Below are 115,343 nucleotides of genomic sequence, written 5' to 3' on the forward strand. Positions count from 1 at the left end.
AAACGCCCGGTTACATTCCGAACCCGGAAGCTAAGCCTTACAGCGCCGATGGTACTGCAGGGGGGACCCTGTGGGAGAGTAGGACGCCGCCGAACAAATTTTGAGGAAACCCCGCATCTTCGGATGCGGGGTTTTCTGCGTTTAGGGGTGTGCCCCCTGGCCTGTCTTCCTTACAGGCGTCCCGTTGTTTTCAGGGTCAGGTAGGCGTCCGCCAGTGCGGGTGCCAGTTCGTCCGGTGTCGCGTCGACGACCGTGACGCCGTGGCGGCGGAGTTGTTCTGCCGTGCGGTGGCGTTCGGACTGGGCCTGGGCGGCGGCTGCGGCCTCGTAGACGGCTTCGGTGGTTCCTCGGGACTGCGCCATGCGGGTGATATGGGGGTCCGCGACGGAGGCCAGGAGGACCGTGTGGCGCTGGGTGAGCTGCGCGAGGACGGGGAGGAGGCCTTCTTCGACCGGGGCCGCGTCGAGGGCGGTGAGCAGGACGATCAGGGAGCGGCGGGGGGCCGTACGCAGAGCGGTGGCGGTGAGGCCTCTGGCGTCTGTCTCGACGAGTTCGGGTTCGAGGGTGGCCATGGCGTTGACCAGGGAGGGGAGGACGTCGCCTGCGGTGCGGCCCTGGACGATGGCGCGGACGTGGCGGTCGTAGGCGAGGAGGTCGACTCGGTCGCCCGCGCGGGATGCCAGGGCCGCGAGGAGGAGGGCGGCGTCCATGGAGGCGTCCAGACGAGGGGCGTCGCCTACGCGGCCCGCGGACGTGCGGCCCGTATCGAGGACCAGGAGGATGTGCCGGTCGCGTTCGGGGCGCCAGGTGCGGACCGCGACGGTGGACTGGCGGGCGGTGGCGCGCCAGTCGATGGAGCGGGTGTCGTCGCCGGGGACGTATTCGCGGAGGCTGTCGAATTCCGTGCCCTCGCCGCGTTGCAGGACGCTGGTGCGGCCGTCGAGTTCGCGTAGGCGGGCGAGTTTCGAGGGCAGGTGCTTGCGGCTGGTGAAGGGGGGCAGGACGCGCACGGTCCAGGGGGCGCGGTGGGTGCCCTGGCGGGCGAGCAGGCCGAGGGGACCGTAGGAGCGGATGGTGACGCGGTCGGCTTGGCGGTCGCCGCGGCGGGTGGGGCGTAGGCGGGTGGTGACGCGGCGGCGTTCGCCTGGGGGGACTGTGAGGCGGTGGCGGGAGGAGTCGACCTCGGTGCCTGGCTGCCAGCTGCTGGGGGGCCAGGCGTCGCGGAGATGGGCGCGCAGGGGGCGGCCGGAGGGGTTGGTGATCGTGAGGGTGACGTCCGCCGGTTCGCCGAGGCGTGCGGAGGTGTCGCCGGAGCGGGTCAGGCGCAGGCGTCGTACGGGGCCCGCGAGGGCGAAGTCGCAGGCGCAGGCCAGGGCCAGGGGGGCGTTGACGGCGAGGATGCCCGTCCAGCTGGGGTCCCAGATGCCGACGGGGAGGGAGCCGAGGGCCGCGAGGAGCGCGGCGCGTCCGGTGAGGGCCATCAGCGGGGGACGGGGACGTGGGCGAGGACGGCGTTGATGACGGAGTCGGCTGTGACGCCTTCCATCTCGGCCTCGGGGCGGAGCTGGACGCGGTGGCGGAGGGTGGGCAGGGCGAGGGCCTTCACGTCGTCGGGGGTGACGTAGTCGCGGCCGGTGAGCCAGGCCCAGGCGCGGGAGGTCGCGAGGAGGGCGGTGGCGCCGCGTGGGGAGACGCCGAGGGTGAGGGACGGGGATTCGCGGGTGGCTCGGCAGATGTCGACGACGTAGGCGGTGATCTCGGGGGAGACGGTCGTCTTGGCGACCGCGGTGCGGGCCGCTTCCAGGATCGCGGGGCCCGCTACGGGGCGTACGCCCGCGGCGCGCAGGTCGCGTGGGTTGAAGCCTCCGGCGTGGCGGGTGAGGACGTCGATCTCGTCCTGGCGGGAGGGCAGGGGGATGGTGAGTTTGAGGAGGAAGCGGTCCAGCTGGGCTTCGGGGAGGGGGTAGGTGCCCTCGTACTCGACCGGGTTCTGGGTGGCGGCGACCAGGAAGGGTTCCGGGAGGGGGCGGGGGGTGCCGTCGACGGTGACCTGGCGTTCCTCCATGGCTTCGAGGAGGGACGACTGGGTCTTGGGTGGGGTGCGGTTGATTTCGTCGGCGAGGAGGAGGTTGGTGAAGACCGGGCCGGGCTGGAAGGAGAACTCGGCGCTGCGGGTGTCGTAGACGAGGGAGCCGGTGATGTCGCTCGGCATGAGGTCCGGCGTGAACTGGACGCGCTTGGTGTCGATGTCGAGGGCGGCGGCGAGGGCGCGGACGAGGAGGGTCTTGGCGACGCCGGGGACGCCTTCGAGGAGGACGTGGCCGCGGCACAGGAGGGCGACGACGAGGCCGGTGACGGCGGGGTCCTGGCCGACCACGGCCTTGGCGATCTCGGCGCGCAGGGCTTCGAGGGCGGCTCGGGCGTCGCCCGGGTCGCCGCTCTGCCCGGCGTTGTCAGTGGTCGGGTCCATCATGGACGGCGTACCTCTCTTTCGAGGGCGTCGAGTTGGTCGGTGAGTGCGATGAGGGCTGTGTCGTCGCCGGGCGGCGGGCCGAAGAGGAGGGTGTGCAGGGGCTGTCCGTCGCCGTTCGCGCGGAGATGGGCGCCAAGGGCGGGAAGCAGGGCCTCGGGCGTGTGCGCCTGGGTGACGGGGATGCCTACGAGGGGGGCGAGGCGGGTGCGGGTGGTGGAGCGGAGAGCGGTGGCGGCGCGGTCTCGGGCGTTCGCCTTGCGGTAGAGGCGGGCGCGGCCTTCGACGGTTTCGGAGGCGCGGATCGCGACGGGGAGTCTTTCGGGCACCAGGGGGCCGAGTCGGCGTGCCCGCCAGAGGGCGGCCAGGGCTGCGGCGATGAGGAGTTGCAGGGTGCCCCAGAGCCAGCCGGAGGGGAGCAGGTCGAAGAGGCCGCTGTCTTCTTCGGGGGTGGTGGCGGAGGCGTCGGACAGTGAGGGGAGGTACCAGACCAGATGGGGGCGCGAGCCGAGGAGTTGGAGCGCGAGCGAGGCGTTGCCCTGCTCGTCGAGGTGGTCGTTGACGAGGATGTCGGGCGCGCCGAGGACGATGGTGTCGCCGTCCCCGGACTGGTCCGGGAGCTGTACGAGGGTGGCGAGGCGGTCGCTGGGGTAGCAGCGGACGGCGTCGGGGTGGGTGGTGATGTAGCGGTGGCCGCCGGTGTCGGCGGTGCCCGCGCGCCGGGCGGCGGGCAGGTCGCAGTCGGGGGCGAGTGCCGATTCGAGGCTGGTGGCGGGGTCGGCGGTGACGCCGGGGGCGAGGCGTTCGACGGAGGGGCCGCCGGGGGCGACGAGGACGGTACGGGTGCCGGTGTCGGCCACGGAGGAGCGCAGCAGCGTCTGTTGGCGGTGGGTCAGCAGGTCGGGGGCGGCGACCAGGAGGGTGGCGTCCGGGGCGGCCGCGGAGCGGGCCTCGTCGAGGGTGGTGACCACGCGCGTGGACACGCCGCGGTCGGCGAGGAGTTCGGCGACGGCGCGGCTGCCCTGCGGGTCGGCGGAGCGTGGGTCGAGGGCGCCGTGCTTGGCGTCGGAGCGGATCACGGCGATGACGACGGCGCCCGCGAGGAGGACGACGAAGGCGAGGGCGATGCCTCGCGCGCGGGTCCACACCTGGCGGGCGGTGGGCGAGGCGGAGGTGGTCGGGGGCGTGGCCTCGGTGGTGGGGGGGAGCGTTGCCTCGGTGGTCATCCGGCGGCTCCCGGGCGGGTGTGGTCCGCGCTGTGGGCGTTGGTGCTGCTGGTGGCGAGCTGGGGTTTGGCGCGTTCCAGGTCGCGGTCGAGTGCGGTGAGGCGGCGGTATGCCTGCTCGGTGGCGGTTCGGCCGCCGTATGTGACGTCGTCGAAGTCGCGGGCGGCGGTGCGCAGCCGGTCGGCGTGGGCGGGCAGGGCGCGGCCCGCTTCGGCGGCTGCCTCGTCGGCGGTGCGGCCGGGGCGGGTGTCGAGGAGGGCGCGTTCCTCGAGGGCGCGGACGACGGCGCGCATGCGTTCCTGGAGGGCCTGGTTCCAGTGCCGTTGGGCGGCGTGGGCCTCGGCGGCGGCGCGGTGGTCGGCGGCGTTGCGGGGGCGGTCGTCGAAGAGGGCGGCGGAGGTGGCGGGTTGGCGTTGCGGGGTGCCCAGGCGCCACCACAGGGCGGCCAGTACGGCGATCACCGCGAGGATGATGACGATGAGGCCGACGGTGCCGCCCGGGGTCGCGGACGCCGCGCTGCTGAGGAGTTCCTCGACCCAGTCCCAGAAGGCGTCGAGGGCGCGCTGGAACAGGCCGGGGTCGTCCTCGTGGTACATCCGCTTGGACAGTTCGCGCCGGGCTGCTTCCCGCGCGGGGTCGCGCGGGGTCGTCAGCGGCGGCTCGTCGTCGGCGGACAGCAGGGACACGGGGTGCACGGCTGTGGCGTGGGCGCGCGGCAGGGATCGTACGGCCGTGTCGACGGCGCCCGGCAGGGCTGCGGGTGCCGTCGTGAGGACTCCCCCGGCGAGGATCACCGCATCAGCTCCCGGGGGTGGTGCCGGGGGTGGGGTCCTGGACGCCCGCGGCGCGGGCGAGTTCGAGGTCGAGGGCCTCACGGCGGATGCGCTGGTCGATGTAGAGCAGGACCGCGACACCGGCCGTGATCGGGAAGGTGACCATGGAGCCGATCACCGCGCCGACGCCGCTGATGATGAGGAAGGTCCAGCCGAAGTCGCCGGTGCCGTTGAGGAAGCCGCCGACGCCGTCGCCGCTGAGTGCGGCGGCGAGGAAGGTGAAGGGGATGACGACGATCGCCGCGACGATGTTCGCGATGATCGTGGCGAGCAGTTGGATGCCGAAGACCCGCCACCAGGAGCCGCGCACCAGCTTCGTGGAGCGGCTGAGCGCCTTCTTGATGCCCTGCTTCTCCAGCATCAGCGCGGGCGAGGCGAGGGAGAAGCGGATCATCAGCCACAGGGCGACGATCCCGCCGGCGAGGGCGCCGAGGACGGCGAGTGCGGCGCCCGCGGCGCCACCGCCCGCGAGGACGATCAGCAGGCCGGGCACCGCGCCCGCGAAGGCCACGCCGAGGGCGATGAACAGCAGCAGGGTGATCAGGCCGAACAGCTTGGGGACCTGGGGGCGGGCGTCGCGCCAGGCCTCGCCGGTGGTGACCGGCCTGCCGAGGACGGCGCGGCTGGTGACGGTGGTGAGCAGGGCGGTGGCCACGACGGTGCCGACCAGGGAGATCACGAAGAGGATGCCGGAGCCGAGCATGGCGCTGCCCATGGCGCTGGTGAGTTCGCTCAGGGTGGCGCTGGGGTCTTCGAGGGCCTCGGTGTCGGCGTAGTCGTTCAGGAAGAGGCCCTGGACGAGGATGACGATGATCTCGGTGACGACGGCGACGGTCAGGGAGATGCCCAGCACGGTGCGCCAGTAGGTGCGCATGGTGGAGACCGCGCCGTCGAGGATCTCGCCGACGCCGAGCGGGCGCAGCGGGATCACGCCGGGCTTGGCCGCGGGCGGGGGGCCGCCCCAGGCGCCGCCGCCCCAGCCGCCGTATCCACCGCCGTAGCCGCCGCCGTATCCACCGGGGCCTCCCCAGCCGCCCTGGCCGCCGCTGTGGCCGCCGGGGGGCTGGGTGCCCCAGCCGGGGCCCGGGGGTGGCGGCGGGGGAGCCTGGCCGGGGCTCTGCGGGCCTGTGGGGGCGGACCACTGCGCGGGTGGGGGCTGCTCCTTGGACCACTTCGAGCCGGGGCCCTGTGGGTCCGTGCCCGGCTGCTCCGTGGGTGCCGCGGGCTGCTGCGCGGGATCGGGGCGGTCGGCCGGACCGGCGGCGCCGGGGGTGCCCGGCTGCTGCCCGTCCGACGGGGCGGATCCGGGCGAGGCCCAGCCCGGAGTGTCGTTCATCGTCGCTCCTTCACGGTGCCCGTCCGCGGGTGCGGCGGCAGGTTGGCCAACATCGTGCCATGGTGCGGTCGGGGAGGGACCGGCCGCGGTAGGGGCTGTGCACCTTCAATTGTCCGCCCGGTAGCGGGCAGACTGACGGCATGGCTGATCAGCGCGCGCAATCCGGCGAAGACAAGCGGCCGCCCGGCATCCCGGTGCTCCGTTGGGAAGAACCACCCGAAGGCCCCGTTCTGGTCCTCCTCGACCAGACGCGGTTGCCGGCCGAGGAGGTCGAACTGGTCTGCACGGACGCGCTCGTGCTGGTGGAGGCGATCCGGTCGCTCGCCGTGCGCGGGGCGCCGGTGCTCGGTATCGCGGGGGCGTACGGGGTCGCGCTCGCCGCCGTCCGCGGTTTCGACGTGGACGAGGCGGCGGTGGCGCTGGCGGGTGCCCGGCCCACCGCGGTGAACCTCTCCGTGGGGGTGCGCAGGGCGCAGGACGCCTATCACGCGGTGCTCGCGCGCGGTGGTGACGCCGACGAAGCGGCCCGGGCGGCGCTGGCGGCGGCGCGGCGGCTGCACCAGGAGGACGCCGAGGCCAGCGCCAGGATGGCGGCGCACGGGCTGGCGCTGCTGGACGAGCTGCTGCCGAGTGGTGGGCACCGTATTCTCACGCACTGCAACACCGGGGCGCTGGTGTCGGGCGGTGAGGGGACGGCGTTCGCGGTGGCGCTCGCGGCGCACCGGCGGGGGCGGCTGCGGCGGCTGTGGGTGGACGAAACGCGTCCGTTGCTGCAAGGTGCTCGCCTGACGGCGTACGAGGCGGCGCGCAACGACATGGCGTACACCTTGCTCACCGACAACGCGGCGGGTTCGCTGTTCGCGGCCGGGGAGGTGGACGCGGTGCTGATCGGTGCCGACCGGATCGCGGCCGACGGTTCGGTGGCGAACAAGGTGGGGAGCTATCCGCTCGCGGTGCTCGCGCGGTATCACCATGTGCCGTTCATCGTGGTGGCACCGGTGACGACGGTGGACGCGGACACGCCGGACGGGGCGTCCATCGAGGTGGAACAGCGTCCCGGATTCGAAGTGACCGAGGTCACAGCACCTCAGGTGCCGGTGGCTGGAGCGGGAGGCGGGATACCGGTGGCACCCCTGGGGACCCAGGCGTACAACCCGGCGTTCGACGTGACACCGCCCGAACTGGTGACGGCGATCGTCACCGAGGAAGGCGTCGTCTCGCCCGTGACGGGCGAGGCGCTTGCCGAGCTGTGTGCCAGGTCACGCCAGGTAACGATTAGCTAATGGGATGATGTCGTTTATGAAGGGAAGAGTCCTTGTCGTCGACGACGACACCGCACTGGCCGAGATGCTCGGCATCGTGTTGCGTGGTGAGGGTTTTGAGCCGTCTTTCGTAGCCGACGGTGACAAGGCGTTGGCCGCTTTCCGTGAGACCAAACCGGACCTCGTGCTGCTGGACCTGATGCTGCCGGGGCGTGACGGGATCGAGGTGTGCCGCCTGATCAGGGCGGAGTCCGGGGTTCCGATCGTGATGCTCACGGCCAAGAGCGACACCGTCGACGTGGTGGTGGGCCTGGAGTCCGGGGCCGACGACTACATCGTGAAGCCGTTCAAGCCGAAGGAACTGGTGGCCCGGATCCGGGCCAGGCTGAGGAGGTCCGAGGAACCGGCTCCGGAGCAGCTCGCCATCGGCGACCTGGTCATCGACGTGGCCGGGCACTCCGTGAAGCGGGACGGGCAGTCGATCGCGCTGACGCCCCTGGAGTTCGACCTGCTGGTGGCGCTCGCGCGCAAGCCCTGGCAGGTGTTCACGCGTGAGGTGCTCCTCGAGCAGGTCTGGGGCTACCGGCACGCGGCGGACACCCGGCTGGTCAATGTGCATGTGCAGCGGCTGCGCTCCAAGGTCGAGAAGGACCCGGAGCGGCCGGAGATCGTGGTGACTGTGCGTGGTGTCGGTTACAAGGCGGGGCCGAGCTGACATGTCCGGTGACAGCGCCGCTTCGGCGCCCGGCCGGTCCGGGGCCCGTGCGGGGCGGCCTGTCGGCCGGGACACGGCGCGTTCCCGCTGGGGCCGCCTGCTGGAGGGCGGGCTGCTGCACGGTGGCGTGCAGGGCAGCCCGGTCCTTCGGCTGTTCATGCGCTGGGTGCGCCGACCGCTGCTGCCCGTGATGCGGCTGTGGCGCCGCAACATCCAGCTCAAGGTCGTCGTCACCACGCTGCTGATGTCACTCGGCGTCGTACTGCTGCTGGGCTTCGTGGTCATCGGGCAGGTACGCAACGGCCTGCTGGACGCCAAGGTGAAGGCATCCCAGAGCCAGGCCACCGGCGGGTTCGCCGCGGCCAAGCAGCGGGCCGACGAGACGATGGGCGCGACGGGGGAGAAACCGGCCGCGGTGGACGGCCAGTCCTCCCAGAACGTCATCCAGTGGATGAGCGACCTCGTCTCCTCGCTCTCCAGCGGCGGCCAGGGCGCCTTCGACGTGGTGACCCTGCCGACCGGCGACGACAGCGGCGGCGGGCGCGGACCGCGCGCCTCCGGCGGTGTCGACCCCAACGAGAGCGTCCCCGCCGACCTGCGCGAGCGGGTCAACGGCAACACGGTCGCCGCCCAGAGCTACACCCGCATCGCCTACCTCGACGGCGACAAGGCCGCACAGCCCGCCCTCGTCATCGGCAAGCAGGTCAAGGACCCCAACGGCGACCCCTACGAGCTGTACTACCTCTTCCCGCTCACACAGGAGGAGAAGTCGCTCAGCCTGGTCAAGGGCACGCTGGCGACCGCCGGACTGTTCGTCGTCGTACTGCTCGGGGCGATCGCCTGGCTGGTGGTGCGGCAGGTCGTCACGCCGGTGCGGATGGCCGCGGGCATCGCCGAACGGCTGTCCGCCGGGCGGCTCCAGGAACGTATGAAGGTCACCGGCGAGGACGACATCGCACGCCTCGGTGAGGCCTTCAACAAGATGGCCCAGAATCTGCAGCTGAAGATCCAGCAACTCGAGGACCTGTCGCGGATGCAGCGGCGCTTCGTGTCCGACGTGTCGCACGAGCTGCGGACGCCGCTGACGACCGTGCGGATGGCCGCGGACGTCATCCACGAGGCGCGCGAGGACTTCGACCCCGTGACCGCGCGGTCCGCCGAACTGCTCGCCGACCAGCTGGACCGGTTCGAGTCACTGCTGTCGGACCTGCTGGAGATCAGCCGCTTCGACGCGGGCGCCGCCGCGCTGGAGGCCGAGCCGATAGACCTCAGGGAGGTCGTACGGCGCGTCGTCAGCGGCGCCGAGCCGCTCGCCGAGCGCAAGGGCAGCCGGATACGCATCGTCGGCGACCAGCAGCCCGTCGTCGCCGAGGCGGACGCCCGGCGGGTGGAGCGCGTGCTGCGCAACCTCGTCGTCAACGCCGTCGAGCACGGCGACGGCCGGGACGTCATGGTCAAGCTCGCCTCGGCGGGCGGCGCGGTCGCCGTCGCGGTCCGGGACTACGGCGTCGGCCTCAAGCCCGGCGAGGCCACCAGGGTCTTCAACCGCTTCTGGCGGGCCGACCCGGCACGCGCGCGTACCACCGGCGGTACCGGCCTCGGCCTGTCCATCGCCCTGGAGGACGCGCGGCTGCACGGCGGCTGGCTCCAGGCGTGGGGCGAACCGGGCGGCGGCTCGCAGTTCCGGCTGACCCTGCCGCGCACCGCGGACGAGCCGCTGCGGGGCTCGCCGATACCGCTGGAACCGAAGGACTCGCGCCGCAACCGCGGACTCACCGACGCCGGTGCGCCGAGCGGCGGCGAGAAGACCGCGATGGTGCCCGCGCAGAGCACCGGCAGCGGTCAGGTGCCGCCGCGCGACCCGATAGCGGCGGCCCGGCTCGCGGCCGTCGCCCCGTCCGCCGACCCGACGGCACTGCCCGGGAACGGCGCACGCGTGGTGGCCCGGCCGGGCAGCGCACCGTCGCCGCGTGGCGCGGCCCAGGACCGTCCCGCCGATCAGGGAGCCGACGCCGGGGCCGAGCAGCCCGGCGGACAAGGGGAGGCATTTCGTGGGCGCTGACCGCGCGGGAGGCACCCGCCGGGCATCGGGGCGCGCGGTGGCGTACGTCGCCTGTGGCGTCGTACTGCTGGCCGGGTGCGCGTCGATGCCGGACCGCGGGGATCTGCGGGACGTGGAGTCCACCCCACGGCAGGACACCCAGGTGCGGGTCTTCGCGATGCCGCCGCGGGAGGACGCGGAGCCCGCCGAGATCATGCAGGGCTTCCTGGAGGCGCTGACCAGCGATGATCCGCACTATGAGACGGCGAAGCAGTATCTGAGCGAGAACGCCGCGAAGAAGTGGCTGCCCGAACTGTCCACCACCGTGCTGGCCAACGGGCCCGACACCGCGACCGACCTCACGGGGAGCGGCGAGGAGGGCGAGGACTACTCGTTCACCCTGACCGGCACCAAGGTCGCCCTGCTGGACGTACAGCAGTCGTACGCGCCCGCCGACGGCCAGTACAGCAGGCAGGTGCACCTCGTCCGGGAGCGGAAGAGTGGGCAGTGGCGCATCGACGGGCTGCCGCAGGGCGTCGTCATCGGTGAGTCGGACTTCCAGCGCAACTACATGTCCGTCAACAAGTACTACTTCGCCTCCAACGCCGGGGACACCGAGGCGGGGACCGCGTCACAGCCCGCCGCCGTCGCCGACCCCGTGTACGTGCGCCGACGGGTGGACCCCATGACGCAGGTGGTGCACTCGCTGCTCAACGGGCCCACCAGCTGGCTCGGGCCCGTGGCCAGGTCGAGCTTCCCCACCGGTACGGCACTGCGCAAGGGCGTCAGGCTCACCCCCGACGAGCAGAACCGGCTGACCGTGCCGCTGAACGGCAAGGCCGCGCGGGTCGGTACCGCCAAGTGCGACGAGATGGCGGCCCAGCTGCTGTTCACGCTCCAGAGCCTCACCCCCGCGGTGGACGAGGTGGAACTCCGCGCGGGCGACCGGGAACTGTGCGACCTGCGCGAGGACCAGGCGCCCGCCGTCGCGGCCGTCGGCTCGGCGCACCAGGCCGAGAACCTGTACTTCCTCGACGACAAGCACCGGCTCGTACGCATCCCCGCCGACAGCCGCACGACGAGCGCCGAGCCCGTGCCGGGCGCGCTGGGCGAGGGCGCCACACCCCTGCGGTCCGCCGCGGTCTCCCGCGACGAGCACACCGCGGCCGGTGTCGGCCTCGACGGCAAGGCCCTCTACGTCGGCTCACTGGCCTCGGGCGGCTCGCTCGGGGACGCCGTGCTGCTCAGCGCGGGCAAGACGGAGGCCGACCGGCTGACGGCGCCCAGCTGGGACGCGCGCGGTGATCTGTGGGTCGCCGACCGCGACCCCGCCAACCCGCGGCTCCTGCTGCTGCGCGACGGCAAGGGCGAACCCCTCCAGGTGAGCACGCCCGGGCTGGACGGCCGTATCAAGTCCCTGCGGGTGGCCGCCGACGGGGTGCGCGTCGCGCTCGTCGTCGAGAAGGACGACGAGCAGTCGCTGCTCGTCGGGCGGATCGAGTGGGAGCGGGTCGGCGAGCAGTCGGCGGTGTCCATCCGCGAACTGCGGTCCGCGACACCCGAGCTGACGGAGGTCGCCGCCATGTCGTGGGCCGGTGACAGCCGCCTCGTGGTGGTCGGGCGCGAGAAGGACGGTGTGCAGCAGATGCGCTACGTCCAGATCGACGGCTCCACTCCGGAGGGGCCCGCGCCCGACGCGCTGACCGGCGTGCAGGAGATCGCCGCGTCCGAGGACGACCGGCTGCCGCTGGTGGCGCACTCGTCGGAGGACGGGATCGTGCGGCTGCCGTCCGGGACGCAGTGGCAGAAGGTGGTCAAGGAGGGGGCGGCGCCGGTTTATCCGGGGTGAGGTCTCCCGGCTCGGGTGGTGACTGACTGGGGCGTAGCTGGCTGGGTGCGGCTCTTTGGGCGGCAGCCGCTTGCGTGAGGGAACGGTCGTTTCGTCGGATGGTCCGGCGGGGCGGCCGTTTTTCGTTCGCTTGGGCGGTCGCGGGTGCGGTTTTCGCGCTTGTGCGGGGGCATTTCCACTGGCCGTCGAGTTATCCACAGCAGTTTTCCACAGGGGTGGCCGGATGGGGCGGGCGTTGGCAGAGTGGTGCACATGCGGGGGTGGTGGCAGGAACTCGCCGACCTGGTGCTGCCGGCCGACTGCGGAGGCTGTGGACGGCCGCGCACGGTGCTCTGCCCGGAGTGCCGTGCGGCCCTGAGCGGGGATGAGCCGCGCCGGGTGCGGCCGTTGCCGGAGCCACGCGGGTTGCCGGTGGTGCACGCGGCGGCGGGGTACTCGGACGAGGTGCGCGCGGTGTTGCTGGCCCACAAGGAGCGGGGTGCGCTGGCGCTCGCCCGGCCGCTCGGTGCGGCGCTGGCGGGCGCGGTGCGGGCCGGGCTTGTGGATGGATCGGAGGAGAGGGGTGCGAGGGCGTACGGCGGTAGGGGCGTCGTAGAGGAGGGGGTGCTGCTTGTGCCGGTGCCGTCGGCGCGGGCTGCCGTCCGGGCGCGGGGTCATGATCCGGTGCGGCGGATCGCCCTTGCCGCTGCGGGGGAGTTGCGGCGGACGGGGACGCCCGCGCGGGTGCTCGCCGTGCTGCGGCAGCGGCGGGGCGTGGTCGACCAGTCGGGTCTTGACTCCCGGCAGCGGTTGGACAACCTCGCGGGGGCGTTGGGGGTGGTGCCCGGTGGGGTGCGGTTGCTGCGGGGCGGGGCGGTGGTGCTGGTGGACGACCTGATGACGACGGGGGCGTCACTGGCGGAGGGGGCGCGGGCTGTGCGGGTGGCGGTGGCGGGGGGAGGGGTGGAGGGGGAGGGGAGGGGGCCCCAAGCGGACCAGCCGCACACCGGGGGACACCGCCCACCACACCACCAGGGAAACCCGCCGCCCCCCGACGGAACCCCATCGGTCACTGACGCGGGAGTGAATCCGGCTGTGTACACGGCGGCTGCTCGGGAAAGGACTGAGGCACGGATCGTGGAGGTGACGGAAGGGAGCGCGGAGTGGCGGTGTGCAGGGCGGCAATTGGCAGGCCCGGTCGGCCTCGACGCCGTGGTTTGTGCGGCCGTGGTCGCCGCGTCGCCTGATTCTCTCGAAATAAACCGGAACTGACTGCGAACTTGCATCGTTGCAGGTAATGAGAGGGTCAATTCACCGGAACGGAGGTACGCGGCAGTAGAGGGTGACGACATCCGGCCGGGCGAGATATGTTCGGTTGTGAGGGAAAGGCGCAGGCCACACCTCACTTATCCGAATGCCGTGCCGCGGGTTTTCTGCAATCACCCGGGCCGGTGGGGTGGAGATCTTGCCTGTGGGGGAGGAGGAGGTGGACGTCACCGAGTCCGAGGTTCCGGGGCCCACCGGGACCTGGTGCACAAGGGAGATGCTCCGCCAGTGGAGCGGAGCGATCCGGGAACGGAGTTCTGCGTGGACATCGTCGTCAAGGGCCGCAAGACCGAGGTGCCCGAGCGGTTCCGCAAGCACGTGGCCGAGAAGCTGAAGCTGGACAAGATCCAGAAGCTCGATGGCAAGGTGATCAGCCTCGACGTCGAGGTGTCCAAGGAGCCGAACCCCCGACAGGCAGACCGTTCGGACCGAGTGGAGATCACGCTTCGCTCGCGCGGTCCGGTCATCCGGGCGGAGGCGTCGGCCAGCGATCCGTACGCGGCGCTCGACCTGGCGGCGGACAAACTGGAGGCCCGGCTGCGCAAGCAGCACGACAAGCGGTACACGCGCCGAGGCGCGGGCCGACTGACCGCGGCCGAGGTCGCGGACCACGTCCCGGGCGTGGCCACGCTGAACGGCAACGGTGCCGCCGTCTCCGAGGAGGAGCCGGAGGCGGTGCCGACCAAGCGCATCGGCTCGCTGGAAGTGAAGGGCGAAGGCCCTCTCGTCGTCCGCGAGAAGACCCATGTCGCCGCCCCCATGACCCTGGACCAGGCTCTCTACGAGATGGAACTGGTGGGGCACGACTTCTATCTGTTCATCGACTCCGAGACCAAGGAACCCAGTGTCGTCTACCGGCGGCACGCTTACGACTACGGCGTCATCCACCTCAACACCGACCCGATGGTGGCTCAGGGCCAGCCGCCTGCCACGGGTGGTGCGCTCGGCGGCTGACCTCGCCGGGTGACAGCCGTTCCGGTGCCCCTGGAGTGCGTGTGCGCCCCCAGGGGCACCGGCGTGCGACCGGTTCGCCCACCGCCATGTCACCGCGGTGTCGTCCGGGCATGAAATCATGGCGGCAACGGCCCAACCGGTGGGCCGTTGCCTTGGGTTGGCGATGGCACGGGACCACAGGCCACAGCCTTCAGGGGGAGGAACGATGGCGGACACCTTCGGACCGATGCATCACGGGGACGCCGACGACGGCGCCGCGGGCATGGGCCCGGACGCGGGCTCTCCACGCACGGAGCCCATCCGTGTCCTGGTCGTGGACGACCATGCCCTCTTCCGGCGCGGCCTGGAGATCGTGCTGGCGGCCGAGGAGGACATCCAGGTCGTCGGCGAGGCGGGCGACGGGGCCGAGGCGGTGGAGAAGGCCGCGGATCTGCTGCCCGACATCGTCCTGATGGACGTACGGATGCCGAAGCGGGGCGGGATCGAGGCGTGCACCTCGATCAAGGAGGTCGCTCCCAGCGCCAAGATCATCATGTTGACGATCAGCGACGAGGAAGCCGATCTCTATGACGCGATCAAGGCGGGCGCGACCGGCTATCTCCTGAAGGAGATCTCGACGGACGAGGTGGCCACGGCGATCCGCGCGGTGGCCGACGGGCAGTCGCAGATCAGCCCGTCCATGGCGTCGAAACTGCTCACCGAGTTCAAGTCGATGATCCAGCGGACCGACGAGCGCCGTCTCGTTCCGGCGCCGCGGCTGACGGACCGGGAGCTGGAGGTCCTCAAGCTGGTCGCCACGGGGATGAACAACCGGGATATCGCCAAGGAGTTGTTCATTTCCGAGAACACCGTGAAGAACCATGTGCGCAACATCCTGGAGAAGCTGCAGTTGCACTCCAGGATGGAGGCCGTGGTGTACGCGATGCGGGAGAAGATCCTCGAGATCCGGTGAGGTGAGAGGGCTCAGGCGAGGGCTCGGGTCAGCTCCCTGATGAGGGGTTCGCGCAGGTCGGGGTCGCTTACTCGCTCCACGCGTACGTCGGTGCAGTCGACCCAGGTCGCCGCCTCGACCAGCGCTTGCGCCACCGCCGGGGCCGCCTTCACGCCGTCCAGCGTGACCTGCTTGGCCACGAGGGTGCGGCCCTCGCGAGCCGGGTCCACTCGGCCTACCAGGTGGCCGCCCGCGAGGACGGGCATCGCGAAGTAGCCGTGTATCCGCTTCTGCTTGGGGACGTACGCCTCCAGGCGGTGGGTGAAGCCGAAGATCCGCTCGGTGCGTGCGCGCTCCCAGATGAGGGAGTCGAAGGGCGACAGCAGGGTCGTACGGTGGCGCCCGCGCGGGGGTGTCGCCAGGGCCGTCGGGTCCGCCCACGCGGGTTTGCCCCAGCCCTCGACCGTGACCGGGACCAGGCCGGAGTCGGCGATCACCGCGTCCACCTGTTCCGCCTTGAGGCGGTGGTAGTCGGCGATGTCCGCGCGCGTGCCGACGCCCAGGGACTCGCCTGCCAGTCGGACGAGGCGGCGCAGGCACTCCTTGTCGTCCAGGTCGTCGTGGAGGAAGGCGCTGGGGATGGCGCGCTCGGCGAGGTCGTAGACCCGCTTCCAGCCGCGGCGTTCCACGCAGACCACCTCGCCGTACATCAGTGCGCGTTCGACGGCGACCTTTGCGCCGGACCAGTCCCACCACTCGCTGGTGCGTTTGGCTCCGCCCAACTCGGTGGCGGTGAGGGGGCCTTCGGCGCGGAGTTGCTTGATGACCTGGTCGTAGGTGCCGTCGGGGAGGTCGTGGTGCCAGTGGGGGCGGTCGCGGTAGGCGCGGCGGCGGAAGGCGAAGTGGGGCCACTCCTCGATGGGGAGGACGCAGGCGGCGTGCGACCAGTACTCGAAGGCGTGGGTGTCCTTCCAGTAGGCGTGTTCGACGGTTTTGCGGCCTACGGCGCCGAGGCGGGCGTAGGGGACCAGCTCGTGGGAGCGGGCCAGGACCGAGATGGTGTCCAGCTGGACCGCGCCCAGGTGGCGCAGGACGCCGCGGACGCCTGCGCGGCGGTTGGGGGCGCCGAGGAAGCCCTGGGCTCGTAGGGCGACGCGGCGGGCGTCGGCTGCGGAGAGGGTGGTGGCGGGGCGCGGGGTGGTCATGGGTCGCACGATAGAGGGCGGCACTGACAACGGGGGGTTGCTGGGGGGTTGGGGGCCTGCGGGGTCTGCGGCCCGGCGTTCCGTGGTTGCCCGGCGTGGGTGCTGGCCGGGGGTGGGTCGCGCAGCCCGGCGCGGCGGGGTGCCGCTGCGCCCACCCGTGCCGCCCCAGCGGCACGACTGCCCGCAGCTATGGCGGGATGGCGGTGGCCCGCAGCCCGGAGGTGCGGCGCACGCGGCCACCGCCCGGGGCACGGTGCCCCTACCGTCGCCCGGCACCCCCCGGCCCCTACCGTCGCCCGGCGCCCCCCGGCCCCTACCGTCGCCCGGCGCCCCCCGGCCCCTACCGTCGCCCGGCCCCCCGGCCCCCCGGCCCCTACCCCCGCCCCGCCGCCGGAAGATACGGAGACGTCGACGGGAGGTTCAGGTCGGAGGGGAGGAGGGAGGCGAGCCAGCAGTCGCGGCGGGTGCCCTTGTTGTTGATGGCGGAGCGGAGGGTGCCCTCGAGGGTGAAGCCCGCGTGTTCGGCGACCGCGCGGGAGGCGTGGTTGCCCACCTCGGCGCGCCATTCCATGCGGTCGACGGCGAGGTGGGTGAAGGCCCACCGGGAGGCGGTGACGGTGGCCTCGGTGGTGTAGCCGTGGCCGCGGTGCTCCTTGGCGGCCCAGAAGCCGATCTCGGCGACGCCGAGGGAGCGCATGGTGATGCCGAGCATGCCCGCGAGGGCTCCCTGGGGGAGGAAGACGCCGAAGGTGCACATGGAGCCGTTCGCCCAGCCCTCGGGGACGAGTTGGTGGGTGAAGCTCTCGGCGTGCTCGTAGAGGTAGGGCGAGGGGATCGTCGTCCAGCGCTGGATGTCGGGGTCCTGGGCGGCGGCGTACACGGCGTCGGTGTCGTCGGAGTCCACCGTGCGGAGGACGAGGCGCGGGGTGGTGAGCCTGACGGGTTCCATCGGCCGATTCTGGTGGGGGTGGGGCGGGAGCGCCATGTGTTTGGCGCTCTGTGACCGTGTGCTTACTTTTCGCTGGAATCGTCGGTGCGGCGCGGCACCATCCGGGAGGCCCGGACGTTGTCCCCTTGGAAACAGCGCGCTGTCGTCGTCACGGCAGGCCTCCCGGCGTGGCCGGGTCCTCGCATACGATGGCCGTTGCTCAGTAAGTCAAAACGGAAACCGACCGTCCCAGGCCCGACCGGCAAGGAGACCAACCCCCGTGTCCGTCCTCTCGAAGATCATGCGTGCAGGCGAAGGCAAGATCCTGCGCAAGCTGCACCGCATCGCGGACCAGGTCAACTCCATCGAAGAGGACTTTGTCGACCTCTCCGACGCTGAGCTGCGGGCCCTCACGGACGAATACAAGCAGCGCTTCGCCGACGGCGAGAGCCTCGACGACCTGCTGCCGGAGGCGTTCGCCACGGTGCGTGAGGCCGCCAAGCGCGTCCTGGGCCAGCGGCACTACGACGTCCAGATGATGGGCGGCGCGGCCCTGCACATGGGCTACGTGGCGGAGATGAAGACCGGTGAGGGCAAGACCCTGGTCAGTACCCTGCCCGCGTACCTGAACGCGCTGTCGGGCGACGGCGTCCACATCGTCACGGTCAACGACTACCTGGCCGAGCGTGACTCGGAGATGATGGGCCGCGTCCACAGGTTCCTCGGTCTCGAGGTCGGCTGCATCCTGTCCAACATGACGCCGGCGCAGCGTCGCGAGCAGTACGCCTGCGACATCACCTACGGCACGAACAACGAGTTCGGCTTCGACTACCTCCGCGACAACATGGCGTGGTCGAAGGAGGAACTGGTCCAGCGCGGCCACAACTTCGCCATCGTCGACGAGGTCGACTCCATCCTCGTCGACGAGGCCCGTACGCCGCTGATCATCTCCGGCCCCGCCGACCAGGCCACGAAGTGGTACGGCGACTTCGCCAAGCTGGTCAAGCGCCTCAAGCGCGGTGACGCCGGGCAGCCCCTGAAGGGCATCGAGGAGACCGGCGACTACGACGTCGACGAGAAGAAGCGCACGGTCGCGATCCACGAGTCCGGTGTCAGCAAGGTCGAGGACTGGCTGGGCATCGACAACCTCTACGAGTCGGTCAACACGCCGCTGGTGGGGTACCTGAACAACGCCATCAAGGCCAAGGAACTCTTCAAGAAGGACAAGGACTACGTCGTCATCGACGACGAGGTCATGATCGTCGACGAGCACACCGGCCGTATCCTCGCCGGGCGCCGCTACAACGAGGGCATGCACCAGGCGATCGAGGCCAAGGAAGCCGTCCCGATCAAGGACGAGAACCAGACACTCGCCACGATCACCCTTCAGAACTTCTTCCGCCTCTACAACAAGCTCTGCGGCATGACCGGTACGGCGATGACCGAGGCGGCCGAGTTCCACCAGATCTACAAGCTCGGCGTGGTCCCGATCCCGACCAACCGGCCGATGATCCGCAAGGACCAGTCGGACCTGATCTACCGCACCGAGGTCGCCAAGTTCGACGCGGTCGTCGACGACATCGCCGAGAAGCACGAGAAGGGTCAGCCGATCCTCGTCGGCACCACCTCGGTCGAGAAGTCCGAGTACCTCTCGCAGCAGCTCAGCAAGCGCGGCATCCAGCACGAGGTGCTCAACGCCAAGCAGCACGACCGGGAGGCGACCATCGTCGCCCAGGCCGGTCGCAAGGGCGCCGTCACGGTCGCGACGAACATGGCCGGTCGTGGTACGGACATCAAGCTCGGCGGTAACCCCGAGGACCTCGCCGAGGCGGAGCTGCGCCAGCGCGGTCTGGACCCCGAGGAGCACATCGAGGAGTGGGCCGCGGCCCTGCCCGCCGCCCTGGAGCGCGCCGAGCAGGCGGTCAAGGCCGAGAAGGACGAGGTCGAGGACCTCGGCGGCCTGTATGTGCTCGGTACCGAGCGGCACGAGTCGCGGCGTATCGACAACCAGCTGCGCGGTCGTTCCGGCCGTCAGGGCGACCCGGGTGAGTCCCGCTTCTACCTCTCGCTCGGCGATGACCTGATGCGCCTGTTCAAGGCCCAGATGGTCGAGCGCGTGATGTCGATGGCGAACGTCCCCGACGACGTGCCGATCGAGAACAAGATGGTCACCCGCGCGATCGCGTCCGCCCAGTCGCAGGTCGAGCAGCAGAACTTCGAGACCCGTAAGAACGTCCTGAAGTACGACGAGGTCCTCAACCGCCAGCGTGAGGTCATCTACGGCGAGCGGCGCCGCGTCCTGGAGGGCGAGGACCTGCAGGAGCAGGTGCAGCACTTCATGGACGACACGATCGACGCCTATGTGGCCGCGGAGACCGCTGAGGGCTTCGCGGAGGAGTGGGACCTGGACCGGCTGTGGGGCGCGTTCAAGCAGCTCTACCCGGTGAAGATCACCATCGAGGAGCTGGAGGAGGCGGCCGGGGACCGCGCGGGCGTCACCGCCGAGTTCATCTCGGAGTCCATCAAGGACGACATCCACGAGCAGTACCAGGAGCGTGAGGCGCAGCTCGGCTCCGAGATCATGCGTGAGCTGGAGCGCCGGGTCGTGCTGTCGGTCCTGGACCGCAAGTGGCGCGAGCACCTCTACGAGATGGACTACCTCCAGGAGGGCATCGGCCTGCGCGCGATGGCGCAGAAGGACCCGCTGGTGGAGTACCAGCGCGAGGGCTTCGACATGTTCACCGCCATGATGGAGGGCATCAAGGAGGAGTCCGTCGGCTATCTGTTCAACCTGGAGGTCCAGGTCGAGCAGCAGGTCGAGGAGGTCCCGGTCGAGGACGCCAAGCCGTCCCTGGAGAAGCAGGAGGCGGTGCCCGCGCAGTCGGGTGGTCGTCCCGAGATCCGCGCCAAGGGCCTGGAGGCTCCGCAGCGTCGCGAGCGGCTGCACTTCTCCGCGCCGACGGTGGACGGTGAGGGCGGTGTCGTCGAGGGCGATCTGCCCAGCGACGACGAGCCGGTCCGTTCCCCGGCCGACGGTCTCACGCGCGCGGAGCGCCGCAAGCAGGCCAAGGGCGGGCGGCGCCGCAAGAAGTGACGTGATGTGACGTACGTCGACGCGTGGGCGCTCGGCGTACGGCGCTGAGTCCGACCGGTGGGCCGGGCATCCTGAGGGGTGCCCGGCCCTTCGGTTCTGCTGCATCGGCTCCGGCTCAGTCGTCGTGTCGCCGCGCCGGGCGGGGGCCGTCGAGTTCCACGGCCGTACAGCGCCAGCGCAGGTCGGTGCCCTGTTCCAGGCGGAAGGCCATCGCGCGCAGACGGCTGCCGGTGAGGATGCGGGCGAAGGCCTCCAGGGCGCCGGGGCGGGGTTCGAAGTAGCCGATGTCCCGGATGACGGGGTGGACGGCGCGGACGCCCGGACGGGGGCGCAGGGGGCCGTGTTCGGCGAGGTGGGCCAGTTCGTCGTAGGCGCGGCCCGCGGTGTGGCCGAGCATCCAGTGGACGGGGCGCCTGCCGCTGAGGACGGTCAGGAGGCGGTCGGCGAAGACGTCGGTGGGGCGGTCGGGCCTCGGAGGGGTGGGGCGCGGGGGCTCGGGGCGGGCGGCGGCGCGGCGTGGGGGAGTGGGCGGGCGGCTGTCGCTGGGGCGGGAGCGGGAGGGGCCGGAGGGGCGCCGGGTGTCACGGCGGCCCGGCGGGCGGGTGGCCGTGGGACGGCCGGTGGTGGAGCGTGCGGCGGAGGCGGTCCTCGTCGTGATCTTGTACATGGGTCCCCGTTTCGGCAGCCCGGCGAATACCGGGCAGTAACTTGCTGGTGGTGATCTTGTACGGGGGCAGGGGGTGCGGGGGCAAGGAAGCCCCGAGCCGTGCCGAGGGGTCGACGAGGTTCACCTATCTGGGTGATCGTGCGCCGGAAACCCGAGGTGGAGCGGGCGCCCCGGGTGAATTCCCGGGCCCGGAATGGACGCCTCCACGGCGGTGGGCAGGGACTCGAAAGGGGACACCCGCACGTATCCTGAAGGCTCTCCGACCCGACCACGAAAGCGGCCAGACATGCGCGTCTACGTCCCCCTGACCCTGACCGGTCTCGCCGAGGCGCACAGGACGGGCGAGCTGGGGTCCGGGCCGTTCACCGCGTACGCCGTCACGCCCGGGCTGCGTGAGTGGTACACCTCCGACGACATCGAGGAACTGGAGTACGCCGCGCTGAGCCGGGCCGCGCTCGCCTCGCTGCGGCTGCTCGCGGCGGATCCGGGGGCGGCGCGGCGCCGGGTCGTGGTCGCCGTGGACGTGTCCGACGGTGCCGCGACGGCCGACCCCGGCCGCGGGCTGGACCCGGACGCGCTCGGTGAGGTGCGGGTCAAGGGGGGCGTACCGCTGGCGAAGGCCGCCGCGGTGCATGTCGACGCGGACGACGCGGAGGCGGACGTGACCGCGGCGGCGGAGGCGCTTCAGGCCGCGGACGCCGGGGACGACGACGCCCAGTTGGTCGTGGACGGGGCCGAGGACCACGAGCTGCTGTGGTTCGCGACGCAGGAGATCGCGAACCTGGTCGGGCCTTCGTGACTGCCGGTCGCGCCTTCTTGATTGTCAGTGGTGCCGGGTACGTTCTTGGACATGGGGATGCAGAACAGCGCGCACATTGTGTGGGACTGGAACGGCACGCTGTTCCACGACAATGACGCGATCATCGGGGCGACGAACGCGGCCTTCGCCGAGCTGGGGCTGGAACCGATCACGATGGAGCAGTACCGGGCGCTGTACTGCGTGCCGGTGCCGAAGTTCTACGAGCGGCTGATGGGACGGCTGCCGACCGAGGCCGAGTGGGAGGTCATGGACGCGACCTTCCACCGCTACTACGCCGCGGAGCGGGCGCGGTGCGGGCTCACCGACGGGGTGGTGGAGCTGCTGGTGGAGTGGGGGTCGGCGGGGCGCAGTCAGTCGCTCCTGAGCATGTACGGGCATCAGGAGCTCGTGCCCCTGGTGCGGGGCTTCGGGATCGAGACCCATTTCATACGGGTGGACGGGCGGACCGGGCCGTCCGGCGGCAGCAAGGCCGAGCACATGGTGCGGCACCTGGCGGCGCTCGACGGCGTGGCGCCCGATCGGACGGTGGTGATCGGGGACGCCGCCGATGACGCGGTGGCGGCGCTGCACGTGGGGGCGCGGGCCGTGCTGTACACCGGGGGGTCGCACAGCCGGGCCAGCCTGGAGGCGGTGGGGGTGCCCGTGGTGGACACGCTGGCCGAAGCCGTGGTGGAGGCCGAGCGGCTGGCGGCATGAGCCGCGCGGCCACCCGGCGCCCCTGAACACCGGCCGCGTCCGGTCACGGTCACCGCAGCCCGAGCGCCGGGCCGCCGTGTCCGGTCACGGTCGCCGCCGCCCGACCACCGGGCCGCCGTGTCCGGTCACGGTCACCGCAGCCCGAGCGCCGGGCCGCCGTGTCCGGTCACGGTCGCCGCCGCCTGAACACCGGCCGCGTCCGCTCACGGTCGCCGCCGCCCGAGCACCGGGCAACCGCGTCCGGTCACGTCACCGGCGCCTTCGCCCGCAGCACCGTCAGGAACTCCCGCATCCACATCGGGTGGTCCGGCCAGGCGCGGGCCGACACCAGGGTGCCGTCCACCACCGTCTCGGCGTCCTGGAAGGTGGCGCCCGCGGACTGCATGTCGAGTTCCAGCGCGGGGTACGCCGTGACGCGGCGGCCCCGGAGGGTGTCGATCGCGGCGGTGAGGAGGGGACCGTGGCAGATCTGGGCGACGGGTTTGTCCGCGTCGAAGAACGACTTCAGGATCTTGCGGAGTTCCGGGTCGTTGCGGAGGTACTCCGGGGCCCGACCACCGGGGATGACCACGGCGGCGTACTGGCCGGGGTCCACCTCGGAGAAGGCGAGGTCCGCGGGCCAGGTGTAGCCGGGCTTCTCGGTGTAGGTGTCGAAGCCGGGTTCGAAGTCATGGACCACGAACTGCAGCTTCTTGCGGGTGGGGGCGGCGATGTGGACCTCGTAGCCCTCTTCCCGTAGGCGCTGGTAGGGGTAGAGAACTTCGAGGGATTCTGCCGCGTCGCCGGTGAGGATGAGGATCTTGGCGGTCATGGGGTCGCCTCCGGGGGCCGGTGCCTGGGTGCGGGGCCGGGTGGTGCTTCTGGCAACGTGCCTCGGGGGCGGGGGGTTGCCAAGGGGACGCGCCGGGGTGGGCGGTGTTCCGCACGGGGGTTCGGTCACCCACACCGACGGGGGTGCCCCTACGGCACCCGCTGGCCGATTTCGCCCTGTGCAGAACGTCAAAGTTCGGGGTCTGCTTTTGTACACATACGGCTCATGACGGGGGGCAGGTAGGGAGCGATAGCCTTGGTGGCGTGATCAGCGCGATAGTTCGCGGGGGCGATGACGCCCCTGCCCTGCGCCCGGAGTGTGCGGACCATGTCCGTGACCGGGCGGCGGTCGCTGGTCTTCGCGGGCGGGCCGAGGCCCGGGTGGCGTCGTGCACGAGACCGTCACCGGTGGTGCAGTGGCCGAGAATGGCCGATATTCCCCCGCTCTCCTCCCCTTGCGGCATAGCGTCGGTACGGACCGGAGACCCCGCGTCACGGCGTCGCGTCGGAAGGGCAGAGACCGTACTTCCTTCTACGTCACGCAACGGCGCGCGACAGGAGCCAGAGGACAATGCAGACCAAGCTGGACGAAGCCAAGGCCGAGCTGCTCGATCGGGCCGCCCGGGTAGCTGAGAACAGCCCGGTCGGGGGGTACCTACCGACTGGGACGACTGAGGACGGCATGCCGGACCCGGATGCCGTACTCGCGTTCCTCCAGCGCTACTACCTGCACACCGCACCCGAGGACCTCGGCGACCGCGACCCGGTCGACATCTTCGGGGCCGCCTACTCCCACTACCGACTGGCCGAGAACCGCCCCCAGGGCACGGCCAACGTACGCGTGCACACCCCGACCGTGGAGGAGAACGGCTGGACGTGCAGCCACTCCGTCGTCGAGGTGGTCACGGACGACATGCCCTTCCTCGTCGACTCGGTCACCAATGAGCTGACCCGGCAGGGACGCGGCATCCATGTCGTCATCCACCCCCAGGTCGTCGTCCGGCGCGATGTCACCGGGCGGCTGATCGAGGCGCTCACCACCGCCCCCACCGGCGCCGCCCTGCCGCTGGACGCGCACATCGAGTCATGGATCCATGTCGAGATCGACCGCGAGACCGACCGGGCCGACCTGAAGCAGATCACCGCCGATCTGCTGCGCGTCCTGTCGGACGTACGGGAGGCCGTGGAGGACTGGGGCAAGATGCGGGACGCCGCCGTGCGCCTCGCGGACGGGCTGCCCGAGGAGCCCGCGCCCGTCGACCTGCGCGCCCCGGAGGTGGAGGAGGCCCGCGAGCTGCTGCGCTGGCTCGCCGACGACCACTTCACCTTCCTCGGCTACCGCGAGTATCAGCTCCGGGACGACGACTCCCTGGCCGCCGTGCCGGGCACCGGCCTCGGCATCCTGCGTTCCGACCCGCACCACGCCGGTGACGACAGCCACCCCGTCAGCCACTCCTTCGAGCGGCTGCCCGCCGACGCCCGCGCCAAGGCGCGCGAGCACAAGCTGCTGGTGCTGACCAAGGCCAACAGCCGGGCCACCGTCCACCGGCCCTCGTATCTCGACTACGTCGGCGTGAAGAAGTTCGACGAGCAGGGGAACGTCGTCGGGGAGCGGCGCTTCCTCGGACTGTTCTCGTCGGCCGCCTACACCGAGTCGGTGCGCCGGGTTCCGGTCATCCGGCGGAAGGTCGAGGAGGTGCTGGAGCGCGCCGGGTTCTCGCCGCACAGCCACGACGGCCGTGACCTGCTCCAGATCCTGGAGACCTACCCGCGCGACGAGCTGTTCCAGACGCCCGTCGACGAACTCCAGTCGATCGTCACCTCCGTGCTGTACCTCCAGGAGCGGCGGCGGCTGCGCCTCTACCTGCGCCAGGACGAGTACGGGCGCTACTACTCCGCCCTCGTCTACCTCCCGCGCGACCGCTACACCACCGGCGTACGCCTGCGGATCATCGACATCCTCAAGGAGGAACTCGGCGGCATCAGCGTCGACTTCACCGCCTGGAACACCGAGTCGATCCTGTCCCGGCTGCACTTCGTGGTCCGGGTCCCGCAGGGCACCGAACTGCCGGAGCTGTCCGACGCCGACAAGGAGCGCATCGAGGCCCGCCTGGTGGAGGCCGCCCGCTCCTGGGCGGACGGGTTCGCGGAGGCGCTGAACGCCGAGTTCGGCGAGGAGCGCGCGGCGGAGCTGCTGCGCCGTTACGCGGGCGCCTTCGCCGAGGGCTACAAGGCCGACCACAGCCCGCGCTCCGCGGTCGCCGACCTCGGCCAGCTCGAACAGCTCGGCGACGGCGTCGACTTCGCGCTCAGCCTGTACGAGCCGGTGGGCGCCGCGCCCGAGGAACGCCGCTTCAAGATCTACCGCAAGGGCGAGGCGATCTCCCTGTCCGCCGTCCTGCCGGTCCTCAACCGGCTCGGCGTGGAGGTCGTCGACGAGCGCCCGTACGAACTGCGCTGCGCCGACCGCAGCAACGCCTGGATCTACGACTTCGGCCTGCGGCTTCCCAAGACCAAGAGCGGCGCGGTCACCGACTACCTCGCCGACGACGCCCGTGAGCGGTTCCAGGAGGCGTTCGCCGCCACCTGGACCGGCAAGGCGGAGAACGACGGCTTCAACGCCCTCGTGCTGAGCGCCGGGCTGACCTGGCGGCAGGCGGTGGTCCTGCGGGCGTACGCGAAGTACCTGCGGCAGGCGAACTCGACGTTCAGCCAGGACTACATGGAGGACACCCTCCGCAACAACGTCCACACCACCCGGCTGCTCGTCTCCCTCTTCGAGGCGCGGATGTCGCCGGACCGGCAGCGCGCCGGGCACGAGATCGTCGACGCGCTGCTCGAGGAACTCGACGCCGCGCTCGACCAGGTCGCCTCGCTCGACGAGGACCGCATCCTGCGCTCCTTCCTCACCGTCATCAAGGCGACCCTGCGCACCAACTTCTTCCAGGAGGCCAGCGGCGGCAAGCCGCACGACTACGTCTCCATGAAGTTCGACCCGCAGGCCATCCCCGATCTGCCCGCGCCGCGCCCGGCGTTCGAGATCTGGGTCTACTCGCCGCGCGTCGAGGGCGTGCACCTGCGCTTCGGCAAGGTCGCGCGCGGTGGTCTGCGCTGGTCCGACCGCCGGGAGGACTTCCGCACCGAGATCCTCGGCCTGGTCAAGGCGCAGATGGTGAAGAACACCGTCATCGTGCCGGTCGGCGCCAAGGGCGGCTTCGTCGCCAAGCACCTGCCGGACCCGGGCGTCGACCGGGACGCCTGGCTGGCGGAGGGCGTGGCGGCGTACCGGACGTTCATCTCGGCGCTGCTCGACATCACCGACAACATGGTGGCGGGCCAGGTCGTGCCGCCGCCGGACGTCGTCCGGCACGACGAGGACGACACCTACCTGGTGGTCGCCGCCGACAAGGGCACGGCGACGTTCTCGGACATCGCCAACGAGGTCGCGCAGGCGTACAACTTCTGGCTCGGCGACGCCTTCGCCTCCGGCGGCTCCGCGGGCTACGACCACAAGGGCATGGGCATCACCGCCCGCGGCGCCTGGGAGTCCGTCAAGCGGCACTTCCGTGAGCTGGACGTGGACACGCAGAGCGAGGACTTCACGGTCGTCGGCATCGGTGACATGTCCGGTGACGTCTTCGGCAACGGCATGCTGCTCAGCGAGCACATCCGGCTGGTCGCCGCCTTCGACCACCGGCACATCTTCATCGACCCCACCCCCGACGCGGCCACCTCCTACGCCGAGCGGCGCCGCGTCTTCGAACTCCAGCGCAGCTCCTGGGCCGACTACAACACCGACCTGATCTCCGCGGGCGGCGGTGTCTTCCCCCGCTCCGCCAAGGCGATCCCGGTCAACGCGCACATCCGCGAGGCCCTCGGCATCGAGCACGGCGTCACCAAGCTCACCCCGGCCGACCTGATGCGGGCGATCCTCAAGGCGCCGGTGGACCTGCTGTGGAACGGCGGCATCGGTACGTACGTCAAGGCGTCCACCGAGTCGCACGCCGACGTCGGCGACAAGGCCAACGACGCCATCCGCGTCGACGGCGCCGACCTGCGCGTCAAGGTCGTCGGCGAGGGCGGCAACCTCGGTCTGACCCAGCTCGGCCGGATCGAGTTCGCGCAGTCCGGCGGCAAGGTCAACACCGACGCCATCGACAACAGCGCGGGCGTGGACACCTCCGACCACGAGGTGAACATCAAGATCCTGCTCAACGGCCTGGTCACCGACGGCGACATGACCGTCAAGCAGCGCAACAAGCTGCTCGCCGAGATGACCGACGAGGTCGGCGCCCTCGTCCTGCGCAACAACTACGCGCAGAACACCGCCATCGCCAACGCCCTCGCCCAGTCCAAGGACATGCTCCACGCCCAGCAGCGCTTCCTGCGCCACCTGGTGCGCGAGGGCCACCTCGACCGGGCGCTGGAGTTCCTGCCCACCGACCGCCAGATCCGCGAGCGCCTCGGCACCGGGCAGGGCCTGACCGGACCGGAGACGGCGGTCCTGCTGGCGTACACCAAGATCACGGTCGCCGAGGAGCTGCTGCACACCTCGCTGCCCGACGACCCCTATCTGCGCGGCCTGCTCCACGCGTACTTCCCGACCGCGCTGCGCGAGCAGTTCGCCGAGCGGATCGACAGCCACCCGCTGCGCCGTGAGATCACCACGACCGTGCTGGTCAACGACACGGTCAACACCGGTGGTACGACGTATCTGCACCGGCTGCGCGAGGAGACCGGCGCCTCCCTGGAGGAGATCGTCCGGGCGCAGACCGCGGCGCGTACGATCTTCCGCTCGGCGGCGGTGTGGGACGAGGTGGAGGCCCTGGACACCCGGGTCGACGCCGATGTGCAGACCCGGATCCGGCTGCACTCGCGCCGCCTGGTGGAGCGCGGCACGCGCTGGCTGCTCAACAACCGGCCGCAGCCGCTGGAACTCGCCGAGACCGTCGAGTTCTTCGCCGACCGGGTCGCCCAGGTCTGGGCGCAGCTGCCCAAGCTGCTGCGCGGCGCGGACGCGGAGTGGTGGCAGAAGATCTACGACGAGCTGACCGGCGGCGGTGTCCCCGACGAACTGGCCACCCGGGTCGCCGGGTTCTCCTCCGCCTTCCCGGCGCTCGACATCGTCTCGGTGGCCGACCGCATGGACAAGGACCCGATGGACGTCGCCGACGTCTACTACGACCTCGCCGACCGCCTCGGCATCACCCAGCTGATGGACCGCATCATCGAGCTGCCCCGCGCGGACCGCTGGCAGTCCATGGCCCGCGCCGCCATCCGCGAGGACCTGTACGCCGCCCACGCGGCGGTCACCTCGGACGTCCTCGCCGTCGGCAACGGCACCTCGACGCCGGAGCAGCGGTTCAAGGTGTGGGAGCAGAAGAACGCCGCGATCCTCGGCCGGGCGCGCGCCACGCTGGAGGAGATCCAGGGCTCGGACGCGTTCGACCTGGCGAACCTGTCGGTGGCCATGCGCACGATGCGGACGCTGCTGCGCACGCACTCGTAGTCCGTACGTCGCTCCTGCGGTGATGAGGGCGCCCCGGGCCGTCACGGCTCGGGGCGCCCTCGCTCCCGTCGTGGCGTCAGCGTGCCGCCAGCTCCTTCTGCTGCCGGGGTTTGCTCGGCTTGTCGCTGGTGAAGGCCTCGTACTCCTTCAGGACCTCGTCGGTGGGGCCGTCCATGCGCAGTTCGCCGCGCTCCAGCCACAGCACGCGGTCGCAGGTGTCGCGGATGGACTTGTTGGTGTGGCTGACCAGGAAGACCGTGCCCGCCTCCTTGCGCAGCTCGCGGATGCGGGCCTCGGAGCGCTTGCGGAAGCGGCCGTCGCCGGTGGCCAGCGCCTCGTCGATGAGGAGGACGTCGTGGTCCTTGGCGGCGGCGATGGAGAACCGCAGCCGGGCGGCCATGCCGGAGGAGTAGGTGCGCATGGGGAGGGTGATGAAGTCGCCCTTCTCGTTGATGCCGGAGAAGTCGACGATGTCCTGGTAGCGCTCCCTGACCTGCTCGCGGGACATGCCCATCGCCAGGCCGCCGAGGTGGACGTTGCGCTCGCCGGTCAGGTCGTTCATCAGGGCGGCGTTGACGCCGAGGAGGGAGGGCTGGCCGCCGGTGTAGATACGGCCGCTCTCCACCGGGAGCAGGCCCGCGACCGCCTTCAGCAGGGTCGACTTGCCGGAGCCGTTGGTGCCGATCAGGCCGATCGCCTCGCCCTTGTACGCGACGAACGACACCTTCTTCACCGCGTGCACCTTGCGGACGCCCGCCGCCTTCTCGGTCTGCTTGCGGCGCAGCATGCGGTTGAGCGCGGCGGTCGCGGAGCCACGGCCGCCGCCGGTGCCGTTGACGCGGTAGACGATGTCCACGTTGTCGGCGATGACGGTGGGAATCTTGCCTTCGGGGGTCTCAGTCACGCTCTTGCCTTCGGTGGTCCCGGCCACGCTCTTGTCCTCGGTGGTGTCAGCCACGGCCGTACGTCTCCTCAGCCTTCCAGAAGTAGATGAAGCCGCCGACCCCGGCGAGCAGTGCCCAGCCGGTCGCGAGCAGCCAGACGTGGGACGGGAGCTGGCTCGCGGTGAAGCTGTCGATCAGCGCGAAGCGCATCAGGTCGATGTAGACGGCGGCCGGGTTGGCCTGGAGGAGCGGGCCCACCCAGGACGGCAGGTTGTCATGGCTGCTGAGCAGGTGGTCGATGCTCCACATCACCCCTGAGACATACATCCAGGTGCGCAGCACGAACGGCATCAGCTGGGCGATGTCCGGGGTCTTCGCCCCCACCCGGGCCATGATCATCGAGACGCCCGCGTTGAACGTGAACTGCAGCACCAGCGCCGGGACCGCCAGCAGCCAGGACGCGGCCACCGGGACGCCGAAGACCAGCAGGATGACCGCGAGCGCCGCCATCGAGAACATCAGCTGCTGGAGCTGCTGGAGGCAGAACGAGATCGGCAGCGCGGCACGCGGGAAGTGCAGGGCCCGTACGAGGCCGAGGTTGCCGGAGATGGCCCGGGTGCCCGCCAGGATCGAACTCTGCGAGAACGTCCAGATGAACACGCCCGTCACCAGGAACGGGACGTAGTCCGGGACACCCCGCTTGGTCTGGAGCAGCACGCCGAAGATGAAGTAGTACACCGCGGCGTTCAGCAGCGGGTTCATGACCTGCCACAGCTGGCCCAGCTTGGCCTGGCTGTACTGGGCGGTGAGCTTGGCCGTGGAGAACGCCGTGATGAAGTGGCGGCGCGCCCACAGCTGGCGGACGTACGCGGGCAGGGAGGGGCGGGCGCCGCTGACGGTGAGGCCGTGGCGGGCGGCGAGCGCCGCGAGGTCGTCGTCGGCGGCGGTGGCCGGGGCCGGGGTTCTGGGCGGTGCGTCGAGGACCTGGCTCACATCCGCTGCTTTCGGTCGGGGGTGGGGGGTCGCGACGGTCACTCCGCGGTTTCTACGTTGGGACGGGACCGTATCGTCGCAACGCGAGCGTAGGCCGTAGGAGCGTCAGAACGCAACCGTTTCGTCGTAACCGGACACGTGAGGACGGCACCGTATCGTCGTGACGCCATGGGCGTGAGGACGGCGCCGTATCGTCGTGACGCCGCTGGCGTGCGGACGGGACCGTATCGTCGCCACGCCGCCCGTCCCGGAGCGAGACCGCCCAGCGACAGGACGTAACCGTTTCGTCGCTACGCCCTATGCTGTCCCGCATGACGACCAACGCCGACGGGCCCCAGTCCCGACCGCGCCGCCGGACCCCCGCGGGTGCGGCCGTACTCCGCGAGGATGTGACGGAGGCGATCCGCGCGGCCGTCTTCGAGGAACTGGCGGCCGTGGGCTACGCGCGGATGTCGATCGAGGGCATCGCGCGCCGCGCGGGCGTCGGCAAGACCGCGGTGTACCGGCGCTGGCGGTCCAAGCAGCACCTGGTCCTGGACGTCGTCTCGGCGCTCGCCGTGCAGGGCCTGACCGTGCCGGACACCGGCACGCTGGAGGGCGATCTGCGGCTGCTGTTCGAGGTGACGTCGCGGGCGCTGCGGCACCCGGTGGCCTCGCAGATCATCCCGGACCTCCAGGCGGAGGCGGCCCGCAACCCCGACATCGCCGAGGCCGTGCAGAAGGCGCTGCGGGACGGGCAGGAGGGCGTGGCCAGCCGGATCGTCGCGGCGGCCGAGCGGCGCGGTGAGGTGCGCCCGGGCATGGACGAGGAGCTGGCGCTGGACCTGATCTCCGGCCCGCTGTACTGGCGCGCGGTGGTCATCCGCACCCGCAGGCTCCCCAAGGGCTATCTGCCCGCGCTCGCCCGGGCGACCGCGGAGGCGATCAAGGCGCTGTGAGCGCTCCGGGGGAGGAGTCCCCCGGCCCCGGGGCCGCCGCCTCGGGATGGAGTCGCAGCCACCCCGCCCAGGCCGACGTGATCATGTCGTGGACGTCGTGCCTGGCCTTCCAGCCCAGTGCGGCGGCGGCACGGTCGGCCGAGGCGACCACCCGCGCGGGGTCACCGGGGCGGCGCGCGGTGACGTCAGGGGCGCGGCGGTGCCCGGTGACGGCGCCGATGCGGTCGATCATCTCCCGCACGGAGACGCCCTCGCCCCGCCCGATGTTGAGGGTGAGGTCGCGCCCCGCGGCCGCGGCCAGGGCGCGGGCGGCGGCGACATGGGCCTCGGCCAGGTCGGATACGTGGATGTAGTCGCGGACGCAGGTGCCGTCCGGGGTGGGGTAGTCGTCGCCGAAGACACGCGGGGGCGCGCCCCGCGTCAGCCTCTCGAAGACCATGGGAACCAGGTTGAACACGCCCACGTCGGCCAGTTGCGGGGCGGCGGCGCCCGCCACGTTGAAGTAGCGCAGGCAGGCCGTGGACAGCCCCGTCGCCCGTCCCGTCGCCCGGACCAGCCACTCACCGGCCAGCTTGGTCTCGCCGTACGGGCTCATGGGCGCGCACGGCGTCTCCTCCGTGACCAGCTCGACGTCGGGCATGCCGTAGACGGCCGCCGACGAGGAGAACACGAGGGAGGGCACACCGGCCGCGGTGACCGCGTCCAGCAGGACGCGCAGGCCCTCGACGTTCTCCCGGTAGTAGTGCAGGGGCCGCGCGGCCGACTCGCCGACCTGCTTCTTCGCCGCCAGGTGGACGACGCCGGTGACGTCGTGGCCGAGCAGGGTGCGGTCGAGGAGTTCCGCGTCCAGCGTGGACCCGACGACGAGCGGCACGCCGTCCGGGACGCGCTCGGCGAGACCGGTGGACAGGTCGTCGTAGACCACGGCCCGCTCGCCCGCCCCGGTCATGGCGCGGACGACGTGGGCGCCGATGTATCCGGCGCCGCCGGTGATCATCCAGGTCATGTCAGGAGGCCTTCGTCCGCCGGGCTTCCGCCTCCGTGGCCGCGTCGAGTGCCGTGGTGAGCTGGTCGAGGCGGGCGCGCAGGTCGTGGATCTCGTCCATGCCGAACCCGGTCGCGGTGGCGATGCGGCGCGGCACCTCCAGCGCGCGTTCGCGCAGGGCGGCGCCCTCCCCGGTGAGCCGGACCTCCACCGAGCGCTCGTCGCGGGCGCTGCGCTCGCGACGCACCAGACCGGCCGTCTCCAGCCGCTTGAGCAGCGGGGAGAGGGTGCCGGAGTCGAGGCGCAGCCGCTCGCCCAGCTCCTTCACCGGCACCGGACGGTCGTCGTGCTCCCACAGCACGAGCATCACCAGGTACTGCGGATAAGTGAGCCCGAGGTCCTTGAGGATGACGCGGTAGACCCCGCCGAAGGCGCGCGAGGCGGCGTTCAGGGAGAAGCAGATCTGCCGGTCGAGGCGGAGCCATTCCGTGGTGGGCGTGGTCATGGGTCCAGGGTAGCTCTTACCCGCCATTTAGTTGTGCACAACTTAATTGTGTGCTTCACTTCTGGTTGTTCGGCTTCGTCTCTCCGAGAGGGAAGGTCTCTCCATGAACGCGCTCTACACCGCTGTCGCCACCGCCACCCACGGCCGCGAGGGCCGCGCCGTCTCCTCCGACGGCACGCTGGACCTCCAGCTCGGCATCCCGGTGGAGATGGGCGGCGGCGGCCAGGGCACCAACCCCGAGCAGCTGTTCGCCGCCGGTTACTCCGCCTGTTTCGCCAGCGCCCTCGGCCTCGTCGGCCGCCAGGCCAAGGTCGACGTCAGCGACGCCGCCGTCACCGCCGAGGTCGGCATAGGCAAGCAGGGCGAAGGCTTCGCCCTCGCGGTCACGCTCCGCGTCGAGCTGCCCGAGGGCGTGGACGAGGAGACCGGCCGCAAGCTGGTCGAGCAGGCCCACCAGGTCTGCCCCTACTCCAACGCCACCCGCGGCAACGTCCCCGTCGAGCTGGTCATCGAGTAACCGCCTCGGGCCGGGCGCCCCACCCCGGCACCGCCTCCCCCGGAACCCCGGCCGGGCCGCCCCGACGGCCGCCACACGGGCGGCCGGGTCGGGGTCGGCCGTGACGAACTGCGGTTCATGAGGACTCCACGCTCCCTCGGCGCGCCGGACTCAGCGGTTACCGGCCGGAGCCGGACGCGGCACCGTCGGCTGCGGCTGCCGGATCAGGGCGGTGGCCGCAGCCGACGGCACCGGGCGGCGCTCGTCCAGCGCGACGAGGCGCGGCAGCCCCGCCTCCTCGTCCCGCTGCCCCAGCGCGATGTGGCGCACCACCCGCTCGGCGGCGCGCCCGTCGTCGTACGGGCAGAAACGCGCCCGGAACGCCGACCGCAGCTGGGTGGAGCGGGAGCCGCGCCAGTGGCCGGTGGCGAAGATGTCGATCAGCTCGTCCTCGCTGCGCGCGACCGCGCCCGGCGGGCAGGAGCGCGGGTCGAAGTACAGGCCGCGGGCCGCCTCGTAGGCCTCCTGGTCCGCCAGGTGCAGCACGATCGGGCGGTCCAGGCCCGCGTAGTCGAACATGATCGACGAGTAGTCGGTGACCAGGGCGTCCGCGGCGAGGCAGAGGGACTCGACGCTCGGATGGCCGGTCACGTCGATGACCCTGCCCTCGGTGGTCCCGGTGAACGGGCCGCCGTGGCGGTGGTGGGCGCGGGCCAGGACGACGAACCGCGGGCCCAGGCGGCGTACCACGCGGTCGAGGTCCAGCGCGAGGTGCTGGGTGCGGCGGTGGTCGCGGTACGTGGGCGCGTACAGGATCGCCACGGCGCCCGCGGGGATGCCGAGCACCTCGCGCAGCCGCGCCACGTCCGCGTCGGTGGCCCGCTGGAAGACGTCGGCGCGCGGGGAGCCGTACTCCAGGGTGGTGTAGCGGCCGGGGTGGACGCGCTCCCAGGTCAGGGTGGAGTGGCGGTTGGCGGACACGACGTAGTCCCAGGTGCCGGTGTCCCGCAGGAGTTCCGCGAAGTCGGTGTCCCGGGCCGCGGCCGGGCGGTCCCGCAGGTCCAGGCCCATGTGCTTCAGGGGCGTGCCGTGCCGCGTCTGGATCAGGACCTGGCCGGGGCGCTTGACCAGGCGGGGGTCGAAGCCGGTGTGGTCGACGAGGTAGGTGGAGCGGGCCAGCGCCGTCCAGTACGCGGCCGTGCCGGGCGTCACCCGACGGGTCGCGGTCGGGACGGTGTGGTGCTGGCGGGGGTCGGCGATCCACGCCGTGCGGATGTGCGGGGCGTGCGTGCGGAACGCCGACTCCAGCGCCGCCGGATGGCAGCCGTACCCGCCGGACCCCGAGGACGCCGCGAACACCGCGCGGTCGGCCCGCAGCGGCAGCCACCGCTGGACGCGGTAGTGCAGCCGCAGGCCCGCGCGGCGCAGGGCGCGGGCCAGCCGCAGTACGCGCCGGGCGGTACGGCGGCGCAGGGCGGCGGCCAGCAGCAGCGCGCGGAACGTGCGGTGCGCGCCGAGGCGCACCAGGGTGTGCCGGAGCCAGGAGCGCCACGGGACCCGGGCCCCGGGGACACGGTGGCGTCGGCAGTGGGCGCGCGCCTGGCGCAGGAAGGCGGCGCGCGCGCCGCGCGGGAGGCGTACGGGGGCACTGCACAGCAGCGCCAGATGCTCGACCATCCTGCGGTACAACCCCGGCCTCCACTGCTCCAGTTCGGGCCGCGCGTCGACGAACGCGAAGACACGGTCGTACTGCTCGAAGACGTCCGGGTGCGGCGGGCCGTCCGGCTCGGTCGGCGCGGTGCCGTACCTGCGCTGCCGGGACAGCACCCACTCGCGGCCCAGCGTGGCGGTCGACCCGGCGGTGAGCAGCGCCGCGAGGGTCCAGGGGAGTTCCTCGTAGCGGCCGGAGGGGAAGGTGAGGCCCTCGCGCTCCACGAACTGGCGCCGGTACACCTTGTTCCGGGTGCTCCAGTCGCTCGCCTCGCCGTACACCAGCAGCTCCGGCTCGCCGGTCTCCCTCAGCCGGTCGGCGAGCGTGCGCAGGGCGTGCGGGGCGAGGGTGTCGTCGCCGTTCAGGAACAGCACGTAGTCGCCCCTCGCGCGGGCCAGCCCGGCGTTGCGGGCGGGGCCGGGGCCCAGGCGCTCGGGGAGGTGGACGGGGTGGACGCGCGCGTCGCGGGCCGCGCACTCGTCGACGAGATCGCCGCAGACATCGGGCGAGCGGTCGTCGACGGCGATCAGTTCGAGGTCGGCGTACGACTGGGAGAGCACCGACTCCAGACACTCGGTGAGGTACGCCTGAACCTGGTACGCGGGGACGATGACACTGAACCGGGGCACGGGACATCCATGGGTCGGCGCGGGCGTTCTGCCCGGGAACGCCTCGTCCCGCGACCGGGTTACGACGTGTGCGCCATACGGGGGAACGAGAAGGGGGCGGACCGGTGGGCCCGCCCCCCAACTCCCGTCCAAAACAGCCTATTTCACCGCGCCCGCCATCACGCCCGACACGAACTGCCGCTGGAACGCGAAGAACACCGCCAGCGGGATCACCATCGAGATGAACGCGCCGGGCGCCAGTACGTCGATGTTGTTGCCGAACTGCCGTACCTGCGTCTGCAGGGCGACCGTGATGGGCTGGCTGTCCGCGTCGGAGAAGACCAGCGCGACCAGCATGTCGTTCCACACCCACAGGAACTGGAAGATGCCCAGGCTCGCGATCGCCGGTCCGCCCAGCGGCATCACGACCCGCAGGAACAGCCGCAGCTCACCGGCGCCGTCCAGCCGGGCGGCCTCCAGCAGCTCGCGCGGGATCTCCGCGAAGAAGTTCCGCAGCAGGAACACCGCGAACGGCAGTCCGAAGCCGACGTGGAAGAGGATCACGCCCGTGATCGAGCCGAACAGGCCGAGGTTGCCGAAGAGTTCGGCGATCGGGATCAGCGCCACCTGCACCGGCACCACCAGCAGCCCGACCACGGCCAGGAACCACCAGTCCCGGCCGGGGAACTCCATCCACGCGAAGGCGTAGCCCGCGAGCGAGCCGATCACCACGACGAGGACGGTCGCCGGGACGGTGATCAGGACGGTGTTCACCAGGGAGTTGGTGATGTCGTCGTTCTCCAGCAGCGTCTGGTAGCTGTCGACGGTGAGCTGGGCGGGCTCCGAGAACACCTTCCACCAGCCGCTGGCGTTCATGTCCTCCGGGGTGCGCAGCGAGGACGCCAGCAGACCGATCGTCGGGACCAGCCAGAACAGTCCCACGACGATCAGGAACACCCGCACCAGCCCGCCGCTGACGCCCTGCGCGAGCCGCGACCCCAGCGACTCCCTGGGCGGGCGCCCGTTCTCCGGGGCGGCCTTCCTGACGTCCGGCGCGTCTGTCGTCGTCATCGCCTGACCTCCCGCCTGAGCCTGCGGATGTTGAACCACATCACCGGGATCACCAGGAGCAGCAGGAACACCGCGATGGCGCTGGCGATGCCCGGCTGGTCCTCGGAGAAGCCCTTGCGGTACAGCTCCAGCGCGAGCACGTTCGCATCGTCCTGGGAGGAGCCCGGGGCGATGATGTAGACCAGGTCGAAGATCTTCAGGACGTTGATCATCAGCGTGACGGTGACCACCGCGAGGACGGGCGCGAGCAGCGGCACCGTGACCCGTCTGAACACCTGCCACTCGTTGGCGCCGTCGACGCGCGCGGCCTCCAGCAGCTCCCGGGGCACGCCCGCGAGCCCGGCCGCGATCAGCACCATCGCGAAGCCCGCCCACATCCAGATGTACGACCCGATGATGGCCGGTGTCACCAGCGACGGGCCGAGCCAGTCCAGCCCGTTGTACGGCTCCTCGAAGTTGCTCGCGGGCAGCCGCAGCCGGGCCCCGTCCGCCTCGGCGGGCAGGGTGAACGTGCCGTCGTCGGCGGCCGTCGTCGAGGCGACCACCGCACCGTCCTTGACGGCCTCGATCCGCATCCCCGGATAGCCGAACTCCCCCGCGTCGGGCGCGCCGAGCGTGCCGACGCCCTTGCCGCGGGTGAAGTCCTGCCAGGTGGTGCCGGTGACCTTGCCCGGGTCGGTCCGCGCCTGCCGCGCGGGCCGCGCGTCGTCGGGCATCAGGTCGGGCGCGACGCCCACCAGCGGCAGGGCCACGGGCTCGCCCGCGCGGACCGGCTCCCTGGTGACGAAGGCGCCGCCGCCCCCGGCCTCCAGCGGCGACTCCCGGCCCGGGTGCGCCTTCGGGAACGCCGACGACTGGGCGAACGTGTCGTGCACGCCCACCCACACCGCGTTCGCGATGCCCTTGTCCGGGTCCTGGTCGTACACCAGCCGGAAGATGATCCCGGCGGCCAGCATGGAGATCGCCATCGGCATGAAGACGACCAGCTTGAACGCCGTTCCCCAGCGCACCCGTTCGGTCAGGACCGCGAAGATCAGACCGAGCGCGGTCGCGACGGTCGGCGCGAACACCACCCAGATGATGTTGTTCTGCAGCGCCGTACGGATGCCGTCATCCGTGAACAGCGCCTCGTAGTTGTCGAAACCGGCGAAGCCGTCGCCGGACTGGTCGAGGAAGCTGCGGAAGACCGAGTACCCGATCGGGTAGACCACGAGCGCGCCGAGCAGTACCAGCGCGGGCAGCAGGAACAGCGCCGCGACGGTCCGGCGGGTGCCGGTCACGCTCTTGTGTTTACGGGGAGGGGTCCCGGAGCGCTTCGGTTCCGGGACCCCCGCCGTCGGTGCCGCCGACGTCATCGCCGGCTCAGTTCCCGTACGCCGCCGCCGCGTCGGCCTCCAGCCGCTGCTGGGTGCCCGCGACGTCCTTGGGGTTCTTCAGGAAGTCCTGCAACGCCTTCCACTCGCCCTTGCCGGGGGTGCCGCCGAAGGCCTGCGGGGCCTGGTCGGACATGTCGAAGCGGAAGTCGTCACCGGCCGCGACCAGCGCCTCGGCCATCTTGCGCTGCACGTCGTTCGGGTACGCCGACGCGTCGACGTTCTTGTTCGGCGAGAGGTAGCCGCCCAGGCCCGCGTGGATGGTCGCCGCGTCCGGGGAGGCGAGGAAGGTCGCCAGCGCCTGCGCCGCCTTGGAGTCCTTCAGGATCACCGCCGCGTCACCGCCGGACACCACCGGCGCCTCGTCACCGACCGCCGGGAACGGGAACACCTTGGCGTCCGTCCCCACCTCGGCCTCGGTCTCACCGATGTTGACCTGCACGAAGTCGCCCTCGTAGACCATGCCCGCCTTCGGCTGGTCGCCGCCGGTGAAGGTCTGGGTGACGGAGGCCGGGAACTCGGTCTGGAGCGCGCCCTTCGCGCCGCCCGCCACATAGCCCGCCTGGCCCCAGATCTCCGCGAGGGTGGTGAGGGCCTGCTCGACCGACGGGTCCGTCCACTTGATCTCGTGGTTGGCGAGCTGGTCGTACTTCTCCGGGCCCGCCTGGGACAGATACACGTTCTCGAACCAGTCGGTCAGCGTCCAGCCGTCGGCGCCGCCGATGGAGAACGGGGTGACACCGGAGTCGTAGACCGTCCGCGCGGTGTTCAGCAACTCGTCCCAGGTCTTGGGCTCGGTGGCGCCCGCGTTCTCGAAGACCTGGTTGTTGTACCAGATCAGCGACTTGTTGGCGGCTTTGTAGTAGACGCCGTAGGGCTTGCCGTCGACCGAGCCGATGTCCTGCCAGCCCTGGGAGTAGTTCTTGCTGAGCTGTTCCTGCGCCTCGGCGCCGAGCGGCTTGGCCCAGCCCTTGTCCACGGCCTGCTTGATGGCGCCGGGCTGCGGGAGCATCGCGATGTCCGGGGGCTGACCGCCCGCGATCTTCGAACCGAGGAAGTTGATGATCGGGTCCTGCGCGGGCACGAAGGTGATCTTCGCCCCGGTGCGCTTCTCGAACTCCTGAAGGACCGTCTTGAAGTTCTTCTGCTCCGCGCCCGTCCAGACGGCGGCGACCGAGAGGCTCTCGCCGTCCAGCTTGGGGAGGGTGACGGTGCTGGCGGTGGGCTCGTCGCTGCCGGAGCCCCCGGTGCCGCCGTCGTCGTCATCGCCGCCGCAGGCGGTGAGCGAGAGCGCCAGGGCCCCCGCGGCGAGCGCGGCCGCGGCCCCGCGCGCTCGCTTTCTACGGTTGTCGTTGCTGGTACGGATGGTGCTGCTCGTGGTGCGCATCACTGCCCCGTTCTTCGTTCCTCGTCGAACGCCCGAACGTTGTCCCGTGCGCTCTGGTCTACGCCGGGTGCCCGAGGTCGGCAAGTGCGCCTACGGTGTCAACCGGGGGATCGTGACCGCGTCGTGACTCGGCGGGCCGGGGGCCTTGAGGTGTCCTGGAGCCGGTCTAGAGCAGCGAGGGCACCTCGGCCGCGGAGACCTCCCGCGCGGCCCGCTCCAGGGCGCTCGCCAACAGGGCCAGGTCCGTGGGTCCGTTGCCCAGCTCACGCACCGGGCGCCGGGCCGGGGGATCGCCCATGCGCTGCCACTCCAGCGGGACGACCGTGGGGCGCAGGGTCGCCGTGCGGGGGATGCGGCCCGTCACCCGGCCGCCCTGGAACGGGGTGCTCCGCCCGTCGGCCGCCAGCAGTCGGCCACGGCCCGGCGCCGGTTCGTCCGGGCCGGTCGAGGGCGGGTCGAGTATCGCGCGCAGGGTGGCCCGGCGCACCGGTTCGGTCTCCGCCGTACGGGCGCACGGCGCGGTCGCCGCGACCAGGTGCACGCCGAGCCGCTCACCCTCCCGGGCCACCGCCTCCAGCGCCCGCATCACCGACCCGGCCGCGGGGCGTCCCGGGGAGCCGAGGGCGGGTGAGACCAGCGCGTCCAGGTCGTCGACCACGACGACGAGCCGGGGGAGCGGGGGCGCGGCGGCCTCCGTGCGACGCCGGGCGGCGCCCGGGCGCAGGCGCAGGGTGGAGCTGGGCGGGGCCTCCAGGTCTCCGGCTCCGGCGGGGGCGGTGCTCGTGCCTGTGGCGCTCCTCGTGACGCCGCCCGGTGTGGCGCGGCCCGCCGCCGTGCGCTGCGCGACCATACGGCCGGACAGCTCGCGGCTGGCGTGCCACTCCGTGAAGTCCAGCCGCCCGAGCAACTCGGCGCGCCGCTTCAGCTCGGCGGTCAGGGACTGGGCGAACTCCCGCATCCGCACCGGGTCGTTGGCGGCGAGGTGGGTCGTCACATGCGGGACGTCCCCACAGACCCGCAGCCCGTCGCCCTGGCCGCCGCCCGTGCCCGTGCCGTCCCGGCCGTCGATCAGGACGACCCCGAGCCGGTCGGGGCGCTCGGCGGCGGCGAGCGCGGCGACGACCGCCCGCAGCAGCTCCGTACGGCCGCTGCCCGCCGGTCCCTCGACCAGCAGGTGCGGGCCCTCGCCGACGAGGTCCGCGCCGACCGGGCCGCGCGGTCCGGCGCCCAGCACGACCCGGGCCCGGCCGCCCAGCGCGTCGGTGTCGTCGGCGGCGTCCGCCCACCGGGCCATCAGGGACGCCGGGGTGGCGCGGGCCAGCCCCAACTCGTCCAGGAGCCGGGCCGTCTGGGGCAGCGGCACGGCCACGCGCGCGTGCCGCGCACCGGCCGCGCCGTCCGGCCGCAGCGGGGCGAGCGCCCGCGCGAACCGCTCGGCCCAGGCGGGGGACACGGCGTCGACCGTGCCGATGGTGCCGTGGCCGACGGGGGCGGGGGGCGTGCCGGGGGCCGTGCTCGCGCGGGGCACGCGCAGCAGCCGCAGCGCCGTCGCCACGTCGCCGCTGAGCAGGGCGACCGCGCCGCACTCCCGGAAGACGGGCGTCACCGCGCAGGCCGCCTCGTACGTCTCCGTCACCGGCGACGCCGGTGAGGTGGGCGGGGTCTCCGCGAGGCACACGACATGGATCCCGGCGCGCGGCCCCTCCACCGCGAGCCGCGCCACCGCCTCACGCAGATCGGCGCCCCCGGGGTCGCCGTCGACGACGACCACGCTGTACGGGCCGGGCGGGCCGTCGGGACCGGCCTCCTGGGCCCAGGAGGGGCGGGGCCGGGCGGAGCCGTCGGCCGGGTGGGGGGTCGTGCCCGCGGGCTGGTCGTCCAGGCGGCGCAGGAGTTCGTCCGTGCGGGCCGTGGCCTGTTCGCGGTCGTGGGCGAGCAGGAGGCGGCAGTCCTGGCCGTGGCCGGGGCGCAACTGCGGGAGCCAGCCGAGCCAGGACCACTCCGCGGTGCGCTCCGCCTCCGGGCGGGAGCGGTCCGCGCTGATCAGCACGATCTCCAGGGCGTCGGGGGAGTGCAGCGCGGCGAGCTGGGCCAGCACCGCGCGCGCCAGCCCGGCCAGCCGCGGCCGTGGCCCCGCGAGGCCCAGCGCACCGGCCTCGCGCAGATCCGCGGTCACCGGCACCGCGGGCAGCAGCCCCGCGCCGTCCGGTGCCGTCCGGTCGGCGGTGCCCAGCCGCACGGTCAGCGCCTCCGGATGCCCCGGCTCGCGCTCCCACAGCCGGGGCCCGGGGCCCAGGGCGGTCAGCAGCAGCGCCGCCGGGTCCGGCCAGGTCTCCGGGAGCTGGCCGACGACGGCCGCCGGGGCGGCGGGCACGCCGGTCGGCCCGTCGAGGTGCTCGGCGGGCCCGTCCTGCTCGCTCCCGCGCCCACCGGCCAGCCGCCGGGCCCAGGCCGAGAGCCCCCCGCGCCTGCGCACACCGGGTGGCACGTCGGTCCCGCGCAGGGGGGTGCCCTTGCGCCCGGTCGCGCCGGGCGCGGTGTCATCGGGCGGGGAGTCGGCGGGTACCGCCTGCTCAGGCGCGTACCCGACCAGGGGGCCGACGCCGAGGCGTCCGCCGTGGGTGTCGGCGCCGGAGGGCTGCCGCGGCACGGGGGACGGGCCCGTGCCGCCGTCGCCGTCCCGGCGGTTCTCGATCCCGGGGGCCCCGGCCTGCCCCGGGACCACCGGTGGCTCGACGGGGGCGTGCTCATGGGCGCCGGGCGCCGTGGCGGGGTCCCAGCCCGCCGGGCCGTGGCTGATCGGGGTGTCGTCCGGGGCGGGGAGCGGCGTACCGGCGTCGCCGTCAGGGCCCACGCGCGCGTGCCCCGCATCCGGGGACGCGTCCGCCGCCAGCGCCACCCGCACGAACCCCTCCCCGTCCGGCGTGGTCCCCACCCGCGCCCCCAGGCCCCCGGCCGGAGCCAGCCGCAGGGTCGACTCGCCGATCCTGAGCAGGGCGCCCGGCGTGAACCGCACCGCACGCGTGGTGACGCGGCTGCCGTCCAGGGTGGTGCCGTTGGTGGAGCCGAGGTCGGCGACGCTGACGCGGCCGTCGGCGGTGAGGGTCACGGCGCAGTGCAGCCGGGAGACGTCGGGGTCGTCCAGGGGCACGTCGGCGTCGGCGGAGCGGCCGACGCGGACCTCGCCGCCGTGCAGCAGATGGACCCCGCCCGCGTCCGGGCCCGCGACCACGTCGAGGCGCGCCGGGGCGTCGGCCATCTCGGGGTGCGGCTCGGGCTCGGCGGGGGCGCCGACCGACAGCACGGCACCGTCGACCAGTGGCGGCTCGCCCAGGGTGGCGCGCTGGGCGTCGAGCCGCTCCGCACCGGCGTACAGCACGGCGGGGCCGTCGGAGACCGTCGAGGCGAGTGCCGACGCCACGGCGGACAGGGCCGTCCCGGCGGGCGCGGTGACCAGCACATCGCAGCTGGCGGCACGGCCCCGGGCCTCGGGGGGCGGGCCCTGCGGATCTACGACGGTCAGCCGGATCTGCATCGCCGTCAGCGGTCCCTTCTGCGCGGGCGCGGGCACGCACTTCCCCCACCCCCGCACGAGCACATCGGCCAGTACTGCACGCATCCTCGCACCTGCCACTGACAGTCCGCCCGCCGCCCACCGACAAGTGATCTTGATTGGTCGGCTCTGCCCGCAAAAGTGCCTGCAAAGTGCTGGCACACCGCCATCCGGACGACCGCTTGAGATCGGTCACGTTCGGGTTGGGCAACCGCGGGACCGAGGAGAGCGTCTTTCCTTCGAACATGTACGGACGGCTGGGGGCGGACGTAAAGGCGAGCGGTGAAGGCGAGCGGTGAAGACGAGCCGTGAAGACGAGCGGTGCAGACCAACCGTGCAGACCAACCGTGCAGACCAACCGTGCAGACCAACCGTGCAGACCAACCGTGAAGACCAACCGTGAAGACGAGCCGTAAAGACGACAGGCCGGGAGCGGGGTCCACGCCACTACAGTGGGTCGGAACAACGACGCAAGCAGCAGGGAGCGCATGACGTGCGGCCGGTAGGCAGCAAGTACTTCCTAGAGGAGCCGCTCGGACGCGGGGCCACGGGAACCGTCTGGCGTGCCCGCCAGCGCGAGACCGCCGGTGCCGAGGCAGCCGTTCCTGGACAGCCGGGCGAGACCGTCGCGATCAAGGTCCTCAAGGAGGAACTGGCGAGCGACCCGGACATCGTGACGCGGTTCCTGCGCGAGCGGTCGGTGCTGCTCCGCCTGACCCACCCGAACATCGTGCGGGTCCGTGACCTGGTCGTCGAGGGCGATCTGCTGGCCCTGGTCATGGACCTCGTCGACGGGCCCGACCTGCACCGCTACCTCCGCGAGAACGGGCCCTTCACCCCCGTCGCCGCGGCCCTGCTGACCGCGCAGATCGCCGACGCGCTCGGCGCCAGCCACGCGGACGGCGTCGTGCACCGCGACCTGAAACCGGCCAACGTCCTGCTCCAGCAGAACGGCGGCCAGATGCACCCGATGCTGACCGACTTCGGCATCGCCCGCCTCGCCGACTCCCCGGGCCTGACCCGCACCCAGGAGTTCGTCGGCACGCCCGCGTACGTCGCTCCGGAGTCCGCCGAGGGCCGCCCGCAGACCTCCGCCGTCGACATCTACGGCGCCGGGATCCTGCTGTACGAGCTGGTCACCGGCCGTCCGCCGTTCTCCGGCGGCTCCGCGCTCGAAGTACTGCACCAGCACCTGAGCGCCGAGCCGCGCCGCCCCTCCACCGTTCCCGAGCCGCTGTGGACGGTCATAGAGCGCTGCCTGCGCAAGAACCCCGACGACCGGCCCAGCGCCGAGAACCTCGCGCGCGGGCTGCGTGTCGTCGCCGAGGGCGTCGGCGTGCACGCCAACTCCGCGCAGATCGCCGCGGCCGAGGGCGTCGGCGCGATCCTCGCCCCCGACCCGTCCCCGACGGCCGTGCCGGGCGCCGCCGACCCGACGCAGGTGCTGCCGCACGGCGCGGGCGCCTACGACCCCAACGCCGCGACCAGCGTCCTGCCGCACACCGGCGGCCCCGCGGGCGCCGCCGACCCCACCGCCGTACTGCCGAACACCCCGGGCGGCCCGAACGCCGACCCGACGCAGGTCCTCCCGCAGGGCCAGCAGCCCGATCAGCCGCACCCCTGGCAGACCCAGCTGCGCGCCGCGCGCGACCGCAACGAGCAGACGCAGGTCCAGTACCTCGACCCCAACGAGGACCCGCTGCGCCGCCGCCCCCAGCGGCAGGTCGCCCGCCCGCAGCAGCCGCCGCAGCGGCCCCAGCCGCAGCAGCGCCCGCAGCAGGGACCGCCGCCGGGCTACGGCTATCCGCCGCAGCACCAGCCGCAGCAGTACGCGCCTGTGCAGCCCCAGCAGCCGCGTCAGCCACAGCGGTACGCCCCGGCGCCCGCGCCTCAGCCGCAACAGCCCCAGCAGCCGCAGCGGCCGGTGCGGGAACCGCGGCAGCCGCGGCAGCGCGGCGCCAATCCGGTGCGGATCCCCGGGCTGGGCTGTCTGAAGGGGTGCCTGGTCACGATCGTCATCCTGTTCGTGGCGGGATGGCTGGTCTGGGAGCTGAGCCCGTTGCAGGACTGGATCGGCACCGGCAAGGGCTACTGGGAGCAGCTCACCGACTGGTTCGGCACGGTGACCGGCTGGCTCGAGGAACTGGGCGGCGGTTCGTCGTCGTAGAGGCGTGACGGTGGCTCGGTCAGTGGATTTGTCGACACCCAGTGGGTGATTTCCGACTCCGCGGTGAAGGTTGGTTCCTCGGACGCGTAGTTTTAGCGACAACACGCGTCTGTAGGAGCAGTCTTGGCACGGAAGATCGGCAGCCGGTACACCGCCAACCAGATCCTGGGGCGGGGCAGCGCGGGCACGGTGTGGCTGGGCGAGGGACCCGAGGGGCCCGTCGCCATCAAGATGCTGCGCGAGGACCTGGCCTCCGACCAGGAGCTGGTCGGACGCTTCGTGCAGGAGCGCACGGCACTGCTGGGCCTGGAGCACCCGAACGTCGTCTCGGTCCGTGACCTGGTGGTCGACGGCAACGACCTCGCCCTGGTCATGGACCTGGTCCGCGGTACGGATCTGCGCACCCGGCTGGAGCGGGAGCGGCGGCTCGCGCCCGAGGCGGCGGTGGCCATCGTGGCGGACGTGGCGGAGGGGCTGGCCGCGGCGCACGCGGCGGGGGTCGTGCACCGGGACGTCAAGCCGGAGAACATCCTGCTGGACATGCAGGGTCCGCTGGGCCCCGGCGGCTCGCACCGGGCCCTGCTCACGGACTTCGGCGTGGCGAAGCTGATCGACTCCCCGCGCCGGACCCGCGCTACGAAGATCATCGGTACGCCGGACTATCTCGCCCCGGAGATAGTCGAGGGCCTGCCGCCCCGGGCGTCCGTCGACATCTACGCGCTGGCGACCGTGCTGTACGAGCTGCTGGCCGGGTTCACGCCGTTCGGCGGCGGCCACCCCGGCGCGGTCCTGCGCCGCCACGTCACCGAGACGGTCGTCCCGCTGCCCGGCATCCCCGAGGAGCTGTGGCAACTGCTCGTCCAGTGCCTGGCCAAGGCGCCCGCGTCCCGCCTGCGCGCCTCCGAGCTGGCCGCCCGCCTGCGCGAGCAGCTCCCGCTGCTGGCCGGGATGCCCCCGCTGGACGTGGACGAGCCGGACACGGAGCCGCCCGCCGACGCCCCCACGGAGCCCACGGGCGAGCCCTCACCCCCCGCGGTGGCGCGGATACGGCGTGGAGCGGTCCCCTTGGTCCCCGGCGCCAAACCGGATTCCAACCGCGACACCCATACGTCGATGAGGGTCCCCGGCCCCGACGAGCTGGCCGGAGGCGCCCGCGGCACGGCCCGCGCCCCCCGCCCCACCGGCGCCCCCCGCCCCGGCTCGGCCCGCCACCGCACCACCACCCGTCGTCGCCGCCTCACCCTGGCCGTCGCCACAGTGGCCCTGCTCACAGCCGCCGCCCTCGGCACCTGGCTCTCCACCTCGGCCGACAGCACGACGATGCCGCCCCAGGAGCCCCGCCAGTCGGCCCCGGAGACGCCCTGACCCCCGGGCGGGAACCCCCGGCCCCGGGGGGCGCCCCCGCTCCGACGCCACGACCCCGCCCGGCGGGAGCCCCGGCACGCGACCCGGAGGACCCGTGACCCCACGCAACCCGTCCCCGCAGGCCCACGCCCCCGGCGGGCCCCCGCCCCGAGCCCCCCAGCCCCCACCCCCAGCGACCACCGAAGCCCCCTCCCCCTCCACCCGGCATGGCTCCCCCGGCGGAGCCGTTACGCTGGAGGCGTGGCAGTCGTCGATGTATCCGAAGAGCTGAAGTCCCTCTCCTCGACCATGGAGTCGATCGAGGCCGTTCTGGACCTGGACCGGATGAGGGCAGACATCGCCGTGCTCGAGGAGCAGGCGGCCGTGCCGTCCCTGTGGGACAACCCGGACGAGGCGCAGAAGATCACCAGCAAGCTGTCCCACCTCCAGGCGGAGGTGAGGAAGGCCGAGGCACTGCGTTCGCGGATCGACGATCTCTCCGTGCTGTTCGAGATGGCCGAGGAGGAGGACGACCCGGACACCCGCGCGGAGGCCGAGTCGGAGCTGACCGCCGTCCGCAAGGCGCTGGACGAGATGGAAGTCAGGACGCTGCTCAGCGGCGAGTACGACTCCCGTGAGGCGCTCGTCAACATCCGCGCGGAGGCCGGTGGCGTCGACGCCGCGGACTTCGCCGAGCGGCTCCAGCGCATGTACCTGCGGTGGGCCGAGCAGCGCGGCTACAAGACGGAGCTGATCGAGACCTCGTACGCGGAAGAGGCGGGCATCAAGTCCACCACCTTCGCCGTCCAGGCGCCCTACGCCTACGGCACCCTCTCCGTCGAGCAGGGCACGCACCGCCTCGTGCGGATCTCGCCCTTCGACAACCAGGGGCGCCGCCAGACCTCCTTCGCGGGCGTGGAAGTGCTCCCCGTCGTCGAGCAGTCCGACCACGTCGACATCGACGAGTCGGAGCTGCGCATCGACGTCTACCGGTCCTCCGGCCCCGGCGGTCAGGGCGTGAACACCACCGACTCCGCGGTGCGCATCACCCACCTCCCCACCGGCATCGTCGTCTCCTGCCAGAACGAGCGCTCGCAGATCCAGAACAAGGCGACCGCGATGAACGTCCTCCAGGCCAAGCTGCTGGAGCGGCGCCGCCAGGAGGAACAGGCCAAGATGGACGCCCTCAAGGGCGACGGCGGCAACTCCTGGGGCAACCAGATGCGTTCGTACGTCCTGCACCCGTACCAGATGGTCAAGGACCTGCGCACCGAGTTCGAGGTCGGCAACCCCGAGGCCGTCTTCAACGGCGAGATCGACGGCTTCCTGGAGGCCGGAATTCGCTGGCGCAAGCAGCAGGAGAAGTAGCCGTACCCATTTGTCGACTTGAGTCGACGTAAAACGCTCGCAACTGCCGCCTTCTGGGTGGCAGTTGCCGTTTACATCACACCCACACACTTCAACTCCCCGGCATACAGCACCAAGGCGGACATTGCGTACGCAACGGCCTTGACGCTTCTTTGAAAAATGGGAAGGGTAAAGCTCGGCATGCGTATCTGCGGGGCGCATGTGAACCGGGGGGCTTCACGACAGCTACCTCCGTCGATCACGGCCCCGAGCGCCGCCCAATTGACGATGAGCTACTGGGGGTAGCAGACAATGACCAAGAAGACGCGGATCCGGATCGCGCGCATCGCGGCCGGTGCCGTGATCGCCGCCGGTGCCTCGCTGACCGCCGCGGGCGCCGCATCCGCCGCCGAGGGCGAGACCGAGGACTGCATCCTCGGCGTCCTGTGCAGCGAGGACGAGTCGCCCAGCCCGAGCCCGAGCGAGCCGGACCCGGACCCCTCCACCTCGGAGCCGGACCCCGGTCCCAGCATCCCGGACACCCCGGACCCCTCCACCTCGGAGCCGGAGACCGAGGACCCGGAGCCCACCGAGCCCGAGGACCCGGTCGAGGAGGAGCCGAGCAACCCGGGCAACGGGAACGGCAACGGCGGCGGGAACGGCAACGGCGGCAACGGTGGCGGCAACAGCAACACCGACCCCGACGGCGGCTCCGGCGACTCCGCGCAGGGCGAGGGCTCCTCGGCGCTGACGGACACCGGCTCCGAGCCCTCCGTCGAGCCGTCCGCCCAGGGCGGTGGCGAGGAACTGGCCGAGACCGGTGCCGCGCAGACCACCTTCCTGCTGGTCGGCGCCGCGACGATGATCGCCGGTGGTATCGGCTTCCGCGTACTGCCGCGCCTCATGGGCGGCCGGGGCGGCGCCGCCGCCTGACGGTAGCCGAGCGCGTACACCGAGCGAGCCGCGCGTACCGACGTGGCGGGTCGCGCGTATACGCGAAGCGAGCCGCACACATACACACAGCGAAGGGCCGGAGCATCCAGCTCCGGCCCTTCGTGGGTCTTCTACGCGGTGACCGCGCTCACGCGGTCTGGTGGGCCGCCAGCAGCGCCACCGCCGCCACCAGGACCGCCAGCAGGGCGATCAGCGCCGCCGGGGTCAGGGCCGCGAAGGGGTTCTCCTGCTGGAGCCGCTCGCGGTTGGCCCGGCACACGGGGCAGCGGCCCTCACTCACGGGTGCGGCGCAGCTCGCGCACACCAGCCGGTCGTACGTCATGCGCTCGCCCTCCTCGTGCCGGTCACACCCTTACAACGCCCGCGGAAACGCGAACGTTCCCCTCCCACTGTGCCAGGTTCCCCCGGAAAGGGCGCGGGCGCTCGGAGAGGCGGTCGGGAACAAAAGCGCACAAGCCCCACACAACCGCTACCGGTGCCTGCGCTGGTGCACCCGGTTCGCGTATGGTCACGCTCATCTACCCCCGGCGACCCGTGGTGCATCCGTGATCCGATTCGACAATGTCTCCAAGGTCTACCCCAAGCAGACCCGCCCAGCCCTCAGGGATGTCTCCCTGGAGGTCGAGAAGGGCGAGTTCGTGTTCCTGGTGGGATCCTCCGGCTCCGGAAAGTCCACTTTCCTGCGGCTGATCCTCCGCGAGGAGCGGTGCAGCCACGGCCAGGTGCACGTCCTGGGCAAGGACCTCGCCCGTGTCTCCAACTGGAAGGTGCCGCAGATCCGGCGCCAGCTGGGGACGGTGTTCCAGGACTTCCGGCTGCTGCCGAACAAGACCGTCGCCGAGAACGTGGCCTTCGCCCAGGAGGTCATCGGCAAGTCGCGCGGTGAGATCCGCAAGTCCGTGCCGCAGGTGCTCGAACTCGTCGGGCTCGGCGGCAAGGAGGACCGGATGCCGGGCGAGCTGTCCGGTGGTGAGCAGCAGCGCGTCGCCATCGCGCGGGCCTTCGTCAACCGGCCCAAGCTGCTCATCTGCGACGAGCCCACCGGCAACCTCGACCCGCAGACCTCCGTCGGCATCATGAAGCTGCTCGACCGCATCAACCGGACGGGCACCACCGTGGTGATGGCGACGCACGACCAGAACATCGTGGACCAGATGCGCAAGCGCGTCATCGAGCTGGAGAAGGGCCGTCTCGTCCGCGACCAGGCGCGCGGCGTCTACGGCTACCAGCACTGACGACCGGCTCCACGGAAAGGCTTAACGAGACGCCATGCGCGCCCAGTTCGTACTGTCCGAGATCGGTGTCGGTCTCCGCCGCAACCTGACGATGACGTTCGCGGTCGTCGTCTCCGTCGCCCTGTCGCTCGCCCTGTTCGGCGGGTCGCTCCTGATGAGCGACCAGGTGAACACCATGAAGGGCTACTGGTACGACAAGGTCAACGTCTCGGTGTTCCTGTGCAACAAGAGCGACGCCGAGTCCGACCCCAACTGCGCCAAGGGCGCCGTCACCAAGGACCAGAAGGAACAGATCCAGACCGACCTGGAGAAGATGACGGTCGTCGACTCGGTGACGTACGAGTCGCAGGACGAGGCCTACAAGCACTACAAGGAACAGTTCGGGGACTCCCCGCTCGCCAGTTCGCTCACCCCGGACCAGATGCAGGAGTCGTACCGGATCAAGCTGAAGGACCCGGAGAAGTACCAGGTCATCGCGACCGCCTTCGACGGGCGTGACGGGGTGCAGTCCGTGCAGGACCAGAAGGGCATCCTGGACAACCTCTTCGGGCTGCTGAACGGCATGAACTGGGCGGCGCGCGCGATCATGGCGCTGATGCTCGTCGTCGCGCTGATGCTGATCGTCAACACGGTGCGCGTCTCGGCGTTCTCCCGTCGACGGGAGACCGGCATCATGCGCCTCGTGGGCGCCTCCGGCTTCTACATCCAGGCGCCGTTCATCATGGAGGCCGCGGTCGCCGGGCTCATCGGCGGCGGGCTCGCGTGCGGATTCCTGCTCGTCGGGCGGTACTTCATCATCGACAACGGCCTCGCGCTCTCCGAGAAGCTGAACCTCATCAACTTCATCGGCTGGGACGCGGTGCTGACGAAACTGCCGCTCATCCTGGCGACCAGTGTGCTGATGCCCGCGTTGGCAGCGTTCTTCGCGTTGCGCAAGTACCTGAAGGTGTGACGTAACCCAAGAGGGCCGTACGGTCAACGGGCCGTGCGGCCCTTCGCGTTGTCCTAGACTCACCGCCATGTCAGGCCGAGACCTGTTCTGTCCGCCCCGCCGCGTACGCCGCGGGGCCGCCCTGACATTGGTCTTCGCGAGCGTCCTGGTGGCCGGTGCCGCGACCGGCTCGCTGCCCGGCTCCGACCGCGAGCGGCGGCCCGACGCCGGGCGCACGGCCGCCGCCGCGAGCAGCCACCCCGAGGAGGTGGCGCGGGCCGCCGAGGAGGCCATGGAGTCCGGTCAGTCACCGGTGGAGGCCGCCCAGCGGGCCGTGAGCCGCAGCGGGGACCGGTGGGGCGCCGTGTACTCCAAGGGTGAGTACGAGGAGTTCGAGGACGCCCTCGACGGCGAGTACACCGGCGTCGGGCTGTGGGCGCGACGGGAGCGGGACGGCCGCATCCAGGTGATAAAGGTGCACTCCGGGTCACCGGCCGCCGCCGCCGGGATCCGCGTCGGGGACCGGCTGCGCAGCGTCGACGGGAAGAACGTCGACGGGCGGCCGGTCAGCGAGGTCGTCGCCCTGCTGCGCGGCGACGCCGAGGACACCGACGCGCCCGACGCCACCGCCGGATCCACCGTCCGGCTCGGTGTGGAACGCGGCACGCGCGCGTGGAGCCTCACCCTGCGACGCGCCCGGGTGTCCACCGACTCCGTCACCGTGCGGCGGCTCCCCGACGGCGCCACCGTGATCAAGGTCGCCGCCTTCACCAAGGGCTCCGGCGACGCCGTGCGCGAGGCGGTGCGCCGGGCCCCCGAGGGCGACGGCGTCGTCCTGGACCTGCGCGGCAACTCCGGCGGCCTGGTCAGCGAGGCCGTCACCGCCGCCTCCGCCTTCCTCGACGGCGGCCTGGTCGCCACCTACGACGTCGACGGCGAGCAGCAGGCCCTGCACGCCGAGCCCGGCGGCGACACCGCCAGGCCCCTGGTCACGCTCGTCGACGGGGGCACGATGAGCGCGGCCGAGCTGCTCACCGGCGCCCTCCAGGACCGCGGCCGGGCGGTGGTCGTCGGCTCGCGCACCTTCGGCAAGGGCTCCGTGCAGATGCCCAGCGAGCTGCCCGACGGCTCGGTGGCCGAGCTGACCGTCGGCCACTACCGCACCCCCGGGGGCCGGGGCGTGGACGGGCAGGGCATCACCCCCGACCTGGAGGCGGGGCAGGAGGCCCTCAGCCGCGCGGAGACGGTGCTCGACGGCCTCGGCCAGTAGCACCCGCGTAAACGGCTTCCCCCGCACCCCCTCCATGGTGCGAAAATGGCCACACTATGGCTAAGGAAAAAGGGCGCAAGCTGATCGCGCAGAACAAGAAGGCGCGGCACGACTACCTCATCATCGACACCTACGAGGCCGGGATGGTCCTCACCGGCACCGAGGTGAAGTCGCTGCGCCAGGGACGGGCCTCGCTCGCCGACGGGTTCGTGCAGCTCGACGGCCACGAGGCATGGCTGTACAACGTGCACGTGCCCGAGTACAGCCAGGGCACCTGGACCAACCACAGCGCCCGCCGCAAGCGGAAGCTGCTGCTGCACCGCGCGGAGATCGAGAAGCTGGAGTCCAAGTCCCAGGAGTCGGGGCACACCATCGTGCCGCTGGCGCTGTACTTCAAGGACGGCCGGGCGAAGGTCGAGATCGCGCTGGCGAAGGGCAAGAAGGAGTACGACAAGCGCCAGACCCTGCGCGAGAAGCAGGACCGCCGCGAGGCCGAGCGCGTGATGTCGGCGGTACGCCGCAAGCAGCGCGCCTGAGCCCTGGCCGGGGCGCCGGGAATACGCTGGCATCCGCCCGCGTTGTTCACGTACGATGGCACTCGACCCCACAGCGGGTCAGCGTGATTGAAAAATCAACATGGGGATGATCGGTTTCGACAGCGGCTGTCGAAGCAGGGGAAGCGTGTCGAGGAAGCGGCCATGATCTCGTAAACCACAGGCCGAAAAAAATAATCGCCAACACCAAGCGCGATTCCTCCCAGCAGGCCTTCGCCCTCGCTGCCTGATAGGCAGCGCGAGCGAGCCTCCTACTAAAGGGAGTGTCAGCCCGGGGCTGTTCCCGACCCGGATCCTGGCATCGACTAGGGGACTAAACCTCTAAACCCGGTCACGGGGTATAGAGGGAAACCAAACAGTGACTGAGCCCGTCGGAGACTTGTCCGCGTGATCTCCGGGGCTGAGAAAAGCGCAGCGGACTGCACACGGAGAAGCCCTGGTTCCGCACCGTTGGACGCGGGTTCGATTCCCGCCATCTCCACGAGGTCGAGGGCGACATGGCTCGCGGAAAGCGCGAGCCCATGTCGCCCTCGTCGTTTCTGCGCGGTTTCGCCCCGCGAGGCGCGGGCTTCGCCACCCGCACCCCCGTGCTGGGAGCGGGCCGGAGAGTTCGCGTTGCCGCCGGGAAGATCCACAGTTCCCAGTGATCACATACGACGAGGACCCAGTGGTGTACAGCCACCGGGTCCTCGTCGTGTTTGTGGGGCCCGACCCCATATCGAGGGATCGTTCACGCTTCTACGGTCCCTCCTCATGACACGAACCCCCACGACACAGACCAGAGCCGCGACCCTCCTCACCGCCCTGGCCGCCCTCCTCTCGGTGCTGCTCACCCCGACCCCGGCCGCCGCGGCCTCCCTCCAGGAGGTCACCGGCTTCGGCGGCAACCCCGGCGCGCTGAAGATGTACCGCTACGTCCCCGACGGACTGCCCGCCGGGCGACCGGTCGTCGTCGCCCTGCACGGCTGCACCCAGAACGCCCCCGGCTACGGCACCGGCAGCGGCTGGCTCCAGCTCGCCGACCGCCACGGCTTCTCCGTCGTCCTGCCGCAGCAGCAGAGCGCCAACAACCTCTCCAGCTGCTTCAACTGGTTCCAGAGCGGCGACATCACCCGAGGCCAGGGCGAGGCCGCCTCGATCGCCCAGATGATCGACCGGCAACTCGCCGACACCGGCGCCGATCCCTCCCGCGTCTATGTCACCGGGCTGTCCGCCGGGGGCGGCATGACCTCCGTGATGATGGCCACGTACCCGGAGAAGTTCGCCGCGGGCGGCGTCGTCGCCGGGCTGCCGTACGGCTGTGCGCAGGCCGCAGGATCGCCGTACGTGTGCATGTACGTCGGCGCCACCCAGACCCCGAAGCAGTGGGGCGACCGGGTGCGGGCCGCCCGCCCCGGCTACACCGGGCCGTGGCCGACGCTCACCGTCCTCCAGGGCACCGCCGACTACACCGTGAAGCCGGTCAACATGACCGACCTGACGCGCCAGTGGACCGATGTGCACGGCGCCGACCAGACCGCCGACGTCAGTGACACCGTCGCCGGATACCCGCACCAGGTCTTCCGGAACCCGGCCGGACGCGCGGTCGTCGAGACGTACTCCCTGACCGGCATGGGCCACGGCCAGCCCGTCGACCCCGGCGCCTCCGCCACCCAGTGCGGCACCGCCGGGGCCTACTTCCTGGACGTCAACCTGTGCGCTGCCCACCGCCTCGGCACGGCGTGGGGGCTCACCTCGGGCTGAACCGTCCGGGGTGGCGGGGCGGGGCCGTACGGACAGTGACCGTCACCCGAGACTCCGCCGTGCCGTACTCGCCCGCACCGTCAGCCGCGCGGCCAACAGCGTCGCCCCGTCCACGGGCGCCCCGTCCAGCTTCCGCATCAGCAGCTCCACGGCCCGCGTACCGATCTCCGCGGACGGCAGGGCGACGGAGGTCACGGGCACGCGCACCGACTCGGCCAGCTCGGGCGGGCAGATCGCGGTGACCGACAGATCGTCGGGCACCCGCAGCCCGAGCTGCTCGAAGGCGTCGATCAGCGGTTCGAGGACGGGCTCGTTGTGGACGACGACGCCGGTCAGCGCGGGCTGTTCGCGCAGCAGCCGTTCGGCGGCGGTGCGGGCGGCGGCGGGGGAGGCCTCGCAGGGGTGGACGACGGACGACAGCCGGTGCCGGTCCGCCGCCGCCGTGAACCCCTGCACCACGCGTTGCGCGAAGGCGGTGCGCCGCACGTACACCTCGGGCGGTGAGCCGACCGGCGCGACCGTCCGGTGCCCGAGGGACGCCAGATGCTCCACGCACAGCTCCCCGGCCGCCTTGAAGTCGAGGTCGATGCAGGTCAGCCCGGTGGCATCGGCCGGGAACCCGATCATCACGCTCGGCCGCTCCAGGGAGCGCAGCAACGGCAGCCGGGGGTCGTCGAGCTGGACGTCCATCAGGATCAGCGCGTCCACCAGCGCCGTGTCCGCGACCCGCCGCAGCCCTTCCTCGCCCTCCTCCTGGGTGAGCAGCAGGACGTCGTGGTCGTGGGCGCGGGCGGTGGTGACCACGGACACCGCGAACTGCATCACGACCGGGACGTGGATACCGGCGCGTAAGGGCACCACCAGCGCCAGCACGTTCGACTTGCTGCTGGCGAGGGCGCGGGCCCCGGCGTGCGGGCGGTAGCCGAGGGCGCGGATGGAGTCCTCGACGCGGCGCCGGGTCTCCTCGGAGATCGGGCGCTTGCCGCTGAGCGCGTAGGACACGGTGCTGGGGGAGACCCCGGCGTGCCGGGCCACATCGGTGATCTTCACCATCAGCCCAGCTCCAGGGTGAGGAACCCGCTCCCCGCCGCCGCCCGTGCCTGACGCTCCCCGGCGGCCAGCGCCCACGGGGCGGCCGGGTCACTGCACGAGGCCCGCAGCAGGTCCCCTTCGCGTACGACGGTGAAGGTGACGTCGCCGACGGGCACCGTCACCCGCGCGCCCCGCTGAAGGCCGTACGCCCGCAGCGTCACCCCGTCGGCGTGCGGATAGTCGGGCCGGTCGGCCACCGCGCCCACCGGGATCACCGCGCCCGGCCGCACCAGCAGCGGCACGCTGTCGAACCCGTGCCGCTCGCGCACCCAGCGCGGCCCGGTCACCGTCTCGCCGGTCACGAAGTGCGTCCAGGTGCCCTTGGGGACGTAGTACGTGACATCCCCCTCGTCGCTGAACACCGGCGCGACCAGCAGGTCCGGCCCGAGCATGTACTGCCGCTCCAGATGCGCGCACCCGGGGTCGTCCGGGAACTCCAGCACCATGGCGCGCATCACCGGCGTCCCCTCGGCGTGGGCGGTCCGGGCGGCCTCGTACAGGTAGGGCATGAGCCGCAGCTTCAGGGCCGTGAAGTGCCGCAGCACGTCCACCGACTCCTCGTCGAACAGCCACGGCACCCGGTAGGAGGAGCTGCCGTGCAACCGGCTGTGCGAGGACAGCATCCCGAAGGCCAGCCACCGCTTGAACAGGGCGGCTGTCGGGGTGCCCTCGAAGCCGCCGATGTCATGGCTCCAGTAGCCGAACCCGGAGAGGCCGAGCGAGAGCCCGCCGCGCAGCGACTCCGCCATGGACTCGTACGTCGCCTCGCAGTCGCCGCCCCAGTGCACCGGGAACTGCTGGCTCCCGGCGGTCGCCGACCGGGCGAACACGACCGCCTCGCCCTCGCCGCGGTGCTTGCGCAGCACGTCGAAGACGGTGCGGTTGTAGAGGTACGTGTAGTAGTTGTGCATCCGCTCCGGGTCGGAGCCGTCCGCCCACACCACGTCCGTGGGCACCCGCTCCCCGAAGTCGGTCTTGAAGCAGTCCACGCCCTGCGCCAGCACCGCCTCCAGCTTGGCCGCGTACCAGTCCCGGGCGGCCGGGCTGGTGAAGTCCACCAGCGCCATCCCCGGCTGCCACAGGTCCCACTGCCAGACACTCCCGTCCGGCCGCCTCAGCAGGTGTCCGAGCGCCTTGCCCTCCGCGAACAGCGGCGAGCGCTGGGCGATGTACGGGTTGATCCACACGGAGACGTGCAGCCCGCGCTCCTTCAGCCGGGCCAGCATGCCCTCCGGGTCCGGGAAGACCCGCGGGTCCCACTGGAAGTCGCACCAGTGGAACTCCCGCATCCAGAAGCAGTCGAAGTGGAAGACCGACAGCGGCAGTTCGCGCTCCCGCATGCCCTCGATGAAGGAGGTGACGGTCTCCTCGTCGTACGACGTGGTGAACGACGTCGACAGCCACAGCCCGAACGACCAGGCGGGCGGCAGCGCCGGACGGCCGGTGAGGGCCGTGTACTTGCGCAGGATCTCCTTCGGGCTCGGGCCGTGGATGACGTAGTACGTCAGCTCCTGCGCCTCCACGCTGAACTGCACCCGGGAGACCGTCTCCGAGCCGACCTCGAAGGACACCTTGCCCGGGTGGTCGACGAAGACGCCGTAGCCCGCGTCCGTCAGATAGAAGGGGACGTTCTTGTAGGCCTGTTCGGTCGCCGTGCCGCCGTCGGCGTTCCAGATGTCGACGACCTGGCCGTTCTTGACCAGCGGCCCGAAGCGCTCACCGAGGCCGTAGACGCAGGTGCCCACGCCCAGACCGAGCTGCTCGCGCAGGTAGTGGGCGCCGGTCGCGTCCCGCATGATGCCGATGCCCTTGGGGCCGCTGGTGGTGAGGGTGCGGCCGTGGGCGAGGAAGTCGACGTGCCAGGGGCCGCCGCGGGCGATGCGTACCGACAGGTCGCCGGAGGTGAGGGTGGCGTGTGCGTCGTCGTACGACAGCTGGGGCGTGAAGTCGGTGCGGGTCAGGTCGAACCGGGGGCCGCGCGGCTGCTCGCCCTCGAAGTGGGTGACGGTGACGCCGATGACGTCCGGCATCGGGGCGTGCGCGGTGATCGTCACGACCGGTCCCTTCAGCAGGTCGCCGCGGTGGCGGATGGGCTGGGTCGGCGCGTGGACCTCCAGGGCGCCGCCCTGGTCCGCGACATCGAGGACCTCGACCGGGTGGGCCGCGGTGACGCCGTCGCGGAGCAGCCAGTAGCCGTCGGTGAACTTCACGTGGGGGGTCCCCCTTCGGTTGAGGGTCGCTTGACCGCTGCGGGTTACTTGACCGCGCCCACGGCGATGCCGCGGGTGAGGGTCCGTTGGAAGACGAGGAAGAAGACGATCGCGGGGAGCACACCGAGCAGGGCGGCGGCGTTGGTCATGGTGGCGTCCATCAGACGCTGGCCCTGGAGGACACCGAGGGCCACCGACACCGTCTGGTTGTCGTTGGAGATCAGCATCACCAGCGGCAGCAGGAACTCGTTCCAGGTCCAGATGAAGAAGAACACCAGCAGCACCCCGAGGGTGGGGCGGCTGACGGGCACCACGATCCGCCACAGCACCTGCCACCTGCTGGCGCCGTCGATCCGGGCGGCCTCGATGATCTCGCGCGGGAACTGCCCGAGCACGGAGGCGAGCAGATACGTCCCGAACGCCGCCTGGATCACCGTGAACACGATGATCACGCTCAGCCTGGTGTCGTAGAGGCCGACCTCCTTGCTGAGGTAGTACACCGGGTAGACCAGCGCCTCCTGCGGCAGCATGTTCGCCAGCACGAAGAACGCCAGCACCCAGGTACGGCCCCGCACGCGCCCGATGCCGATCGCGTACGCGTTCAGCACCGACAGGACCACCGCGAGGACGGCGACCGAGCCGCTGATCAGCACGGAGTTGAACAGCTTCTGCCCGTAGTCCACGCGCTCCCAGAAGTCGCGCAGGCCGTCGAGGTACAGGCCCTCGGGCAGGCTCAGCGGGCCGTTCTGCGAGTACTCCGCCGGGGACTTCACGGCGTTCACGGCGACGATCAGAAACGGGACGATCATGAAGAGGGCGGCGATGGTCAGCGCGACCAGCACCGGGTAGCGGCGCAGGGCGGTGGTCATGTCCTCAGTCCCTCCTCGGCGTCCTCGGCACGGGTCTGGAGCTTCAGCCCGAGCAGGGAGAGCGCAAGAATGACGATCGTCAGCACCGTCGAGATCGCGGCGCCGTAGCCGACCTGGGTCTTCTCGAAGAACGTGGTGAAGGAGAAGTAGGACGGCACGTTCGTGGCCCCGCCGGGCCCGCCCTTCGTCAGCACGTACACCGCGCCGAACACCTTCAGGGCGGCGATCGAACACCACGTCAGCACGACGTACGTCTCCGGGCGGATCTGCGGCAGCGTGATGTGCCAGAACCGGCGCCACCAGCCCGCCCCGTCCAGCTCCGCCGCCTCGTACAGCTGCGGGTCGACGCGCTGCAGCCCCGCCATGAAGACCACCAGCGGGAAGCCGAGCTGCACCCACACCAGGATCGCCATCACGGTGTACAGCGCGAGATCGGGATCACCCAGCCAGTCCTGCTGCCAGGAGCCGAGGCCGACGGCCTTCAGCAGCTCGTTGAGGGAGCCGTTCTCCGGGGCGAGGATCCAGCTCCACACGATGCCCGCGACCGCGATCGGCAGCACCTGCGGCAGATAGAAGCAGGCCCGCAGCACGGCGACCGTCTTCGTACCGAAGTGCTTGCCGACGTAGTCGAACAGCGCCGCCGCCAGCACCAGCCCGACGACGGTCGGTACGGCCGCCATCGCCACCACCATGAACAGGCTGTGCCGGAACGACGCCCAGAACTCGCTGTCGTCCAGCAGCTCCCGGTAGTTCTCAAGACCCGTCCAGTCGTCGGCGCCCGGTGTGCCCACGCCCTGCCAGTCGGTGAAGCTGACGCCGGTGTTCATGGCGAACGGCAGCACGATCACGGCGAGGAAGGCGAGCGCGCCGGGCAGCAGGAAGAGGGCGTAGGAGTCGCGGCGGGGGCGGTTCCCGGTGACCTGCCGACGCGTCTTCGAGGCCGCCCCCCGCTTCTCGACGGTGACCGTCATCGCTTCGGTACGCCCTTGTCGTACGCCTCCTGCAACGCGTCCAGGTACTCGTCCGGGGACGCGCTGCCGGTGATCAGCTTCTGCGTCTCCGAGACCAGGACGTCGTAGTAGCCGGTGACCGGCCAGTCCGGGTAGAAGGCGAGTCCGTCGCGCCCGGAGAGGGTGTTGAAGTCCTCGATCAGCTTCTTCGACTGCGGGTCCGTGATCGCCTCCGCGTCGGCCGCGACGGGCACGCCGCCGTTGTTGCCGAGGAGGTTCTGGATGCGCTTGGTCAGGGTGATGTCGATGAAGTCGTAGGCGAGTTCCTTGTTCTCGGCGCTCTTGGGTACGACCCACAGATTGCCGCCGGAGCCCAGGGTGAGGTCGGAGCCCGGCCACAGGAAGGTGCCCCAGTCGAAGCCCGCCTCCTCCTGGAAGCGGCCGTACCACCAGGAGCCGGAGAACAGGATCGGCGCGTCGCCCTGGAGGAAGGAGACCCCGGCCGCCTCCGCCTTCGTCCCGCTGGACGTCTTGGCGATATAGCCCTTGTCGACCCAGTCGGCGAAGGTCTCGGCGGCGTACGTCCAGGCCGCGTCGTGGAAGTCGGTCTCGCCCTCGTACAGCTCGTAGGCGTCGACCCAGGCGCGGTCCGCCTGGGAGAGGGCGAGCTGGTAGAGGTACTGGTGGGCTATGTACTCGGCGCCCGCGTTGGCCAGCGGGGTGACGCCCGCGTCGACGAACTCGTCCATCGCGGCGGTGAGTTCGCCGAGGGTCGTGGGCTCCTCGATGCCGTGCTCCTCGAAGAGGTCCTTGTTGTAGAACACCATCGTGTACTCGGCGTAGTTCGGGACGCCGTACCACTTGCCGGAGCCCATGACGCCGTTCTCGTCGTACACGCTGGTCGTGCGGACGCCGTCGCTCAGCTTGTCGTCCCAGCCGCGTTTCCCGGCCTCCGCGGTGAGGTCGGTGAGCAGGCCCTGCTTGGAGAGCAGGCCCGCGGTCGCGTTGCCCTTGTTGTACTCCATGAGGTCGGGGGCGTCGGAGGAGTTCAGGACCATGGGCGCGGTCTTCTGGATCTGCTCGAAGCTTTTCTCCTCGAACTTCACCTTCACGCCCGGGTGCTTCGCCTCGAACTCCTTGATCGCCTCCGTCCAGGCGACGCCCATCGCGCTGTTCGGGGCCTCGTAGTGCCACAGGCGGAGCGTCTTTCCGTCGCCGCCGCCCGAGCCGCTGTCCGCATCGCCGCAGGAGGTCAGCAGCAGTGATCCGGCAAGGATCACCGCCGTCGCCACCACGCGCCGTCGTGCCGTCAACATCCTGTGCCTCCAGGGGAGCCGGATGGGAAGAGGGCATCGCTCGTCGAACGTGTTCGACGAGCGATGTCGAAGCGCTTCGACAGCTGAAGGTAGGAGTGGGGCGGGGTGGCGTCAATGGGTGGCACCGGGATTGGTGAAGCGGTTCGATCGAGCGGACGGGGTGGGAGTGGGTTCGCGGCGCGGGGTGGGGGTGGTCGGGTGCGGGGTCGGGCGAGGGGTCGAGAGGGGGGTTGGGCGGGCGTGGCGGGAGAGGTCAGGCGCGGGACCGGGCGAGGGCGGTGAGGGAAATCAGGCGCGGGACCGGGCGAGGGCGGTGAGGGAAATCAGGCGCGGGACCGGGCGAGGGCGGTGAGGGAAATCAGGCGCGGGACCGGGCGAGCGCGGCCAGCGAGATCAGCAGTGCCGTCGCCGCGGCCAGGACGGGCACCCCGTACCCCGCCGTCGGCGACCAGTGCTCGACCACCCAGCCGCCGCCCGCGCTGCCGCACGCGATGCCGCCCAGCAGCCCGGTCACCGCGAGCGTCATGCCCTCGTTCAGCCGCCCCTCGGGGGTGACGCGCTGGACCAGTGTCATGTTGGTGACCATGGTCGGGGCGGTCGCCATCCCCGCGATCAGCAGCGCGCCCCCGAGGAACACCAGCGAACCGGTGAGCGTGGCGGCCAGCAGCGGCAGCGTCAGCAGCGCGGTCATCGCGGCGATGCACCACGACAGCCGGGCCCGCACGGACCCCGACGGCTTCAGGGCGCCGTACGCCAGACCCGCCGCACACGAACCGGCCGCCTGGAGCGCGAGCACCACACCCGCCGCCGACTTCTGCCCCTGTGCGTCCGCGAACGCGATCGTGACGACCTCCATCGCCCCGAACACCGCCCCCGTCGCCAGGCATACGGCGAGCAGGGGCCGCATCCCGGGCGCGCGCAGCGGCGCCTTGCCCGCGGGGCGTGCGCCGGGAGTGACCGGCGGCTCGGTCGACCGCTGGGCCGCGAACAGCAGGACACCGCCGACCATCAGGACGACCCCGACGAGCGTGCCCGCCTCCGGGAAGAAGGTCCCGCACAGGAAGGCCGCGAGCACCGGCCCGAGCATGAAGCACAGCTCGTCGGCGGCCTGTTCGAAGGCGTTGGCGGTGTGCAGCCCCTTGGCGTCGCCGCGCAGCAGATGGGACCAGCGGGCGCGGGACATGCCGCCGGTGTTCGGGGTGGTGGCGGTGGCGGCGTAGGCGGCGAACAGGGTCCAGTCGGGCGCGTCGTAGTGCACGCACGCCACCAGCGCCAGGCTGCCCAGCGCCGCGCAGAGCGTCGCCGGTACGGCGATCCGCGCCTGCCCGTGCCGGTCGACGAGCCGCGCTGTCCAGGGGGCGACCAGCGCGGTCGCCGCGAGCCCGGTCGCGGTGACGGCACCGGCGAGGGCGTACGAGCCCCGGGAACCGGCGATCATCACGACCGCGCTGACGCTGAACATGCCCATCGGGAGGCGGGCTATCAGGTTCCCGACCGTGAACGCTCGGGCGCCGGGGATGGTGAAGAGACGGAGGTAGGGGTTGGAGGGCTGGCGGACAGGGGTGTCCTGCGCGGCGGGTGACTGCGGCATGCGCTCACCGTCGCGCGGATGTGATCAAGGGGTCCAACACCTGGTGAGTGCCGATTCACGCACGCCTGTTGTAAATTCCCCGGATGCCCGCCGATGTGGACCCCCGTCTCCTGCGCGCCTTCGTCACGGTCGCCGAGGAACTGCACTTCACCCGTGCCGCCGCCCGGCTGTTCATCGCCCAGCAGGCGCTCAGCAGGGACGTACGACGACTGGAGCGGGAACTGCGTGCCGAGCTGTTCGTGCGGACGACCCGGCAGGTGACGCTGACCGCCGACGGCGAGCGGCTGCTGCCGTACGCCCGCCGGGTGCTCCAGGCGCAGGACGACCTGCTGACCGCCTTCGGGCAGACCCGCCCGCTGCTGGTCGACCTGAACTCGCCCGGCCTGGACACGCATCGCCGGGTGCTGTACCTGGCCCGCGAACTCGCCCCGGACCTGGAGCTGATGGCCCGCTACGAGAGCGGCCTGACCGGGGCGGCGGGGGAGCTGGTCGCCGGGCGGCTGGACGCCTCCTTCGGCCGGTTCGCCGGTCTGGACCCGGCGCTGCGGGCACAACTGGACCATCAGCCGGTCCGTGTCGAACCGATGGCGATCATGCTGCCCGAGGGCCATCCGCTCGCCGCGCTGGAGGCGGTTCCGCTGACGGCGCTGGCGGGCGACTCGGTCTACGCGGGCGCGGGCAACCCCCGTACACCGGAGTGGACCGACCTCGCACGCCACCTGTTCGAGGGATGGGGGATCGAACTGGCGCCCCCCTTTCCGCTGGCCGTCGGCGAGGAGGAGTTCCAGCGGCTGATGACCAAGACCCGCACTCCGGTGCTCGCCGTGGTGGGCTTTCCGGCCATGCCTGGCTCGGTGGTGCGGCCCTTGGTCGAGCCGATACCTCTGTCACCGGTGTCATTGGTGTGGCGGAAGGGGCTGGTGCACCCTGGTCTCGAGGCCCTGCGCCGGGCGGCGACGCGGCTCTCGGCGCGGGAGGGGTGGCTGCGGATACCCGTGGATGGATGGATTCCAGCCATTGATGAAGATGTGATGGGCGTCCTTAAATGAGACGCGGCAAACAGGATCTTCTGGCGTGCGCTACATTCATGGCCTGAGCACGGTGTGGTAAACGGGGCGCTCGGGCCGGGTGGGGGCCTGGTTCGGTCGGCGGGTGCTCGGGGTCGTATGCGCATCCGTAACTGTCCCGTGGGGGGAAGTGCGCGCGTGAACAAGTGGCGAGAAGACGCCCAACCCGAGTGGCCCGAGGCGGCATCCCCTACGGGATCGATGCGGGCCGATGGTGCGAAGACCAGGGCGCTCCCGGAGACGTCCGGATTCGACGCGTTCGGCGTTCGTCGACGCGAGGGTCTTCGTGGTACGCCCGGGGCGGAGCGCGAGACGGCCGAAGCCGCGGAGACGGCGGTACTGCCCGCGGTCGCCGCGCCGGGAGGGCCGGACACCACCGTTCTGCGCGACCCCTGGGCGGAGCCCGCGACCGTCGACGGCGACGAGGGCGCGACCCACGATCCCCACGAGGTCACCGTCCAACTCGACGCCATACAGATAGGCAACGGTCGCCTGAGCGCGGTGGCGGGCGTTCCGGCCGCCGCCGACCAGGACGCCGCCGGTCCGGTCTTCGTCGACGAGACGGGCCGCCGCAGCCGCCGCTTCCGCCGCATAGGCATGCTCGTGGGCCTGGCCTGCGCGGTCTACGCCATGGTCATCGTCGCCACGCTCCTGTCCGGCAACTCCCACGCCCCCTGGCTGCCCGTGCCGGAACAGAAGGGCGACCAGCCCGCTGGCCAGGTCGACAGCCCGCTGCTGCCCACCGACTCGGCACGGCCCTCCGGCTCCGACAGCGCCGACCCCGGCGCCAGCCCCGACGCCAGCGGCGAGGCCTCGGTGTCGCCGGAGGTGTCGGGTGTCGCGCCCGGCACCTCGGACACGGAGGGGGAACCGGGCGCCACCGCCACCACCGACCCGGACCCGACGGCCACGAACCCCACCAGGCCGGGCACCGGAGTGACCGGGCCGGGCGGCGGTTCGACCGCCACCTCCGACCCGACGGCCACCGACGGCCCCACCGGCCCGGAGCCCACCGACACCGCGCCCGACCCCGACCCGACCGAGACCTCGGGCGAGGGCACGGGCGGCGGCGACACCACCGGCCTGGACACGGACAGCGTGGCGGTCGCCCCGGCGGACGGAACACAGGCCGCAGAGAACGAGAAGGCGACCCCGGCCGACTCGTCCGAAGCCTCGATCACCCTCGCGACCTCCCCGCTCTCCCCGCTCTCCGCTTTCTCCCCCTCCTCCCCGGAGTACGTCCTCTGATGGCAATCCGCACCACCCGCCGTCGAGGGGCCGCACGGTCAGGAGCGCCCGACGGCTCCCGCCGACGCGTGCCCCTGCGCTTTCTGCTGCCCTCGCTCGTCCTGGTCGCCCTGATGGCGATGCTCATGCTGCGCGGCTATGTGCACAGCGAGATCCTGGCCGACCACCGTGTCCGCCCGCCCGCCGCCAACGACAAGGTCCCGCAGGAGATCCTCAGGGGCGACCCGGTCCTGGACACCCGCGGCGGACGCACCGGCAGCCTGAGCGTGCCGGACCACCGCCTGGTCCTGACGTTCGACGACGGCCCGGACCCGCAGTGGACCCCGAAGGTCCTGGACGTGCTGAAGAAGTACGACGCGCACGCCGTCTTCTTCGTCACCGGCACCATGGCCTCCCGTCACCCGGACCTGGTCAAGCGGATGGTGGACGAGGGCCACGAGATAGGCCTGCACACCTTCAACCACCCCGACCTCTCCTACCAGTCCAAGCAGCGCATCGACTGGGAGCTGTCGCAGAACCAGCTGGCGATATCGGGCGCGGCGGGCATCCGCACATCGCTTTTCCGCCCGCCGTACTCCTCCTTCTCCGGCGCGATGGACAACAAGTCCTGGCCGGTGACCGAGTACATCGGCTCGCGCGGCTACATCACCGTCCTCAACAACACCGACAGCGAGGACTGGCGCAGGCCGGGCGTCGCGAAGATCATCGAGAAGGCCGCGCCCAAGGGCGGCGAGGGCGCGATCGTCCTGATGCACGACTCGGGCGGCGACCGCTCGCAGACCGTGGCGGCCCTTGACCGGATGCTGCCCGACCTGAAGGCCGAGGGCTACAGGTTCCAGAACCTCACCGAGGCCCTGAACGCCCCCAGCGCGCACACCCCGGTCACCGGCCTCGACCGCTGGAAGGGCGCGGCGTGGATCTTCCTGGTCCAGGCCTCGGAGAACATCACCAGCGGCCTGGTGGTGGGCCTGGCGGTCATCGGTTCGCTGGTGATCGGCCGCTTCGTGCTGATGCTCGTACTCTCGGCCGCGCACGCGCACAAGGTGCGCCGCAAGGGCTTCAGCTGGGGCCCGCGGGTCACGGAACCGGTATCGGTCCTGGTCCCGGCGTACAACGAGGCCAAGTGCATCGAGAACACGGTCCGTTCGCTCATGGCGAGCGAACACCCCATCGAGATCATCGTCATCGACGACGGTTCGACGGACGGCACGGCGCGGATCGTGGAGGCGATGGGGGTCCCCAACGTCCGGGTGGTCCGCCAGTTGAACGCGGGCAAACCGGCGGCCCTCAACCGCGGCCTGGCCAACGCCAGCCACGACATCGTCGTGATGATGGACGGCGACACCGTCTTCGAACCGGCCACCGTCCGCGAACTCGTCCAGCCCTTCGGCGACCCGCGCGTGGGCGCCGTCGCGGGCAACGCCAAGGTCGGCAACCGGGACACGCTCATCGGCGCCTGGCAGCACATCGAGTACGTGATGGGCTTCAACCTCGACCGCCGTATGTACGACGTCCTGCGCTGCATGCCGACGATCCCCGGCGCGGTCGGCGCCTTCCGCCGCTCGGCCCTGCAACGCGTCGGCGGCATGAGCGAGGACACCCTCGCCGAGGACACCGACGTCACCATGGCCCTCCACCGGGACGGCTGGCGCGTCGTCTACGCGGAGAACGCCCGCGCCTGGACCGAGGCCCCGGAGACCGTCCAACAGCTCTGGTCCCAGCGCTACCGCTGGTCCTACGGCACCATGCAGGCCATCTGGAAGCACCGCCGCGCCCTGATCGACCGGGGCCCCTCCGGCCGCTTCGGCCGCGTAGGCCTCCCGCTGGTCTCCCTCTTCATGGTCCTGGCCCCCCTCCTGGCCCCCCTGATCGACGTCTTCCTCCTCTACGGCCTCATCTTCGGCCCGACCCAGAAGACGATCATGGCGTGGCTCGGCGTCCTGCTCATCCAGGCGGTCTGCGCGGCGTACGCCTTCCGCCTGGACCGCGAGAAGATGACCCACCTGATCTCCCTCCCGCTCCAGCAGATCCTCTACCGCCAGCTGATGTACGTGGTCCTGCTGCAGTCCTGGATCACGGCCCTCACCGGCGGCCGTCTCCGTTGGCAGAAGCTCCGCCGGACGGGCGTGGTCGGCGCGCCGCCCCCGACGTCGGACGCCCGTGAACGCGCGCTCGACGGAAGGCCGGTCGCATGAGCACCCCCTGGACGGCCTCGCGGCAGAACACGGCCACTTCGTACGCCCTCACCAAACCGGACGACCTGGTTCAACCCGCTTCCGCCCCCCGGAGCGGCCCGGTCCGCGACCGCTACTTCGACTTCCTCCGCGCCCTGGCTCTCTTCCGCGTGGTCCTCTACCACCTCACGGGCTGGGCCTGGCTCCCCTTGGTGTTCCCCTCCATAGGCGTCATGTTCGCCTTGGCGGGCAGCCTGATGACCCGCTCCCTCAAACGCCCCGCCCTCCAGGTGGTCCGAGGCCGGATGCGCCGCCTGCTGCCCCCGCTGTGGCTGCTCGGCGCGATCGGCGTGACGGGCATGCTGCTCCAGGGCTGGGGCCCCGACGACGACGGACACCCCGGCTGGTGGTGGCTCCACCTCACCTTCTGGATCCTGCCGCTCAGCGACCCGCCGTACGCCGAAGGGCTGGCCGGGGTGCGCGGTGTCATCGGCGAGGACTGGGCCTCGGAACTCGCGGGCCCGCTGTGGTACATCCGCGCCTACCTCTGGCTGGTGCTGCTCTCCCCGTTCCTCCTGCGGGCCCTGCGCGCGCTGCCGTGGGCGACCCTCCTCTTCCCCCTCGCCCTGTCGTACGCCGTCAACCACGGCTACGTGGAACTGCCCGGGGAGCGGTTCCCCTCCGCGGTCGAGGACTTCAGCACCTTCGGCGCCTGCTGGATCCTCGGCATGGCCCACCGGGAAGGCATCCTGAAGCGCCTCCCCCGCTACGTCATCCCCTCCGTCGCCCCGCTGATCGCCCTCCTGGGCCTGTGGTACGCGGTGCGCCAGGGCTTCGAGACCGGCCACGACCTGGACTCCATCCCCCTCGCCCAGGCCATCTGGTCCTTCGGCACGGTCCTGCTCCTCCTGCACATCAGCCCGAGCTGGACCGACTGGCCAGGTTGGCTCCGCCGCTGGGACGGCTTCATCACCCTCCTCAACTCCCGCGCCGTCACCGTCTACCTCTGGCACAACATCTGCATCCTCACCGCCGCGACGATCCTGGACCACCTCTGGGAGTACGAGGTGCTGGAGACGAACGTTCCCTGGCTCCTCGAATCGCCCTGGCCCACCCTCGCCCTCACCTGGATCCTCGTCGGCGGCTGCATCGTCTGGTTCGGCTGGGCGGAGGACCTGGCCGCCAAGCGCAAGCCGCGACTGTGGCCGGACGGCTCGGGATCCGACCGTGCGAACAGCGCCGGTCGCGGGGCGGACGGACGGTCCCGGCGCCGGAAGGCCTGAGTCCCGTGGCACCGCGGTGCGGGGCCGGGGGACGGGTGGAGGTGACGGGGCCCGCCGCTCGCCAGGCGGGTCCCGGCCACGTCGTCGTTCCGCTCATCCGATCGCCAGCCGGGTCAACCAGTAGTCCTTGGGCTTGATGATCTCGGTCCCCGACCCGGAGAGAACGGTCCTGCTTCCCGCGTGGAACCGCACCGAGCCGTCGGACCGGATCGACCAGATGTCCGGGATCCCGTCGTTGTTGGCGTCCGGAGTGCCCATGAGCATGGGGACGCTGGTCTTCGCCCAGACGGTGGCGTCGTACTCGTAGTCGACGCCACCGGCCGCGTTGGCCGCGGTGGCGAGCGAGTTCAGGTCGACCCCGCCTCCCGAGGCGGCGATGCCCTTGCGCAGCACCAGCCTGCCGGAGAGATCGGTCCGGAAGAGGAGGTCGGCGACGCCGTCACCGGAGATGTCCGAGACGCTCACGAGATCCCGGTCGACCCAGGCGGACGAGACGAAGAGGCGTACCGCCTGGTCCACCGTGGCACCGTGGTAGCCGGTGAAGGCCCACAGTTCGCTTCCGGCGGTGGCGAAGAAGTCGGTGCGGCCGTCGCCCGTGACGTCACCCGTGGCCAGGATCTGCGTCAGAGCAGCCGGATCGGGTGCCCCGGCGGGCAGGATGATCTCGCGGCGCCGATCGGTGTTGACCGCGCCGTAGCCGTCCCCGGGGTAGACCCAGAGCCTGCCCTCGACCCGGACGACGAGGTCCTGGAGGCCGTCGCCGCCGTAGATGTCGCCGTTGTGTGAGATGAGGGCACCCTTGAAGTGACCGCTCGGGGCCGACACATACGGTGGCAGGTCGTCCCCGTTGGGATCCTTGTCCGGGTTCGCCCGGTAGGCCCCCGGCATGGAGTAGTCCAGGTCGCCGGTGCCCTTGGTGACGTCGGGGTTGGCCTGTGAGGGGTAGAGCGCGAGGTTGCCCGCCGAGGTGACGGCCATGAGGTCGGGGAGCCCGTCGCCGGTGAAGTCGCCGGGCTTGTCCGCCTGGTCGCGGGGGGAGACGTAGAAGAAGTACCGCGCCGGTTCGGAGACGTTGCCCGCGCCGTCGACGACGCGCACGTAGAGGACGTTGGGTCCGGCGGCCGGGGGCTTGGCGTTGCTGATCGTCGCGGTGGTGGTCGTGGGGGTGCCCGCCGTCCTGCTCACGGAACCGGTGTAGGCCGGGGCGTTGAACGCGTACTCGTACCGCACGACGTCCGAGTTGCGGGCCTGCACGGTGAAGGAGCCGGGCGTGCCGAACTTCTTGGTGCTCCAGTTGGAGTCCTCGGCGTCGTTGCCGAAGCCGTTCTCCTTGATGTCGGCGTTCGGGAAGTCGGTGGAAGTGATCTTCGGTGGCCGTGGGGCGGCGGTGTCCAGGACGAAGCGGCACGGGTTCGTGGACGGCGCCCACTTCGACGTGGTGCCCGCGTCGTCGACGGCCCGGACACGCCAGGAATACGTGGTGCCGTTGGTGAGCCTGCTGGTGGAGAAGGCCGGGGTCGTCCTCAGCGCCGTGTCCGTGTCACCGCCTGCCGACACGAAGCCGGTCGAGCCCAGCAGGTCGCCGGTGGTGCCCAGCTTGCCTGTCGGCCAGAGGTCGAAGTTGAAGTAGTCGAGGTTCTTGTCCTTGTCCGTGGCCTTGGCGGTGAACGTCAGACTGCCCGCGCCCATGCGCGCGTACGGCTTCGAGGTCGTGCACTTGGCGTCGGGGCCCAGGTCCAGTGAGCCCGAGACGATGGAGGGCGCGCGGTTGTAGTACAACTCGAGAACGGGGCCGTGCTCACCGTTGGCCTGGAACTTCTTCCAGGCGTACTGCGACTTCTCGTCACGGGCGCGCAGACCGAAGGTGATCGTGCCGTTCCCCCGGTCGGCGGCCTTCTGCACACCGCTCTTGACGTCGAACGTCTCGTAGGCGTCCCGGCACCCCGACTTGTAGCCGTGCGCGAAGCTCTTGGTGGCCAGCCTGTTGCCGTCGTGGAGCTTGGGGGCGTTCTTCCAGTTGGTGTGGGAGTTGATACGACCGGTGAGGTGCACGCTCATCGAACGCGCGCTGCACGACCAGGAGTAGGTCTCCAGCATGCGCAGCTTCGCCTTGACGATCTTCGTTCCCTTGAGGGAGGAGTCGAAGTCGATGGTGAAGAAGGACCGCGAGGTGCCCCAGGTGTCGGACTCGAAGCCGACGCGGGCCTCGTGCGTGCCTCCCGGATTGAATCCCCGGCCGTTGTAGAACGTCGCGTTGGGGTGCCGGTTGTAGGCGGTGGTCCAGTTCTGGACGTGCTTCTTGACCGAGGGGTCGATGAAGACGGGGTAGGTCGTCGCGGGGTCCTGGAGGAACGCCTGGTCGGGAGTGAGGGTCCACTGTCCCGCCGCCAGTTCGGGCTCGACCAGTTCGCCGCGGGAGTCGGGGGAGGGGCCGTTGAGGGAGGGCAGCCCCAGGGTGCTCGAAGGCCCCGTCTGCGAGGGGGCGGGGGTCGGCTCGGGCGGCACGGAGGGCAACGGGGACTCGGAGAGCGAAGGCTCGGGGCCGTCGGTGGCCGAGGGCAGATCCTCCACGTCGGTGTCGCTCTGCTCGTCCGACTCGATCTCCTCGGCGGGACTGGGGCTCCCGCTGTCGCCGGGGGAGGGGCTGGGCGAGTCCGTGGGGCCCGGGGTTTCCGACGCCGTCGGCTGGGCCGTCGCCCCCACTCCGCCGTCGGTCACCGCTGGCACGCCGGTGCTGTCCCACATCAGCGGCGTGGGCGACATGGCCACCTCGTCGCCGTAGGCGTCCTCGGCGGTGACGATGCCGGAGACCGGGTCGAGGCGGAAGGTGAGCGTGGACGACTGGATGCCGTAGACGAGTTGCTGCACGCGCGGGTCGGAGGCCGCTTGGCGGTTCTTCAGCACGAGCAACTGCGCGAAACCGTCGTCGTCCGCTGTGAGCACCAGGTCCGCGCCGGGGAGGATCTCCGGGTACAGCGCGCGGTTGTCCTGGATGATCGGCGTGGGGACGGGGCCCGGCCAGGTGAGCTGGATCGCGTGCAGCCCGCCGTCGACGTAGAGCGTGACCAGAGGGCTTCCGCTGTCCTCCGCCGCCCCCTTCACCAGGGAGACCCGCCGCACCGTGCTCCGCGAGGCCCGCTGCTCGGCCCCGCCGCCGGATCCGGTCGAGAAGACCATGCGGGTGTTGGTGGCCCTCGGCTCCCATCCGGCCTTCGTACGCCGCAGACTCGGGTCGATCTTCTTCCACTCGCCGTCCACCTTGGCCCGGACCGGCGAGGCGTACAGCCGCTTCATCATCAGACCGTCGGGTCGGGCCCAGGTGGTGGAGTCCGCGGTGCGTGCGGCGGTCACCTCCACTGCCTTGCCCGTATGGGCGGCTCGGGTGATGGCGGCAGCCTCGGTGACGGGCCGGGTGGGCCGGCCGCGGGCGCTGTCCTCGCTTCCCGAACCTTCGTCGAGACGGAACCCGGCGTAGACGATGCCGGTCGCGGCGACCGCGGATGCGAGGAGCACCGCGGTGGCCCGACGGCCGGGTCCGCGGCGCCAGTTGCGCGTCATCGGGCGAGTTCCCCTTCCCCCCAGTGGACCGGCGACAGGGCTGCGTGGCCCATTGCCGAGGCCTTCGCCAGCCATGGCGAGGGCATGGCGAGGCGAGCTGATGATGGCCCATGAAGGAGCTGTCGTCATCCTGTGGGGTTTGCGTGAAGGCGGGGTGGAACGTGCCGCTCGGCCGCCCGGGGCATGGGTCGGCGGCCTGTGGGACGCGACGCCCGCCGGGCGGACCGGACGCCGAAACATGCTCAAATCGGCCCAAGTTGGGCTGCCTTGGCGATCACTGTGAGACGGATGACGCGGGTTTGTGTCCATAGCGTGAAAAGCGGCATGAGCGATCCTATTGGAGCGACTCCCAGCTTTCACAGCTTTCGCAGCGTAACGAGTCGTTACGTACCGTGACGCTGATCACAAGCTTTTGGCAGCTCTGGCGTTCCTTCACAGTCCCGTCACAGAATCTCCGGCATCTGATACATCGCCGCGCGTGGTCCGTCACCGGTCCCGCTCCGAGTGGTCCGGGGGGACCCCGCCGTGTTCGGCCGACTCTCGCATGTCCGTCGTAACGTCACGCGCGCAGCCGTGCCCGCCGCGGCCGCCGCACTGTTGGTGGGACTGCTTCCCACCCAGTCACTGGCCCTGCCACCCGACCCGGCTCAGGCGGAGGTCGGCCGGGAGACGCTGGCCCTTGAGGAACTGGTCCAGGAGAAGCCCATCGCGGGTGATGCGTTCAGCCAGGACCTGGAGTCCCTGCGCGCGGACGTCCCCGAGGATCTGGTGCAGGCGCCGTCGGGGACGGTGAACCCGCCGTCGAACGTGACGGGCACGGTCACCTTCGGATCCTCGGTGAGCACGGCCTCCCTGCGCAGCGGAGTCGCCACGGCCGCCACCCCGGTCGGCACCCTGCCTGTCAGCCTCGGCCAGGCACCCGACCAGCCCGCGCCGACGGGAACTTGGCAGGTCACCATCCCCGACCGCACCTCCACGGTCAGTCAGGGTGTCGACGGCGCCGTCATGGTGGTGCAGGGTCCGGACACTGGCTCGGTACCGGTCTCGGTCAGGCTGGACTACTCCAAGTTCAAGAGCCTCTACGGCGCCGACTGGGCCTCCCGCCTACGGCTGGTCCAGTTCCCCGACTGCTACCTGGACACGCCGGACGACGAGGCCTGCCAGACGTACGAGGAACTGGAGACGGCCAACGACGCCGCATCCGCGTCCGTCACCGCGACGGTGGACCCGGCGGCGCAGGGCGGTGTGACCCCGGCCGCGTCGGCGTCGACGGCTGACCGCGGCTCCGGTGTGGTCCAGGCGTCGTACCGGACGTCAACGGCGGCGCCTGCCGCGGCCTCCGGCTCCAAGGCCGTCGTCGGCGCCGTCGACTCGGGCGGTGGCGCGGGCGGCACCTTCAAGGCGACGCCGCTCGCCTCGGACGGAAAGTGGGAGGCGGGCGGCTCGTCCGGCGCCTTCACCTGGTCGTACCCCCTCGTCGTCCCACCCCCGCCCGCGGGCCCCGCCCCGGCGATCACCTTCGGCTACAGCTCCCAGACCGTGGACGGCCGCACCGGCGTCGCCTCCCCGCAGGCGTCCTGGATCGGTGAGGGCTGGAACTACGACCCCGGATACATCGAGCGCCGCTACCGCCCCTGCCAGGACGACCGCAAGACACTCAGCTCCGGTACGCCCAACAACACCGCCAAGGCGGACAAGACCTCCGACTTCTGCTGGGTGTCGGCCAATGCCGTGATGTCCCTGAATGGCAAGACCACGGAGCTGGTTCGGGTGCCCGGCGCGGACGGCAACCCCGAGACGGCGACGGAGGTCTACCGCCCTCAGCAGGACGACGGCACGCGCGTCGAGCACCGCACGGGCGGCACCAACGCGGACAACAACGGCGAGTACTGGATTGTCACGACACGGGACGGCATCAAGTACTACTACGGCCAGAACAGCGTGGGCGGCGGTCACGCCAACACGAACTCCGTCTCCACCGTCCCCGTCTTCGGCAACCACCCGGGCGAGCCCTGCCACGCCAGCACCTTCGCCGCCTCCCGCTGCGGCACCGGTCAGCAGCAGGCCTGGCGCTGGGGCCTGGACAAGGTCGTCGACGTCCACGGCAACGCGATGGTCGTCAACTGGAAGCAGGAGACGAACTACTACGCCGTGCGCAAGAAGTTCAAGTCGCCCGAGCAGTACGACCGCTATGCCTACCCGACGTCCATCGAGTACGGCATGCGGTCCGCGGACCTCACCACCCCGTCCGCGACCGTCACCTTCAACGTCAAGCAGCGCTGCCTCAAGTCGGAGACCGCCTGCGACGCCGCCAACTTCGCCAAGACCGACGACCCGGGCGCCTACCGGCCCTGGTGGGACACCCCCGGCAACCTCAACTGCAAGGCCACGTCCAAGCTCTGCCCGGCCTTCCCGTCCTTCTGGACGCAGATGCGCCTGGACACGGTGACGACGAGAGCAGCACGCGCAGGCCAGACCGGCCTGGGCCTGGTCGACAAGTACACGCTGCGCCAGTCCTTCCCGGCGGACTGGTACGACACCTCCCCCGGACTCTGGCTGAACTCCGTCACCCGCACCGGCTACGCCCCGGGCGACACCACGGGCACCCTCCAGTCCAAGGACGGCATCAGCTTCGCCCCGTACACGGTGGGCTCCGGCTCACCGCTGCGGGCCCGCCTGAAGGACCACCAACTGCCCAACCTGGTGACCACCGGCGCCGGTGACCAACGGCCCGGCTTCACCCGCCCCCGTATCGGCACCGTCTCCACGGAGACGGGCGGCGACATAGAGGTGCAGTACGGGGGCGGCTGCGCGACTGAGCCCGCTACGGACAAGGGCAAGAACAACGGCACCTGCTACCCGGTCCGCTGGTCACCGGACGGGGACGAGCGGACACCCGCGAAGGCCTGGTTCAACAAGTACGTCGTCACCTCGGTGACGGAGACCGACAAGGTCACCTCGCACGGCAAGCCGGTCATCACGAAGTACGAGCACGAGGGAGCCGCCTGGGCCAAGAGCGACGACGAGTTCACCCGCCCCGCGCTGCGGACGTACAGCGACTGGCGCGGCTACCGGGAGGTCTCCGCCTACAAGGGCAGCAAGATCGTGCCGCAGCCGGGGCAGCTTCAATCCCAGTCTCTCTCCGTGACCCGGTACTTCCTGGGGACCGGCGGCGTGGTGAAGGACTCCACCAACACGCACACCCTGGCGGCGGACGACGCGCCGCAGTACGCGGGCATGACGGCGGAGACCATCACCTACCGCGACTCCGACCGCACCGTCCATGAGCGGACACTGAACTTCCCGTGGTCCAAGCAGACTGCCTCCCGTTCACGCGAGAACGAGGACGGGACGGCCGCCGATCCCCTTCTCGGGCACCGCGTCGGCATAGAGCGGACGGACCGCATTCAGAAGGACGGCACCAGTTGGCGCGCCGTGCGCACGCGCACAGAGGTCGACGACACCTACGGCCTGCCGGTCCAGGAGGAGACGGCGGTCGTCAAGCCCAGCGGCACGGGGGAGGCCCTGTCCGACCGGACGTGCACGAAGACGACGTATGTGCACAACACCTCGGCCTGGCTGATCGGCCTGCCGAAGGAACAGCGCACGACCGGCACGTCCTGCGCCAACCACGACACTGCTGACCCGGCGACCCAGCTGAAGTCGGCCGTCCGCAACTCCTACGATGGCCTGGCACACGGGGCGACGCCGACCAAGGGCCTTCTCACCTCCCAGGCCCAGATCGACGGCGCGGGAACGTCGTACTCCCTCGTCACCACGACGACCTACGACCCGTTCGGCCGTACCCGCAAGGTCACGGCTCCGGGCGTCGGCACCACGGAGACCCAGTACACGCCGGGTGACACCGGTGGCCCGGTCACATCCGTCAAGGCGATCAACGCCCTGGGCCACGCCACCACGACGACATACGACCCCGGCCGCGCCCTGGCCCTCACGGTGACGGACCCCAACACCCGCGTGGCGCGCCTCGAGTACGACGCACTCGGCCGCCTGGTGAAGGCATGGTCCCCGTCCCGCTCCGGCGGGGCCTCCCCCAACGTGAAGTTCACGTACCACTCGGCGGTCGCCACCAGCAGCACGAACCGCCCGGCCGCGGTGACCACCGAGACCATCAAGGACGACGGCGGTTACTCCCGTCAGGTCGTCGTCTACGACGGCCTGGGCCGCGAGGTCCAGACCCAGGCCGAGGCCCACGGCCCGGGCAGGATCGTCGTGGACACCCGCTACAACGACCACGGCCTGGTCTACGAGAAGACCGGCGCGTACCTCGCGAAGGGCGAGCCGACCCAGGAACTCTTCGCCCCCAAGTCGAAGACGCTGATCCCCACCTGGACCAAGCACCGCTACGACGGCTTGGAGCGCGAGTACCGGGCGTCGGTCTACCAAGGCGGTCACTACAAGTACGCCACGTACACCAACCACGGCGACACCGGCACGTGGGTCAACCCGCCCGGTTCCACGATCCCGACAACGTGGACGGAGTACGACGCGCTGGGACGGGTCACCTCACTCAAGCACTACACCAAGGAAGCGCCGTCGGCGCCGGAGGGGCGGAGGACGAGGTACGAGTACGACGCCCGCGGCAACCTGGCCAAGGTCTCCGACCCGGCGGGCAACGCGTGGACGTACACCTACGACGCCCGCGGCCGGGTCACCTCGACCACGGACCCCGATGTGGGCCGAACGGAGACGGGGTACGACGAGGCCGACCGCCCGGACCGTGTGAAGAACGCCCGTGAGCAGGAGACGTTCACCGAATACGACCTGCTGGGCCGCGTCCTGAAGGTGCGGCGGGGATCGACGACCGCGACCCCCGAGAAGGAGTACACCTACGACACGGCGCCCGGCGGCATCGGCAAGCCCGTCGCCTCCATCCGGCACACGGCCACGGGCGACTACATCAACCGCGTCACGGGCTACGACTCCGAGTACCGGGTCACGGCAGGCGAGACGGTGATCCCCGCGAACTCGATGACGGCGGGCCTGTCCGGCACGTACGCCTCCACGTACACGTACACCCCCACCGGAAAGCCGCAGTCGGTCACCCTGCCCGCGAAGGGCGGCCTGGCGAGCGAGAAGGTCGTCACCCGCTACAACGGCGACGGCCTTCCGGAGTCGACCTCCGGCGCGAACTGGTACACCACCGACGTCACCTACTCGCCGTACGGCGAGGTACTGCGCACGGTCTCCGCCCCCCAGCCGTACCGCGTCTGGACGACCAACTTCATCGACCCCTACACGGGCCGCCTCCAGCGCACGGTGTCGGACCGCGAGACCGCCGGCCCTCACCGCATCACCGACAGCCACTACTCCTACGACGTCTCCGGCACGATCACCTCCAACGCCCGCCAGTTCGGTGACAACACCTGGGACAACCAGTGCTTCACCTACGACGTGATGGGCGAGTTGGTACACGCCTGGACGTCGAACATCACCCCGACCGGCAACGGCACGGGCTGCAAATCGGCAAACGGCACGACATGGGGCCCCACCACCAGCTACGCACCCTCGTCCGGCCCGGTCGCCGAAGCCCCGGACGCGGAGACGGACCACACGAGCCCCGACGCCACCCTGACCTCAACACTCGCGGCGGCGGCCCCGGACGCGGCGACGGTGTCCACCAGCGCCACGGCATACCGCCAGTCCTTCACCTTCGACTGGCTCGCCAACCGGGCCAAGATGACGGACCACGACCTGGCGGACCCGACGAAGACCACCACGTTCACCTACGGCTACGGCAAGACGGCCACCGGCAACGGCACCACGCCGTCATACATGACCCAGCCGCACACGAACACGTGGATCAGCTCGTCCCCGTCCGGCAAGGGAAGCGCGTACACGTACGACGTCACCGGCAACACGACGGTCCGCGACCTGTACAACACCACGCAGACCCTCGACTGGTCCCCCGACAACAAACTCGCCTCCATCACGGACGACGGCGTCAAGACGACCTACGTCTACGACGCCGACGGCAACCGCCTCCTGGAGCACTCCCCCTCCGGCTCGACCCTCTACCTGGGCGAGACGGAACTGACGACGAACGCGACGGGCACGATCACGGAGGCGTCCCGCTCCTACGCCCACGCCGGAGCGCCGACAGTGGTCCGCAAGACCACCAACGGCGCCACCACCGGCCACAAGCTGAGCGTCCTGATCGCCGACCACCTGGGCACGGCCAACACGTCGGTGGACGTGGCGAGCGGCCAGCTCATCACGCGTCGAGCCTTCAAGCCGTATGGCGAGGTGCGGGGCACGAAGCCCACCGCCTGGCCAAACAGCCGCACATACCTTGGCGTTGGCATCGATGACGAGGCCACCGGCCTGACCCATATAGGTGCCCGGGAGTACGACCAGAGTTCGGGGCGCTTCCTGTCGGCTGACCCGGTCATTGACATCAAAGACCCGCTTCAGATGAACGGGTACGCCTACAGCAACAGTAGTCCCGTCAGTCATTCCGACCCCTCGGGATTGTTCTGCGATGGCTGCAGCGCGAACAACCCGGACACAGCTTGGACCCCGGATAACGGGCCTGGCTGCACCACTGAGAATTGCTATGACCGCGATGGGCAGGTTCTCTACGCAACGACCGTTCATGGCGGTTCGGAAAGTCCGGCAGTAGCTGCAGACTCGACGGCCGACGCAAAAAGGTCGCAGACTAAGAAGCCCACCCCGACGTACGTACATCAGGCTCCGAACGGAGTCTGCGTCTACGCCGCGGCCAGTTCCTGCGGAACAGTGCACCAGCAGCCGGTGGCAGAGAGCATTCCCGACCTCCCTTGTGCCTTCGGAGAGTCAGAATGGCTTTGCAACGTTCGGAATAACCTTTACAAGTTTGGGATGCTGACCGGTACGACCGGTGGGTCTCTCGGCTTCTTCGGCTTGCGGCTAAGTAAGGGCATGAAGGCAGTCGGGTGCACGAAGTGCTTCCTCGCTGGTACAGCCGTTCTCATGGCCGACCGAAGTACGAAGAACATTGAGGACGTCGAAGTCGGCGACAAGGTGCTGGCGACAGACCCAGAAACCGGCGAAACCGGCCCTCGTGTCGTCACACAGCTCATCATCACCGAGCACGACAAGCACTTCAACAAGCTGTCCATAGCAACGGACGACGGCATCGAGGTGCTGACGGCCACCTTCGAGCACCCCTTCTGGTCCCCGTCGGAACAGGCATGGGTCGAGGCAGCAGATCTCCAGCCGGGGATGACTCTGCTGACTGACCAGGGCGACACCGTGATCGTCACGGGGAACCGCCCGTTCAGCAAGCATGCTCGAACCTACAACCTGACTGTGGATGACCTGCACACGTACTATGTGCTGGCGGGTGAGACTCCGGTACTGGTTCATAACTCCAGCGGCTGCCTCACAATTTCCTCTGCTATTAGCGAGGACTCGGCGCTGGTGAAGGCCGCACAGCAGGCGGGGAAGAATCAGAAGGTTCAGGCTGACCTGGACAGCTTGTTCCAGCAGCTGTCGCGCGGAAATATGAATCCGGGCCTCGGGAGTAAGGCGTTGTCCGGAACGGATGTCACCTACGCGCGAGGAAGGAACGGCGGCCGCCTGTTCTTCCGGAACGTCGATGGCGGGATTCAGATCGTTGGCAAATCTGACAAGGCGAACGAGTCCAAGGTGATTGCGAGGTTGAACCAGCTCTATGGCCAGTGACCCTCTCTACCGCGTAGAGAACCAGCAGTTCAGTGCGCTCTTCATGCTGGGCGCGGAGGACGACAAGGAAACCGTCGAGAATGTCGACGCAGAACTCTGCCTGTCGGACGGGACGCGATGGAGCGCCACATTCATGACGCTGCGCGCAATCGAGCAGGTGATGAATCGCTGGCGGGAGACTGGAGAATGTTCCGGAGGGGCATATTTTCAGTGCCCCGATCTCGTGATCATTCCGAAGGGTGGCGTGGCGGCGATGCTGGATTCCTTCAAGGGCATCATCGAATCAGGTGGGCCTGAAGGGGTTTTGCAATTCCTGGACGAAAGCTAACTCGCCCATAGGTACGCTCGTAGAGCGAAACAGGATGCCCCTTTCCCGGGTGACGGCGAAAGGGGCATCCTGGCGTTTGACGGCAACGATGACGGCAACGTCAGCGGACGACGGCTGCGGTTGGTGAGTCGTCGGGGGTGTCGGTCGGGCCGAGGGCATTGCCGAGGGTGTCGATGGCCTGGCGCTGGAGGCGGAGGCGTACGTGGGCGTACACGCCGGCAGTCACGCCGATGTGGGCGTGTCCCAGCAGCTCCTTGATCACGACGAGGTCGACGCCCTGTTCCAGGAGCAGGGTGGCGGTCGAGTGCCGCAGGTCGTGGAGGCGGATGGTCCGGAGTCCTGAGTTGTGGAGGAGGCGGCGGAAGCGGCGGGTGAGGTTGGTGGGGTCGAGCGGTTTGCCCTGCGGGGTGGTGAAGACGAGGTCGTTGTCCGTCCAGCCCTTTCCGGCGGTCTGGCGCTCTTCCTGCTGCCGTTCCTGGTGGATCTTGAGGGAGCTGATGCACTCGGTGGGGAGGGCGATACGGCGTTCGGAGGCGAGGGTCTTGGTGTTCAGGACGGTCAGGCCCTGGCTGCGGGTGCGCTGGAGGGAGCGGTGGATGGTGGCGGTTCCGCCGTTGAGATCGAGGTCTTCCCAGTGAAGGCCGAGGAGTTCGCCTTTGCGGAGTCCGGTGCGCAGGGCGAGTTCGTACAGGGCGTGGAGCCGGTCTTTGCTGGCTCGGTGGAGGAACTGTCGGGCTTCGGCGGTGGTGAAGGGCTGGAAGCGTCGCGGCCGGGGCGTGGCGGTCTTGACGTTCCGGGCGACGTTGCGCGGCAGTTCGTCCTCGCGGACGGCGTGTTCCAGAGCGGACTTGAGTACGGCGTGGACGTACGTCACGGTCAGGGGCGACAGTCGCTTTTCGCAGCATTGGCCGATCGCGCAGCAACGCTGTCGCTTCATGTCCTGTTGTTGGGCGCAGCACTGGCAGGTGGTGCGGAGTCCGTCGAGGAGGGTCCGGACGTCGCGGGTGGTGAGCCGGGCGAGCTTCCTGGCGCCGAGGCCGGGGTTGATGTGGAGGCGGATGGCTGCGGCGTAGCGGGTGTAGGTGTTCTCCCGCAGGTGGTGGATGGCGACACCGTCGAGCCAGTAGGTGAGGTAGGCGCTGACGGTGCTGTCGGCCGCCGCGACGGGGAGGCCGCGGTTGCTGGCGGCGATCTTCTCCGTGAGCTTGGCCATCGCGTCCTTGCGGGTGGTGCCGTAGACGCGGACCCGCTTGCGGGTGTTGCCGGGCGCGAGGACGTATCCGGCGGCCTCCCACCTTCCGTCCTTGCGCTGGTAGACGGTCCCGTCTCCGTTCGCACGGGTGCGGGAGCGGCGGGACGAAGCGAGGCGAGGCGTGGTCATCAGGCGGTGTCCTGTTCGAGGCGGGTGCGGATGAAGTTGGTGAGGGCGTGGGTGGGGATGCGGCGGGCGCGGCCGAGGGTGATCGAGGCGAGTTGGCCGCTGCGGAGCAGGTCGTAGACAGCGGAGCGGCCGAGCTGGAGGCGGTCCATGACCTGGGGCACCGTGAGCAGATCCAGCACCGGTGCCGCCTCCGCGTGGAGGACGGTGGGCGGGGGCGAGGCCATCAGCAGCCCCCTTCGGCCGCGAACTGCCGTTCCAGTTCCTTGCGATGCCAAATGCCAGCGGCGAGGAGGGCCGCGCCGGGGCTGTAGCCCGAGCCGAGGTAGTCCCAGCGGCCGACGACGAGCGTGGTCGCCGGGTCGGACTTGGGCAGGCCGGCGTGGGCGCGGGCCTGTTCGGTGCGCCAGGAACGGCGGGCTTCGCGCAGCGCGCCCAGGGTGGTGGAGTAGTTGCGGGATTTGGTGGAGAAGTGGCCCCGGAAGCCGAGCATGTGGGCCCACTTCCAGAGCTTGAGATCGGCGAACTCCGGCAGTCGGCCGAGCTCCCAGCAGGTGCGGATCATTTGCCGGACGTGGCGGGCGACGGCGAGGCGGGGCAGCGGCCGGGCCTGTCCGGTGCCGTCGCAGGTAGTGCACGGGAGCGGGGTGCCGTGGGGCAGGAGGGTGGCGCCGCGACCGTGGCAGGGGCGGCAGTACAGGGCGTGGTCGAGGGTGCCGGAGGCGTCGGCGGATTTGGTGGCGTATTTGGCCACGTAGGCGGCGACTGCCTGGTCGGTGAGTTCGCTGTCGGTGTCGAAGGCGGCGATCTCGCGTACGTCGAGCTGTTGGCCCCAGGTGAGTTCGCGTTCCCCGATCGCGTCCGAGGTGACGGAGATGCGGGCGCGGGGTGCGGCGGCGCGGATGGCGTCGGTGAGCACGGCGACGGTGGCGTACGACGGCGGGGGCTGCGTGCTGCCGTCCGGGCCGTCGAGGCGGATCACTGCGTGGAAGTGGACCAGGCCGCGCTTCTGATACTCGGCGACCTTGGCGAAGGACACCCGCAGCACGGCGCGGGCGGCCTTCTGGGTGAGGCCGAGCCGGGTGGCGAGCTCCCGGCGCAGGTAGGTGGTGAAGCGGGCCCACAAGGCTCCGGCGTGGGCGTTGAAGAGGACGGCTCCCGTGTAGTCGTACGTCGCCGGGTTGAGCGGCGTGCCGAGCAGCGGGTCCGTGGGCTCGTGATGGGTGCCGCAGCGGCAGGGCCGGGCGTCGGGGCGGTTGTGGACGGGGCCGAAGGAGGGGGCGGTGAGGGTGGCGAAGACGCGGGGGTGGGTGCGGACGGTGTCGGGGACGGTCTTGCCGCCGGAGAGGCCGGCGCGGATGAGGTGGTAGGTGTCGGCGGCGTAGAGGCGGGAGCAGGCCGGGCAGCGGGAGGCGCGGCGGTTCCCGCACCCGGTGAGCAGGCTTCCCGTGGGCTCCTCGGAAGAGGCGTAGGAGCGCAGTACCTCACCGGTCGCGGTATCAACGGTGGTCGTCTGGCCGGTCAGGCGGACGGGTTCGGTGCAGCCGCCGAGTCGTTCGATCTGCTGCTGTGCGCGGTCGAAGTCGGGCTGGTTGACGAGGTGGAGCAGGTCCCGTACGGCGGGGCTTGCCACGTGGCGCAGGTCCAGGGTGACCATTCGGGGCGTGTCCCTTCTGTCGGGTGGGCGGCCCCGGGCAGCAACCAGCCAGGAGGGAAGGCGTGTTGGTGCTGCTCGGGGGCATGACGAACCGGGCTCAGGGGCGGGCGAGGTTGAGTGAGAGGTGATGCGGTCGGTGGGCCCGGGGCTCAGAGTTGAGCGAGGGCGGCGGTGGCGACCGGCAGGGCGACGCCCATGCGCTGGCCCAACTGGGCTGCGGTGATGGGTGCGTCGTGTTCGGTGCGGTGGGTGTCCGCGATGCGCCGGGCCGCGTTCAGCAGGGCGGCAGGAAGGGCCGGGCCGGAAGCGGGTCGAGCCGTCTTGGCGACGACCGGCGGAGCGGCGGTTGGAGCCGGAGCGGGCTGCGGTTCCAGGGCGGGGGAGACGACGACGACCGGGGTGGGCGTCGGGGGCTCGGATGCGGGTGCTTCGTCGGGCACCGGTTCGGAGACGGGGGTGGCGGCCTCCGGGGTCTCGGTGGGGTGGGGAGGGTGTGGAACTGGGTGAGGAAGGCGGGGCCGACGTGGCCCCAGCCGAGAAGCAGGAGCGGGGCGACCGTGTCCAGGCAGGCGCGGCCGTAGCGGCCGGCAAGCAGGGGTTCGGCGGTGTTCAGGGCGAGGGTGAGCAGGCCGCACAGGTGCAGCAGCCGGGTACCGGCCCGCAACTCCGCCTTCGGTACGCCGCGCAGGGCGAGGAAGCGCAGGGCGATCAGGAGTCCGACGACGGACAGGTCGACCATGGGTGCGATCAGTGGGGCGATCGGGTGGGGGACGCCGAGGCGCAGGGCGAGTGCCCAGACGTTGCCGAAGGAGAAGACGAAGGCCAGGGCCGCGATGACCGCCATGACCACGGTCACGGTGCGCCGGGTGAACCGTTCCTCCGCCATGGGTTCAACCTCTCTTCCAGTACAGGGCGTTCACGGCTGCTTGGTGAGCGGGGGCAGAGGTGTAGTCGTGTGGAGCAGGGCGTCCAGGAGGAGGGCCGGGTCGGCGGTCAGGTGTGAGGTGTTTTCGGCGACGCGGGCGGCGTCGGCGTCGGAGACGTAGGGGGTGCGAATGCGGGTGTAGCCGGGGCGGCCCTGCATCGCCATCACCGCAACGCCGACGTAGGCGGGGTCCTGCAAGGTGACCGGGCTGGCGTCGGGCCAGTTGCGGATGTCCTCCCCCAGCGCGGCCACCGCGGCTTCCACGGTCTTCTGCGCGAAGGACAGCCCGATGGGGCATACGTCGCGGATGAAGGTGGGAATCGCGTCGCCGGTGGTCTTCTGGCTGATCAGGATCACCAGGATGCCGACGCTGCGGCCCTTCTTGACCAGGTCCTCCACCAGCCGGGCGTTCTCCGCCGTCAACGCGGCCAGCCGTTTCGTGGTGGCGTCGCTGCCCTTGTACTCGCGGAAGTACGTGTGCGCCTCATCGATGATCAGGACCGTGAGCGGCCACTCCGGTGACGGGCCGAGGTGCCACATGTTCTTCACGCCCAGCACGTCACGGATGACCGCAGAGCGCCGCCTGCGCAGTTCCACCAGCCGCTTGAACAACGCGTTCGCTTCGTTCAGGTCGTCACCGCAGAATGCGAACATCCGCTTGACGAGGTCGGCGTAGTCGCCCTCCGAGGCCCGCGACACCTTGCCGTCCGCCGTCACGATCTGCACGGCCGCCGACGGTGCGAAGTCGCAGACGAACTTGTTGACCCCGGAGGTCTTGCCCGCACCCGGGACGCCGGCCACCGTGACCCCGGGCACGTTGGCCAGGGACACGCACACCTTCGCGGCGTACTCGTCGATGCCCAGCTCCCAGCGCGTCAGGTCCACGGGCGGGAGGCCGGTGGGCCGGTGCGTGGTCGGCGTGGTCAGGGGGTCGAAACGCACGCCCCGGATCACCACCCTGCCGGGGCCGTCCGGCAGCACGGACACCCGCGTGCACCGCCAGGCGTCCGCCAGGAACCGCGCCGACTTCTGGTACTCCTCCACCCCGACCTGCGGCAGCGTCCGGGCCTGCACGATCACACCGAACCGGTCCGGCTTCACCTTGATCTTCGGCGTCAGGACTCGGGGCGCGGGGGCGGGGCCGTCCTTCTGCGCGGTGATCTGGGCGAGCAGGCCCGGGGTCTTGTCGGTGACCGTCAGCCCGGCCATCCGCGCGAGCCGTACCCAGCCCCCCGCACCCGCACGGCCTGCCGCATGCTCACCCGCGTGCCCCGGTCGGCCCGTACGTAGCGCACCACCGTCACCAGCAGCCACACACCGACCAGGACGGCCACGGCCAGCAGCGCGTCCGGCACGTATTCCGGCACGGAATTTTCGAAGCGGATCACCGGGCCGCCTCCACCGTCACCAGCTCCAGGCGGGCGGCCCGGTAGGCGACGCCGTCGGAGAGCTGACCGTTGAAGATCCGCGCCCACGGGGTCGCGAACAGCTCCACGGGCCGCACCATCGCGCCCGGCTTGAGCCCGGCGGCCAGGCCGGTTTCCGGGACGGTGATCTTCAGACCTCGGCCCGGCCGTCCTCCATGAGCATCACGGTCACCGTGTACAGCGACGCCCCGGTCTCTCGATCGGTGGCGACCTCTCCGGTCTGCTGGTCCTTGATCTTCAGCGTCGGGTCGGTGCCCGCAATGCACACCGCCGACGGCAGCAGGGCAACACGGATTCGAGTCATGGCCATGCCATCACGTACGCCGCACTCGCCCAGCAGGTCGAGGTCGACCCCAAGTCGGTCGAGCGCTGGGTGAACCTCGGGCGTATCCCACGTCGTGCCACCGCCCTCCAGGCGGCCAAAGCCCTGGGAGAAGACGTGCACGCACTCTGGCCGGCGCTCCGCCAGGCCCGCCCCGCCCGCGCCATCAGCCCCGAACTGGTCGCGCTCTACGAACAGCGGGCCGACCTCCCCGTCTCGACGTTCACCGACCTGATGGCCCAAGCCCGGGAACGGATCGACATCCTCGTCTACGCGGCAGTCTTCCTCCACGAGGCCTACCCGCGGCTGAACGAACTCCTCACCGAACGCGCCGCCGAAGGCTGCACCATCCGCATCGCGATCGGGGACGCCGACAGCGACACCGTCCAAGCCCGCGGCCAGGAAGAGCGGTTCGGACACGGCATCGAATCCCGCTGCCGCCTCGCGCTCATGCACTACAGGCCACTCGCCGACACCCCCGGCATCGAAGTCCGCACCCACGAAACCACGCTCTACAACTCCCTCTACCGGGCCGACGACCAGCAGTTCGTCAACGCACACGTCTGGGGCGTCAACGCCTACGCAGCCCCCGTGTGGCACCTTCGCCGACACCAGGAGAGCGGCATGTTCGACACCTACGCCGACAGCTTCGACGCCGTGTGGGCGACCGCAACCCCCGTACGAGAGGAAGACTGACCGTGGCCCGCACCGAGTACTACGACGACCCCAACGCGCCCAAGCCGAACAGCATGGTCGTCGCCGCCTCCGCCGTCGTCACCGACGACCACGGGCGCATCCTCCTCCAGCGCCGCCGCGACAACGACCTATGGACCCTGCCCGGAGGCGGAATGGACCTCACCGACTCCCTGCCAGGCACAGCCGTCCGCGAGGTCAAGGAAGAGACTGGCCTCGACGTCGAGATCACCGGCCTGGTCGGCACCTACACCGACCCGAAACACATCATCGCCTACACCGACGGCGAGGTCCGGCGACAGTGCAACGTCTGCTTCACCGCCCGCATCACCGGCGGCCGGCTGGAGATTTCCGACGAGTCCACCGAGCTCCGGTTCGTGCCGCCGGAAGAGATCGAGCAGCTGCCGATGCACCACACCCAACAGCTCAGGCTCCAGCACTTCCTGGAACAGCGCGAGAAGCCGTACCTGGGCTGAACTGGCTGACGGCAGTAGCTGACGGCAACAACCCCGCACAACCACGGACACCCACGCACGTCACCGGACCAGCAAATCGCGCTTGACCTGCATAAAAGCAGGTACAGGCGTCCGCGTAGCACACGTACTATGTGCTGGCGGGTGAGACTCCGGTGCTCGTTCACAATTGTGGAGGCAGCACCGCAGGTCACTCGACTGCTTGTGCTTGCGCCACTGGGGCCCAACCAAGGTTGGCGAATGGACAGATGGGTCCCAGTCTCAACCCGCGGTCGAAGCCGGTTCCATCCACTCACGGGAACTCGCGCAACAGTACCGCGACGAGCTACCTGTACGTTTTGGAGGATGCAAAGGGGCGTTACCTCAAGACCGGCATCACCCAAGATCCGGCAGGTCGGTATTCGGCGAGAGCTATGGCTGCAATGGGCGCAGATCGCATGCGTGTGCTAACTAGTGGCTCGCGCTCGGATATGCTTGATCTGGAGAAGTGGATTGTGCAGCGTTGGCCTGGCCCGTTCAATAAGGAATCGCATGCAGGGAAAATGGATCTGGGGTCGTGATGTCGGAAATTGATGGAGACGCGAGCGTATCCCTCGCTCCCCTGTCTCTCAAGTCAGTCATTGGTGGAGGACTTGAGGATAGGCGGTGGACCTCCGCACTGGACTCCCTGCGGGGGGCGCCGCAGGGAGTCCGTGGGCCGTCTGGTGTTCCGTTCAACCTGACGGTTACCTACTTCGTTCCAGGGGAAATCTACGGTCCGAAATTTTCTGGCATCAGGATCGGATCATTTTTGGAAGAATTTCAATCGCTGGTTGTTCAGGTAGCACTTCCAAGACATCCCGAGAGGGATGCGCGAGCAGAATTACTTGACCTTCTTGACGAGGCCATCTCTAGGGCGGAGGGATGGGGAAAGCGAAAGAAGTTGCTCTCTGGCCCGCTGGAGGCGGCTAGGAGGGCGGCATCTGACCTTCGGGAAAAAACGGCCTGATCAGAGGATCGCCCCGGGGTTCGCCGCTGAGGGCGTCGTGAACTAACCTGCGCGTTTCACCGGGGGGCGTGTCCGGATCATGAGCGGCAAAGCGAAAATGCCTTCTGACCTGGGACGATAGGGCTTGTCTAAGGCTTCTGTCGTCTCGCCGGGGAAGGCACTTTCTGCGTGCACACTAACGGGTCACGTCCTCGACTTGTCGTCTCGGCCGACGGTCGCAGGGTGGGCAGCCATGCCGGATCTCGTCTACTGGTCGATCTGGCCGAAGTCACCGGGCTGACCAGCGCCTTCACCACCGCGTTGCGTCGGCTGCGGCCGCGTGGCACGGGGCACGACCCGGGCCGGGTGGCGGTCGACCTGGCCGTGATGCTCGCCAACGGCGGCGAGACCATCAATCGCTTCCTGGAGGTGTGGGCCAAGAGCGTCGTGAGTATCGGTGGCGCCGCGGTCGGCTTCACCGTGACGGCCAACAACTACGCGAAGGCCGAGGCGGCCAATGACCCCACCGGTGCCACGACGGCGGTCACCCAGCCACTGCCGCAGGTCATCGACACGGCTCCGGCCTACGGCCCCGTACCCAGCAGAGCAACAGCGAATGGCACGACGCCATGCGGAAGTTCTGCAGCGCGCTATGGGGAACGACGGCGTGGGGCACCAGCCGCGAGGGCTATGAGTGGAAGCACGACTCGGCCTCCTCCCAGACGGCCTCACACCCCGTGATGACGGTGCTCTTCGACACCGCGCAGAAGATCAGCGACCTGCTCTACGAGTTCGCCGAGGCCGCCGTCTACATCAACCGCGAAGTCTGGGACGTCTACGTCGACGCCATCAGGGAAGCCATCCCCAAGGTGGAGGTGAACCTCAAGGACGGCGTCGGGATGGACGACGTCAAAGGCCTCATCAAGGGCGTGGTGAAAGGCGTCGCCAAGGGCGCGAGTCAACTCGGCGCGGGCATCGTCCTGAACCTCGACACCGCGAGACTCAACGCGATCGTCAACGAATACAACCGACGGGTCAACGCTCTGGTCCCCCAGCTCGACGCCCTGATGGGGCCGCTGGACGAGGCGCATCGCAGCGCGCCGTCCTTCCACGCGGAGGAAGCGCGAGCGGAAGCCTTCGGTGCGCGGGCGCTGAACGAGTTCAAGACCGAGCACAAGTACACGGTCCCGGGTGAGGATCCCAACAACCACTTCTACCCCTTGGACCTGGCGGGCCAAGAGGGCATCCACGGCAGCCACGGCGTCGACAAGCACATCGGGCTCACCGACGAGCAACTCGTTCAGCGGCTCCGCGATCAGGGAAACGCCCCCTCCGCCTCCGCCTACAAAGACCTTGCCTCCGGGCAGCGCCTCACACAGGCGGCACTCGACGACATCGACAACGCCCAACGCGTCGAGGACTGGGTCAAGCGGGTGGAGCGGCGGATGGCCAACAACCCGAATTGGAATCCCGACAACTCCAGTATCAGTCCGCCCCTCACCCTTACGGTCAACGAGGTCACCGGCCGCACCGTGGAGCGCGGCGACTACGCGGCGAACGGTATGAACGCCACGGCGAGTGACGTGCATTCCGTCCAGGTGGCACTGAAGTACAAGAAGGGCCTCGACCCGCCCTTCGTCGTCATCACGTCGTACCCTGTCAGTCCTTAGCAGACCGTAAGTTCTTTCGTGGATTCGTGTTCGTGACGACGAGGACGGTTACAGCTTGATTGTGCACACCGAGCGTCTCTTCATCGACGGCCCGATGAGGAGGGTCCTGGAACGCGCCGCCGCGGTGCGGGACTCCGGAGGAGCCCTGCCGCTCGATGCCGAGCTGCGGCGTTTCATCCGCACCACGCGCGCCACCGCCGCGTCGGACTGGATGTGCCCGCTCGTCACCGTGACCGCGCTGCTCGACCATGTCGCCACTCTCTGCGCGAAAGACACAAAAGCGGTGCCGCAGGAGTTCTGGCGGCTCATGGAGCGAGCCGGTGCCGGTAAAACGGACGCCGCCGAATACCTGCACTCTCTGGCGGAGAAGCTGCGGGCCCTGGGGCGGGACCCACAGGACGACTACGACGGACTTCCGCTGTCCCGATGGGAGATCGAGGTCAGATTCCCTTTGCTTTCGGGGTTCGGGGTCAACTGGGTGTACGAGGGTGAATACGCGACCCTCGAGGACTCTCTCCAGGCCGCGATCGATTCCGAGCACCCCTTCTGCGGCGAGTTCCTGGCCCCGCTCGCCGCCGAGGCCCAGTCCGCCCTCGTGCTCTTCCCAGTGGAGCGGGCGATGGAGGCCAGCCTGGCCCCTGTCGTCGGCTGGGCGTCCCCTCAGGCACTGCGTCACCTGCTGCGGACCGTAGACGAGCACATGCAGCGGGAGCACGTCGACGTGTCATGACCCCACACTCCTCAGAGGCGCCTTCAGCCATGCCATCCCGGAACCGGTCTGCCACCTACCCCGACCGTGAGACCGCCCAGTGGGCCACCCAGCAAGTGGTCAACGCCAACGAGCAGCTCATCCACCGCTGGCTCGCGCAGGGCACCCGCACGCGCCTCACCATCGAGGCGGCCTGGCCGTCGCGTCCCGAAGCGGTGGGCAGGGTACTGCTGGACGCCATGCTGCTCGCCGGGCGAGGGCCTGTGGAGGTGCGCGCCGCACGCGTGATTCTGAAGCGGGACACGTCGGCCCCGCACGGCTTCGTCGTCCACGCATCGGTTCCTGTCTACCTGTGACCCATTCACCGCCGATCCCCCGCAAAGGCCCACCCCCGTGCCCCTGAGCCCTCTCGAACACGACCGCCGCTACGGCGAACTGGACCAGGTGATCCGCGCGTACGTCGGACAGTTGGCCGATGACACCCCCGACGAGCCCAGTGAAGCCCTGACGGCGTATCTCCGTCACACCTGGCATACCCGTCCATGGGCCCTGGCGGTCGCCGAACGGCAACTGCGGGAGTACGCCGAGCACCCGCCTGGACGGCTTCGGCTGAAGTTGGGAGAGTTCTACGTCATCCCTGACATCGGGCTGCCCGAAGAAGACGTCCAGCGGTGGCTTCACACGCTCGCCGATCACATCCGGAGCAGCGTTGAGGAGGGGCGCGTACCGCCCCCCGCTCCGCCCAGTACCCACTGGGAATGGCATGCCCGCTTCCCGGAGCTGGGCCAGTTCCTCGGCGGATGGTTCTCCCAGGACATGCCCGACGAATTCGCGGATCACCACCAGGCTGTGGCCGACTACCGCTCCGCCACAGATCCGCAGGTCGTCGCTCACCTCGTCGGCGAAGTGCACGAACTACTGGCCCTGGACCTCGACGAGTCCGGCTACGCCTCGGCCGTCGCCGAACTGGGCATGGAAGTCGACGCCCCCGCGCCGTACACCCCGGGCGCCTGGCTTTCCCATGTAGCTGACCTCCTCGCCCAACCGTTGGCCGAGTACGGGCCGCCGCGGGCTGAGCAGGAGTGACCAGGCCGTACCAGGGCCCACCGGACAGGACGAGCGAATGGGCGATGACGAGACCCTGGACTCCACGCTGCCCCGGGGAGCGACAGGCTTCTGTCGGCCGAACGACGGCCCGCTGCCCGAGACCGACCTTCGAGCCTTCCGCACCGCGCTCTTCGCAGCCGCCCGCGCCGCCGGAGGCGAGGTGGGTGAGCTGGAGGAACAGGAATACCCTCGTACGTTCCACACGGCGGCGATCACCGACGACACAGGTGAGCGCGTCATCCTCTGCCACGGCCATTACCCCTGGATCGCCTTCGCCGCGGAACGCCGGGAGTGGTACACCGAGGAGTTCTTCGCCTCACCGCCACCATGGGCCGACGTCTTCACCCAATCCGGCTTCGTAGTACTGCCCGACGCTCAACTAACGATGCCCGTTTCAGACTTGCATGCCTCGGCGCTGACCAAGACCGAGTGGCGACAAGTCCGCTACTACGGCATCACCACGCTGGGCGGGGTGCTCTTCAACGCGTGGGACTGAGCCGCCTTCAGCAGCCGGGAAGCGGGCGGCCCTCGGGGTCACATCGCCGGCTGGCGGTTGGTCGCCTACCTGGGCGCTAGTAGGTCACTGGTCACGTACTGGATGAAGGGGGTCCAGGTGGTGCGGGTGATGCCGAGGTGCGGTCCCTGGGGGTGCTTTGAGTCGCGGATGTGGATGGTGGTGGATGCCGTGGCTATCTCGACACAGTTCGAGCCGTCGCCGCTGTAGGACGACCTCTGCCAGTGGATGGTGGGCACGGGGACCTTCTCAGGTTTCTTGGAGTAGGCGGTGGATGAAGTCGAGTGAGCTGGTGGGTGTGAGCGCGCAGAGTTCCATGCTGTCGAGTACCGCACAGTACTTGTCCAACTGGACTTCCGCGTCGAGGAATTCGCAGGCGCCATGGTGGGAGTCCAACTGGACGGTGTCCAGTTGTCGGACGGGACCCTGGATGTAGTCGACGGACTGTCCTGTGGTGTGGAAGTGCGGTGTGCCGAAGGGGATCACCCTGAGGGTCACATGAGGCAGCTCGCTCATGTCGAGGAGGTGCTTCAGCTGGCCTCGAGTGACGACTGGGCCGCCGAAACCCATCCGTAGGGCCGCCTCGTGGACTGTTGCCGCGTACTGAGGTGGGTTGTCTCGGTGGAGGATTCCCTGTCGCTTGATGCGGTGGGAGAGGCGGTGCTCGATCTCGTACTGGTGCATAGGCGGTACGACCGCCTGGAAGAGGGCGCGGGCGTGATCGGTCGTCTGTAGCAGGGCGGGGATGTGGATGACGAGCGCGGCGCGCAGGCCGAGGGCATGGTGTTCCAGCTCGGCCAGGTCGACGAGTGCAGCGGGCACATGGTCTCGGTACTCCTCCCACCAGCCGCGAGTGCGCCGTCCCGTCATCGCGGCGAGGGCCTCGATAAGGGGTTGGTCGGAGCAGTCGTAGGCAGAGGCCATGGTGCGGACGCGATCGGCGCTGACGGGGGTGCGGCCCGTCTCCATCATGCTGATGCGTGCCTGGTTGACCCCCAGCAACTGTGCTGCGGCGGTGGCGGTGAGTCCCGCCCGTTCCCGGAGCTTGCGTAGCTCAACGCCTAGTCTCCGTTGCCGCAACGTCGGGTTGCTGGTGGGGGGCACTGCATCTTCCTTCCCGGCGTGACACCGAGGCCGTCTCCCTCACACGAGTGAAGTATGGATGCTTTCTTGCTGCTCGGTGAGAAGTGTCTAACTTTTGGCTCTACCGTAGTTCACGTACCGCCTCGTTGAGCGAGGTCGAGTCCCCTTCCCCTCCCGGAGATGTCCGATGGCCACCGTAGCCCCGCACCAACCCTGGGCGTACGCCCTCCGCCTGCCCCATGACCCCCGCGCCGCACGCGTCGCACGTATGACCGTACGGGCCGTGCTCAGCGGGCACGGCAGGGGTGAAGTCCTCGATGTCGTCGAGCTGTTGACGTCCGAACTCGTCGCCAACGCCTACCGGCACACCAAAGGCCCCGCCTCGCTGCGACTGACCGCTCTCGGGGACGGGCGGTTGCGGGTGGGGGTCTGGGATACCAGTCCTCACGTTCCCGCACCCTTTGATCAGCCGCCCGGTAGCCGGGTGCCGCCCGCTCCCGTCGACGCCTGCCGCGGGCGCGGGCTGCTCCTCGTGCAGGCCTACGCCGACTCGTGGGGTGGGTGGTCCCTCAAGGCAGGGAAGCTGCTGTGGTGCGAGGTAGGGGGACGCGACACTCGCTCCATTACTCAGCGTCATCAATCGCATACGTGAGTACAGCTAAGCCGACTCCAGTTAGGCTGTGCCGCCCCCGCAACGGAGCTGCCCCATGCCCCTCCCCAAACCAGCCCGCGTCTTCGACCGAACCCACGAGTGGGAGGAACTCGCGCGGTTCTGCACCGACCGAGGGCCCGGCCTCCGCATCGGTGTCGTGCGAGGGCGGCGGCGGCACGGGAAGTCGTATCTGCTGGAGCATCTGTGCCGGGCCGTGGACGGGGTCTACACCCTCGCCCTTCAGCAGAGTCGCGCCATGGGGTGGAGGCCATGGACGTGGCCGCCGATCTGCTCACCGGGCGCCGGAACCCGGACGCGCCGCCTCCGCTGCTCGTACTGGATGAGTTTCCGTATCTCGTCGCCCACTCTCCCGAGCTGCCGTCCGTGCTCCAGGCGCTCTACGACCGGCGCGGGCCGTCGTCCGGGAAGCCGCCGTTGCGGATCATCCTCTGCGGCTCGGCCATCTCGACCATGTCCACACTGCTCGCCGGTGACCAGGCGTTGCGCGGGCGGGCGGTGATCGACATGCGGATCGGGCCCTTCGGGTTCCGGGACGCGGCTGAGTACTGGGGGGTAGACGATCCCGAGACGGCGTTCCTCGTGGATGCCGTACTGGGTGGGGCGCCGGGGTATCGGGACGTCGTCGGTGATCCACCCGAGCCCGGCCCCGAGGGGTTCTACGCATGGCTCACGCGGAGTGTGCTCAGTCCCTCGCACATCCTCTTCACCGAGCCCGAGTACCTGCTGGCCGAGGACCCGCGCATCAGCGACCGCGCCACCTGTCACGCCATCTGGGAGGCCGTGGCGAACGGGGCCGCGACCCCGACTCAGATTGGTGGGCTGGTCGGGATGGAAGCGAGCACTCTGACCTACCACCTCAATGTCATGAAGGCCGCTGCCTTCATCCGGTACGACCAGGATCTGCTGCTCCAACGCAAGCCCGTCATCACCGTGGCCGATCCCATCGTGCGGTTCCACGACCTCACCGTGCGGCCGAACCTCGTCGACTTCGAGATGCGGGAAGGACGGGCAGCCTGGGAGCGGTCGCAGGAGACCTTTTCCTCCAAGGTCCTGGGGCCGCACTTCGAGGATCTGGCACGCCAGTGGACCCTGCGATACGGCCGTGAGCGCGGCCTCGAGGACATCGGGCACCTTGGTACGACGACTGTCGCCTGCCGCCAGCACCGGGGGCACGAGATCGATGTGGTCGCGCTCAGCCGTGGGTCACGGCCGCGGGACAAGCGAGCCCGCGTCACCCTCCTCGGTGAGGCCGAAGCGACCAACAAGTCCCGTACGGTCGCCGACCTCCAGCGGCTTGAGCACATTCGTGATCTCCTCTGTGCCCAGGGGTGGGACGCCGACGGCGCCGTCCTCGCCGTGTATGTCCGCAGCGAGCCGTCCTCGGAACTCAGGCAGGCCGCGGACGCCGGGCAGGTGCTGCTGGTGGGGATGCGGGACCTGTACGGCAGGGAGCGCTGAGGCTCGCTTTCCCGCTCTGCGCCCCTGTGCCACACTGCCCCCGTTGCTGAAGTGAACCGTGTGGCCTGTGGGTTGCAGGTGAGCGCACGTAGATACGGGGGAGCGGGACCACGTGAGCAAGCGGCAGATACAGAAGATGTTCCAGCTCATGGCCAGCGGCGAGGCCGTCGAGCTGACGAGCGCCATGGCCTCCGTGAAGAAGCTCGCGCGGCTGGCCTTCATTGCTCAGCAGTTCGGGTACGAGTACGCGGACGTGCGGCAGGGCGGGCACAACAACAGCTCGCTCGTGATGCTGATCGTGCCCGACCCCAGCCCGCACGCACGCGCGCGTGCCGCGCAGAACTGGGCGCAGTACCCGCACGCGGGGGACGGGGTGTCCCTGCCGCCCCTCGTTCCCGACGCAATCGAGCTGCTCAAGGCCCGCATCAACTTCGACCTCACCGGGCGCAGCGCCGAGAAGCGGATGATGTGGGGCGCCGGGGGCATCACCCTCGGGTTCGGCGTCGCGGCCGTGCAGGGGGACGCCCTCGTCTGGGCCGGGCTCGGGTGGGCCGGGCTCATGGCGCTCCTCGGGGTCGGGTTCGTCGTGACCCGGAAGCGGAACGCCAAGTTCGCGGCGCGGCTCCAGGCCGCCGGGTTCGTGCCCGTCGCCGGTGAGGGTGGGCGGGTGCGGTATCTGCCGCCCGGCGGGCAGCTTCCCGGGCACGGGAATCCGTACGCCGGTCAGCAGCCGCCCCAGAGCTATCAGCCCCAGCCCCCATCCCCGTACGGCTATCAGCCCCAGCCCCCATCCCCGTACGGCTATCAGCCCCAGCCTCAGCCCCAGCCCCAGCCCCAGCCCCAGTACGGCGACCAGCCTCAGTACGGCGACCAGTCTCCGTACGGCGACCAGTCTCCGTACGGCGACCAGCCCCCCTACGCCCCCCACCAAACCCCCGCCCAGACCCCCCACTGGCAGGCCCCCCGCCAGTAACCCACCCCCAACCTCTCACCCACCCCCCACCCAGAGTGAGAGCAACGTTCCTTTCCGGTCACCCACAGCCACAGGCAGGAAACGCGCCCTCCCTACCTTCGGGACTCAGCCACTCAGAGGACCACCCGAGCCCCGGAGCACCGTGGAGGCGTCATGACAGCCCCTAGCAGTACGCCCGCACCCCCGAGCAGGGGCGGCCGATGGATCGCCCACTGGGACCCCGAGAACGAGACCTTCTGGCGGGAGACCGGCGAGAAGGTCGCCAAGCGGAACCTCTACTTCTCCGTGCTCTCGGAGCACATCGGGTTCTCGATCTGGACCATGTGGTCCGTGCTGGTGCTCTTCATGGGCCCGGAGTACGGGCTCACCCCGGCGGACAAGTTCCTGCTGACGTCGATGGTGACACTGGTCGGGGCCGTCGTACGGGTGCCGTACACCTTCGCTGTCGCGATCTTCGGCGGGCGGAACTGGACGATCGTCTCGGCGCTGCTCCTGCTCGTCCCCTCCGTCGCCGCCTTCGTCGTGATGGAGCCCGGTACCTCCTTCTCCACCTTCCTCATCGTCGGTCTGCTGGCCGGTGTCGGCGGCGGTAACTTCGCCTCCTCCATGACCAACATCAACGCCTTCTTCCCGCTGAAGCAGAAGGGGTGGGCCCTCGGGCTGAACGCTGGCGGCGGGAACATCGGCGTGCCGGTGATCCAGCTGGTCGCGCTCGCGATCATCGGGGCCAACGCCGGGCCGCGCGTGCTGCTCGGGATCTACATCCCGCTCATCGTCGTCGCCGCCGTCCTCGCCGCGTTGTTCATGGACAACATCGAGAACGTCAAGAACGACACCGGGGCTGCCAAGGACGCCGCCCGTGACGCCCACACCTGGATCATGTCCTTCCTCTACATCGGGACGTTCGGGTCGTTCATCGGCTACAGCTTCGCGTTCGGGCAGGTGCTGACCAACCAGTTCGACCGTACGCCGCTCCAGGCCGCGTACGTCACCTTCATCGGTCCGCTGCTCGGCTCGCTGATCCGGCCGGTCGGCGGCAGGCTGGCCGACAAGTACGGCGGCGCGCGGATCACCCTGTACAACTTCGTCGGCATGGGAGTCGCCACCGCGGTGCTCATCGTGGCCGCCATGCAGGAGTCCCTGGCACTCTTCACCGTCGCCTTCGTGGTGCTGTTCGTGCTCACCGGGCTCGGCAACGGGTCCACCTTCAAGATGATCCCGGGGATCTTCCAGAACAAGGCGCTCGCCCGGGGGCTGGAAGGTGAGGCCGCCGCGGCCTACGGGCGTCGGCTCTCCGGGGCCTCCATGGGGCTCATCGGGGCCGTCGGCGCGCTCGGCGGCGTGGGCATCAACCTCGCCTTCCGGCAGTCCTTCATCTCCTACGGCTCCGGCACCGGCGCCTTCGTCGCCTTCCTCGCCTTCTACGTCGTCTGCTTCGTGGTCACGTGGGCCGTATACCTTCGTCGCACCACCCGGCCGACACCGCTCACAACGGCAGCATCGGAGACGAAGCCGCAGCTCAGCTATGCCGAGGTGTGACCCACACCCGACGTAACACCGGCGACATCAAGCGGAACCGAGCCTGTCACGCACCGTTGACAGGCTCGGACGCATGTAGGCGGCAGACAAGAGACAGTGGCAGACAACTCGAGTGCGGGACGAGAGTTATGTACGACGAACAGGGGCGACCGGAACGGCGCCCACCCAGTCAGGCCGAACACAGGCCCCTCGCCCAGGCCGAACACGGGCCCCTCGCCGGATTCACCGTCGGCGTCACGGCCGCGCGCCGGGCCGACGAACTCGGTGCTCTGCTCCAGCGGCGCGGGGCCACCGTGCTGCACGCGCCCGCCCTGCGGATCGTGCCGCTCTCCGACGACGGTGAGCTGCTCGCCGCCACCAAGGAACTCCTCGACCAGGTGCCGGACGTGGTGGTCGCCACCACCGCGATCGGGTTCCGGGGGTGGATCGAGGCCGCCGACGGGTGGGGGCTCGGTGAGGTCCTGCTCGACAGGCTGCGGGGGATCGAGCTGCTCGCCCGCGGGCCCAAGGTCAAGGGGGCCATACGTGCCGCGGGGCTGACCGAGGACTGGTCGCCCTCGTCGGAGTCGATGGCGGAAGTGCTCGACCGGCTGCTGGAGGAGGGCGTCGACGGGCGGCGGATCGCCGTGCAGTTGCACGGGGAACCCCTGCCCGGGTTCGTGGAGTCGCTGCGCGCGGCCGGTGCCGAGGTCGTCGGTGTGCCTGTGTACCGGTGGATGCCGCCCGAGGACCTCTCGCCCGTCGACCGGCTGCTGGACGCCGCCGTCTCGCGCGGGCTCGACGCCCTCACCTTCACCAGCGCGCCCGCCGCCGCCTCCCTCCTCAACCGTGCCGAGGAGCGCGGACTGCTGCCCGAACTGCTCGCCGCCCTCAGCCACGACGTGCTGCCCGCCTGCGTCGGGCCCGTCACCGCGCTGCCGCTGCAGGCGCGCGGCGTCGACACCGTGCAGCCCGAGCGGTTCCGGCTCGGGCCGCTGGTGCAGTTGCTGTGCCAGGAACTGCCCGCACGGTCCCGGGCGTTGCCGATCGCCGGGCACCGGGTGGAGATCCGGGGGCACGCGGTGCTGGTGGACGGCGCGCTGAAGCCCGTACCGCCCGCCGGGATGTCGTTGCTGCGGGCGTTGTCCCGGCGGCCCGGGTGGGTGGTCGCCCGTGCCGAGCTGCTGCGCGCGCTGCCGGGCGCCGGGCGGGACGAGCACGCCGTGGAGACCGCCATGGCCCGGCTGCGGACCGCCCTCGGGGCGCCGAAGCTGATCCAGACGGTCGTCAAGCGCGGCTACCGGCTCGCCCTCGACCCCGCCGCCGACGCCAAGTACGCCGACATGTGAGCACTGCCAGAACATCCTTCGGGGACCAGCGGCACCGTGAGAGGGGTTCCGGTCAGGGAAGCGGGCAGGCACTGTGAGAGGAGCGCCTTGCCTGCTTTCCTGTGACCGACCCCTGGGCGGTGACGCACGTATGGCCCACATGCCCTCGTCCGCGTACGAGCTGCGGTTCGACACCGGTCGCCTCTGCCTGGACCTGCTGGCCACCACGCACCCCGTCGAACGGCTCGACTCCGTCGAGGTGCTGTGCGCCTGGATCACCGGCTCCGGACTCGTCCCGCCGCGCACCCCACTGGTCCACGCGGACGCCTCCTGGCTGACCGGCTTCCGCGAAGTGCGCGCCCGGGTGGGGCAATTGGTGTACGGGCGCCACGCGCCCGCCTCCCCGGCGTACGACCTCGCCCTCGCGAGCGTCAACGACCTCGCCCGCACCGCGCCGCCCGCCCCGCGCGCCCGGCGCGGCCCGGACGGCACGCTGGTGCGGGAGCTGGCCGGGCCGCCGCAGTGCCCGGCGCTGCTCGGTGCCGTCGCGCGGGACGTCGTGGAACTGCTCACCGATCCCGCCGCGCGGGCCGGTCTGCGGCAGTGCGCGGGGGACAACTGCCCGATCGTGTACGTCGACACCTCGCGCGGGCACCGCAGGCGCTGGTGCTCCAGCGAGGTGTGCGGGAACCGGGAACGGGTGGCCCGGCACCGGCGGCGCGCGCAGCCCGCCCGCGCCTGAGAGCACCCCACCGCAGCTGACTTCCTGTCAACAGCCCTTGCCGTGATGGAATCGTGAAGGGTTTGCGGCGGGAATGTGCCCCGATGTCCGTCCGGGCACGCCAATCTCTCAGAAAACCGTCCCGCCTCTTTGAACACGCGGCGCCCGGACTCCGTACCCGTGCATGAGCGACCGGCTGGGGGAACCCCCGGACATCGGAGGTGGGCGTGCGCAAGGATTCCGTCGTGGCCAATGAACGTGGTGCGAGGGCCCGACATCGCATGTCGTCCGGGTCCTCGGAACCCGACGAGGAGCTGATGCGCGCCCTGTACCGGGAGCATGCCGGACCCCTGCTCGCCTATGTGCTGCGCCTGGTCGCCGGAGACCGGCAGCGCGCCGAGGACGTGGTGCAGGAGACGCTCATCCGTGCCTGGAAGAACGCCGGTCAGCTCAACCGAGCGACCGGATCGGTACGCCCCTGGCTGGTGACGGTCGCCCGGCGCATCGTCATCGACGGCCACCGCAGCCGGCAGGCCCGGCCGCAGGAGGTCGACCCGTCGCCGCTGGAGGTCATCCCCGCGGAGGACGAGATCGACAAGGCGCTGTGGCTGATGACGCTGTCTGACGCGCTCGACGACCTGACCCCGGCCCACCGGGAGGTGCTCGTGGAGACGTACTTCAAGGGGCGTACCGTCAACGAGGCGGCCGAGACGCTCGGCATACCGAGTGGCACCGTGCGCTCGCGGGTGTTCTACGCCCTGCGTTCGATGAAGCTGGCACTGGAGGAGCGGGGGGTGACGGCGTGATGAGCGGGTACGGGGGGATTTCGGGATTCGGAGCGGGTGGTCCGGGTATGGCTGGTCCCATGCAGGGGACACCGGGCGGCGGATCGCTTGGCCCGAACGAACACGAAGCCGTCGGCGCCTACGCCCTCGGGATACTCGACGATGCCGAGGCAACCGCTTTCGAGGCGCATCTCGCGGGCTGCGACTGGTGCGCGCAGCAGTTGGACGAGCTGGCCGGGATGGAACCGATGCTGGCCGCCCTCGCGGACCTGCCCGGCACCGGCAGTACCCCCGCGCTGGGTGAGTCGCTGTCCGCGCGGCCGAGCCCGCGGCTGGCGGAGAAGCTGGTCGACGAGGTCGCCGAGCGCCGCGCCGCCAAGCGCCGCAAGGGCTTCTACATGGTGGCGGCGGCTGCCGCGCTGATCGTCGCCGGGCCGATCGCCGCCGTGGCGACCACCGACGACGGCGGCGGAGGCGGGGGCGGGGGCACGAGGAACCCCGGCATCGAGGCGGGCCCCACCGCCGGTCCCGCCGAGGAGGCCTTCGAGACCATGTCCGACAAGCTCTCCGCGACCGACCCGGACACCCAGGTCAGCGCCACCGTCGGGATGGAGGAGAAGGCCTGGGGCACCCACACCGTCCTGGAGCTGAAGAACGTCAAGGGACCGCAGAAGTGCGCCCTGATAGCCGTCGGCAAGAACGGCGAACGCGAGACGGTCACCTCCTGGTCCGTCCCGGACTGGGGCTACGGCCTCCCCGACGCCACCACCGACAAGGCCAAGAAGCCGCTCTACGTCCACGGCGGCGCCGCCTTCACCCCCGAGGAGATCGACCACTTCGAGGTCATGACCTTCGACGGCGAACGGCTGGTGGAGGTCGACGCCTGAGGTCACGGACGTAGCCTTACCGGCCCCCCTTCGCGTACGGTGGACGGCTGCCCAGCACGTCAGAAGGGGGCCCGGTGGCCGCTCAGGCTCAACAGGAAACCGCGCTCGATCAGAACCGGGACCCGCACGAGGGCTCCAGCCAGGACTCCGTACGCGACCGTGAGATCGGCGTGGAGCAGGAGCACCTGGACCGGGTGTACCGGCGCCTGGAGGAGAAGATCCACGAGGCGGAGTTCCTCATGCACGACGCCGTCCAGCGCGGCCAGGTCGGCACGCCCGGCGCGCTGGCGGAGCGCGACGCCCAGGTGTTCCGGGCGGGGGTGCACCTGAACCGGCTGAACAACGAGTTCGAGGACTTCCTGTTCGGCCGGATCGACCTGCTGCGCGGGAAGGACGGCAAGAAGGGGCCGGACGGCGCCTACACCGCCGTGGAACCGGCCGAGGGCGCGGTACGCCCCGACAACACCGCCGACATCGCCGAGACCCTGCACATCGGGCGCCTCGGGGTCCTCGACGAGGACTACACCCCGCTGGTGATCGACTGGCGGGCGCCCGCCGCCGCGCCCTTCTACCGGGCCACGCCCGTCGACCCTGGCCGGGTCGTGCGCCGCCGTGTCATCCGCTCCAAGGGACGGCGCGTCCTCGGCGTCGAGGACGACCTCATGCGGCCCGAGCTGAAGGCCTTCCTGGACGGCCACGAACTGCCCGCGATCGGTGACGGCGCGCTGATGGCGGCGCTCGGGCGGGCCCGCAGCCACACCATGCGGGACATCGTCTCCTCCATCCAGGCCGAGCAGGACAAGGTCATCCGCGCCCCCGCCGCCTCCGTGACCTACGTCGAGGGCGGCCCCGGCACCGGCAAGACCGCCGTCGCCCTGCACCGGGCGGCGTACCTGCTCTACCAGGACCGGCGCCGGTACGCGGGCGGCATCCTGATCGTCTCCCCGACCCCGCTCCTGGTGGCGTACACCGAGGGCGTGCTGCCGTCCCTCGGCGAGGAGGGCCAGGTCGCCATCCGCGCGATCGGCTCGCTGGTCGACGGGGTGGAGGCCACGCTCTACGACTCCCCGGCCACCGCCCGCGCCAAGGGCTCCGCACGGATGCTGAGGGTGCTGCGCAAGGCCGCCCGCGGAGCCCTGGAGCTGAACGATTCGCCCGCGGTCCTGCGGGTCGTCGCCTTCGGCCGCCGCCTGGAGCTGACCGCCGGTGAGCTGGCCGACATCCGCCGCACCGCCCTCGGCGGCACCGCCCCCGTCAACCTGCTGCGGCCCCGCGCCCGCCGTCTCCTCCTGGACGCCCTGTGGGAGCGGTCCGGCGCCGCCACCCGGCACACCGACCCGGAGCTGGCCGCCGAGCTGCGGTCCTCCTTCGACGAGGACATCACCGTCGAGGACCCCTTCATCGAGTTCCTCGACGCCTGGTGGCCGGAGCTGACCCCGGACGCCGTGCTGCGCGCCATGGCCGACGAGCGGCGGCTCGGCCGCTGGGCCCGCCGCGTCCTCAACCCCGGCGAGGTCCGCAAGGTCGCCCGCTCGCTGCGCCGCGACGGCCGCACCGTGCACGACATCGCCCTGCTCGACGAACTCCAGGCGATCCTGGGCAGCCCCGCCCGCCCACGCAAGCGGCGCGAGCTGGACCCGCTCGACCAGCTCACCGGCCTGGAGGAGCTGATGCCGGTGCGTGAGGAGTCGCGGCGCGAGCGCGCCGAGCGGCTGGCGCAGGAGCGCACCGAGTACGCGCACGTCATCGTCGACGAGGCGCAGGACCTCACGCCGATGCAGTGGCGCATGGTCGGCCGCCGCGGACGGCACGCCACCTGGACGGTCGTCGGCGACCCGGCCCAGTCCTCCTGGTCCGACCCGGACGAGGCCGCCGAGGCCCGCGACGAGGCCCTCGGCACCCGGCCGCGCCGCCGCTTCACCCTCACCGTGAACTACCGCAACCCCGCGGAGATCGCCGAGCTGGCGGCGCGCGTGCTCACGCTGGCGATGCCCGGCGCCGAGGCGCCCTCGGCCGTGCGTTCGACCGGGGTGCGGCCCCGGTTCGCCGTGGTGCGCGAGTCCCTCGGGCAGAGCGTCCGCGCGGAGGCCGCCCGGCTGCTCGACCAGGTCGACGGCACCGTGGGCGTCGTCGTGGCCATGAACCGCCGCGACGAGGCCGCGCGCTGGCTCGCCGGGCTCGGTGACCGGGTGGTGGCGCTCGGCAGTCTGGAGGCCAAGGGCCTGGAGTACGACGCCACCGTGGTCGTCTCCCCGGCGGAGATCGCCGACGAGTCGCCCGCCGGTCTGCGCGTGCTGTACGTGGCGCTGACCCGGGCCACCCAGCAGCTGACGATCGTGTCGGGGGAGCGGGACGAGCCGGACGGGGCCGGGGTGCCGGATCTGCTGCGGGACTGAGAACCGGGCATGTGCCTCCGGTACGGGAATGGCCTTATGGGATCCGTTTGTTAGCCTGGGTGTGGCACCGGCTCGATCCAAGCCCCCGGGCCCAACCTTCGTCGCTACGAGCGACCACTTGCCGCGAGGCGAGCATGGCGGGCCGGTGCCACTGAGCTACGGCGACAGCCCCACATCACCCAGTGATGTGGGGCTGTTCCGTGTGGTGAACAATACGTTCGCAATCCAGGCCCGGCTCCCTCCTACCCGGCGGTAGGTGCGACGATCGGACGGCATACCAGCGTCACACGGTGAAAGAGGAAGTCGGCCATGGCAACGGCGCCCAGCGTCTCCTACTCGATGACGGTCCGGCTGGAGGTGCCCGCGAGCGGAACCGCCGTATCGCAGCTCACCACCGCCGTGGAGTCCTCCGGCGGCTCGGTGACCGGTCTCGACGTCACCGCCTCCGGCCACGAGAAGCTCCGGATCGACGTCACCATCGCGGCCAGCTCCACCGCGCACGCCGACGAGATCGTCGAGAAGCTCCGCGGCATCGAGGGCGTCACGCTCGGCAAGGTCTCCGACCGTACGTTCCTGATGCACCTCGGCGGCAAGATCGAGATGGCGTCGAAGCACCCCATCCGCAACCGCGACGACCTGTCCATGGTCTACACGCCGGGTGTGGCCCGCGTCTGCATGGCGATCGCGGAGAACCCCGAGGACGCCCGGCGCCTGACCATCAAGCGCAACTCCGTCGCGGTCGTGACGGACGGCTCGGCGGTGCTGGGCCTCGGCAACATCGGCCCGAAGGCCGCGCTGCCGGTGATGGAGGGCAAGGCGGCCCTCTTCAAGCGGTTCGCGGGCATCGACGCCTGGCCGATCTGCCTGGACACCCAGGACACCGACGCCATCGTGGAGATCGTCAAGGCGATCGCCCCGGGCTTCGCCGGGATCAACCTGGAGGACATCTCCGCGCCCCGCTGCTTCGAGATCGAGGCCCGGCTGCGTGAGGCCCTCGACATCCCCGTCTTCCACGACGACCAGCACGGCACCGCCATCGTCGTCCTCGCCGCGCTGACCAACGCGCTGCGCGTGGTCGGCAAGTCCGTCGGCGACGTGCGCGTGGTGATGTCCGGCGCGGGCGCCGCCGGTACGGCCATCCTGAAGCTGCTGCTCGCCGCGGGCGTCAAGCACGCCGTCGTCGCCGACATCCACGGCGTGGTGCACGCCGACCGGGAGGACCTGGTCGACGCCGCGCCCGGCTCGGCGCTGCGCTGGATCGCCGACAACACCAACCCCGAGGGCATCACCGGCACCCTGAAGGAAGCGGTGCGCGGCGCGGACGTCTTCATCGGCGTCTCCGCCCCGAACGTCCTCGACGGCGCCGACGTGGCCGCGATGGCCGAGGACGCGATCGTGTTCGCGCTCGCGAACCCGGACCCCGAGGTGGACCCGGCAATCGCCCGGCAGACGGCGGCAGTTGTGGCCACCGGCCGCTCCGACTTCCCCAACCAGATCAACAACGTGCTGGTCTTCCCGGGTGTCTTCCGCGGCCTGCTCGACGCGCAGTCCCGCACGGTCAACACCGAGATGATGCTCGCGGCAGCGAAGGCGCTGGCGGATGTGGTCACCGAGGACGAGCTGAACCCGAACTACATCGTCCCCAGCGTCTTCAACGACAAGGTCGCGGGCGCGGTCGCCGGAGCGGTCCGGGAGGCCGCGAAGGCGGCGGGCGCGTCGGCCACCGGCTGACGGGAGACCGGCCCGCGGCTGTGACGATGGCCACGACCGGCCGGGTTATCGGCGCGTCGGGGTCCCCCGTACGGTTGTCGGCGATCTAGGGTTGGCGGCCAGTCAGTGGCGCTCATCGTGTGACTCCCAAGGGTGTTCTCACGACTCCAACGGGTGCCGGATTGGCTTTCCCGCCGCAGGTAGGGGCAGGATGCCTCCCTGGGCGCGAGCGTCTGACGACGGACCCGGGTCCGGAGCCCGAGCGAGGACCCTGGCAGCATCGGCTTCGCTGTGCCCGACATGCGGCTCCGCCGCGGGGCACGCCTCAACGCAAGAAGAACACGGGAGTAACAACATGAACCGCAGTGAGCTGGTGGCCGCGCTGGCCGAACGCGCCGAGGTGACCCGCAAGGACGCCGACGCCGTGCTGGCCGCGTTCGCCGAGGTCGTCGGCGATGTCGTCGCCAAGGGCGACGAGAAGGTCACCATCCCCGGCTTCCTGACCTTCGAGCGCACCCACCGTGCCGCTCGCACCGCCCGCAACCCGCAGACCGGCGAGCCGATCCAGATCCCGGCCGGTCACAGCGTGAAGGTGTCCGCGGGTTCCAAGCTCAAGGAAGCCGCCAAGGGCAAGTGATCCTGGCGGGCCCGCAAGGGCTCGGCGACGTCGGACAGCGACGTCAGATGGGGGCGGCACCGCACACGGGGCCGCCCCCTCTGCCGTCCCGTGCGCTCAGCGCGCGCCGGGCGGCAGCGTGAAGCGGAACGCTCCGCCGTGGCCGCCCAGCTGGAGCCAGAGGTGCTCGGGCTGGGTGACGACGCGCAGGGCGATCTCCGCGCACCCCGGGCAGCGCGCGGTCAGCCCCGGCTCGGGGCCGTAGACGTGCAGCTCGGAGACGGTGCCCGGGCGGTGACAGGACGGGCACCGGCGCCAGGCGGTGGTCGGGTCCACGGCGAAGACGTCCGCGAGCGGACCCGCCAGGGCGTTGCCGTCCAGGTAGAGGCGTGGGCGCTGGTTCATCGGTGCTCGCTCCTCGGGGGTGCCCGGCGTCAGCCGAAGCGTTCGGTGCGGATCAGGCTCGCGGGGTAGCCGCTCTGTACCAGCAGGGCGGAGACGTGCTCGACGAAACCGGTCGGCCCGCAGACGTAGCAGTGCGAGCCGTTCGAGGGCAGCAGGCCGTCCAGGTCGGTCGCGGTGACCCGGCCCGCGGGGCGGGTCTCGCCGTCCGGGGCGCGCCGGGTGTGCACGACACGGACCGGCACGTCGTCCCGGCCGGAGCGCAGCTCCTCCCGGTACCACACCTCCTCCTCTGACCGGGCCGAGTACAGCAGCGCACAGGACACGTCCGAGTCCGCCCGCCGCCGCGCCCGGACCATCGCCATCAGCGGTACGACACCACAGCCGCCGCCGATCAGCAGCGCCGGGCGCCCGTCCTCCGGCCGCCACACGAACCAGCCGCCGAGCGGGCCCTTCACCTCGACCCGGGCGCCGACGGGCAGCGCGTCGGCGAGGTAGGGCGACACCTCGCCGCCGGGCACCACCTGCACGCCCAGCTCGATGACGTCGCCGTCGGACGGTGCCGCGAGGGAGTAGCTGCGGGCGGCGTGGTAGCCGTCCGGGGCGGTGAGGCGTACGTCGACGTGCTGGCCGGGGAGGTGGCCGGGCCACTGGTCCACCTCGAAGCGCAGGGTGCGTCCGGTGGCCGTCTGGTCGGCGCGCTCGACGAGGCGGGCCGGGAGCCAGCCGGTCATCAGTCGTTCCAGTAGCGCTGCTCGCGCCAGGGGTCGCCGTACTCGTGGTATCCCGCGGTCTCCCAGAAGCCGGGTTCGTCCTCCAGGGTCAGCCGCAGGCCCTTGACCCACTTCGCGGATTTCCAGAAGTACAGGTGCGGGATGACCAGGCGGGCCGGGCCGCCGTGGTCCGGTGACAGGGGGAAGCCGTCGAAGGTGTGGGCCAGCCATGCCCTGCCGCCGGTGACGTCCGCGAGGGGGAGGTTGGTGGTGTAGCCGTCGTACGACTCGGCCACGACGAACGCCGCGGCGGTGTCCCCTTCGTCGCGGAAGGAGTCGCGGAAGGAGTCGCGGAACGCGTCCAGGAACACGTCGAGGGAGACGCCCCGCCAGGACGTGTCGAACTTCGACCACCGGGTCACGCAGTGGATGTCGGCGGTGGGTTCCTCCTGGGGGAGGGCCAGCATCTCGTCCCAGGACCAGGCGCGACCGCGGCCCCGCTCGTCGGTGACCGTGAACGACCAGGTCGCGGTCGGCACTTGGGGTGTCGGTCCGGCGCTCAGCACCGGGAACGACTCCGTCGGGTACTGGCCGGGCGGCAGCCGCTCCCTGATGCCACGGGCGCGGCCCTCGAAGCCGGGGGAGAACGTGCTCATCGTGATCCGTCCTCGCTGGTCAGCCGTTGTGCAGGGCCTTCTTCAGGGCGTCGACGGCCAGGTGCCGGGCCACGTTCGCGGCGTGGGTGTCGCGCAGGCTGTCCAGCATCAGGAAGTCGTGGACCATGCCGGTGACGCGGACGCAGGTGACGTCGACCCCGGCCTCGCGGAGCCGGTTGGCGTACTTCTCGCCCTCGTCGCGCAGGACGTCGGCCTCGTCGGTGATGACGAGGGTGGGGGGCAGGCCCCGGAGCTGGTCCAGGCTGGCCCGCAGCGGGGACGCGTAGGGCTCCGTGCGCTGGGCGGGTTCGGCGTACTGGTCCCAGAACCAGATCATGCCGTCGCGCGTCAGGTAGTACCCGTCGCCGAACTGGACGTAGGACGGCGTGTCGAAGTCCGCGTCGGTCACCGGGTACAGCAGGATCTGCGCCCGCAGGTCGAGGCCGCCGCGCTCCTTGTTCGTCAGGGCGAAGACGGTGGACATGCAGCCGCCGACGGAGTCCCCGGCGACGGCGACGCGCGAGGGGTCGAGGCCGAGGTCCGCGCCGTTGTCGAGCAGCCACTGGCCGACGGCGTGGTTCTGCTCGATCTGGGTGGGGTACTTCGCCTCGGGCGCCCGGTCGTAGACGGGGAACACGCCCGCCGCGCCCGCGCCGACGGCCAGTTCGCGGAAGAGGCGGTCGTGGGTCTGCTCGTCGCCGAACACCCAGCCCGCGCCGTGGATGAAGAAGACCACCGGCAGCGGGCCGGAGGCGCCCCTGGGCCGGATGATCCGGGTGCGGACCTTGCCCCACTGCCCGGCGTCGACCTCCACCCACTCCTCGTCGACGTCGGGCCGCGGCACGCTCGCGTCGCTCTGCAGCCCGACGAGGATGTCCCGGCCCTGCTCCGGCGGCACCTCGTAGATCCGCGGGTGCGGCGCGGTCGCCTCGGCCAGTTCCTTCGCGGCGGGCTCGAGGAAGGGGGTGGTGGGCGGGGGGAGGTCGGTCATGGTCACTCCGGTGACATAGTGGTGGCCCCCCACCCCTTCATGGTCTCCGCGAACCCGTGCGCCGCAACTCGGAGATGACACCGACCGGGCCCCGGCGGGGACGGGCCAGGTCTCAGCTAAGCACCTTGCCCGGATGCTCCGAACGCCTCAGCCGAGGACCTTGCCCGGATGCTCCGAACGCCTCAGCCGAGCACCTTGCCCGGAAGCTCCACCTTCGCCCCCAGCTCGACCAACTTGTCCATGAAGTTCTCGTAACCGCGATTGATCAGGTCGATGCCGTGCACCCGCGACGTCCCCTGCGCGGCGAGGGCCGCGATGAGGTAGGAGAAGCCGCCGCGCAGGTCGGGGATGACGAGGTCGGCGCCCTGGAGGCGGGTGGGGCCCGAGACGACGGCGGAGTGCAGGAAGTTGCGCTGGCCGAAGCGGCAGTGGGAGCCGCCGAGGCACTCGCGGTAGAGCTGGATGTGGGCGCCCATCTGGTTGAGGGCGGAGGTGAAGCCGAGCCGGGACTCGTAGACCGTCTCGTGGATGATGGACAGGCCCGTGGCCTGGGTGAGGGCCACGACCAGCGGCTGCTGCCAGTCGGTCTGGAAGCCGGGGTGTACGTCCGTCTCCAGCGCGATGGACTTCAACTGGCCGCCGGGGTGCCAGAAGCGGATGCCCTCGTCGTCGATCTCGAAGGCGCCGCCGACCTTCCGGTAGGTGTTGAGGAACGTCATCATGGACCGCTGCTGCGCGCCTCGGACGTAGATGTTGCCCTCGGTCGCGAGCGCCGCGGACGCCCAGGACGCGGCCTCCAGGCGATCGGAGAGGGCGCGGTGGGTGTAGCCGCCGAGCTTGTCCACACCGGTGATGCGGATGGTGCGGTCGGTGTCCATCGCGATGATGGCGCCCATTTTCTGCAGGACGCAGATCAGGTCCTCGATCTCCGGCTCCACGGCCGCGTTGGACAGCTCCGTCACGCCCTCCGCGAGGACGGCGGTCAGCAGCACCTGCTCGGTCGCGCCGACGGACGGGTACGGCAGCCGGATCTTGGTGCCGCGCAGCCGCTGCGGCGCCTCCAGGTACTGCCCGTCGGCCCGCTTCTCGATGGTCGCGCCGAACTGCCGCAGCACGTCGAAGTGGAAGTCGATGGGCCGCCCGCCGATGTCGCAGCCGCCGAGGCCGGGGATGAAGGCGTGGCCGAGCCGGTGCAGCAGCGGGCCGCAGAACAGGATCGGGATGCGCGAGGAACCCGCGTGGGCATCGATGTCAGCGACGTTCGCGCTCTCCACGTGCGTCGGGTCGAGCACCAGCTCGCCCGGCTCCTCGCCCGGACGGACCGTCACCCCGTGCAACTGGAGCAGCCCGCGTACGACGCGCACGTCACGGATGTCCGGAACATTGCGCAGTCGACTTGGCGCACCGCCCAGCAGGGCGGCGACCATCGCCTTCGGCACGAGGTTCTTCGCACCGCGGACCCGGATCTCGCCCTCCAGCGGGGTCCCGCCGTGGACAAGCAGTACGTCATCAGCGCCGTTGACGGTCATGAATCTCGCGTTCCGTGGAGTGGGTGGGGCAGGGGCCGGAGAGACAGAGTAATCGCCGCCGACCCCCCTGCCGTAAGCCTGAGGAGGACCCAGCCACGTCATAGGTCTGTCACAGTTCGCGGCCCGGCACGGACCGCTCCCGGCCGGGCACGTGCGGTCACCGCGGCGGGTGTGCGCGTGGGACGCTTCCGTGCGCCCTGAGCTGCGTTCACCGGCGTTGCCCGATTGGTTCCCCACACCCGGGGAAGATGCGGGATCATGTCAGGCATGACCGAGGTGTCCTCGCTCACAGGGCGGCTGCTCGTGGCCACGCCCGCCCTGGCGGACCCGAACTTCGACCGCGCGGTGGTGCTCCTCCTCGACCACGACGAGGAGGGCTCGCTGGGCGTCGTCCTCAACCGTCCGACCCCGGTGGGCGTCGGCGACATCCTGGAGGGCTGGGCGGAACTCGCGGGCGAGCCCGGGGTGGTCTTCCAGGGCGGCCCGGTCTCCCTGGACTCGGCGCTCGGGGTCGCCGTCATCCCGGGCGAGGCGTCCGGCGAGCGGGCGCCGCTGGGCTGGCGGCGGGTGCACGGCGCGATCGGTCTGGTCGACCTGGAGGCGCCGCCGGAGCTGCTGGCCTCGGCGGTGGGCAGCCTGCGGATCTTCGCCGGGTACGCGGGCTGGGGCCCCGGTCAGCTGGAGGACGAGCTGGTGGACGGCGCCTGGTACGTCGTCGAGTCGGAGCCCGGCGACGTGTCCTCCCCGTGGCCCGAGCGGCTGTGGCGCGAGGTGCTGCGCCGCCAGCGCAGCGAACTGGCGATGGTGGCCACGTATCCGGACGACCCTTCGCTCAACTGAACCGCGTGAGCTTCAGTACCCTGGGTTCCTATGAGCACTCTTGAGCCCGAGCGCGGGACTGGTACGGGGACCCTCGTCGAGCCGACGCCGCAGACCTCTCACGGCGACGGTGACCACGAGCGCTTCGCCCACTACGTCCAGAAGGACAAGATCATGGCGAGCGCCCTGGACGGCACGCCCGTCGTGGCGCTGTGCGGCAAGGTCTGGGTGCCGGGCCGCGACCCGAAGAAGTACCCCGTGTGCCCCATGTGCAAGGAGATCTACGACTCCATGGGCGCCGGTGGCGACGAGGGCAAGGGCGGCGACAAGAAGTAGCAGACCGCTCGGCCTGACCGGCTGGCTCCACGCGGGCCCCCGAGGCGCGATATGCGCGCCTTGGGGGCCTGTGTGCGTTTTGGCGTTGCACGGAGTGCGTCCGCCGGTCACAGAGTGGTTGAGACCTCTTGTGGGCGTGTTCATGAAGTCCCTAGCCTCCGCAGTGTTGTGCACAGCGAAACCACCATTGCGTATGTTGCAACGCACTCCGTCCGGAGGAGCACTCCATGAAGCTGTCCGTCCGACTCGCCGCACTGCTCGCCCCCGCCGCCCTCCTCGCCGCCGCCTGCGCCCCCCAGACCTCCGACAACTCGGCCTCCGACAAGGACGAGAAGACCGGCACCCTGCGGATCTGGCTGTTCCAGGAGGTCAGCAACCAGCCCAAGGAAGAGGTCGTCGACGCCGTCCTCGCCGACTTCGAGAAGGCCCACGAGGGCACCGAGGTCAGCGTCGAGTACATCCCCGTGGAGACCCGCGCCCAGCGCATCAAGGCCGCCTTCAACGACCCCGGGAGCGCTCCCGACCTGATCGAGTACGGCAACACCGACACCGCCGGTTATGTGAAGGACGGCGGACTCGCCGACATCACCGCCGACTTCACGGGCTGGGACGAGGCCAAGGACACCGACCCCACCGCGAGACAGTCGGTCACCGTCGACGGCAAGGTCTACGGCGTCCCGTACTTCGTCGGCGTACGGGCCCTGTACTACCGCACGGACGTCTTCGACGAACTCGGCCTGGAACCGCCGAAGTCGCAGGCCGAGCTGATCTCGACGGCGAAGAAGATCCGGGCCGAGCGGCCCGACCTGTACGGCCTCGCGGTCGGCGGCGCCTACACCTACGGCGCCATGCCGTTCATCTGGGCCAACGGCGGCGAACTCGCCACCGGCGGCGGTGGATCGTACGCCTCGGCCATCGACAGCGCCGCCGCCCAGAAGGGCATCAAGGCCTACACCTCGCTTTTCGGGGACGACAACTGCCCCGCCGCCAAGTGCGCGGGCATGGGCGGCAACGACACCGTCACCGCCTTCGCCTCCGGCAAGGCGGGCATGGCGATCGGCGGTGACTTCAGCCACCAGGCCGTGGAGGCCGGGAAGGTCAAGGGCAAGTACGCCGTCGTACCGCTGCCGGGGGTGAAGTCCGGCTCGATCGCCCCGGCCTTCGCGGGCGGCAACAACCTCGGGGTCCTCAAGAGCACCTCGCACCGCACCCTCGCCGTCGACCTGATGAAGCGGCTGGCGTCCAAGGAGACCCAGGGCCAGCTGTTCCAGGAGATGGGGTTCCTGCCGACCTTCACCGACGTACGGCAGGACGCCGCGGCCAGGGACCCGTTCGTCGAGCCCTTCGTCGAGACCCTCGCCGCCGGGACGGAGTTCGTGCCCGCCTCGCCCGCCTGGGCGCAGATCGACGCCTCGCTGGTGCTGCCGACCATGTTCCAGGAGATCGTCAGCGGCAAGAAGGACGTCGCCGCCGCCTCCAAGGACGCGGCGAAGAAGATGAACGACGCGTTCGGGTCCATGGGCTGAGCCGGTGACACTGCCCCATCAGCGTACGAGGACCCCCTGGCTCTACCTCGCCCCCGCCCTCATCGTCATCGCCGGGCTGCTGGTCTACCCCGTCTACCAGCTCGGCCTGATCTCCTTCCTGGAGTACACCCAGGCCCAGGTCAGCGGCGGCGAACCGACCACCTTCCGCGGCCTGGGCAACTACACCGAACTCCTCGGCGACGAACAGTTCTGGCAGGTGCTGCTGGCCACCGTGCTCTTCGCGGCGGCCTGCGTGGTCTGCACGCTCGCGGTGGGCTGCGCGCTCGCCGTACTGCTCACCCGGGTGCGCGCCGTGCCCCGGCTGGCGCTGATGCTGGCCGCGCTCGGCGCCTGGGCGACCCCGGCGATCACCGGATCCACGGTGTTCCTGTTCCTGTTCGACCCGGACTTCGGGCCGGTGAACAGGGTGCTCGGCCTGGGTGACCACTCCTGGACGTACGGCCGCCTCAGCGCCTTCTTCCTGGTCCTGCTCGAAGTGGTCTGGTGCTCCTTCCCGTTCGTGATGGTGACGGTGTACGCCGGGATCCGCGCCGTACCGTCCGAGGTGCTGGAGGCCGCCTCGCTCGACGGCGCCTCACAGTGGCGGATCTGGCGTTCGGTGCTGGCGCCGATGCTCCGGCCGATCCTGGTGATCGTCACCATCCAGTCGGTGATCTGGGACTTCAAGGTCTTCACCCAGATCTACGTCATGACGGGCGGCGGCGGCATCGCGGGCCAGAACCTCGTCCTGAACGTGTACGCGTACCAAAAGGCCTTCGCCTCCTCGCAGTACAGCCTGGGCTCGGCGATCGGCGTGGTGATGCTGCTGATCCTGCTGGCGGTGACGCTGGTGTACCTGCGGCTGCTGCGCAGACAGGGGGAGGAATGGTGAGACTCGTGGGTTTGGTACGACGGCCCTGGCGGCTGTTCGCGGAGGTGTCCGCGCTGCTGATCGCGGCGGTGGTGGCCTTTCCGCTCTACTGGATGGTGCTCGGCGCCTTCAAACCGGCCGGGGAGATCGAGTCGAGCGAGCCCTGGCCATGGACTCTCGACCCTTCCCCGGATTCTTTCCAGCGCGTCTTCGCGCAGAACGAATTCGGCCGGTACTTCCTCAACAGCCTTGTCGTCGCGGGCACGGTCGTGATCGCCTCCGCGCTGATCGCGTTTCTCGCCGCGACCGCCGTGACGCGCTTCCGCTTCCGGTTCCGGACCACCTTGCTGATCATGTTTCTGGTGGCCCAGATGGTGCCCGTGGAGGCGCTCACGATCCCCCTGTTCTTCGTCATGCGGGACTTCGGTCAGCTGAACACGCTGGGGTCGCTGATCCTGCCGCACATCGCCTTCTCGCTGCCCTTCGCGATCTGGATGCTGCGGGGGTTCGTGAAAGCCGTCCCGGAGGCGCTGGAGGAGGCCGCGTACATCGACGGGGCGAGCCGGTCGCGATTCCTCTGGCAGATCCTTTTCCCGCTGGTCTTCCCGGGGCTGGTGGCCACCAGCGTGTTTTCCTTCATCTCGGCCTGGAACGACTTCCTGTTCGCCAAGTCGTTCATCATCAGCGACACCTCGCAGTCGACGCTGCCGATGGCCCTGCTGGTCTTCTACAAACCGGACGACCCGGACTGGGGCGGGGTCATGGCGGCCTCCACGGTGATGACGATTCCGGTGCTGATCTTCTTCGTGCTCGTGCAGCGACGGCTGGTGTCGGGGCTGGGCGGAGCGGTAAAGGACTGACGTGAACGCAGAAACGGACCTCATTCCGGCGCCCTTGAGCGCGAGCACCTGGGGCGAAGGGGCCTTCGTCCTCGACAAGGACACCACCCTGACGGCGGGCCCGGGCGTGGGCGGTGCCGAGCGCTGGCTGCGTACGGCCCTCCAGGCGGCCACCGGCCTGCCGCTGCGCGAGGGCGAGCCGGGCCCGCCCGGACGCGCGGCCCCGAACTCGATCGAGCTGCGCCACGACCACCACCTGCCGCCGGAGGCCTACCGCGTCACCGTCCGGGACGATCGCGCGCTGATCAAGGGCGGAGACCCCGCCGGTGCCTTCTACGCCGCCCAGACCCTCCGCCAGTTGCTGGGTCCCGAGGCCTTCCGGCGCGCGCCCCTGCGCCGGGCGGACTGGCGGCTCCCGGAGGTGGAGATCCAGGACCGGCCCCGATTCCGCTGGCGCGGCCTCATGCTCGACGTCGCCCGGCACTTCATGCCGAAGGAAGGCGTCCTGCGCTACCTGGATCTGATGGCGGCGCACAAACTCAACGTCTTCCACTTCCACTTGACCGACGACCAGGGCTGGCGCGTCGAGATCCGGAAGT

91 protein-coding genes, 1 rRNA gene, 1 other RNA gene and 1 pseudogene (1 of these 94 running past the window's edge) are annotated in these 115,343 nt (G+C 70.6%); 55 read left to right on the forward strand and 39 right to left on the reverse strand.

Features of this window, described 5'->3' with window-relative positions; all coding sequences use genetic code 11:
* A 5S ribosomal RNA gene (rrf, locus tag ACFVQG_RS11535) occupies positions 1 to 95 on the forward strand; the annotation flags it as partial.
* A 75-nt stretch (positions 96 to 170) separates the two neighbouring features.
* On the opposite strand, the gene ACFVQG_RS11540 is transcribed toward rrf, so the two are convergent.
* Genes ACFVQG_RS11540 through ACFVQG_RS11560 form a run of 5 tightly spaced genes read right to left on the reverse strand, consistent with a single transcriptional unit; the run spans position 171 to position 5,865 of the window.
* Entirely contained in the window at positions 171 to 1,481 is a 1,311-nt protein-coding gene (locus ACFVQG_RS11540) for a DUF58 domain-containing protein (protein ID WP_383379822.1), read from the reverse strand.
* Positions 1,481 to 2,470 (reverse strand): AAA family ATPase, encoded by a 990-nt coding sequence (locus tag ACFVQG_RS11545; RefSeq protein WP_383379825.1) that lies wholly within the window; start codon positions 2,468 to 2,470, stop codon positions 1,481 to 1,483. The genes ACFVQG_RS11540 and ACFVQG_RS11545 overlap by 1 nt, the downstream gene beginning before the upstream one ends.
* Positions 2,470 to 3,696, reverse strand: coding sequence for a DUF4350 domain-containing protein (locus tag ACFVQG_RS11550; RefSeq protein ID WP_383379828.1), 1,227 nt, complete (start codon positions 3,694 to 3,696; stop codon positions 2,470 to 2,472). The genes ACFVQG_RS11545 and ACFVQG_RS11550 overlap by 1 nt, the downstream gene beginning before the upstream one ends.
* Positions 3,693 to 4,490 carry a DUF4129 domain-containing protein gene (locus tag ACFVQG_RS11555; RefSeq protein WP_383379831.1) on the reverse strand — a complete coding sequence of 266 codons (798 nt, stop codon included), beginning with the start codon at positions 4,488 to 4,490 and terminating at the stop codon, positions 3,693 to 3,695. Before ACFVQG_RS11555 ends, ACFVQG_RS11550 begins: the two co-directional genes overlap by 4 nt.
* 4 nt (positions 4,491 to 4,494) lie before the next feature.
* On the reverse strand, positions 4,495 to 5,865 hold the full coding sequence (locus ACFVQG_RS11560; RefSeq protein ID WP_383379834.1) for a glycerophosphoryl diester phosphodiesterase membrane domain-containing protein: 1,371 nt from the start codon (positions 5,863 to 5,865) through the stop codon (positions 4,495 to 4,497).
* Positions 5,866 to 6,005: 140 nt separating this feature from the next.
* Between ACFVQG_RS11560 and mtnA the strand changes: the two genes are divergently transcribed.
* The 7 genes from mtnA to ACFVQG_RS11595 all read left to right on the forward strand — a co-directional run bounded on the left by mtnA (position 6,006) and on the right by ACFVQG_RS11595 (position 14,943).
* Positions 6,006 to 7,148: an S-methyl-5-thioribose-1-phosphate isomerase gene (gene mtnA, locus ACFVQG_RS11565; protein ID WP_383379837.1), complete on the forward strand. Its 1,143-nt coding sequence runs from the start codon at positions 6,006 to 6,008 to the stop codon at positions 7,146 to 7,148.
* 4 nt (positions 7,149 to 7,152) lie between these two features.
* On the forward strand, positions 7,153 to 7,842 hold the full coding sequence (gene mtrA / locus ACFVQG_RS11570) for a two-component system response regulator MtrA (protein WP_015659998.1): 690 nt from the start codon (positions 7,153 to 7,155) through the stop codon (positions 7,840 to 7,842).
* 1 nt (position 7,843) lies between these two features.
* Positions 7,844 to 9,904 carry an MtrAB system histidine kinase MtrB gene (mtrB, locus tag ACFVQG_RS11575; RefSeq protein WP_383379842.1) on the forward strand — a complete coding sequence of 687 codons (2,061 nt, stop codon included), beginning with the start codon at positions 7,844 to 7,846 and terminating at the stop codon, positions 9,902 to 9,904.
* Positions 9,894 to 11,732, forward strand: a complete 1,839-nt coding sequence (locus tag ACFVQG_RS11580) for an LpqB family beta-propeller domain-containing protein (RefSeq protein WP_383379845.1) — start codon at positions 9,894 to 9,896, stop codon at positions 11,730 to 11,732. Before mtrB ends, ACFVQG_RS11580 begins: the two co-directional genes overlap by 11 nt.
* A gap of 252 nt (positions 11,733 to 11,984) precedes the next feature.
* Positions 11,985 to 12,983, forward strand: a complete 999-nt coding sequence (locus ACFVQG_RS11585; protein ID WP_383379848.1) for a ComF family protein — start codon at positions 11,985 to 11,987, stop codon at positions 12,981 to 12,983.
* 315 nt (positions 12,984 to 13,298) lie between these two features.
* Entirely contained in the window at positions 13,299 to 13,991 is a 693-nt protein-coding gene (gene hpf, locus ACFVQG_RS11590; protein WP_383379851.1) for a ribosome hibernation-promoting factor, HPF/YfiA family, read from the forward strand.
* 205 nt (positions 13,992 to 14,196) lie between these two features.
* Complete coding sequence (locus tag ACFVQG_RS11595; RefSeq protein ID WP_383379854.1) at positions 14,197 to 14,943, forward strand: response regulator; 747 nt, start codon at positions 14,197 to 14,199, stop codon at positions 14,941 to 14,943.
* Between the two features lie 11 nt (positions 14,944 to 14,954).
* Here ACFVQG_RS11595 and ACFVQG_RS11600 read toward each other — a convergent pair whose 3' ends face one another.
* Both ACFVQG_RS11600 and ACFVQG_RS11605 read right to left on the reverse strand, forming a co-directional pair.
* Positions 14,955 to 16,127: a winged helix-turn-helix domain-containing protein gene (locus ACFVQG_RS11600; RefSeq protein ID WP_383379860.1), complete on the reverse strand. Its 1,173-nt coding sequence runs from the start codon at positions 16,125 to 16,127 to the stop codon at positions 14,955 to 14,957.
* Positions 16,128 to 16,500: 373 nt separating this feature from the next.
* Positions 16,501 to 17,076, reverse strand: a complete 576-nt coding sequence (locus tag ACFVQG_RS11605; RefSeq protein WP_383379863.1) for a GNAT family N-acetyltransferase — start codon at positions 17,074 to 17,076, stop codon at positions 16,501 to 16,503.
* 259 nt (positions 17,077 to 17,335) lie between these two features.
* Between ACFVQG_RS11605 and secA the strand changes: the two genes are divergently transcribed.
* Positions 17,336 to 20,149: a preprotein translocase subunit SecA gene (secA, locus tag ACFVQG_RS11610; RefSeq protein WP_383379866.1), complete on the forward strand. Its 2,814-nt coding sequence runs from the start codon at positions 17,336 to 17,338 to the stop codon at positions 20,147 to 20,149.
* A 115-nt stretch (positions 20,150 to 20,264) separates the two neighbouring features.
* On the opposite strand, the gene ACFVQG_RS11615 is transcribed toward secA, so the two are convergent.
* Positions 20,265 to 20,816: an Rv3235 family protein gene (locus ACFVQG_RS11615; RefSeq protein ID WP_383379869.1), complete on the reverse strand. Its 552-nt coding sequence runs from the start codon at positions 20,814 to 20,816 to the stop codon at positions 20,265 to 20,267.
* A 286-nt stretch (positions 20,817 to 21,102) separates the two neighbouring features.
* On the opposite strand from ACFVQG_RS11615, the gene ACFVQG_RS11620 reads away from it, so the two are divergent.
* Together ACFVQG_RS11620 and ACFVQG_RS11625 are read left to right on the forward strand one after the other, a co-directional pair.
* The gene (locus ACFVQG_RS11620; RefSeq protein WP_383379872.1) at positions 21,103 to 21,615 is read left to right on the forward strand and encodes a DUF6912 family protein; all 513 of its coding nucleotides are present in this window, start codon (positions 21,103 to 21,105) and stop codon (positions 21,613 to 21,615) included.
* Positions 21,616 to 21,666: 51 nt separating this feature from the next.
* Positions 21,667 to 22,332, forward strand: coding sequence for an HAD family hydrolase (locus ACFVQG_RS11625; RefSeq protein ID WP_383379875.1), 666 nt, complete (start codon positions 21,667 to 21,669; stop codon positions 22,330 to 22,332).
* Between the two features lie 244 nt (positions 22,333 to 22,576).
* Here the strand turns inward: ACFVQG_RS11625 and ACFVQG_RS11630 are convergent, their stop codons facing one another.
* Positions 22,577 to 23,143: a DJ-1/PfpI family protein gene (locus tag ACFVQG_RS11630; RefSeq protein WP_383379878.1), complete on the reverse strand. Its 567-nt coding sequence runs from the start codon at positions 23,141 to 23,143 to the stop codon at positions 22,577 to 22,579.
* Between the two features lie 570 nt (positions 23,144 to 23,713).
* Between ACFVQG_RS11630 and ACFVQG_RS11635 the strand changes: the two genes are divergently transcribed.
* A complete protein-coding gene (locus tag ACFVQG_RS11635; protein ID WP_383379881.1) occupies positions 23,714 to 28,651 on the forward strand; it encodes an NAD-glutamate dehydrogenase in 4,938 nt (1,645 codons plus the stop codon).
* A 76-nt stretch (positions 28,652 to 28,727) separates the two neighbouring features.
* Here ACFVQG_RS11635 and ACFVQG_RS11640 read toward each other — a convergent pair whose 3' ends face one another.
* Together ACFVQG_RS11640 and ACFVQG_RS11645 are read right to left on the reverse strand one after the other, a co-directional pair.
* On the reverse strand, positions 28,728 to 29,555 hold the full coding sequence (locus tag ACFVQG_RS11640; RefSeq protein WP_383381669.1) for an ABC transporter ATP-binding protein: 828 nt from the start codon (positions 29,553 to 29,555) through the stop codon (positions 28,728 to 28,730).
* A 46-nt stretch (positions 29,556 to 29,601) separates the two neighbouring features.
* A complete protein-coding gene (locus ACFVQG_RS11645) occupies positions 29,602 to 30,528 on the reverse strand; it encodes an ABC transporter permease (protein WP_383379886.1) in 927 nt (308 codons plus the stop codon).
* Between the two features lie 299 nt (positions 30,529 to 30,827).
* Between ACFVQG_RS11645 and ACFVQG_RS11650 the strand changes: the two genes are divergently transcribed.
* Entirely contained in the window at positions 30,828 to 31,466 is a 639-nt protein-coding gene (locus tag ACFVQG_RS11650; RefSeq protein WP_383379889.1) for a TetR/AcrR family transcriptional regulator, read from the forward strand.
* Here the strand turns inward: ACFVQG_RS11650 and galE are convergent.
* Positions 31,453 to 32,472, reverse strand: a complete 1,020-nt coding sequence (galE, locus tag ACFVQG_RS11655) for a UDP-glucose 4-epimerase GalE (RefSeq protein WP_383379891.1) — start codon at positions 32,470 to 32,472, stop codon at positions 31,453 to 31,455. The two genes, ACFVQG_RS11650 and galE, sit on opposite strands and share 14 nt — an antisense overlap.
* Before the next feature lies 1 nt (position 32,473).
* A complete protein-coding gene (locus ACFVQG_RS11660; RefSeq protein ID WP_383379894.1) occupies positions 32,474 to 32,956 on the reverse strand; it encodes a MarR family winged helix-turn-helix transcriptional regulator in 483 nt (160 codons plus the stop codon).
* 103 nt (positions 32,957 to 33,059) lie between these two features.
* Between ACFVQG_RS11660 and ACFVQG_RS11665 the strand changes: the two genes are divergently transcribed.
* Positions 33,060 to 33,473, forward strand: coding sequence for an organic hydroperoxide resistance protein (locus ACFVQG_RS11665; RefSeq protein ID WP_383379897.1), 414 nt, complete (start codon positions 33,060 to 33,062; stop codon positions 33,471 to 33,473).
* A gap of 150 nt (positions 33,474 to 33,623) precedes the next feature.
* On the opposite strand, the gene ACFVQG_RS11670 is transcribed toward ACFVQG_RS11665, so the two are convergent.
* The 5 genes from ACFVQG_RS11670 to ACFVQG_RS11690 all read right to left on the reverse strand — a co-directional run bounded on the left by ACFVQG_RS11670 (position 33,624) and on the right by ACFVQG_RS11690 (position 43,137).
* A complete protein-coding gene (locus ACFVQG_RS11670; protein ID WP_383379900.1) occupies positions 33,624 to 35,792 on the reverse strand; it encodes a CDP-glycerol glycerophosphotransferase family protein in 2,169 nt (722 codons plus the stop codon).
* Between the two features lie 138 nt (positions 35,793 to 35,930).
* A complete protein-coding gene (locus ACFVQG_RS11675) occupies positions 35,931 to 36,842 on the reverse strand; it encodes a carbohydrate ABC transporter permease (RefSeq protein WP_383379903.1) in 912 nt (303 codons plus the stop codon).
* On the reverse strand, positions 36,839 to 38,122 hold the full coding sequence (locus ACFVQG_RS11680) for a carbohydrate ABC transporter permease (RefSeq protein WP_383379906.1): 1,284 nt from the start codon (positions 38,120 to 38,122) through the stop codon (positions 36,839 to 36,841). Before ACFVQG_RS11680 ends, ACFVQG_RS11675 begins: the two co-directional genes overlap by 4 nt.
* An 82-nt stretch (positions 38,123 to 38,204) precedes the next feature.
* A complete protein-coding gene (locus ACFVQG_RS11685; RefSeq protein ID WP_383379909.1) occupies positions 38,205 to 39,602 on the reverse strand; it encodes an ABC transporter substrate-binding protein in 1,398 nt (465 codons plus the stop codon).
* Between the two features lie 166 nt (positions 39,603 to 39,768).
* Positions 39,769 to 43,137, reverse strand: a complete 3,369-nt coding sequence (locus ACFVQG_RS11690; RefSeq protein ID WP_383381672.1) for an FHA domain-containing protein — start codon at positions 43,135 to 43,137, stop codon at positions 39,769 to 39,771.
* A 511-nt stretch (positions 43,138 to 43,648) separates the two neighbouring features.
* On the opposite strand from ACFVQG_RS11690, the gene ACFVQG_RS11695 reads away from it, so the two are divergent.
* From ACFVQG_RS11695 to ACFVQG_RS11710, 4 genes are all read left to right on the forward strand, one after another.
* Positions 43,649 to 45,322, forward strand: a complete 1,674-nt coding sequence (locus ACFVQG_RS11695) for a protein kinase (RefSeq protein WP_383379912.1) — start codon at positions 43,649 to 43,651, stop codon at positions 45,320 to 45,322.
* Positions 45,323 to 45,445: 123 nt separating this feature from the next.
* Entirely contained in the window at positions 45,446 to 46,687 is a 1,242-nt protein-coding gene (locus ACFVQG_RS11700) for a protein kinase (protein WP_383379915.1), read from the forward strand.
* A 240-nt stretch (positions 46,688 to 46,927) separates the two neighbouring features.
* Positions 46,928 to 48,034 carry a peptide chain release factor 2 gene (gene prfB, locus ACFVQG_RS11705; RefSeq protein WP_383379918.1) on the forward strand — a complete coding sequence of 369 codons (1,107 nt, stop codon included), beginning with the start codon at positions 46,928 to 46,930 and terminating at the stop codon, positions 48,032 to 48,034.
* Between the two features lie 291 nt (positions 48,035 to 48,325).
* Entirely contained in the window at positions 48,326 to 48,946 is a 621-nt protein-coding gene (locus ACFVQG_RS11710; RefSeq protein WP_383379921.1) for an LPXTG cell wall anchor domain-containing protein, read from the forward strand.
* Positions 48,947 to 49,094: 148 nt separating this feature from the next.
* Here ACFVQG_RS11710 and ACFVQG_RS11715 read toward each other — a convergent pair whose 3' ends face one another.
* Positions 49,095 to 49,289: a hypothetical protein gene (locus ACFVQG_RS11715; RefSeq protein WP_383379924.1), complete on the reverse strand. Its 195-nt coding sequence runs from the start codon at positions 49,287 to 49,289 to the stop codon at positions 49,095 to 49,097.
* Between the two features lie 223 nt (positions 49,290 to 49,512).
* On the opposite strand from ACFVQG_RS11715, the gene ftsE reads away from it, so the two are divergent.
* From ftsE to ACFVQG_RS11745, 6 genes are all read left to right on the forward strand, one after another.
* Complete coding sequence (gene ftsE / locus ACFVQG_RS11720; protein WP_210925726.1) at positions 49,513 to 50,202, forward strand: cell division ATP-binding protein FtsE; 690 nt, start codon at positions 49,513 to 49,515, stop codon at positions 50,200 to 50,202.
* Between the two features lie 34 nt (positions 50,203 to 50,236).
* Entirely contained in the window at positions 50,237 to 51,154 is a 918-nt protein-coding gene (gene ftsX, locus ACFVQG_RS11725; RefSeq protein ID WP_383379927.1) for a permease-like cell division protein FtsX, read from the forward strand.
* Between the two features lie 67 nt (positions 51,155 to 51,221).
* Positions 51,222 to 52,403: a S41 family peptidase gene (locus ACFVQG_RS11730; protein WP_383379930.1), complete on the forward strand. Its 1,182-nt coding sequence runs from the start codon at positions 51,222 to 51,224 to the stop codon at positions 52,401 to 52,403.
* Positions 52,404 to 52,459: 56 nt separating this feature from the next.
* On the forward strand, positions 52,460 to 52,939 hold the full coding sequence (gene smpB / locus ACFVQG_RS11735; RefSeq protein ID WP_383379933.1) for an SsrA-binding protein SmpB: 480 nt from the start codon (positions 52,460 to 52,462) through the stop codon (positions 52,937 to 52,939).
* Positions 52,940 to 53,041: 102 nt separating this feature from the next.
* Positions 53,042 to 53,441: a transfer-messenger RNA gene (gene ssrA, locus ACFVQG_RS11740) on the forward strand.
* A 269-nt stretch (positions 53,442 to 53,710) separates the two neighbouring features.
* Positions 53,711 to 54,700, forward strand: a complete 990-nt coding sequence (locus tag ACFVQG_RS11745; RefSeq protein ID WP_383379935.1) for an alpha/beta hydrolase family esterase — start codon at positions 53,711 to 53,713, stop codon at positions 54,698 to 54,700.
* Between the two features lie 42 nt (positions 54,701 to 54,742).
* On the opposite strand, the gene ACFVQG_RS11750 is transcribed toward ACFVQG_RS11745, so the two are convergent.
* The 6 genes from ACFVQG_RS11750 to ACFVQG_RS11775 form a co-directional block, all read right to left on the reverse strand.
* Positions 54,743 to 55,753, reverse strand: a complete 1,011-nt coding sequence (locus ACFVQG_RS11750) for a LacI family DNA-binding transcriptional regulator (protein ID WP_383379938.1) — start codon at positions 55,751 to 55,753, stop codon at positions 54,743 to 54,745.
* A complete protein-coding gene (gene yicI / locus ACFVQG_RS11755) occupies positions 55,753 to 58,002 on the reverse strand; it encodes an alpha-xylosidase (protein ID WP_383379941.1) in 2,250 nt (749 codons plus the stop codon). Before yicI ends, ACFVQG_RS11750 begins: the two co-directional genes overlap by 1 nt.
* A 44-nt stretch (positions 58,003 to 58,046) precedes the next feature.
* On the reverse strand, positions 58,047 to 58,871 hold the full coding sequence (locus ACFVQG_RS11760; protein ID WP_383379944.1) for a carbohydrate ABC transporter permease: 825 nt from the start codon (positions 58,869 to 58,871) through the stop codon (positions 58,047 to 58,049).
* Positions 58,868 to 59,842 carry a carbohydrate ABC transporter permease gene (locus tag ACFVQG_RS11765; protein ID WP_383379947.1) on the reverse strand — a complete coding sequence of 325 codons (975 nt, stop codon included), beginning with the start codon at positions 59,840 to 59,842 and terminating at the stop codon, positions 58,868 to 58,870. Before ACFVQG_RS11765 ends, ACFVQG_RS11760 begins: the two co-directional genes overlap by 4 nt.
* Positions 59,839 to 61,137 (reverse strand): ABC transporter substrate-binding protein, encoded by a 1,299-nt coding sequence (locus ACFVQG_RS11770; RefSeq protein ID WP_383379950.1) that lies wholly within the window; start codon positions 61,135 to 61,137, stop codon positions 59,839 to 59,841. Before ACFVQG_RS11770 ends, ACFVQG_RS11765 begins: the two co-directional genes overlap by 4 nt.
* Before the next feature lie 358 nt (positions 61,138 to 61,495).
* A complete protein-coding gene (locus ACFVQG_RS11775; protein ID WP_383379953.1) occupies positions 61,496 to 62,728 on the reverse strand; it encodes an MFS transporter in 1,233 nt (410 codons plus the stop codon).
* An 83-nt stretch (positions 62,729 to 62,811) separates the two neighbouring features.
* On the opposite strand from ACFVQG_RS11775, the gene ACFVQG_RS11780 reads away from it, so the two are divergent.
* The 4 genes from ACFVQG_RS11780 to ACFVQG_RS11795 all read left to right on the forward strand — a co-directional run bounded on the left by ACFVQG_RS11780 (position 62,812) and on the right by ACFVQG_RS11795 (position 68,500).
* Entirely contained in the window at positions 62,812 to 63,777 is a 966-nt protein-coding gene (locus tag ACFVQG_RS11780; protein WP_383379956.1) for a LysR family transcriptional regulator, read from the forward strand.
* 156 nt (positions 63,778 to 63,933) lie between these two features.
* Positions 63,934 to 65,043, forward strand: coding sequence for a hypothetical protein (locus ACFVQG_RS11785; RefSeq protein ID WP_383379959.1), 1,110 nt, complete (start codon positions 63,934 to 63,936; stop codon positions 65,041 to 65,043).
* A complete protein-coding gene (locus ACFVQG_RS11790) occupies positions 65,043 to 67,238 on the forward strand; it encodes a glycosyltransferase (RefSeq protein WP_383379962.1) in 2,196 nt (731 codons plus the stop codon). Before ACFVQG_RS11785 ends, ACFVQG_RS11790 begins: the two co-directional genes overlap by 1 nt.
* Positions 67,235 to 68,500, forward strand: coding sequence for an acyltransferase (locus ACFVQG_RS11795; protein WP_383379964.1), 1,266 nt, complete (start codon positions 67,235 to 67,237; stop codon positions 68,498 to 68,500). Before ACFVQG_RS11790 ends, ACFVQG_RS11795 begins: the two co-directional genes overlap by 4 nt.
* 93 nt (positions 68,501 to 68,593) lie before the next feature.
* On the opposite strand, the gene ACFVQG_RS11800 is transcribed toward ACFVQG_RS11795, so the two are convergent.
* Positions 68,594 to 72,058: a DNRLRE domain-containing protein gene (locus ACFVQG_RS11800; RefSeq protein ID WP_383379967.1), complete on the reverse strand. Its 3,465-nt coding sequence runs from the start codon at positions 72,056 to 72,058 to the stop codon at positions 68,594 to 68,596.
* A 573-nt stretch (positions 72,059 to 72,631) separates the two neighbouring features.
* Here ACFVQG_RS11800 and ACFVQG_RS11805 point away from each other — a divergent pair.
* Positions 72,632 to 79,744 carry a polymorphic toxin-type HINT domain-containing protein gene (locus tag ACFVQG_RS11805; protein WP_383379970.1) on the forward strand — a complete coding sequence of 2,371 codons (7,113 nt, stop codon included), beginning with the start codon at positions 72,632 to 72,634 and terminating at the stop codon, positions 79,742 to 79,744.
* On the forward strand, positions 79,734 to 80,072 hold the full coding sequence (locus tag ACFVQG_RS11810; RefSeq protein ID WP_365621564.1) for a hypothetical protein: 339 nt from the start codon (positions 79,734 to 79,736) through the stop codon (positions 80,070 to 80,072). Before ACFVQG_RS11805 ends, ACFVQG_RS11810 begins: the two co-directional genes overlap by 11 nt.
* A gap of 100 nt (positions 80,073 to 80,172) precedes the next feature.
* On the opposite strand, the gene ACFVQG_RS11815 is transcribed toward ACFVQG_RS11810, so the two are convergent.
* The 6 genes from ACFVQG_RS11815 to ACFVQG_RS11840 form a co-directional block, all read right to left on the reverse strand.
* Complete coding sequence (locus ACFVQG_RS11815; RefSeq protein ID WP_383379974.1) at positions 80,173 to 81,453, reverse strand: tyrosine-type recombinase/integrase; 1,281 nt, start codon at positions 81,451 to 81,453, stop codon at positions 80,173 to 80,175.
* Positions 81,453 to 81,677: a helix-turn-helix domain-containing protein gene (locus ACFVQG_RS11820; protein WP_383379977.1), complete on the reverse strand. Its 225-nt coding sequence runs from the start codon at positions 81,675 to 81,677 to the stop codon at positions 81,453 to 81,455. Before ACFVQG_RS11820 ends, ACFVQG_RS11815 begins: the two co-directional genes overlap by 1 nt.
* The gene (locus tag ACFVQG_RS11825) at positions 81,677 to 83,107 is read right to left on the reverse strand and encodes a replication initiator (protein ID WP_383379980.1); all 1,431 of its coding nucleotides are present in this window, start codon (positions 83,105 to 83,107) and stop codon (positions 81,677 to 81,679) included. Before ACFVQG_RS11825 ends, ACFVQG_RS11820 begins: the two co-directional genes overlap by 1 nt.
* Positions 83,108 to 83,381: 274 nt before the next feature.
* Entirely contained in the window at positions 83,382 to 83,993 is a 612-nt protein-coding gene (locus ACFVQG_RS11830) for a DUF2637 domain-containing protein (RefSeq protein ID WP_383379983.1), read from the reverse strand.
* Positions 83,994 to 84,023: 30 nt separating this feature from the next.
* Entirely contained in the window at positions 84,024 to 85,241 is a 1,218-nt protein-coding gene (locus tag ACFVQG_RS11835) for a cell division protein FtsK (protein WP_383379985.1), read from the reverse strand.
* The gene (locus ACFVQG_RS11840) at positions 85,229 to 85,420 is read right to left on the reverse strand and encodes a hypothetical protein (RefSeq protein WP_383379988.1); all 192 of its coding nucleotides are present in this window, start codon (positions 85,418 to 85,420) and stop codon (positions 85,229 to 85,231) included. The genes ACFVQG_RS11835 and ACFVQG_RS11840 overlap by 13 nt, the downstream gene beginning before the upstream one ends.
* A 352-nt stretch (positions 85,421 to 85,772) precedes the next feature.
* On the opposite strand from ACFVQG_RS11840, the gene ACFVQG_RS11845 reads away from it, so the two are divergent.
* The 8 genes and pseudogenes from ACFVQG_RS11845 (at position 85,773) to ACFVQG_RS11880 (ending at position 91,896) form a co-directional block, all read left to right on the forward strand.
* On the forward strand, positions 85,773 to 86,477 hold the full coding sequence (locus ACFVQG_RS11845; protein WP_383381675.1) for an XRE family transcriptional regulator: 705 nt from the start codon (positions 85,773 to 85,775) through the stop codon (positions 86,475 to 86,477).
* Positions 86,478 to 86,479: 2 nt separating this feature from the next.
* A complete protein-coding gene (locus ACFVQG_RS11850) occupies positions 86,480 to 86,950 on the forward strand; it encodes an NUDIX hydrolase (protein WP_383379990.1) in 471 nt (156 codons plus the stop codon).
* Positions 86,951 to 88,103: 1,153 nt separating this feature from the next.
* Positions 88,104 to 88,328: pseudogene (locus ACFVQG_RS11855) on the forward strand (IS1380 family transposase); the annotation flags it as partial.
* Between the two features lie 326 nt (positions 88,329 to 88,654).
* Entirely contained in the window at positions 88,655 to 89,584 is a 930-nt protein-coding gene (locus ACFVQG_RS11860; RefSeq protein WP_383379992.1) for an RNase A-like domain-containing protein, read from the forward strand.
* Positions 89,585 to 89,645: 61 nt separating this feature from the next.
* Positions 89,646 to 90,314, forward strand: coding sequence for a hypothetical protein (locus ACFVQG_RS11865; protein ID WP_383381678.1), 669 nt, complete (start codon positions 89,646 to 89,648; stop codon positions 90,312 to 90,314).
* Positions 90,315 to 90,343: 29 nt separating this feature from the next.
* Positions 90,344 to 90,649, forward strand: coding sequence for an RNase A-like domain-containing protein (locus tag ACFVQG_RS11870; RefSeq protein ID WP_383379995.1), 306 nt, complete (start codon positions 90,344 to 90,346; stop codon positions 90,647 to 90,649).
* Between the two features lie 37 nt (positions 90,650 to 90,686).
* Entirely contained in the window at positions 90,687 to 91,379 is a 693-nt protein-coding gene (locus ACFVQG_RS11875; protein ID WP_383379998.1) for a contact-dependent growth inhibition system immunity protein, read from the forward strand.
* A 37-nt stretch (positions 91,380 to 91,416) separates the two neighbouring features.
* Positions 91,417 to 91,896: a hypothetical protein gene (locus ACFVQG_RS11880; protein WP_383380001.1), complete on the forward strand. Its 480-nt coding sequence runs from the start codon at positions 91,417 to 91,419 to the stop codon at positions 91,894 to 91,896.
* 65 nt (positions 91,897 to 91,961) lie between these two features.
* Here ACFVQG_RS11880 and ACFVQG_RS11885 read toward each other — a convergent pair whose 3' ends face one another.
* Both ACFVQG_RS11885 and ACFVQG_RS11890 read right to left on the reverse strand, forming a co-directional pair.
* Complete coding sequence (locus ACFVQG_RS11885) at positions 91,962 to 92,249, reverse strand: DUF397 domain-containing protein (protein WP_383380004.1); 288 nt, start codon at positions 92,247 to 92,249, stop codon at positions 91,962 to 91,964.
* A complete protein-coding gene (locus ACFVQG_RS11890) occupies positions 92,164 to 93,018 on the reverse strand; it encodes a helix-turn-helix domain-containing protein (RefSeq protein WP_383380006.1) in 855 nt (284 codons plus the stop codon). The genes ACFVQG_RS11885 and ACFVQG_RS11890 overlap by 86 nt, the downstream gene beginning before the upstream one ends.
* A 166-nt stretch (positions 93,019 to 93,184) precedes the next feature.
* On the opposite strand from ACFVQG_RS11890, the gene ACFVQG_RS11895 reads away from it, so the two are divergent.
* From ACFVQG_RS11895 to ACFVQG_RS11945, 11 genes are all read left to right on the forward strand, one after another.
* Entirely contained in the window at positions 93,185 to 93,649 is a 465-nt protein-coding gene (locus ACFVQG_RS11895) for an ATP-binding protein (RefSeq protein WP_383380009.1), read from the forward strand.
* Between the two features lie 270 nt (positions 93,650 to 93,919).
* Positions 93,920 to 95,128 carry an ATP-binding protein gene (locus tag ACFVQG_RS11900; protein WP_383380011.1) on the forward strand — a complete coding sequence of 403 codons (1,209 nt, stop codon included), beginning with the start codon at positions 93,920 to 93,922 and terminating at the stop codon, positions 95,126 to 95,128.
* A gap of 112 nt (positions 95,129 to 95,240) precedes the next feature.
* Complete coding sequence (locus ACFVQG_RS11905; RefSeq protein ID WP_383380014.1) at positions 95,241 to 96,101, forward strand: hypothetical protein; 861 nt, start codon at positions 95,241 to 95,243, stop codon at positions 96,099 to 96,101.
* Between the two features lie 153 nt (positions 96,102 to 96,254).
* Complete coding sequence (locus ACFVQG_RS11910) at positions 96,255 to 97,640, forward strand: nitrate/nitrite transporter (RefSeq protein WP_383380017.1); 1,386 nt, start codon at positions 96,255 to 96,257, stop codon at positions 97,638 to 97,640.
* A gap of 128 nt (positions 97,641 to 97,768) precedes the next feature.
* Complete coding sequence (locus ACFVQG_RS11915; RefSeq protein WP_383380020.1) at positions 97,769 to 98,968, forward strand: uroporphyrinogen-III synthase; 1,200 nt, start codon at positions 97,769 to 97,771, stop codon at positions 98,966 to 98,968.
* A 130-nt stretch (positions 98,969 to 99,098) separates the two neighbouring features.
* Complete coding sequence (locus tag ACFVQG_RS11920; protein ID WP_383380023.1) at positions 99,099 to 99,689, forward strand: CGNR zinc finger domain-containing protein; 591 nt, start codon at positions 99,099 to 99,101, stop codon at positions 99,687 to 99,689.
* Positions 99,690 to 99,949: 260 nt separating this feature from the next.
* Positions 99,950 to 100,474 (forward strand): sigma-70 family RNA polymerase sigma factor, encoded by a 525-nt coding sequence (locus ACFVQG_RS11925; RefSeq protein WP_210925063.1) that lies wholly within the window; start codon positions 99,950 to 99,952, stop codon positions 100,472 to 100,474.
* Positions 100,474 to 101,340 (forward strand): anti-sigma factor family protein, encoded by an 867-nt coding sequence (locus ACFVQG_RS11930; RefSeq protein ID WP_383380026.1) that lies wholly within the window; start codon positions 100,474 to 100,476, stop codon positions 101,338 to 101,340. The genes ACFVQG_RS11925 and ACFVQG_RS11930 overlap by 1 nt, the downstream gene beginning before the upstream one ends.
* Before the next feature lie 74 nt (positions 101,341 to 101,414).
* Positions 101,415 to 103,736 carry a HelD family protein gene (locus tag ACFVQG_RS11935; RefSeq protein ID WP_383380029.1) on the forward strand — a complete coding sequence of 774 codons (2,322 nt, stop codon included), beginning with the start codon at positions 101,415 to 101,417 and terminating at the stop codon, positions 103,734 to 103,736.
* 309 nt (positions 103,737 to 104,045) lie between these two features.
* Positions 104,046 to 105,467, forward strand: coding sequence for an NAD-dependent malic enzyme (locus ACFVQG_RS11940; protein WP_383380032.1), 1,422 nt, complete (start codon positions 104,046 to 104,048; stop codon positions 105,465 to 105,467).
* 334 nt (positions 105,468 to 105,801) lie between these two features.
* Complete coding sequence (locus ACFVQG_RS11945) at positions 105,802 to 106,083, forward strand: HU family DNA-binding protein (protein ID WP_383380035.1); 282 nt, start codon at positions 105,802 to 105,804, stop codon at positions 106,081 to 106,083.
* 96 nt (positions 106,084 to 106,179) lie between these two features.
* On the opposite strand, the gene ACFVQG_RS11950 is transcribed toward ACFVQG_RS11945, so the two are convergent.
* The 5 genes from ACFVQG_RS11950 to murA form a co-directional block, all read right to left on the reverse strand.
* On the reverse strand, positions 106,180 to 106,467 hold the full coding sequence (locus tag ACFVQG_RS11950; protein ID WP_383380037.1) for a DUF6510 family protein: 288 nt from the start codon (positions 106,465 to 106,467) through the stop codon (positions 106,180 to 106,182).
* Between the two features lie 29 nt (positions 106,468 to 106,496).
* The gene (locus ACFVQG_RS11955) at positions 106,497 to 107,198 is read right to left on the reverse strand and encodes a ferredoxin reductase (RefSeq protein WP_383380040.1); all 702 of its coding nucleotides are present in this window, start codon (positions 107,196 to 107,198) and stop codon (positions 106,497 to 106,499) included.
* Positions 107,198 to 107,833, reverse strand: coding sequence for a sulfite oxidase-like oxidoreductase (locus ACFVQG_RS11960; RefSeq protein ID WP_383380042.1), 636 nt, complete (start codon positions 107,831 to 107,833; stop codon positions 107,198 to 107,200). The genes ACFVQG_RS11955 and ACFVQG_RS11960 overlap by 1 nt, the downstream gene beginning before the upstream one ends.
* Positions 107,834 to 107,852: 19 nt before the next feature.
* A complete protein-coding gene (locus tag ACFVQG_RS11965; protein ID WP_383380045.1) occupies positions 107,853 to 108,824 on the reverse strand; it encodes an alpha/beta hydrolase in 972 nt (323 codons plus the stop codon).
* Between the two features lie 182 nt (positions 108,825 to 109,006).
* On the reverse strand, positions 109,007 to 110,353 hold the full coding sequence (gene murA / locus ACFVQG_RS11970; RefSeq protein WP_383380047.1) for a UDP-N-acetylglucosamine 1-carboxyvinyltransferase: 1,347 nt from the start codon (positions 110,351 to 110,353) through the stop codon (positions 109,007 to 109,009).
* Positions 110,354 to 110,620: 267 nt separating this feature from the next.
* Here murA and ACFVQG_RS11975 point away from each other — a divergent pair, with 267 nt between their 5' ends.
* The 6 genes from ACFVQG_RS11975 to ACFVQG_RS12000 form a co-directional block, all read left to right on the forward strand.
* Positions 110,621 to 111,193, forward strand: coding sequence for a YqgE/AlgH family protein (locus ACFVQG_RS11975; protein WP_383380051.1), 573 nt, complete (start codon positions 110,621 to 110,623; stop codon positions 111,191 to 111,193).
* Positions 111,194 to 111,223: 30 nt separating this feature from the next.
* Entirely contained in the window at positions 111,224 to 111,508 is a 285-nt protein-coding gene (locus ACFVQG_RS11980; protein ID WP_365645430.1) for a DUF3039 domain-containing protein, read from the forward strand.
* 227 nt (positions 111,509 to 111,735) lie between these two features.
* The gene (locus tag ACFVQG_RS11985) at positions 111,736 to 113,034 is read left to right on the forward strand and encodes an extracellular solute-binding protein (RefSeq protein ID WP_383380053.1); all 1,299 of its coding nucleotides are present in this window, start codon (positions 111,736 to 111,738) and stop codon (positions 113,032 to 113,034) included.
* 4 nt (positions 113,035 to 113,038) lie between these two features.
* On the forward strand, positions 113,039 to 113,926 hold the full coding sequence (locus ACFVQG_RS11990) for a carbohydrate ABC transporter permease (RefSeq protein ID WP_383380056.1): 888 nt from the start codon (positions 113,039 to 113,041) through the stop codon (positions 113,924 to 113,926).
* Entirely contained in the window at positions 113,920 to 114,765 is an 846-nt protein-coding gene (locus tag ACFVQG_RS11995) for a carbohydrate ABC transporter permease (protein WP_383380059.1), read from the forward strand. The genes ACFVQG_RS11990 and ACFVQG_RS11995 overlap by 7 nt, the downstream gene beginning before the upstream one ends.
* 1 nt (position 114,766) lies before the next feature.
* Positions 114,767 to 115,343: the beginning of a beta-N-acetylhexosaminidase gene (locus ACFVQG_RS12000; protein ID WP_383380062.1), read on the forward strand. The gene runs 1,064 nt beyond the window's last position; only the first 577 of its 1,641 coding nucleotides appear in the window; its start codon is at positions 114,767 to 114,769; its stop codon lies off the right edge, out of view.

This window comes from Streptomyces sp. NPDC057877 (assembly GCF_042796855.1).
In the GTDB taxonomy this organism is placed as follows: Bacteria; Actinomycetota; Actinomycetes; order Streptomycetales; family Streptomycetaceae; genus Streptomyces.

Excerpts from the sequence above, each read along its gene's own strand:
- ACFVQG_RS11830 (WP_383379983.1), bottom strand. The coding sequence starts at position 83,993 with ATGGCGGAGGAACGGTTCACCCGGCGCACCGTGACCGTGGTCATGGCG.
- ACFVQG_RS11895 (WP_383380009.1), top strand. The coding sequence starts at position 93,185 with ATGGCCACCGTAGCCCCGCACCAACCCTGGGCGTACGCCCTCCGCCTG.
- murA (WP_383380047.1), bottom strand. The coding sequence starts at position 110,353 with ATGACCGTCAACGGCGCTGATGACGTACTGCTTGTCCACGGCGGGACC.
- ACFVQG_RS11960 (WP_383380042.1), bottom strand. The coding sequence starts at position 107,833 with ATGAGCACGTTCTCCCCCGGCTTCGAGGGCCGCGCCCGTGGCATCAGG.
- ACFVQG_RS11915 (WP_383380020.1), top strand. The coding sequence starts at position 97,769 with ATGTACGACGAACAGGGGCGACCGGAACGGCGCCCACCCAGTCAGGCC.
- ACFVQG_RS11945 (WP_383380035.1), top strand. The coding sequence starts at position 105,802 with ATGAACCGCAGTGAGCTGGTGGCCGCGCTGGCCGAACGCGCCGAGGTG.
- ACFVQG_RS11770 (WP_383379950.1), bottom strand. The coding sequence starts at position 61,137 with ATGTTGACGGCACGACGGCGCGTGGTGGCGACGGCGGTGATCCTTGCC.
- ACFVQG_RS11825 (WP_383379980.1), bottom strand. The coding sequence starts at position 83,107 with ATGGTCACCCTGGACCTGCGCCACGTGGCAAGCCCCGCCGTACGGGAC.
- ACFVQG_RS11815 (WP_383379974.1), bottom strand. The coding sequence starts at position 81,453 with ATGACCACGCCTCGCCTCGCTTCGTCCCGCCGCTCCCGCACCCGTGCG.
- ACFVQG_RS11595 (WP_383379854.1), top strand. The coding sequence starts at position 14,197 with ATGGCGGACACCTTCGGACCGATGCATCACGGGGACGCCGACGACGGC.
- ACFVQG_RS11540 (WP_383379822.1), bottom strand. The coding sequence starts at position 1,481 with ATGGCCCTCACCGGACGCGCCGCGCTCCTCGCGGCCCTCGGCTCCCTC.
- mtnA (WP_383379837.1), top strand. The coding sequence starts at position 6,006 with ATGGCTGATCAGCGCGCGCAATCCGGCGAAGACAAGCGGCCGCCCGGC.
- ACFVQG_RS11765 (WP_383379947.1), bottom strand. The coding sequence starts at position 59,842 with ATGACGGTCACCGTCGAGAAGCGGGGGGCGGCCTCGAAGACGCGTCGG.
- ACFVQG_RS11780 (WP_383379956.1), top strand. The coding sequence starts at position 62,812 with ATGCCCGCCGATGTGGACCCCCGTCTCCTGCGCGCCTTCGTCACGGTC.
- smpB (WP_383379933.1), top strand. The coding sequence starts at position 52,460 with ATGGCTAAGGAAAAAGGGCGCAAGCTGATCGCGCAGAACAAGAAGGCG.
- ACFVQG_RS11715 (WP_383379924.1), bottom strand. The coding sequence starts at position 49,289 with ATGACGTACGACCGGCTGGTGTGCGCGAGCTGCGCCGCACCCGTGAGT.
- ACFVQG_RS11870 (WP_383379995.1), top strand. The coding sequence starts at position 90,344 with ATGCCATCCCGGAACCGGTCTGCCACCTACCCCGACCGTGAGACCGCC.
- ACFVQG_RS11835 (WP_383379985.1), bottom strand. The coding sequence starts at position 85,241 with ATGGCCGGGCTGACGGTCACCGACAAGACCCCGGGCCTGCTCGCCCAG.
- ACFVQG_RS11900 (WP_383380011.1), top strand. The coding sequence starts at position 93,920 with ATGGACGTGGCCGCCGATCTGCTCACCGGGCGCCGGAACCCGGACGCG.
- ACFVQG_RS11660 (WP_383379894.1), bottom strand. The coding sequence starts at position 32,956 with ATGACCACGCCCACCACGGAATGGCTCCGCCTCGACCGGCAGATCTGC.
- ACFVQG_RS11985 (WP_383380053.1), top strand. The coding sequence starts at position 111,736 with ATGAAGCTGTCCGTCCGACTCGCCGCACTGCTCGCCCCCGCCGCCCTC.
- ACFVQG_RS11635 (WP_383379881.1), top strand. The coding sequence starts at position 23,714 with ATGCAGACCAAGCTGGACGAAGCCAAGGCCGAGCTGCTCGATCGGGCC.
- ACFVQG_RS11790 (WP_383379962.1), top strand. The coding sequence starts at position 65,043 with ATGGCAATCCGCACCACCCGCCGTCGAGGGGCCGCACGGTCAGGAGCG.
- ACFVQG_RS11860 (WP_383379992.1), top strand. The coding sequence starts at position 88,655 with ATGACGGTGCTCTTCGACACCGCGCAGAAGATCAGCGACCTGCTCTAC.
- ACFVQG_RS11560 (WP_383379834.1), bottom strand. The coding sequence starts at position 5,865 with ATGAACGACACTCCGGGCTGGGCCTCGCCCGGATCCGCCCCGTCGGAC.
- ACFVQG_RS11975 (WP_383380051.1), top strand. The coding sequence starts at position 110,621 with ATGACCGAGGTGTCCTCGCTCACAGGGCGGCTGCTCGTGGCCACGCCC.
- ACFVQG_RS11820 (WP_383379977.1), bottom strand. The coding sequence starts at position 81,677 with ATGGCCTCGCCCCCGCCCACCGTCCTCCACGCGGAGGCGGCACCGGTG.
- ACFVQG_RS11795 (WP_383379964.1), top strand. The coding sequence starts at position 67,235 with ATGAGCACCCCCTGGACGGCCTCGCGGCAGAACACGGCCACTTCGTAC.
- ACFVQG_RS11620 (WP_383379872.1), top strand. The coding sequence starts at position 21,103 with ATGCGCGTCTACGTCCCCCTGACCCTGACCGGTCTCGCCGAGGCGCAC.
- ACFVQG_RS11710 (WP_383379921.1), top strand. The coding sequence starts at position 48,326 with ATGACCAAGAAGACGCGGATCCGGATCGCGCGCATCGCGGCCGGTGCC.
- ACFVQG_RS11775 (WP_383379953.1), bottom strand. The coding sequence starts at position 62,728 with ATGCCGCAGTCACCCGCCGCGCAGGACACCCCTGTCCGCCAGCCCTCC.
- ACFVQG_RS11665 (WP_383379897.1), top strand. The coding sequence starts at position 33,060 with ATGAACGCGCTCTACACCGCTGTCGCCACCGCCACCCACGGCCGCGAG.
- ACFVQG_RS11995 (WP_383380059.1), top strand. The coding sequence starts at position 113,920 with ATGGTGAGACTCGTGGGTTTGGTACGACGGCCCTGGCGGCTGTTCGCG.
- ACFVQG_RS11685 (WP_383379909.1), bottom strand. The coding sequence starts at position 39,602 with ATGCGCACCACGAGCAGCACCATCCGTACCAGCAACGACAACCGTAGA.
- ACFVQG_RS11545 (WP_383379825.1), bottom strand. The coding sequence starts at position 2,470 with ATGGACCCGACCACTGACAACGCCGGGCAGAGCGGCGACCCGGGCGAC.
- ftsX (WP_383379927.1), top strand. The coding sequence starts at position 50,237 with ATGCGCGCCCAGTTCGTACTGTCCGAGATCGGTGTCGGTCTCCGCCGC.
- ACFVQG_RS11955 (WP_383380040.1), bottom strand. The coding sequence starts at position 107,198 with ATGACCGGCTGGCTCCCGGCCCGCCTCGTCGAGCGCGCCGACCAGACG.
- ACFVQG_RS11910 (WP_383380017.1), top strand. The coding sequence starts at position 96,255 with ATGACAGCCCCTAGCAGTACGCCCGCACCCCCGAGCAGGGGCGGCCGA.
- ACFVQG_RS11800 (WP_383379967.1), bottom strand. The coding sequence starts at position 72,058 with ATGACGCGCAACTGGCGCCGCGGACCCGGCCGTCGGGCCACCGCGGTG.
- ACFVQG_RS11730 (WP_383379930.1), top strand. The coding sequence starts at position 51,222 with ATGTCAGGCCGAGACCTGTTCTGTCCGCCCCGCCGCGTACGCCGCGGG.
- ACFVQG_RS11625 (WP_383379875.1), top strand. The coding sequence starts at position 21,667 with ATGGGGATGCAGAACAGCGCGCACATTGTGTGGGACTGGAACGGCACG.
- mtrB (WP_383379842.1), top strand. The coding sequence starts at position 7,844 with ATGTCCGGTGACAGCGCCGCTTCGGCGCCCGGCCGGTCCGGGGCCCGT.
- galE (WP_383379891.1), bottom strand. The coding sequence starts at position 32,472 with ATGACCTGGATGATCACCGGCGGCGCCGGATACATCGGCGCCCACGTC.
- mtrA (WP_015659998.1), top strand. The coding sequence starts at position 7,153 with ATGATGTCGTTTATGAAGGGAAGAGTCCTTGTCGTCGACGACGACACC.
- ACFVQG_RS11605 (WP_383379863.1), bottom strand. The coding sequence starts at position 17,076 with ATGGAACCCGTCAGGCTCACCACCCCGCGCCTCGTCCTCCGCACGGTG.
- ACFVQG_RS11930 (WP_383380026.1), top strand. The coding sequence starts at position 100,474 with ATGAGCGGGTACGGGGGGATTTCGGGATTCGGAGCGGGTGGTCCGGGT.
- ACFVQG_RS11760 (WP_383379944.1), bottom strand. The coding sequence starts at position 58,871 with ATGACCACCGCCCTGCGCCGCTACCCGGTGCTGGTCGCGCTGACCATC.
- ACFVQG_RS11615 (WP_383379869.1), bottom strand. The coding sequence starts at position 20,816 with ATGTACAAGATCACGACGAGGACCGCCTCCGCCGCACGCTCCACCACC.
- ACFVQG_RS11980 (WP_365645430.1), top strand. The coding sequence starts at position 111,224 with ATGAGCACTCTTGAGCCCGAGCGCGGGACTGGTACGGGGACCCTCGTC.
- ACFVQG_RS11940 (WP_383380032.1), top strand. The coding sequence starts at position 104,046 with ATGGCAACGGCGCCCAGCGTCTCCTACTCGATGACGGTCCGGCTGGAG.
- ACFVQG_RS11690 (WP_383381672.1), bottom strand. The coding sequence starts at position 43,137 with ATGCAGATCCGGCTGACCGTCGTAGATCCGCAGGGCCCGCCCCCCGAG.
- ACFVQG_RS11920 (WP_383380023.1), top strand. The coding sequence starts at position 99,099 with ATGGCCCACATGCCCTCGTCCGCGTACGAGCTGCGGTTCGACACCGGT.
- ACFVQG_RS11630 (WP_383379878.1), bottom strand. The coding sequence starts at position 23,143 with ATGACCGCCAAGATCCTCATCCTCACCGGCGACGCGGCAGAATCCCTC.
- ACFVQG_RS11965 (WP_383380045.1), bottom strand. The coding sequence starts at position 108,824 with ATGACCGACCTCCCCCCGCCCACCACCCCCTTCCTCGAGCCCGCCGCG.
- ACFVQG_RS11750 (WP_383379938.1), bottom strand. The coding sequence starts at position 55,753 with ATGGTGAAGATCACCGATGTGGCCCGGCACGCCGGGGTCTCCCCCAGC.
- ACFVQG_RS11550 (WP_383379828.1), bottom strand. The coding sequence starts at position 3,696 with ATGACCACCGAGGCAACGCTCCCCCCCACCACCGAGGCCACGCCCCCG.
- ACFVQG_RS11585 (WP_383379848.1), top strand. The coding sequence starts at position 11,985 with ATGCGGGGGTGGTGGCAGGAACTCGCCGACCTGGTGCTGCCGGCCGAC.
- ACFVQG_RS11675 (WP_383379903.1), bottom strand. The coding sequence starts at position 36,842 with ATGACGACGACAGACGCGCCGGACGTCAGGAAGGCCGCCCCGGAGAAC.
- ACFVQG_RS11950 (WP_383380037.1), bottom strand. The coding sequence starts at position 106,467 with ATGAACCAGCGCCCACGCCTCTACCTGGACGGCAACGCCCTGGCGGGT.
- ACFVQG_RS11600 (WP_383379860.1), bottom strand. The coding sequence starts at position 16,127 with ATGACCACCCCGCGCCCCGCCACCACCCTCTCCGCAGCCGACGCCCGC.
- ACFVQG_RS11880 (WP_383380001.1), top strand. The coding sequence starts at position 91,417 with ATGGGCGATGACGAGACCCTGGACTCCACGCTGCCCCGGGGAGCGACA.
- ACFVQG_RS11745 (WP_383379935.1), top strand. The coding sequence starts at position 53,711 with ATGACACGAACCCCCACGACACAGACCAGAGCCGCGACCCTCCTCACC.
- ACFVQG_RS11925 (WP_210925063.1), top strand. The coding sequence starts at position 99,950 with ATGTCGTCCGGGTCCTCGGAACCCGACGAGGAGCTGATGCGCGCCCTG.
- ACFVQG_RS11810 (WP_365621564.1), top strand. The coding sequence starts at position 79,734 with ATGGCCAGTGACCCTCTCTACCGCGTAGAGAACCAGCAGTTCAGTGCG.
- ACFVQG_RS11650 (WP_383379889.1), top strand. The coding sequence starts at position 30,828 with ATGCTGTCCCGCATGACGACCAACGCCGACGGGCCCCAGTCCCGACCG.